This window comes from Streptomyces sp. PsTaAH-137, assembly GCF_003259365.1.
GTDB lineage: Bacteria > Actinomycetota > Actinomycetes > Streptomycetales > Streptomycetaceae > Streptomyces.
The window spans coordinates 342759-450440 of sequence record NZ_QLLY01000005.1 but is presented as its reverse complement, the minus strand read 5'-3'; the positions used below and the strand labels follow the sequence as shown (position 1 = coordinate 450440).

General features: G+C 72.4%; 103 protein-coding genes, 1 pseudogene and 1 riboswitch. Of the genes and pseudogenes, 51 read left to right on the top strand and 53 right to left on the bottom strand.

Translation table 11 applies throughout. The annotated features are described in order from the left end of the window. The first annotated feature begins 65 nt into the window (after nucleotides 1–65). The 8 genes from K377_RS13835 to K377_RS13800 are packed head-to-tail and all read left to right on the top strand — an operon-like array spanning nucleotide 66 to nucleotide 10801. Nucleotides 66–1271, top strand: a complete 1206-nt coding sequence (locus K377_RS13835) for an isochorismate synthase (protein ID WP_111663592.1) — start codon at nucleotides 66–68, stop codon at nucleotides 1269–1271. Next, nucleotides 1268–2902 (top strand): (2,3-dihydroxybenzoyl)adenylate synthase, encoded by a 1635-nt coding sequence (locus K377_RS13830; RefSeq protein ID WP_111663591.1) that lies wholly within the window; start codon nucleotides 1268–1270, stop codon nucleotides 2900–2902. Before K377_RS13835 ends, K377_RS13830 begins: the two co-directional genes overlap by 4 nt. A gap of 22 nt (nucleotides 2903–2924) precedes the next feature. Continuing rightward, entirely contained in the window at nucleotides 2925–3566 is a 642-nt protein-coding gene (locus tag K377_RS13825) for an isochorismatase family protein (RefSeq protein ID WP_111663590.1), read from the top strand. After that, entirely contained in the window at nucleotides 3563–3796 is a 234-nt protein-coding gene (locus tag K377_RS13820; protein WP_111663589.1) for a phosphopantetheine-binding protein, read from the top strand. The genes K377_RS13825 and K377_RS13820 overlap by 4 nt, the downstream gene beginning before the upstream one ends. Continuing rightward, complete coding sequence (locus tag K377_RS13815; RefSeq protein WP_111663588.1) at nucleotides 3793–7686, top strand: non-ribosomal peptide synthetase; 3894 nt, start codon at nucleotides 3793–3795, stop codon at nucleotides 7684–7686. The genes K377_RS13820 and K377_RS13815 overlap by 4 nt, the downstream gene beginning before the upstream one ends. Before the next feature lie 36 nt (nucleotides 7687–7722). Continuing rightward, nucleotides 7723–8577, top strand: a complete 855-nt coding sequence (locus K377_RS13810) for a trans-aconitate 2-methyltransferase (protein WP_111663587.1) — start codon at nucleotides 7723–7725, stop codon at nucleotides 8575–8577. A 35-nt stretch (nucleotides 8578–8612) separates the two neighbouring features. Then, a complete protein-coding gene (locus tag K377_RS13805) occupies nucleotides 8613–9515 on the top strand; it encodes an NAD(P)-dependent oxidoreductase (protein WP_111663586.1) in 903 nt (300 codons plus the stop codon). A gap of 47 nt (nucleotides 9516–9562) precedes the next feature. After that, complete coding sequence (locus tag K377_RS13800) at nucleotides 9563–10801, top strand: amidohydrolase (RefSeq protein WP_111663585.1); 1239 nt, start codon at nucleotides 9563–9565, stop codon at nucleotides 10799–10801. Here the strand turns inward: K377_RS13800 and K377_RS13795 are convergent. Continuing rightward, nucleotides 10758–11879, bottom strand: coding sequence for a hypothetical protein (locus K377_RS13795; RefSeq protein WP_111663584.1), 1122 nt, complete (start codon nucleotides 11877–11879; stop codon nucleotides 10758–10760). The genes K377_RS13800 and K377_RS13795 overlap by 44 nt on opposite strands. A gap of 212 nt (nucleotides 11880–12091) precedes the next feature. On the opposite strand from K377_RS13795, the gene K377_RS13790 reads away from it, so the two are divergent. Beyond that, nucleotides 12092–12307 carry a hypothetical protein gene (locus tag K377_RS13790; RefSeq protein ID WP_146614721.1) on the top strand — a complete coding sequence of 72 codons (216 nt, stop codon included), beginning with the start codon at nucleotides 12092–12094 and terminating at the stop codon, nucleotides 12305–12307. Nucleotides 12308–12427: 120 nt separating this feature from the next. Here K377_RS13790 and K377_RS13785 read toward each other — a convergent pair whose 3' ends face one another. Continuing rightward, entirely contained in the window at nucleotides 12428–12835 is a 408-nt protein-coding gene (locus tag K377_RS13785; RefSeq protein WP_111663582.1) for a CoA-binding protein, read from the bottom strand. 69 nt (nucleotides 12836–12904) lie between these two features. Beyond that, the gene (locus K377_RS13780) at nucleotides 12905–14866 is read right to left on the bottom strand and encodes an APC family permease (protein ID WP_111663581.1); all 1962 of its coding nucleotides are present in this window, start codon (nucleotides 14864–14866) and stop codon (nucleotides 12905–12907) included. Between the two features lie 168 nt (nucleotides 14867–15034). Between K377_RS13780 and K377_RS13775 the strand changes: the two genes are divergently transcribed. The 7 genes from K377_RS13775 to K377_RS13745 all read left to right on the top strand — a co-directional run bounded on the left by K377_RS13775 (nucleotide 15035) and on the right by K377_RS13745 (nucleotide 26152). Then, nucleotides 15035–15655: a YigZ family protein gene (locus K377_RS13775; RefSeq protein ID WP_111663580.1), complete on the top strand. Its 621-nt coding sequence runs from the start codon at nucleotides 15035–15037 to the stop codon at nucleotides 15653–15655. Nucleotides 15656–16029: 374 nt separating this feature from the next. Then, on the top strand, nucleotides 16030–16584 hold the full coding sequence (gene ssuE / locus K377_RS13770; RefSeq protein ID WP_111663579.1) for an NADPH-dependent FMN reductase: 555 nt from the start codon (nucleotides 16030–16032) through the stop codon (nucleotides 16582–16584). 279 nt (nucleotides 16585–16863) lie between these two features. Then, the gene (locus tag K377_RS13765) at nucleotides 16864–18252 is read left to right on the top strand and encodes a lectin (protein WP_202455915.1); all 1389 of its coding nucleotides are present in this window, start codon (nucleotides 16864–16866) and stop codon (nucleotides 18250–18252) included. Nucleotides 18253–18327: 75 nt separating this feature from the next. Next, a complete protein-coding gene (locus tag K377_RS13760; protein ID WP_111663732.1) occupies nucleotides 18328–20514 on the top strand; it encodes an RICIN domain-containing protein in 2187 nt (728 codons plus the stop codon). A 33-nt stretch (nucleotides 20515–20547) separates the two neighbouring features. Next, nucleotides 20548–21843 carry a ThuA domain-containing protein gene (locus tag K377_RS13755; protein ID WP_111663578.1) on the top strand — a complete coding sequence of 432 codons (1296 nt, stop codon included), beginning with the start codon at nucleotides 20548–20550 and terminating at the stop codon, nucleotides 21841–21843. Between the two features lie 83 nt (nucleotides 21844–21926). Next, the gene (locus tag K377_RS13750) at nucleotides 21927–23105 is read left to right on the top strand and encodes an exonuclease SbcCD subunit D (protein ID WP_111663577.1); all 1179 of its coding nucleotides are present in this window, start codon (nucleotides 21927–21929) and stop codon (nucleotides 23103–23105) included. Next, nucleotides 23102–26152 carry an AAA family ATPase gene (locus tag K377_RS13745; protein ID WP_111663576.1) on the top strand — a complete coding sequence of 1017 codons (3051 nt, stop codon included), beginning with the start codon at nucleotides 23102–23104 and terminating at the stop codon, nucleotides 26150–26152. The genes K377_RS13750 and K377_RS13745 overlap by 4 nt, the downstream gene beginning before the upstream one ends. A gap of 19 nt (nucleotides 26153–26171) precedes the next feature. Here K377_RS13745 and K377_RS13740 read toward each other — a convergent pair whose 3' ends face one another. After that, on the bottom strand, nucleotides 26172–26642 hold the full coding sequence (locus tag K377_RS13740; RefSeq protein WP_111663575.1) for an Lrp/AsnC family transcriptional regulator: 471 nt from the start codon (nucleotides 26640–26642) through the stop codon (nucleotides 26172–26174). 152 nt (nucleotides 26643–26794) lie between these two features. Here K377_RS13740 and K377_RS13735 point away from each other — a divergent pair, with 152 nt between their 5' ends. Further along, entirely contained in the window at nucleotides 26795–27292 is a 498-nt protein-coding gene (locus K377_RS13735) for a rhodanese-like domain-containing protein (protein ID WP_111663574.1), read from the top strand. Nucleotides 27293–27299: 7 nt separating this feature from the next. Here the strand turns inward: K377_RS13735 and K377_RS13730 are convergent, their stop codons facing one another. Both K377_RS13730 and K377_RS13725 read right to left on the bottom strand, forming a co-directional pair. Next, nucleotides 27300–28967 (bottom strand): DUF885 domain-containing protein, encoded by a 1668-nt coding sequence (locus tag K377_RS13730; protein ID WP_111663573.1) that lies wholly within the window; start codon nucleotides 28965–28967, stop codon nucleotides 27300–27302. A gap of 19 nt (nucleotides 28968–28986) precedes the next feature. After that, nucleotides 28987–29484, bottom strand: a complete 498-nt coding sequence (locus K377_RS13725) for an Lrp/AsnC family transcriptional regulator (RefSeq protein ID WP_111663572.1) — start codon at nucleotides 29482–29484, stop codon at nucleotides 28987–28989. 60 nt (nucleotides 29485–29544) lie between these two features. On the opposite strand from K377_RS13725, the gene K377_RS13720 reads away from it, so the two are divergent. Together K377_RS13720 and K377_RS41345 are read left to right on the top strand one after the other, a co-directional pair. Beyond that, nucleotides 29545–30798, top strand: a complete 1254-nt coding sequence (locus K377_RS13720; RefSeq protein WP_111663571.1) for a PLP-dependent aspartate aminotransferase family protein — start codon at nucleotides 29545–29547, stop codon at nucleotides 30796–30798. Then, complete coding sequence (locus tag K377_RS41345) at nucleotides 30795–30947, top strand: hypothetical protein (protein ID WP_181512558.1); 153 nt, start codon at nucleotides 30795–30797, stop codon at nucleotides 30945–30947. The genes K377_RS13720 and K377_RS41345 overlap by 4 nt, the downstream gene beginning before the upstream one ends. A 10-nt stretch (nucleotides 30948–30957) precedes the next feature. Here the strand turns inward: K377_RS41345 and K377_RS13715 are convergent, their stop codons facing one another. The 3 genes from K377_RS13715 to K377_RS13705 all read right to left on the bottom strand — a co-directional run bounded on the left by K377_RS13715 (nucleotide 30958) and on the right by K377_RS13705 (nucleotide 35747). Next, nucleotides 30958–32352: a GNAT family N-acetyltransferase gene (locus tag K377_RS13715; protein ID WP_237551972.1), complete on the bottom strand. Its 1395-nt coding sequence runs from the start codon at nucleotides 32350–32352 to the stop codon at nucleotides 30958–30960. A 118-nt stretch (nucleotides 32353–32470) separates the two neighbouring features. Next, the gene (locus K377_RS13710) at nucleotides 32471–34057 is read right to left on the bottom strand and encodes an alkaline phosphatase (protein WP_111663569.1); all 1587 of its coding nucleotides are present in this window, start codon (nucleotides 34055–34057) and stop codon (nucleotides 32471–32473) included. A gap of 217 nt (nucleotides 34058–34274) precedes the next feature. Beyond that, on the bottom strand, nucleotides 34275–35747 hold the full coding sequence (locus K377_RS13705; protein ID WP_111663568.1) for a PLP-dependent aminotransferase family protein: 1473 nt from the start codon (nucleotides 35745–35747) through the stop codon (nucleotides 34275–34277). Nucleotides 35748–35846: 99 nt separating this feature from the next. On the opposite strand from K377_RS13705, the pseudogene K377_RS42250 reads away from it, so the two are divergent. After that, nucleotides 35847–36302: pseudogene (locus K377_RS42250) on the top strand (EamA family transporter); the annotation flags it as partial. A gap of 471 nt (nucleotides 36303–36773) precedes the next feature. Here the strand turns inward: K377_RS42250 and K377_RS13695 are convergent. Further along, nucleotides 36774–37604: an alpha/beta fold hydrolase gene (locus K377_RS13695; protein WP_111663567.1), complete on the bottom strand. Its 831-nt coding sequence runs from the start codon at nucleotides 37602–37604 to the stop codon at nucleotides 36774–36776. Between the two features lie 178 nt (nucleotides 37605–37782). On the opposite strand from K377_RS13695, the gene K377_RS13690 reads away from it, so the two are divergent. After that, nucleotides 37783–38676, top strand: a complete 894-nt coding sequence (locus K377_RS13690; protein WP_258395032.1) for an RNA polymerase sigma-70 factor — start codon at nucleotides 37783–37785, stop codon at nucleotides 38674–38676. 265 nt (nucleotides 38677–38941) lie between these two features. Continuing rightward, complete coding sequence (locus K377_RS13685) at nucleotides 38942–39703, top strand: GntR family transcriptional regulator (protein WP_111663565.1); 762 nt, start codon at nucleotides 38942–38944, stop codon at nucleotides 39701–39703. 383 nt (nucleotides 39704–40086) lie between these two features. Here K377_RS13685 and K377_RS13680 read toward each other — a convergent pair whose 3' ends face one another. The 3 genes from K377_RS13680 to K377_RS13670 form a co-directional block, all read right to left on the bottom strand. Next, a complete protein-coding gene (locus K377_RS13680) occupies nucleotides 40087–41244 on the bottom strand; it encodes an ROK family transcriptional regulator (RefSeq protein WP_111663564.1) in 1158 nt (385 codons plus the stop codon). Nucleotides 41245–41375: 131 nt separating this feature from the next. After that, nucleotides 41376–42026, bottom strand: a complete 651-nt coding sequence (locus K377_RS13675; RefSeq protein WP_111663730.1) for a response regulator transcription factor — start codon at nucleotides 42024–42026, stop codon at nucleotides 41376–41378. A gap of 14 nt (nucleotides 42027–42040) precedes the next feature. Continuing rightward, on the bottom strand, nucleotides 42041–43261 hold the full coding sequence (locus K377_RS13670) for a sensor histidine kinase (protein WP_111663563.1): 1221 nt from the start codon (nucleotides 43259–43261) through the stop codon (nucleotides 42041–42043). A gap of 108 nt (nucleotides 43262–43369) precedes the next feature. Here K377_RS13670 and K377_RS13665 point away from each other — a divergent pair, with 108 nt between their 5' ends. The 4 genes from K377_RS13665 to K377_RS13650 all read left to right on the top strand — a co-directional run bounded on the left by K377_RS13665 (nucleotide 43370) and on the right by K377_RS13650 (nucleotide 46473). Further along, nucleotides 43370–44293 carry an ATP-binding cassette domain-containing protein gene (locus K377_RS13665; RefSeq protein ID WP_111663562.1) on the top strand — a complete coding sequence of 308 codons (924 nt, stop codon included), beginning with the start codon at nucleotides 43370–43372 and terminating at the stop codon, nucleotides 44291–44293. 2 nt (nucleotides 44294–44295) lie between these two features. Further along, nucleotides 44296–45045: an ABC transporter permease gene (locus K377_RS13660; protein WP_111663561.1), complete on the top strand. Its 750-nt coding sequence runs from the start codon at nucleotides 44296–44298 to the stop codon at nucleotides 45043–45045. 44 nt (nucleotides 45046–45089) lie between these two features. Next, nucleotides 45090–45509 (top strand): hypothetical protein, encoded by a 420-nt coding sequence (locus K377_RS13655; RefSeq protein ID WP_111663560.1) that lies wholly within the window; start codon nucleotides 45090–45092, stop codon nucleotides 45507–45509. A 151-nt stretch (nucleotides 45510–45660) separates the two neighbouring features. Continuing rightward, nucleotides 45661–46473, top strand: a complete 813-nt coding sequence (locus K377_RS13650) for an SAM-dependent methyltransferase (RefSeq protein WP_111663559.1) — start codon at nucleotides 45661–45663, stop codon at nucleotides 46471–46473. A gap of 2 nt (nucleotides 46474–46475) precedes the next feature. On the opposite strand, the gene mug is transcribed toward K377_RS13650, so the two are convergent. The 3 genes from mug to K377_RS13635 all read right to left on the bottom strand — a co-directional run bounded on the left by mug (nucleotide 46476) and on the right by K377_RS13635 (nucleotide 49206). Further along, nucleotides 46476–47033 carry a G/U mismatch-specific DNA glycosylase gene (mug, locus tag K377_RS13645; RefSeq protein WP_111663558.1) on the bottom strand — a complete coding sequence of 186 codons (558 nt, stop codon included), beginning with the start codon at nucleotides 47031–47033 and terminating at the stop codon, nucleotides 46476–46478. Next, on the bottom strand, nucleotides 47030–48520 hold the full coding sequence (purB, locus tag K377_RS13640) for an adenylosuccinate lyase (RefSeq protein WP_111663557.1): 1491 nt from the start codon (nucleotides 48518–48520) through the stop codon (nucleotides 47030–47032). Before purB ends, mug begins: the two co-directional genes overlap by 4 nt. 116 nt (nucleotides 48521–48636) lie before the next feature. Then, a complete protein-coding gene (locus tag K377_RS13635) occupies nucleotides 48637–49206 on the bottom strand; it encodes a TetR/AcrR family transcriptional regulator (RefSeq protein WP_111663556.1) in 570 nt (189 codons plus the stop codon). 114 nt (nucleotides 49207–49320) lie between these two features. Here K377_RS13635 and K377_RS13630 point away from each other — a divergent pair, with 114 nt between their 5' ends. Then, on the top strand, nucleotides 49321–50334 hold the full coding sequence (locus K377_RS13630) for an NADP-dependent oxidoreductase (RefSeq protein ID WP_181512565.1): 1014 nt from the start codon (nucleotides 49321–49323) through the stop codon (nucleotides 50332–50334). A 21-nt stretch (nucleotides 50335–50355) separates the two neighbouring features. On the opposite strand, the gene K377_RS13625 is transcribed toward K377_RS13630, so the two are convergent. Beyond that, a complete protein-coding gene (locus tag K377_RS13625; RefSeq protein ID WP_111663554.1) occupies nucleotides 50356–51126 on the bottom strand; it encodes an SGNH/GDSL hydrolase family protein in 771 nt (256 codons plus the stop codon). 114 nt (nucleotides 51127–51240) lie between these two features. Between K377_RS13625 and K377_RS13620 the strand changes: the two genes are divergently transcribed. Then, nucleotides 51241–51501 (top strand): holin, encoded by a 261-nt coding sequence (locus tag K377_RS13620; protein WP_237551971.1) that lies wholly within the window; start codon nucleotides 51241–51243, stop codon nucleotides 51499–51501. A gap of 15 nt (nucleotides 51502–51516) precedes the next feature. Here K377_RS13620 and K377_RS13615 read toward each other — a convergent pair whose 3' ends face one another. The 7 genes from K377_RS13615 to K377_RS13585 form a co-directional block, all read right to left on the bottom strand. Next, nucleotides 51517–52539, bottom strand: coding sequence for a hemolysin family protein (locus K377_RS13615; RefSeq protein WP_111663553.1), 1023 nt, complete (start codon nucleotides 52537–52539; stop codon nucleotides 51517–51519). After that, complete coding sequence (locus K377_RS13610) at nucleotides 52536–53867, bottom strand: hemolysin family protein (protein WP_111663728.1); 1332 nt, start codon at nucleotides 53865–53867, stop codon at nucleotides 52536–52538. Before K377_RS13610 ends, K377_RS13615 begins: the two co-directional genes overlap by 4 nt. A gap of 213 nt (nucleotides 53868–54080) precedes the next feature. Next, the gene (locus K377_RS13605) at nucleotides 54081–54509 is read right to left on the bottom strand and encodes a GNAT family N-acetyltransferase (protein ID WP_111663552.1); all 429 of its coding nucleotides are present in this window, start codon (nucleotides 54507–54509) and stop codon (nucleotides 54081–54083) included. Nucleotides 54510–54551: 42 nt separating this feature from the next. Further along, nucleotides 54552–55001 carry a thioesterase family protein gene (locus tag K377_RS13600; protein WP_111663551.1) on the bottom strand — a complete coding sequence of 150 codons (450 nt, stop codon included), beginning with the start codon at nucleotides 54999–55001 and terminating at the stop codon, nucleotides 54552–54554. Further along, the gene (locus K377_RS13595) at nucleotides 54998–55966 is read right to left on the bottom strand and encodes a 3-hydroxyacyl-CoA dehydrogenase NAD-binding domain-containing protein (RefSeq protein ID WP_111663550.1); all 969 of its coding nucleotides are present in this window, start codon (nucleotides 55964–55966) and stop codon (nucleotides 54998–55000) included. The genes K377_RS13600 and K377_RS13595 overlap by 4 nt, the downstream gene beginning before the upstream one ends. A gap of 26 nt (nucleotides 55967–55992) precedes the next feature. Beyond that, nucleotides 55993–56880 carry a 3-keto-5-aminohexanoate cleavage protein gene (locus K377_RS13590; protein ID WP_111663727.1) on the bottom strand — a complete coding sequence of 296 codons (888 nt, stop codon included), beginning with the start codon at nucleotides 56878–56880 and terminating at the stop codon, nucleotides 55993–55995. A 201-nt stretch (nucleotides 56881–57081) separates the two neighbouring features. Then, complete coding sequence (locus K377_RS13585) at nucleotides 57082–57897, bottom strand: IclR family transcriptional regulator (protein ID WP_111663549.1); 816 nt, start codon at nucleotides 57895–57897, stop codon at nucleotides 57082–57084. A gap of 208 nt (nucleotides 57898–58105) precedes the next feature. On the opposite strand from K377_RS13585, the gene K377_RS13580 reads away from it, so the two are divergent. The 7 genes from K377_RS13580 (at nucleotide 58106) to K377_RS13550 (ending at nucleotide 65508) form a co-directional block, all read left to right on the top strand. Next, nucleotides 58106–59704 carry an ABC transporter substrate-binding protein gene (locus tag K377_RS13580; protein ID WP_237551970.1) on the top strand — a complete coding sequence of 533 codons (1599 nt, stop codon included), beginning with the start codon at nucleotides 58106–58108 and terminating at the stop codon, nucleotides 59702–59704. After that, complete coding sequence (locus K377_RS13575; protein WP_202455912.1) at nucleotides 59685–60719, top strand: ABC transporter permease; 1035 nt, start codon at nucleotides 59685–59687, stop codon at nucleotides 60717–60719. The genes K377_RS13580 and K377_RS13575 overlap by 20 nt, the downstream gene beginning before the upstream one ends. Further along, nucleotides 60719–61612 carry an ABC transporter permease gene (locus K377_RS13570; protein ID WP_111663546.1) on the top strand — a complete coding sequence of 298 codons (894 nt, stop codon included), beginning with the start codon at nucleotides 60719–60721 and terminating at the stop codon, nucleotides 61610–61612. Before K377_RS13575 ends, K377_RS13570 begins: the two co-directional genes overlap by 1 nt. 241 nt (nucleotides 61613–61853) lie before the next feature. Further along, a complete protein-coding gene (locus tag K377_RS42715) occupies nucleotides 61854–63698 on the top strand; it encodes an ABC transporter ATP-binding protein (RefSeq protein WP_111663545.1) in 1845 nt (614 codons plus the stop codon). After that, nucleotides 63698–64819, top strand: coding sequence for a serine hydrolase (locus tag K377_RS13560; protein WP_111663544.1), 1122 nt, complete (start codon nucleotides 63698–63700; stop codon nucleotides 64817–64819). Before K377_RS42715 ends, K377_RS13560 begins: the two co-directional genes overlap by 1 nt. A 64-nt stretch (nucleotides 64820–64883) precedes the next feature. Next, nucleotides 64884–65123: a toxin-antitoxin system HicB family antitoxin gene (locus K377_RS13555; RefSeq protein WP_111663543.1), complete on the top strand. Its 240-nt coding sequence runs from the start codon at nucleotides 64884–64886 to the stop codon at nucleotides 65121–65123. A 46-nt stretch (nucleotides 65124–65169) separates the two neighbouring features. Continuing rightward, the gene (locus tag K377_RS13550) at nucleotides 65170–65508 is read left to right on the top strand and encodes a fic family toxin-antitoxin system, toxin component (RefSeq protein WP_111663726.1); all 339 of its coding nucleotides are present in this window, start codon (nucleotides 65170–65172) and stop codon (nucleotides 65506–65508) included. A gap of 7 nt (nucleotides 65509–65515) precedes the next feature. Here K377_RS13550 and K377_RS13545 read toward each other — a convergent pair whose 3' ends face one another. From K377_RS13545 to bioB, 4 genes are all read right to left on the bottom strand, one after another. Continuing rightward, nucleotides 65516–66172: a class I SAM-dependent methyltransferase gene (locus K377_RS13545; RefSeq protein WP_111663542.1), complete on the bottom strand. Its 657-nt coding sequence runs from the start codon at nucleotides 66170–66172 to the stop codon at nucleotides 65516–65518. Between the two features lie 336 nt (nucleotides 66173–66508). Further along, on the bottom strand, nucleotides 66509–67237 hold the full coding sequence (gene bioD / locus K377_RS13540) for a dethiobiotin synthase (RefSeq protein WP_111663541.1): 729 nt from the start codon (nucleotides 67235–67237) through the stop codon (nucleotides 66509–66511). Nucleotides 67238–67243: 6 nt separating this feature from the next. Further along, nucleotides 67244–68521 (bottom strand): adenosylmethionine--8-amino-7-oxononanoate transaminase, encoded by a 1278-nt coding sequence (locus K377_RS13535; protein ID WP_111663540.1) that lies wholly within the window; start codon nucleotides 68519–68521, stop codon nucleotides 67244–67246. Then, nucleotides 68514–69653 carry a biotin synthase BioB gene (gene bioB, locus K377_RS13530; protein WP_111663539.1) on the bottom strand — a complete coding sequence of 380 codons (1140 nt, stop codon included), beginning with the start codon at nucleotides 69651–69653 and terminating at the stop codon, nucleotides 68514–68516. Before bioB ends, K377_RS13535 begins: the two co-directional genes overlap by 8 nt. Before the next feature lie 143 nt (nucleotides 69654–69796). On the opposite strand from bioB, the gene K377_RS13525 reads away from it, so the two are divergent. After that, nucleotides 69797–70990 (top strand): 8-amino-7-oxononanoate synthase, encoded by a 1194-nt coding sequence (locus K377_RS13525; RefSeq protein WP_111663538.1) that lies wholly within the window; start codon nucleotides 69797–69799, stop codon nucleotides 70988–70990. On the opposite strand, the gene K377_RS13520 is transcribed toward K377_RS13525, so the two are convergent. Both K377_RS13520 and K377_RS13515 read right to left on the bottom strand, forming a co-directional pair. Next, nucleotides 70971–71195 (bottom strand): DUF397 domain-containing protein, encoded by a 225-nt coding sequence (locus K377_RS13520; RefSeq protein ID WP_111663537.1) that lies wholly within the window; start codon nucleotides 71193–71195, stop codon nucleotides 70971–70973. The two genes, K377_RS13525 and K377_RS13520, sit on opposite strands and share 20 nt — an antisense overlap. A 59-nt stretch (nucleotides 71196–71254) precedes the next feature. Beyond that, nucleotides 71255–72106, bottom strand: coding sequence for a helix-turn-helix transcriptional regulator (locus tag K377_RS13515; protein WP_111663536.1), 852 nt, complete (start codon nucleotides 72104–72106; stop codon nucleotides 71255–71257). Nucleotides 72107–72391: 285 nt separating this feature from the next. On the opposite strand from K377_RS13515, the gene K377_RS13510 reads away from it, so the two are divergent. Next, the gene (locus K377_RS13510; RefSeq protein ID WP_111663535.1) at nucleotides 72392–72850 is read left to right on the top strand and encodes an ATP-binding protein; all 459 of its coding nucleotides are present in this window, start codon (nucleotides 72392–72394) and stop codon (nucleotides 72848–72850) included. A gap of 7 nt (nucleotides 72851–72857) precedes the next feature. On the opposite strand, the gene K377_RS13505 is transcribed toward K377_RS13510, so the two are convergent. From K377_RS13505 to K377_RS13490, 4 genes are all read right to left on the bottom strand, one after another. Further along, nucleotides 72858–73412, bottom strand: coding sequence for a DUF6328 family protein (locus K377_RS13505; RefSeq protein WP_111663534.1), 555 nt, complete (start codon nucleotides 73410–73412; stop codon nucleotides 72858–72860). 88 nt (nucleotides 73413–73500) lie between these two features. Further along, nucleotides 73501–73974, bottom strand: coding sequence for a C40 family peptidase (locus tag K377_RS13500; protein ID WP_111663533.1), 474 nt, complete (start codon nucleotides 73972–73974; stop codon nucleotides 73501–73503). A 3-nt stretch (nucleotides 73975–73977) separates the two neighbouring features. Further along, nucleotides 73978–74179: riboswitch (cyclic di-AMP (ydaO/yuaA leader) on the bottom strand. A 335-nt stretch (nucleotides 74180–74514) separates the two neighbouring features. Further along, nucleotides 74515–74823, bottom strand: coding sequence for a hypothetical protein (locus tag K377_RS13495; protein ID WP_111663532.1), 309 nt, complete (start codon nucleotides 74821–74823; stop codon nucleotides 74515–74517). Nucleotides 74824–74830: 7 nt separating this feature from the next. Next, nucleotides 74831–75466 (bottom strand): ATP-dependent Clp protease proteolytic subunit, encoded by a 636-nt coding sequence (locus tag K377_RS13490; protein ID WP_111663725.1) that lies wholly within the window; start codon nucleotides 75464–75466, stop codon nucleotides 74831–74833. Nucleotides 75467–75549: 83 nt separating this feature from the next. On the opposite strand from K377_RS13490, the gene K377_RS13485 reads away from it, so the two are divergent. Next, a complete protein-coding gene (locus K377_RS13485) occupies nucleotides 75550–75828 on the top strand; it encodes a type II toxin-antitoxin system Phd/YefM family antitoxin (RefSeq protein WP_111663724.1) in 279 nt (92 codons plus the stop codon). A 96-nt stretch (nucleotides 75829–75924) separates the two neighbouring features. Here the strand turns inward: K377_RS13485 and K377_RS13480 are convergent, their stop codons facing one another. Beyond that, nucleotides 75925–76926, bottom strand: a complete 1002-nt coding sequence (locus tag K377_RS13480; protein WP_111663531.1) for an ABC transporter permease — start codon at nucleotides 76924–76926, stop codon at nucleotides 75925–75927. Nucleotides 76927–77048: 122 nt separating this feature from the next. Between K377_RS13480 and K377_RS13475 the strand changes: the two genes are divergently transcribed. The 8 genes from K377_RS13475 to K377_RS13440 all read left to right on the top strand — a co-directional run bounded on the left by K377_RS13475 (nucleotide 77049) and on the right by K377_RS13440 (nucleotide 84225). Next, a complete protein-coding gene (locus K377_RS13475) occupies nucleotides 77049–77669 on the top strand; it encodes a TetR/AcrR family transcriptional regulator (RefSeq protein WP_111663530.1) in 621 nt (206 codons plus the stop codon). Between the two features lie 198 nt (nucleotides 77670–77867). Further along, on the top strand, nucleotides 77868–78170 hold the full coding sequence (locus tag K377_RS13470; RefSeq protein ID WP_111663529.1) for an urease subunit gamma: 303 nt from the start codon (nucleotides 77868–77870) through the stop codon (nucleotides 78168–78170). A 16-nt stretch (nucleotides 78171–78186) separates the two neighbouring features. Then, complete coding sequence (locus K377_RS13465) at nucleotides 78187–78498, top strand: urease subunit beta (RefSeq protein ID WP_111663528.1); 312 nt, start codon at nucleotides 78187–78189, stop codon at nucleotides 78496–78498. After that, nucleotides 78491–80212: an urease subunit alpha gene (locus tag K377_RS13460; RefSeq protein ID WP_111663527.1), complete on the top strand. Its 1722-nt coding sequence runs from the start codon at nucleotides 78491–78493 to the stop codon at nucleotides 80210–80212. Before K377_RS13465 ends, K377_RS13460 begins: the two co-directional genes overlap by 8 nt. 22 nt (nucleotides 80213–80234) lie before the next feature. After that, the gene (locus K377_RS13455) at nucleotides 80235–80909 is read left to right on the top strand and encodes an urease accessory protein UreF (protein WP_111663526.1); all 675 of its coding nucleotides are present in this window, start codon (nucleotides 80235–80237) and stop codon (nucleotides 80907–80909) included. 102 nt (nucleotides 80910–81011) lie between these two features. Then, complete coding sequence (gene ureG / locus K377_RS13450) at nucleotides 81012–81689, top strand: urease accessory protein UreG (protein WP_111663723.1); 678 nt, start codon at nucleotides 81012–81014, stop codon at nucleotides 81687–81689. Next, nucleotides 81689–82456, top strand: coding sequence for an urease accessory protein UreD (locus K377_RS13445; RefSeq protein WP_111663525.1), 768 nt, complete (start codon nucleotides 81689–81691; stop codon nucleotides 82454–82456). Before ureG ends, K377_RS13445 begins: the two co-directional genes overlap by 1 nt. 149 nt (nucleotides 82457–82605) lie before the next feature. Continuing rightward, nucleotides 82606–84225: an alpha/beta hydrolase gene (locus K377_RS13440; RefSeq protein WP_161195184.1), complete on the top strand. Its 1620-nt coding sequence runs from the start codon at nucleotides 82606–82608 to the stop codon at nucleotides 84223–84225. A 52-nt stretch (nucleotides 84226–84277) separates the two neighbouring features. Here K377_RS13440 and K377_RS13435 read toward each other — a convergent pair whose 3' ends face one another. The 7 genes from K377_RS13435 to K377_RS13410 all read right to left on the bottom strand — a co-directional run bounded on the left by K377_RS13435 (nucleotide 84278) and on the right by K377_RS13410 (nucleotide 90731). Beyond that, nucleotides 84278–85309 (bottom strand): NAD(P)-dependent oxidoreductase, encoded by a 1032-nt coding sequence (locus tag K377_RS13435; protein WP_237551969.1) that lies wholly within the window; start codon nucleotides 85307–85309, stop codon nucleotides 84278–84280. 73 nt (nucleotides 85310–85382) lie between these two features. Further along, entirely contained in the window at nucleotides 85383–86099 is a 717-nt protein-coding gene (locus K377_RS13430; RefSeq protein WP_111663523.1) for a 1-acyl-sn-glycerol-3-phosphate acyltransferase, read from the bottom strand. A gap of 68 nt (nucleotides 86100–86167) precedes the next feature. Next, nucleotides 86168–86326 carry a hypothetical protein gene (locus K377_RS41655; RefSeq protein WP_181512557.1) on the bottom strand — a complete coding sequence of 53 codons (159 nt, stop codon included), beginning with the start codon at nucleotides 86324–86326 and terminating at the stop codon, nucleotides 86168–86170. 101 nt (nucleotides 86327–86427) lie between these two features. Continuing rightward, nucleotides 86428–87384 carry a cytochrome c oxidase assembly protein gene (locus K377_RS13425; protein WP_111663522.1) on the bottom strand — a complete coding sequence of 319 codons (957 nt, stop codon included), beginning with the start codon at nucleotides 87382–87384 and terminating at the stop codon, nucleotides 86428–86430. Between the two features lie 114 nt (nucleotides 87385–87498). Then, nucleotides 87499–88524 carry a 6-phosphofructokinase gene (locus K377_RS13420; protein WP_111663521.1) on the bottom strand — a complete coding sequence of 342 codons (1026 nt, stop codon included), beginning with the start codon at nucleotides 88522–88524 and terminating at the stop codon, nucleotides 87499–87501. A 195-nt stretch (nucleotides 88525–88719) separates the two neighbouring features. After that, nucleotides 88720–89454: a type 1 glutamine amidotransferase gene (locus K377_RS13415; RefSeq protein WP_111663520.1), complete on the bottom strand. Its 735-nt coding sequence runs from the start codon at nucleotides 89452–89454 to the stop codon at nucleotides 88720–88722. Between the two features lie 38 nt (nucleotides 89455–89492). Then, nucleotides 89493–90731 (bottom strand): MurT ligase domain-containing protein, encoded by a 1239-nt coding sequence (locus K377_RS13410; protein WP_111663519.1) that lies wholly within the window; start codon nucleotides 90729–90731, stop codon nucleotides 89493–89495. Between the two features lie 129 nt (nucleotides 90732–90860). Here K377_RS13410 and def point away from each other — a divergent pair, with 129 nt between their 5' ends. Next, a complete protein-coding gene (def, locus tag K377_RS13405) occupies nucleotides 90861–91424 on the top strand; it encodes a peptide deformylase (protein WP_111663518.1) in 564 nt (187 codons plus the stop codon). Between the two features lie 25 nt (nucleotides 91425–91449). Here def and K377_RS13400 read toward each other — a convergent pair whose 3' ends face one another. Further along, on the bottom strand, nucleotides 91450–92103 hold the full coding sequence (locus tag K377_RS13400) for a TetR family transcriptional regulator (RefSeq protein ID WP_111663517.1): 654 nt from the start codon (nucleotides 92101–92103) through the stop codon (nucleotides 91450–91452). Nucleotides 92104–92267: 164 nt separating this feature from the next. Between K377_RS13400 and K377_RS13395 the strand changes: the two genes are divergently transcribed. After that, nucleotides 92268–93494 (top strand): acyl-CoA dehydrogenase family protein, encoded by a 1227-nt coding sequence (locus K377_RS13395; protein ID WP_111663516.1) that lies wholly within the window; start codon nucleotides 92268–92270, stop codon nucleotides 93492–93494. Nucleotides 93495–93603: 109 nt separating this feature from the next. Here K377_RS13395 and K377_RS13390 read toward each other — a convergent pair whose 3' ends face one another. The 5 genes from K377_RS13390 to K377_RS13370 all read right to left on the bottom strand — a co-directional run bounded on the left by K377_RS13390 (nucleotide 93604) and on the right by K377_RS13370 (nucleotide 100840). Further along, complete coding sequence (locus K377_RS13390) at nucleotides 93604–94167, bottom strand: cupin domain-containing protein (protein ID WP_111663515.1); 564 nt, start codon at nucleotides 94165–94167, stop codon at nucleotides 93604–93606. Beyond that, complete coding sequence (locus K377_RS13385) at nucleotides 94164–95384, bottom strand: cytochrome P450 (protein ID WP_111663721.1); 1221 nt, start codon at nucleotides 95382–95384, stop codon at nucleotides 94164–94166. The genes K377_RS13390 and K377_RS13385 overlap by 4 nt, the downstream gene beginning before the upstream one ends. Before the next feature lie 5 nt (nucleotides 95385–95389). Next, nucleotides 95390–96472, bottom strand: a complete 1083-nt coding sequence (locus tag K377_RS13380) for a type III polyketide synthase (RefSeq protein ID WP_111663514.1) — start codon at nucleotides 96470–96472, stop codon at nucleotides 95390–95392. 157 nt (nucleotides 96473–96629) lie between these two features. After that, a complete protein-coding gene (locus K377_RS13375) occupies nucleotides 96630–97946 on the bottom strand; it encodes an SWF or SNF family helicase (RefSeq protein WP_111663513.1) in 1317 nt (438 codons plus the stop codon). Further along, complete coding sequence (locus K377_RS13370) at nucleotides 97943–100840, bottom strand: DEAD/DEAH box helicase (RefSeq protein WP_111663512.1); 2898 nt, start codon at nucleotides 100838–100840, stop codon at nucleotides 97943–97945. The genes K377_RS13375 and K377_RS13370 overlap by 4 nt, the downstream gene beginning before the upstream one ends. A 284-nt stretch (nucleotides 100841–101124) precedes the next feature. Here K377_RS13370 and K377_RS13365 point away from each other — a divergent pair, with 284 nt between their 5' ends. Continuing rightward, on the top strand, nucleotides 101125–102162 hold the full coding sequence (locus K377_RS13365) for an acyl-CoA desaturase (protein WP_111663511.1): 1038 nt from the start codon (nucleotides 101125–101127) through the stop codon (nucleotides 102160–102162). 167 nt (nucleotides 102163–102329) lie between these two features. Then, nucleotides 102330–102512, top strand: a complete 183-nt coding sequence (locus tag K377_RS13360) for a hypothetical protein (RefSeq protein WP_111663510.1) — start codon at nucleotides 102330–102332, stop codon at nucleotides 102510–102512. 7 nt (nucleotides 102513–102519) lie between these two features. On the opposite strand, the gene K377_RS13355 is transcribed toward K377_RS13360, so the two are convergent. From K377_RS13355 to K377_RS13340, 4 genes are all read right to left on the bottom strand, one after another. Further along, the gene (locus K377_RS13355) at nucleotides 102520–103896 is read right to left on the bottom strand and encodes a tannase/feruloyl esterase family alpha/beta hydrolase (RefSeq protein ID WP_111663509.1); all 1377 of its coding nucleotides are present in this window, start codon (nucleotides 103894–103896) and stop codon (nucleotides 102520–102522) included. A gap of 145 nt (nucleotides 103897–104041) precedes the next feature. Continuing rightward, complete coding sequence (locus K377_RS13350; protein ID WP_111663508.1) at nucleotides 104042–104950, bottom strand: hypothetical protein; 909 nt, start codon at nucleotides 104948–104950, stop codon at nucleotides 104042–104044. A gap of 207 nt (nucleotides 104951–105157) precedes the next feature. Next, complete coding sequence (locus K377_RS13345; protein ID WP_111663507.1) at nucleotides 105158–105499, bottom strand: hypothetical protein; 342 nt, start codon at nucleotides 105497–105499, stop codon at nucleotides 105158–105160. A 112-nt stretch (nucleotides 105500–105611) separates the two neighbouring features. After that, nucleotides 105612–106145 carry a PadR family transcriptional regulator gene (locus K377_RS13340; protein WP_111663506.1) on the bottom strand — a complete coding sequence of 178 codons (534 nt, stop codon included), beginning with the start codon at nucleotides 106143–106145 and terminating at the stop codon, nucleotides 105612–105614. 131 nt (nucleotides 106146–106276) lie between these two features. Between K377_RS13340 and K377_RS13335 the strand changes: the two genes are divergently transcribed. After that, the gene (locus K377_RS13335) at nucleotides 106277–107029 is read left to right on the top strand and encodes an alpha/beta fold hydrolase (protein ID WP_111663720.1); all 753 of its coding nucleotides are present in this window, start codon (nucleotides 106277–106279) and stop codon (nucleotides 107027–107029) included. A 30-nt stretch (nucleotides 107030–107059) separates the two neighbouring features. On the opposite strand, the gene K377_RS13330 is transcribed toward K377_RS13335, so the two are convergent. Beyond that, a complete protein-coding gene (locus tag K377_RS13330) occupies nucleotides 107060–107659 on the bottom strand; it encodes a class I SAM-dependent methyltransferase (protein WP_111663719.1) in 600 nt (199 codons plus the stop codon). Between the last annotated feature and the right edge of the window lie 23 nt (nucleotides 107660–107682).

Sequence of the window (107682 nt, the reverse complement as noted above, 5' to 3'; positions counted from 1 at the left end):
CCCCGACGCACCCGCACCCGACCACGCACCCCCCCACACGCCGACCCACCCCACAGGAGGCACCCATGACGACAACCGTCCACGAACCAGCCACCACACCCGAACTGGTCACCCCCGGCACCGCGACCGCCCTCCTCGACGAGTACCGCCCGGCCACCGACCGCCTCATCGCCACCCCGCACCAGACCTTCCTCGGCCACGGCACTCTCGCCGAACTCCCGCACAGCACAGCCCCGTTGACGACCCGCGTACAGGATCTGCTCGACGAGGCCCGGCGGCGCACGGGTGAGCGCCGGCCCATGGTGCTCGGCGCCATCCCGTTCGCCCCGGGCGCCCCACCCGCCCTGGCCGTCCCCGAACGCGTACGCACGGCACCGGCGTTGAAGAGCGACCCCCTGATCGCGCTGCCGGTACCGGTCGCCGGGAACGCCGCCGACTGGCAGGTGCGCGAGATACCGGCGCCGGAGGAGTACAGCGCCGCCGTGGCCACGGCCGTCGCCCGGATGCGGGCCGGAGAGTTCGACAAGGTCGTCCTCGCGCGCACCCTCGAACTCACCGCCCCGCACGCACCCGACCTCCCCACGATGCTGCGCCGCCTGGCCCGCCGCGACCCGTCCGGCTACACCTTCGCCGTGCCCACCGCCCCGGGCCGCACCCTGATCGGCGCGAGCCCCGAACTCCTCGTCGCCCGCAGGGGACCGAGACTCACGGCCAACCCCCTCGCGGGCTCCGCGCCGCGCAGCGCCGACCTCGCCGAGGACGTCCGGCGGGCCGCCGCGCTGCTCGAATCCCCGAAGGACCTGCACGAGCACGCCGTGGTCGTGGCCGCGGTGCGCGAGGCGCTCGCCCCGTTCTGCCGCACCATCGACGTACCCGAGCGCCCCACCCTCGTCCGCACGGCCGCGATGTGGCACCTGTCGACGACGGTCACCGGCGAACTCGCCGACCCCGACGGCACCACCGCCCTCGACCTCGCCTGCGCCCTGCACCCGACCCCGGCCGTCTGCGGCACCCCGACCGACCTGGCCCGGCAGGTGATCGCCGAGTCCGAGCCGTTCGACCGCGGCGCCTACACCGGCATGGTCGGCTGGCAGAACGCCGACGGTGACGGCGACTGGGTCGTCACCATCCGCTGCGCCGAGGCCGAGGGCAACCGGCTGCGCCTGTTCGCCGGCGCCGGAGTCGTCGCCGCGTCCTCGCCGGAGGCGGAGACCGCCGAGACCGGCGCCAAGTTCCGTACGTTCCTCAACGCCGTGGGGGCCGCCCTGTGACCGCCGACGCTCTCACCCTGGGCACCGACGCGCCCACCTGGCCCGCCGAGTTCGCCGAGCGCTACCGCGCGGCCGGCTACTGGCGCGGCGAGACCTTCGGTGGCGTCCTGCGCGAGCGCGCCGAGAGCCATCCCGAGCGGATCGCCCTGATCGACCCGGCGCCCGCCCGGCGCACCTGGACGTACCGTGAACTCGATCGACGGGCCGACGAGTTGGCCGCCGGGTTCGTCGCCCGAGGCATCGGCAAGGGGGACCGCGTCGTCGTCCAGCTGCCGAACATCGGCGAGTTCATCGAGGTCGTCTTCGCCCTGTTCCGCATCGGCGCCCTGCCCGTGTACGCGCTGCCCGCCCACCGCGAGACGGAGATCTCCTACTTCTGCGAGTTCGCCGAGGCCGTCGCCTACGTCATCCCGGACCGGCACGCGGGCTTCGACCACCGCGACCTCGCCGCCGTCGTCAAGAAGCGCACGCCGTCGCTGCGGCACGTCTTCGTCGTGGGCGACCCCGGCGAGCACACGGCACTGGCCGAAGTCGCGGGCGAGCCGGTCGAGTTGGACGGCCCCGAACCGCACGAACTCGCCTTCCTCCAGCTCTCCGGCGGCACCACGGGCCGCCCGAAACTGATCCCGCGCACCCACGACGACTACCTGTACTCGCTGTGGGGATCGAACGACATCTGCGGCGTCGACGCCGACACCCGCTTCCTCGTCGTCCTGCCCGCCGCCCACAACTTCCCCATGAGTTCACCCGGTTGGCTCGGCGTGCTGTACGCGGGCGGGGCCGTGGTCATGTCGCCGGGCAGCGACCCCGACACGGCGTTCCCGATCGTCGCCGCCGAACGCGTCACCATGACCGGGCTCGTCCCGCCGCTCGCCCTCGTCTGGACCCAGGCGGGCCCCGACACCCGGCACGACCTGTCCTCGCTCGGCCTCGTCCTGGTCGGCGGCGCCAAGTACAGCGAGGCCGCGGCCCGCAGGCTGACGCCCGCGCTCGGCAGCCGCCTGATGCAGGTCTTCGGCATGGCCGAGGGCCTCGTCAACTACACGCGCCTGGACGACGATCCGGAGACCGTCGTCACCACCCAGGGCCTGCCCATCTCCCCGGACGACGAGATCCGGGTCGTCGACGACACCGACCAGGACGTCCCCGACGGGGAGTTCGGGCATCTGCTCACCCGGGGCCCGTACACCATCCGCGGCTACTGGCGCGCCCCCGAGCACAACGCCCGCTCCTTCACCGCCGACGGCTTCTACCGCACCGGCGACATCGTCCGCCGCACCCCCACCGGCCATCTCATCGTCGAGGGCCGGGCCAAGGACCAGATCAACCGGGGCGGCGAGAAGATCGCCCCCGAGGAGATCGAGAACATCATCCTCGCCCACCCGGCCGTGCACGACGTGTCCCTCGTCGCCGTCCCCGACGCGTACCTGGGGGAGCGGTCCCTCGCCTACGTCATCCTGCGCCCGGACACCGAACCCCTGAAGCCGGTCGCCGTGAAGCGGTTCGTCCGGGAGCGGGGCGTGGCCGCGTACAAGGTGCCCGACCTCGTCGAGTTCGTCGACGCCTTCCCGCAGACCGGCATCGGCAAGATCAGCAAGAAGCAGCAGCGGTCCGCCGCCGAGCAGCACTGACAGACCTGGAGATTCCCCCCCCATGGCGCTCCCCACCATCGCCGCGTATCCGCTCCCGGCCCCGGCCGACCTCCCCGCCAACCGGGTCTCCTGGACGGTCGACCCGGCCCGCGCGGTCCTCCTCGTCCACGACCTCCAGCACCACTTCCTCGCCAAGTACCCGCAGGAACAGCAGCCGTTGACCGGCATGCTCGACAACTCCGCGCGGCTGATCGAGGAGAGCCGCGCGCTCGGCGTGCCCGTCGTGTACTCGGCCCAGCGCGGCGGCCAGACCCCGGAGGAACGCGGACTCCAGCTCGACTTCTGGGGGCCGGGCGTCGCCGACGACCCGCAGGCCCTCGCGACTCCGGAGCAGGTCGCGCCCCGGGACGGCGACACCGTCCTCACCAAATGGAAGTACAGCGCGTTCGTGCGCACCGAACTCGCCGACCTGATGGCAGCGGCGGGCCGCGACCAACTGGTGATCGTCGGCGTCTACGCCCACATCGGCGTCCTCATCAGCGCCTGCGACGCGTGGATGCGCGACATCCAGGCGTTCGTCGTCGCCGACGCCGTGGCCGACTTCACGCGCGACGACCACGACATGGCGCTGCGCTGGGCCGCCGGCCGCTGCGCCGTCGTCACCACGACCGACGCCCTCATCGAGGAGGTACGGGCCGCATGACCCTCACCGTGGAACAGATCCGCACCGATGTCGCCGACTGCCTCGGCGAGGACCCCGCCGACATTCCCGTCGACGAGAACCTCGTCGACCACGGCCTCGACTCCGTACGCGTCATGACCCTCCTCGAACGCTGGCGCCGCGACCACGGCGTGACGGCCTCCTTCGTCGACCTCGCCGAGCAGCCCGCCGTCGAGGCCTGGGCGAAGATCCTGGGGGTGACGCCCTCATGACCGTCATCAGCGCGGACACCGGCCGCCGCGATCTCGTGCTGCCGCTCACCGCCGCCCAGTCCGGCATGTGGTTCGCCCAGGCACTCGACCCGCTCAGCCCCGCCCAGAACACCGCCGAGTACCTGGTGATCGAGGGCGATCTCGACCCCGAGGTGTTCGCGCGGGCGCTGCGCCGGGTCGTCGCCGAGGCCGATTCGCTCCGCGTCCGAGTGGAGGACACCCCCGACGGCCCGCGCCAGCGGGTCCGCGCCGACGTCGAGCTGCCGTTCACCGTCCACGACGGCCTGACCGAGGAGGAGGCCGTCGCCCGGATGCGCGCCGATCTCGCGACCCCCGTCGACCTCGCCGCGGGACCGCTCTTCGCCCACGCCCTCTTCCGCGTCGGCGACCGCCGCTGGCTGTGGTACCAGCGCATCCACCACCTCGTCATCGACGGCTTCGGCCACTCCCTCCTCGTCCGCCGCACCGCCGAGGTGTACTCGGCGCTCGTGCGCGGCGACGACCCGGGCCCCCGCACCTTCGAGACCCTCGCCGACCTGCTGGCCGTCGACGCCGAGTACCGCTCGTCCGACGCCTTCGCCGCCGACCGCGCCCACTGGGCCGAGGCCTTCGCCGACCGCCCCGAGGCGCCCCGGCTCGCGGGCCGCGGCGCGCTGCCGTCCCGCACCTTCCACCGCCGTACGACGACGGTGGCACCCGAGGTCTGCGACCGGCTCCGCGACCTCGCCGCCCGCACCCGCGCCACCTGGCCGGACGTCCTCGTCGCCGCCCAGGCCCTCTACACCGCCCGCGCCACCGGCCGCGACGACATCGTCCTCGGCCTGCCGATGATGGGCCGCATGGGCTCCGTCGCCTTGCGCGTGCCCGGCATGGTCATGAACGTGCTGCCGCTGCGGCTGACCGTCGCCCCGGACGCCACCTTCGCCGAACTCGTCCGCCAGGTCGTCCTCGGCATCCGCGAGGTGCGCCGCCACCAGCGCTACCGCTACGAGGACATCCGGCGCGACCTCGGGCTGCTCGGCGAGCAGCGCGGCCTCGTCGGACCGCTCGTCAACGTCATGCCGTTCGACTACGGCGTCGACTTCGCCGGCGCCCCGGCCACCGCCCACAACCTGTCCGCGGGCCCGGTCGACGACCTCACCGTCAACATCTACGACCGCGCCGACGGCCGCGGCCTGCGCATCGACCACGACGGCAACCCCGCCCTCCACACCGAGGTCGACCTCGCCGCGCACCAGGCCCGCTTCGTCCACCTGCTGGAACGCCTCGCCGACAGCGACCCGCACACCCCGCTCGCCACCCACACCATCGCCACCCCCGCCGAACTCCACCTCGTCCTCGACGAGTTCAACCGCACCGAGCGCGCCCTGCCGCCCACCACACTCATCGGACCGATCGAGGCGCAGGCCGGCCGGACCCCGCACGCACCGGCCCTCGTGTACGGCGACACCACCCTCACGTACGCCGAACTCGACGCCCGCGCCAACCGGTTGGCCCGCCACCTGCGGACGCTCGGCGCCGCGCCCGGCAATCTGGTCGCCGTCTGCGTGCCGCGCTCCGTCGAACTGATCGTGACCCTGCTCGCCGTCCTCAAGGCGGGCGCCGCCTACCTCCCGCTCGACCCGGACTACCCCGAGCAGCGCCTGGCCTACATGCTCGACGACGCCGCGCCCGTGTGCGCCGTCACCGACCGCGCCGGGCGGCTGCCCGCCGGCACGGCCACCCCGCTGGTCGTCCTCGACGGCCTCGACGTCTCCTCGTACCCCGGCGTGCCCCCGGGCCGCGCGCTCACGCCCGCGCATCCCGCGTACGTCATCTACACCTCCGGCTCCACCGGCCGCCCCAAGGGCGTCGTCGTCCCGCACGCCGCGATCGACAACCGGCTGCGCTGGATGCAGCACGCCTACGGGATCGGGCCCGGCGACCGGGTGCTGCAGAAGACGCCGTCGTCGTTCGACGTGTCCGTGTGGGAGTTCTTCTGGCCGCTGCGGGAGGGCGCGACCCTCGTCGTCGCCGAGCCCGGCGGCCACAAGGACCCCGTCCATCTGGCCCGCCTCATCCGCGAACAGGCCGTCACCACCTGCCACTTCGTGCCGTCCATGCTTCAGGTGTTCCTCGCCGGGCCCGACGCGGCCTCGTGCGGCGACACCGGTCTGCGCCGCGTGTTCTGCAGCGGCGAGGCCCTGCCCCGCGAGACCGCGACCGCCTTCGCCCGGACCCTGCCTGGCGTCGAACTGCACAACCTGTACGGCCCCACGGAGGCCGCCGTCGACGTCACCTTCCACGCGTGCGACCCGCAGGACACCGGGCCCGTGCCGATCGGACGCCCCGTCTGGAACACCCGCCTCTACGTCCTCGACCCGGCGGGCAAGCCCTGCCCGCCCGGCATCGTGGGCGAACTCTTTCTCGCCGGACGACAGTTGGCCGACGGCTACCTCAACCGGTCCGAACTGACCGCCGAACGCTTCGTGCCCGACCCCTTCGGCGCCGGCCGCATGTACCGCACCGGCGACCTCGCCCGCTGGACCGAACACGGCGAGGTCGAGTACCTGGGCCGCACCGACCACCAGGTCAAACTGCGCGGCCAGCGCATCGAACTCGGCGAGATCGAGGCCGCCCTCGCCGCCGGGGAAGGGGTCGACGGCGCCTGCGCGCTCGTCCGTGACGACCGGCTCGTCGGCTACGTCACGGGCACCGCCGACCCCACGGCGCTGCGCACGGCGCTCGCCCGTGAACTGCCCGAGCACATGGTGCCCTCCGCGATCGTGCCGCTCGACGCGTTCCCGCTCAGCCCCAACGGCAAGCTGGACCGCCGCGAACTCCCCGCACCCGTCTTCGCGGGCGGCACCGACGCACGGCCCCCCGCGAACCCCCGCGAGGAGACCCTCACCCGCCTCTTCGCCGAGGTCCTCGGCACCGGACAGGCAGGCCCCGACGACGCGTTCTTCGACCTCGGCGGCACCTCACTGCTCGCGGTGCGCCTCGTGGCGCGGGTCCGCGAGGAACTGGGCGCCGACCTCACCATCGGCTCCCTTTTCGAGGCCCCGACCCCGGCGGCCCTCGCCGCCCGCATCGACGACGGCGGACCCGCCGCGGCCGACGCCCTCGACGTCGTCCTCCCGCTGCGCACGGACGGCACCCAGGCGCCGCTGTTCGCGATCCACCCGGCGGGCGGCATCTCCTGGTGCTACGCGGGCCTCACCGCCCGCCTCGGCCAGGACCAGCCCGTCTACGGGATCCAGGCCCGCGGCCTGACCTCCGACGCCCCGCTGCCGCGCACCCTGTGGGACCAGGCGGCCGACTACGTCACCGAGATCCGCGGGATCCGGCCGCACGGCCCGTACCGCCTCGTCGGCTGGTCGGTCGGCGGCATCCTCGCCCATTCGGTCGCCGTCCTGCTCCAGGAGGCGGGGGAGGAGGTCGAACTCCTCGCCCTGCTCGACGCGTTCCCCGCCGAGCAGTGGCGCGAACGCCCCGCACCCGAGGAGGGCGACGCGCTCACCGCCGTCCTGCGCATGGCCGGTTTCGAACGCGGCGCCGAGCGCACCCGCGCCGACGTCCTCGCCACCCTCCGCAAGGCAGGCAGCCCGCTGGCGGGCCTCACCGACCGCACCCTGTCCCGCATCGTCGACATCGTCCCCAACCACGCCCGCATGATGCGCGAGCACACCCACCGCCGCTACGACGGCGACGTCCTCTTCGTCACCGCGGCCGCCCCGCGCCCCGAGGACTGGCTCACCCGCGAGGCCTGGCGCCCCCACGTCACCGGCCGCCTCACCAACCACGACCTGCCCTGCACCCACCCCGAACTCCTCAGGGACGGCTACGTGGACGAGATCGCGGCGGCGCTGTCGCTGCGCCTGAAGGAACTGAAGGCCCGCGCGGTGTGAGGTGCGCCGCCCGGGCGCACTCCGTACCGTGCCCGGGTGACCGACACCGAGCGAGAACGCCTGCGCCGCACCTTCACCGAGGCCGCCGAGGTCTACGACCGGGCCCGCCCCGGCTATCCGCCGCAGGTCTTCGACGACCTGGCGGCGCTCGCCGGGGCGGGGCCCGGCTGCCGGGTCCTGGAGATCGGCTGCGGCACCGGCCTCGCGACCGTGCCGCTCGCCGGGCGCGGCTGCCGGATCGTCGCCGTCGAACTCGGCGCCGAACTGGCCGCCGTCGCCCGCCGCAACCTCGCCGGGCACCCCGGCACCACCGTGGAGGTCGCCGCGTTCGAGGACTGGCCGCTGCCGCCCGAACCCTTCGACCTGGTCCTGGCGGCGACCTCGTTCCACTGGATCGACCCCGCCGTACGCGTCGCCAAGTCGGCCGCCGCGCTGCGCCCCGGCGGCCTGCTCGCGACCCTGTCGACCCATCATGTCGCGGGCGGCACGGAACAGTTCTTCGTCGACGTACAGCGCTGCTACGAACGCTTCGACCCGGCCACACCGCCCGGTCTGCGCCTCACCGCCGCGGACGACATCCCGTACGACAGCCAGGAGGCACCCGGCAGCACCGCCGCGCAGGGCAACGCGGCGCTGCCTGGCGCCGACCGGTTCGAGCCGCCCGTCTTCCGCCGCCACACCCGCGACCTCACCTTCACCACCGATCAGTACCTCGATCTGTTGTGCACCTTCTCCGGCACCCGCGCCCTGGCCCCGGCCGCCCGCGCCGGGCTCCTCGACTGCGTCGGCCGCCTCATCGACCGCGCGTACGGCGGCACCGTCACCAAGCGGTACCTGACGGAACTGCGGCTGGCCCGGGTCGACGGGCCCGCCGGACGCGCGGCAGAGTGAACACGGCACCAGGCACACACAAGGGAGTCGAAGGCATGAGCGCACCGACCGACAAGCCGACCGTGGCGGTCCTCGGCACCGGGATCATGGGCGCCGCGATGGCCCGGAACATCGCCCGGGCCGGGCACACCGTCCGGGCCTGGAACCGCAGCCGCGCCAAGGCCGAACCGCTGACCGCCGACGGCGTGCACGTCACGGACACCCCGGCCGAGGCCGTCACCGGCGCGGACGCCGTCCTCACCATGCTCTACGACGGGCCCGCCGCCCTGGACGTGATGGAGCAGGCGGCCGACGGGCTGCGTCCCGGAGCCGCCTGGATCCAGTCGACGACCGCCGGCATCGACGCGATCACCCGGCTGGCCGACTTCGCCGACCGCAACCGGCTCGTCTTCTTCGACGCGCCCGTGCTCGGCACCCGCGGCCCCGCCGAGGAGGGCAAGCTGCTGGTCCTCGCGGCGGGCCCCGCCGAGCACCGCGACGCGATCGCCCCGGTCCTCGACGCGGTCGGCTCCCGCACCGTGTGGACCGGCGAGGACGGGGCCGCGGGCAGCGCCACCCGGCTCAAGCTCGTCGCCAACAGCTGGGTCCTCGCGGCGACCAGCGCCACCGGCGAGGTCCTCGCCCTCGCCGAGGCCCTCGGCGTCGACCCGGACCACTTCTTCGACGCCATCGCGGGCGGCGGCCTCGACCTGCCGTATCTGCGGATGAAGGCCGCGCTGGTCCGGGAGGACCGGCTCACCCCGGCCCAGTTCGCGGTGAGCACGGCCGCCAAGGACGCCCGGCTCATCGTCGAGGCGGGCCGCGCCGCAGGCGTCCGCCTCGACGTCGCCGAGGCCGGCGCGGCCCGCATGGCCCGCGCCGCCGAGCAGGGCCACGGGGACGAGGACATGGCCGCCGCCTACTTCGCCTCCTTCGACGAGGACGGCCACCGGCCCTGAGCGCGCCCCGCCCGCACACCCCTCACCCGTCCCGCGCCGGAGGACCCATGACCGACCAGCCCCAGACCCCCGCCGTGCTCGACGGCCTCCCGGCCCTGCTCCCGGGCCTGGCCGACCTCTACCGCGATCTGCACGCCCACCCCGAGCTGTCCTTCGAGGAGACCAGGACCGCCGCCGAGGTCGCCCGGCGCGCCCGCGCCTGCGGCTACGAGGTCACCGAAGGAGTGGGCCGTACGGGCGTCGTGGCGACCCTCGACAACGGCCCCGGCCCCACCGTCCTGCTCCGCGCCGACTTCGACGCCCTGCCCGTGCGGGAACGCACCGGACTCGACTACGCCTCGAAGACCGACGGCGTGATGCACGCGTGCGGCCACGACATGCACGTCGCCTGCCTGCTCGGCACCCTGCGGCTGCTCGCCGACGCCCGCGCCCACTGGTCGGGCCGGATCGTCGCCGTCTTCCAGCCCGCCGAGGAGATCGCGCAGGGCGCCCGGGCCATGCTCGACGACGGCTTCCTCGACCGGTTCGGCCGCCCCGACGTGGTCCTCGGCCAGCACGTGGCACCGCTGCCCGCGGGCACGGTCGGCTGGCACGCGGGACCGGCGTTCGCCGCAGCCGACTCCCTCCGGGTGGTCCTGCACGGCAAGGGCTCCCACGGCTCCCGGCCCGAGACCGCGATCGACCCGGTGGTGATGGCCGCGGCGACCGTGCTCCGTCTCCAGACCGTCGTCGCGCGCGAGGTCCCCGGCGGCGAGACCGCCGTGCTGACCGTCGGCGCGCTCCAGGCCGGCACGAAGGCCAACATCATCCCCGACCGCGCCGAGCTGAAGCTCAACATCCGTACGTACGGCGGCGATACCCGCGCCCGCGTCCTCGCCGCCGTCGAACGCATCGTGCGCGCCGAGGCCGCCGCGTCCGGCGCCGAACGCGACCCCGAGATCACCGAGATCGACAGCTTCCCGGTCCTCACCAACGACGAGAAGGCGACCGCGCGCACCATGACGGCCCTGGGCACCGCCCTCGGCCCCGACCGGGTCTTCGACATGGGCCCGGTGACCGGCAGCGAGGACGTGGGCCTGTTCGCCACCGACTCCGGGGCCCCCATCTGCTACTGGATGTTCGGCGGCCTCGACCCCGAGCAGGTGGCGGCCGCGCAGAAGGCGGGCACGGCCGACCGGGACATCCCCGCCAACCACTCCCCGTTCTTCGCGCCCCTCGTCGACCCGACCCTCACGACCGGGGTCACGGCCCTGACGACGGCCGCGCTGGAGTGGCTGGCCGGTTGACCGGGAGCCCGGGACCGTCGCCCGGCGTCAGCGACCGGCGCCAGGCGGCCTTCTCGCGCGTCGCCTCGCGCTCCGGGGAGGTCGCCCACCGGAAGGTGAGCTGCGCGACGGTCGCCTGCGGCAGCGCCCACGCGGCACGGACCAGGTCGAGTTCGCGCTGCAGTTTCCGCGTCGACACCTGGAGCCGGCGCGCCGCCCCGTCCTGGGTCTCGCCCTCGGACAGGGCCCGCAGGATCGCCCGCTGCAACTGGCTGAGCAGCCCGCCCTCCGGGCTCTGCCCGCGCACCCGGCGCTGCCCGTGCCACGGACTGGCCCGCCGCCACTCCTGCTCGAACGCGTGCTTGCAGAAGGCGACCATCGCCCGGTCCGTGATGATCCACGCCGCGCCCTCCGGGGCGTCCGGGACCACGTAGTCGGAGATGATCGCGACCCGCTCGTCGACGATGACGACCCGCTCGAAGGGGTCCGCCAGCGTACGGAAGTGCACCCCGCGCGGTGCCATCGTCGACGCCCACTCGCAGGTCACCACGTCGTCGCGGACCGCGTCCTGATACAGCGTCCGGTAGCGCACCCCGCGCTCCAGGGCCGCCGTGTCGCGCGGTACGCCGATGTCCATCTGCTCCCGGGTCCGCGGCCCGTGCGGGTGCGCGCCGAGCAGCTCCGATCGGGCGGACGCGAGGATCGCCCCGATCCGTTCGTTGACCTCCGCCCGGTCCGACAGGAACTCCGAGCCGGTGGTGCCCGCCGCCCGCGTCCGCGACTGGGCGAACGCCAGGTTCAACTGCTCGACGGCGCCCGGCAGTTCCATCAGCATCCGGGTCTGCTCCTGGAGGTGCACCAGGGCCTCCCGGGCCACCGACCAGGCGGCCGCCGTGGGAGGTAAGGGCACCGGACGCGCCCCGTCCTCGGGCAGCGCGACCATCCCCCAGGCCCGTAACTGCTCGAGCGCCTCGCCGTCCGCGGGGCCGGTCGGCCGGCCCGTGGACAGCCGCCCGTACAGATCGACCGCCGCGGCCGACAACGCCTGCCCCGGCAGCGCGCGTCCGGGCGCGTCCTTGGGTGCGGTGCTCTCTCCCACCCAACCCCTCCGTCAAACCGTCAAGGTCAACGCCGCCCGCTCGGCGGCCTGTTGGCGTACCTACGCCAGGCAGCAAGACGACAGCGGATTCGATTGCGGCCGCGCCGCCGCACGAGCAACATTCTATCCGTGGAGCCCCTCCCGGTTCCTGCCAAAAGTCTTCTCACAGGCGCCACCGGCCTCGTGAGCCCGGAAGGACGACGATGACCCACATGGCACGCCGTATCGGAGCCCTCATCGCCCTGACTGTCGCCGCCCTGGCCGGCGTGGCGCACGCGCAGTCGGCGCACGGAGCGGCGACGACGACGCGTGCCGACAGCGTGTGGCTGGCGCCCGTCGACCCGCAGCAGGCCGATGAGCCGAACCGGTCGGGCGCCCCGGCCGACGAGTCCGTCCAGGCGATCGCGCCGATGGACTCCGTCTGGTAGACGCCACCCCAGAGCCACCTGTCCAGGGGCTCGGGCGGCCTGCACTTTCCGTGGGGGGAAGCACTGTGCAGGCTGCCCGAGCCCCGCACCTGCGCCCGCGTCCGGGCGCGGTGCGGCGGGTCAGCCGAGCCGGGGGATCTCGATCGCGGGGCACCGGTCCATGACCATCTCCAGACCGGCCTCGCGCGTGCGCTCGTACGCCGCCTCGTCGACCACGCCGAGCTGGAACCACACCGCCTTCGCGCCGATCGCCACGGCCTCGTCGGCGACCCGGCCCGCCAGGTCGCTGTTGACGAAGACGTCGACGACGTCCACGGGGAAGGGGATGTCGGCGAGCGAGGCGTACCCCTGTTCGCCGTGGACGGTCTCCGCCTTCGGGTGGACCGGGACGATCCGCTTGCCGAAGCGCTGCAGCACGCCGGCGACGCCGTAGGCCGCCCGCGCCTGGTTCGAGGAGAGACCGACGACGGCCCAGGTGTCGCCTGACTCGGTGAGGATCGCGCGGACCGTGGCCTGGTCGCCGTACATGACTGCCTCCTGTGAGCGGGCGCTGATGCTGTCACAACCCCGCGGCCGTCCCGGGGATTCCGCGGCGGGTCAGCCCACGTGGACGCGCGGCCGCCGCTCCGGGTCGGCCTCCGCGCGACGCAGCACCTCGCGGGTGACCGGGGCGACCTCGCCGTCGCCGAAGACGAGGAAGCGCAGCAGATGGCTGACGGGGTGGCCCTCCGTCCAGTTGAAGTAGGCGTGCGGCACCTCGCCCGTGCGGTCGCGCAGGTTCATCAGGACCGCGGCCACCGTGTTCGGCACGCCCGGGCCGTGCACGCGCAGCCGCCGTACCCCGTGCTTCTCGTCGCCGTGCACGACGAGGTCCTCGGTGAAGTCGGAGGAGTCCTGGATGAACACCTCAAGGAAGAGCAGCGGGCCGTCGTCGGGGATGTGGGTGTCCTCGCGCTGCTCGCTCTCCTTGGCGCGGTACTCGGCGGTCGTGTGCTCCTGCGGCTCGTTGGCGATGATGCGCAGCGGCCCCTGCGCCGCCGCCTCGTCGATCAGCCGGACGGCCGCCTCGTCGTACGTCACCGCGCCCGCGCGCAGTTCGAACGCGCGGTGGACCCGGGAGGCGAAGGAGGAGATCAGGATCGCGAGGATGAAGATCAGGGCGATCTTGATGCCGTCGGGGCGCTCCACGACGTTCGTGACGAGGGTGTAGGCGAAGACGGCCGTGATCACGCCGAAGCCGAGCGCCGCACCCCGGTGGCCGCGCCGGTGCACCGCGACCGTCGAGGCGAAGGACGCGGAGAGCATCAGCACGAGCACGCCCGTCGCGTACGCGCCGGACTGGTCGTCGACGTTGGCGTTGAACCAGAGCGTGATGATGACGGCCGCCGCCATGAAGACGAGGACCAGTGGACGCACCGCCCGCGTCCACTCGGGTGCCATGCCGTAGCGCGGCAGATAGCGGGGGACCAGATTGAGCAGGCCCGCCATGGCGGAGGCGCCCGCGAACCACAGGATGGCGATGGTCGAGATGTCGTAGACCGTGCCGAAGCCCTCGCCCAGATAGGCGTGCGCGAGATAGGCGAGCGCGCGGCCGTTGGCCGAACCGCCCGCCTCGAACTCGTCCTGTGGGATGAGGATCGTCGTGGCCAGGCTGGACAGCAGCAGGAAGCAGCTCATGATCAGCGCGGCCGTGGTCAGCAGTTTGCGGGTGTCGCGGATCCGGCCGGCCGGCTTGGCGTACGTGTCGTCGGGGCCGCCCTGGATCTGCGGCATCACCGCGACACCGGTCTCGAAGCCGGACATGCCGAGCGCCAGCTTCGGGAAGACGAGCAGCGCGACGCCGACCATCACGAACGGCGAGGAGTGTTCTGCCGTCATCGCGTCCCACCAGTTGGTGATCTTCACCGGCTGGGTCAGCACATGGGTGGCGGCCGTGATCAGCACGATGACGTTCATCGCGAGATAGGCGCCGACCAGGACGACGGCCACCCGGATGGCCTCCTTGAAGCCCTTCAGGAAGACCGTGCCGAGCGCCGCGAGCAGCACCAGCGTGATCCACAGGTTCGCGTCGTGCAGCCAGCCGGGGGCGAACGGGTTCTCCACGACGTGCGCCGCCGCGTCCGCCGCCGAGAGCGTCATCGTGATCATGAAGTCGGTCGCGGCGAAACCGAGCAGGACCAGCACGAACAGCTTCCCCGCCCACCAGGGCAGCAGCCGCTCCAGCATCGCGATCGAGCCCTCGCCGTGCGGCGACTCCTTCGCGACCCGGCGGTACACCGGCAGCGCCCCGAGCAGGGTCAGCGCGATCAGTACCAGCGTCGCGAGCGGGGACAGCAGACCGGCCGCCAGGGCCGCGATGCCCGGCTGGTAGCCCAGCGTGGAGAAGTAGTCGACACCCGTCAGACACATCACGCGCCACCACTTGTGCCCGTGGTGCTCCTCCGGGACGCGGCCGTGCGGGCCCTGATGGCGGGCCGTCTGCTCGCTCAGGCCCTCCAGCAGCCAGGACCGCCAGCGCGAGGTGCGGGCGGGCGGTGCGTCGGCCTGGGTGCCGGTCATGTGGGGGCTCTCCGTCGGGCGGCTCGGTGGTGTCGTCGGTCGCGTACGGGAGTGCACTGCCCCGCGGCAGCCCGTTCATGACAGTGGCGACGAGCGAGTATCCATCACATCGTCACTCGCGCACCGGGCGGGGGCGACCCCTGCCGCACCGGCGAATAGGCTGGTCGGATGCAGGACGAGTACCGCACGGTGGCCCGCGAGGGCGTGCACGAGACAGAGATCAGCCGCTCCCGGTTCCTGTGCGCGCTCGCGCCCGCCGCGACCGAGGAGGAGGCGCAGGCGTTCCTCGCGCGCGTCCGCAAGGAGCACCCCACGGCCTCGCACAACTGCTACGCGTACGTCATCGGGGCCGACGCCTCCGTGCAGAAGGCCGGCGACGACGGTGAGCCGGGCGGCACCGCCGGGGTGCCCATGCTCCAGATGCTCACCCGGCGCGACATGCGCTACGTCGTCGCCGTCGTGACCCGGTACTACGGCGGTGTGAAGCTCGGCGCGGGCGGGCTCATCCGGGCGTACGGCGGCGCGGTCGGGGAGGCGCTCGACGCGCTCGGCACCGTCACCCGTCGCCGGTTCCGCCTCGCCACGGTGACCGTCGACCACGGCCGGGCCGGAAAGATGGAGAACGATCTGCGGGCCACCGGGCGCGAGGTGCGCGACGTCCGCTACGCGGAGGCGGTGACCATCGAGATCGGGCTGCCCGAGGGGGACGTGGACCGGTTCCGGTCGTGGCTCGCGGACGTCAGCGCGGGGACCGCGGGTTTCGAGCTGGGCGGCGAGGCGTACGGCTGACCTGTCCACGGCGTGGGCGGGTCTCGACGGATGTAGGCGGCACCTGGTTCAATCGGCCCATGGACGCAGGACGGCACGACCTCACGCGACGACGCCATGTCGATCTCGCCCGGGTCAACAGCACCTCCTGTCACGTCTCCGGCTGAGCCGGCTCTGATCCGCCCGGCCCGCATCTGATCCCCGCGCCGTGCCCAACGGCCGCTGTGACGCGCCCTGTTCCGTCGGCGAGCGCGACCCGGTGGGGCGTCCCACCCTGCGCGCAGCCCTCCCCTGGACGAGCGAAGCCCGTTCCGGGGGCGCGGAGAACTGCGCGAGAGGCCCCACCGGCCCGCAGCCGACCACGAACGAACTCCCCATCCCGCAAAGGACACCCCGTGGCCCTCCTCCTCACCCTCACCGGCAGCGCCTCCGCCCCCGGCACCTCCCGCACCGCCCACCTCGTGCGCGATCTCGGTGCCGAACTCGCCGCCCACCAGCACGAGATACGCCACCTCGACGTCCGCTCCCTGCCCGCCGAAGGGCTGCTGTCCGCCGACACCGCCGACCCCGGCATCGCCGCCGCCGTCGGCCTCGTGGCCCGCGCCGACGCCCTGATCGTCGCCAGTCCCGTCTACAAGGCCGCGTACTCCGGCGTCCTGAAGACCTTCCTCGACCTGCTGCCGCAGTACGCGCTGCGCGGCAAGCCCGTGCTGCCGCTCGCCACCGGCGGTTCGCCCGCGCACGTCCTCGCCGTCGACTACGCGCTGCGTCCCGTCCTCACCTCGCTCGGCGCCGATGTTGCGCAGGGCTGGTTCGTGCTCGACCGGCACATCAGCGTCGACGCGGACGGCGGTGTCACCCTCACCTCCGAGACGCGCGAGGCGCTCGCCCCGGTTCTCGACCGCTTCCGCGACGCACTGCCGACCGGTTCCCGCCTGGCCGCTGCCTGAGCCCTGGGGCAGCTTCGGTGAGCACCCTTCTTAACACGCCTTGAATTAAGTACTGTTGAAGCCCCCGGGAGGCCCACCGGGGGCTTTGCTGTGTTCAAGTCCTCGTGGCTGCAAGTCCGTTGATGGCTATCTCGGCTTCATCTCTTGACGGCTCTGGTGCAGACCTTTAGGTTCCCGATCGCCACAGCTTCATGAATGCAGCCGCTGTTCATACCTGTGAACAGCGGTCACCCCCCATCGACGGCCTCCCATGAAGGGCTGTGAACCCCTGTGTCCCGTATGCCTAGATCTGCTCCGACGCGCTCCACCGTGATACGCGGCGCGCTCGCCACCGCACTCCTCGCCGTCTCGGCGAGCGCACTCGCCGCGACCCCCGCCGCCGCGGCCACCGGCACGATCACCGGACTCGGCGGCAAATGCCTCGACGTGGCGGGAGCGAGCTCCGCCAACGGCACCGCCGTCCAGCTCTACGACTGCAACGGCACGTCCGCGCAACAGTGGACCGTCGGCACCGACGGAACCGTCCGCGCCCTCGGCAAGTGCCTTGATGTCACCGGCAATTCGACCGCCAACGGCGCCAGGCTCCAGCTGTGGGACTGTGCGGGCAGCGCCAATCAGAAGTGGACGGTGTCCGCCGCCCGCGACCTCGTCGGGCAGCAGTCCGGCAAGTGCGCCGACGTCACCGGCAACACTTCCGCGAACGGCACCCCGATCCAGATCTGGAGCTGCACGGGCGCCGCGAACCAGAAGTGGACCGCGCCGAGCAGTGGCGGCGGAACGCCGCCCGCCGCGGCGCCGATGGCCGTCGCCCCGTACCTCTACAACGGCTGGGGCAACACGCCCAGCCCGACCACGGTCATGAACGCCACCGGCGTCAAGTGGTTCACCCTCGCCTTCGTCCTCAGCAACGGCACCTGCAACCCGCAGTGGGACGGCGGCCGCCCGCTGACCGGCGGTGTCGACCAGCAGACCATCAACACCGTGCGGGGAGCCGGAGGCGACGTCATCCCGTCGTTCGGCGGCTACAGCGGCAACAAGCTGGAGAGCTCCTGCACCAGCGCCGCCGCACTGGCCGGCGCGTACCAGAAGGTCATCGACGCGTACGGGCTGAAGGCCATCGACATCGACCTGGAGGCCGACGCCTACAGCAACGGCACCGTGCAGCAGCGCACGGTGGACGCGCTCAAGACCGTCAAGGCCGCCAACCCGGGCATCAAGGTGTACGTCACGATCGGCACGAACCAGTCGGGCCCCGACACCAGCCTGATCAACCGGGCCGCGAACTCCGGTCTGACCGTAGACAGTTGGACGATCATGCCGTTCGACTTCGGCGGCGCCGGCCAGAACATGGGGACGCTGACCACCAAGGCCGCCGAGGGCCTGAAGAACGCCCTCAAGAGCGCCTACGGCTACAGCGACGACCAGGCGTACCGGGGCATGGGCATCTCGTCCATGAACGGCATCACCGACGACAACGAGACCGTCACCCCCGCCGACTTCCAGACCATCCTGGCCTACGCCCAGCAGCACCACCTCGCGCGGCTCACGTTCTGGTCGGCCAACCGCGACCGGCCCTGCTCCGGCGCCTACCCGAACGACGACACCTGCTCGGGCGTGGCCCAGAGCGCCTGGCAGTTCACCGGCATCTTTGCCAAGTACACCGGCTGACCGCCCCTCAGGCCCCACCCCCCACAGGAGACTTCCTTGTCCAGACCCGTCCTCAGCAGCGTGTCCAGACGCCGGATGCCGAGAGTCCTCGCCGCGGTCGCGCTCGTGGCCACGACCGCCACCGGCATCGAGTTCGCCGCGCAGCCCCCGGCGAGCGCGCAGTCCCGGGCGGCCGCCGCGCTCCCGACCGGCCCCACCACCGTGATCAACAAGGGCAGCGGCAAGTGCGTCGACGCCCGCGCGGCCGCGAGTGCCGACGGCACCGCCGTCCAGCAGTACGGCTGCAACGGCAGCACCGCGCAGAACTGGCAGCTCGTCGCCACCAGCGGCGGCTACTACCGTGTCAACAGCAGCCTCGACACCACCAAGGCGTGGGACGTCACCGACGTGTCCACCGCCGACTCCGCCGCCGTCCAGCTGTGGTCGTACTCCAGCGGCGCCAACCAGCAGTGGCTGCCCGTCGCCGAGGCCGACGGCTCGTACCACTTCGTGAACCGCAACAGCGGCAAGTGCCTCGACGTCCCCAGCGCCTCCACCGCGGACAGCGTGCAGCTCGCGCAGTACACCTGCAACGGCACCGCCGCGCAGTCCTTCACGCTCGGCGGCGGCACGACGAACCCGCCGGGCACCCCGGACCTCGGCCCGAACGTGACGGTCTTCGACCCGTCGATGTCCGCCTCCAGCATCCAGTCCAAGCTGAACGCGGTCTTCTCCCAGCAGCAGACCAACCAGTTCGGCTCGGCCCGCCAGGCCCTGCTCTTCAAGCCCGGCACCTACAGCGCCGACGCCAACGTCGGCTTCTACACCCAGGTCGCCGGGCTCGGCCTCTCCCCGGACGACGTGACCATCAACGGCGCCGTGCACGCGGAGGCCGACTGGTTCCAGGGCAACGCCACGCAGAACTTCTGGCGCTCCGCCGAGAACCTGTCGGTCAACCCGACCGGCGGCACGGACCGCTGGGCCGTCTCGCAGGCCGCCCCCTACCGGCGCATGCATGTCCGCGGCAACCTCGCGCTCGACGACGGCGGCTGGTCCAGCGGCGGCTTCATCTCCGACACCAAGGTCGACGGCCAGATCCGCTCCGGCTCCCAGCAGCAGTTCCTCACCCGCAACTCCCAGATGGGCAGCTGGTCGGGGTCCAACTGGAACATGGTCTTCGTCGGCGACCAGGGCGCACCCGCCCAGTCCTTCCCGACGTACACCACCGTCGCGAGCACCCCGACGATCCGCGAGAAGCCGTTCCTGTACGTCGACGGGGCGGGCGCCTACAAGGTGTTCATGCCCGCGCTGCGGTCGAACGCGGTCGGCACCACATGGAGCGGAAAGACCCCGGCGGGCACGTCACTCCCGCTCGACCAGTTCTTCATCGTCAAGCCCGGCGCCACCGCCGCCGACATGAACGCGGCCCTCGCGGCGGGCAAGAACCTCCTGGTCACTCCGGGCGTCTACCACCTCGACCAGACCCTGAACATCACCCGGCCCGACACGGTCGTCCTCGGCATGGGCCTCGCCACCCTCGTCCCGGACGGCGGGATCACCGCGATCAGCACCGCCGACGTCGACGGCATCCAGCTGGCCGGCCTGCTGATCGACGCGGGCACCACCAACTCCCAGACCCTGGTGCGGATCGGCCCCAACGGCGCGTCCGCCAACCACGCGGCCGACCCGATCCAGCTGTCCGACTTCTTCGTCCGGATCGGCGGCGCCACGGTCGGCAAGGCGACCAACTCCCTTGTCGTCAACAGCGCGAACACGGTCGTCGACCACACCTGGATCTGGCGGGCCGACCACGGCAACGGCGGCACCGTCGGCTGGACCGCCAACACCGCCGACACCGGGCTCGTCGTCAACGGCGCGAACGTGACCGCGTACGGACTCTTCGTCGAGCACTTCCAGAAGACCCAGGTCGTCTGGAACGGCAACGGCGGCCGCACGTACTTCTTCCAGAACGAGATGCCCTACGACCCGCCGAACCAGGCCGCCTGGACGAACGGCGGCGGCAAGGGCTACCCCGCGTACAAGGTCGCCGACTCCGTCACCGGTCACGAGGCGTGGGGACTCGGCAGCTACTGCTACTTCAGCACCAACTCCAGCGTCGTCGCCGACCGTGCCTTCGAGGTGCCGAACACCTCCGGGGTCCGGTTCCACGACATGGTCACCGTCTCGCTCGGCGGCACCGGCACCATCAGCCACGTCATCAACAACACCGGAGGACCGTCCAACTCCGGCAGCAACGTCGCCTACCTCACCAACTACCCGTAGACCGCGCCTCGCAGAGAAGGGAACGACCGGCAGATGCACCCGCACACCATCAGATCCCGATCCGCCCGCACGGCCCTGCGGATCCTCCTCCTGCTCGCCGCCCTGCTCGGCCTCGCGGCGCCACCCGCCGCACACGCGAGCAGCACGGCGGCCCCCTTCAAGGTGCTCGGTCTCTACAGCGGCACCTGGGACGCGGCGCACATCGACTTCGAGAAGGAGGCCAACGACTGGCTGCCCGAGCAGGCCGCCGCGAACGGCTTCACCTACACCGCCAGCAACGACTGGAACCTGCTCGCCAACGGCGGCGTCAACGCCTACCAGGTCGTCCTGTTCCTCGACGACCTGCCGCAGACCGCCGCCCAGCGCACCGGATTCGAGCAGTACATGCGCGGCGGCGGCGCCTGGATGGGCTTCCACGTCTCCGCGTTCACCACGGACGCGGCGAGCTGGTCCTGGTACCACAACACGTTCCTGGGCAGCGGCAACTTCAAGTCCAACACCTGGGGCCCGACCTCCGCGACCCTCAAGGTCGAGGACCGCACGCACCCGTCGACCGTGAACCTGCCCGCCACGTTCACCTCGTCGGTCAGCGAGTGGTACAGCTGGTCCAACGACCTGCGGCAGAACCCGGACATCAGGATCCTCGCCTCGGTCGACCCCAGCAGCTTCCCGCTCGGCACCGACCCGAACCAGTCCTGGTACAGCGGCTACTACCCGATCCTGTGGACCAACACGAAGTACAAGATGCTCTACGCGAACTTCGGCCACAACGCGATGAACTACGACACCGACACCCGTACGTCGTCGACGTTCGCCAGCGCCACCCAGAACCGGTTCCTGCTCGACGGACTGAAGTGGCTCGGCGGCGCCGGCGGCACCACCCCGCCGGACGGCACGCTCTCCGAGACGGCCTGGTACTCCCTGAAGAACGTCGGCAACGGCACCTGCGTCGACGCCCGCGCCGCCGCCACCGTCAACGGGACCGCGATCCAGCAGTACGCCTGCAACGGCACCCAGGCGCAGCAGTTCCGGCTCGCCGCGACCGACGGCGGATACCGGCGCATCGGAGTACGCCCGGCCCCGCAGCAGGTCATCGACGTGACCGGCGTCTCGTCCGCCGACAACGCGCCGCTCCAGCTGTGGGCGTACGGCGGCGGACAGAACCAGCAGTGGCTCCCCGTGAAGGAGGCCGCCGGGAGGTATCACCTCACCGCCCGGCACAGCCGCAAGTGCCTCACCGCGGCGGCCGCCGCCACGAACAGCGCACAGCTCACCCAGCGCGCCTGTGACGGATCGGCCGCCCAGAGCTTCACGGTGACCACCGGCTGACGCGTGACACACGTCACGGTGCGGGACGCCTGATGAGGGCGTTCCGCACGTGATGTCCGACCCAGCGGCTAGCCTCGTGTCCCATGAGGCTGCTGCACACGTCCGACTGGCATCTGGGACGCGCGTTCCACCGGGTGAACATGCTCGGTGCCCAGGCCGCGTTCATCGGCCACCTCGTCGACACCGTGCGCGAGCGCGAGGTCGACGCGGTGGTCGTGTCGGGCGACGTGTACGACCGGGCCGTGCCCCCGCTGGCCGCCGTCGAGCTGTACGACGAGGCCCTGCACCGCCTCGCCGACCTCGGCGTGCCCACCGTGATGATCTCCGGGAACCACGACTCGGCGCGCCGCCTCGGCGTCGGCGCCGGGCTCATCGGACGCGCCGGGATCCACCTGCGGACCGAGGCCGCCCGCTGCGGCGAGGCCGTCGTCCTCGCCGACGACCACGGCGACGTGGCGTTCTACGGGCTGCCGTACCTGGAGCCCGCACTGGTCAAGGACGAGTTCGGGGTCGCGAAGGCGGGCCACGAGCAGGTGCTCGCCGCCGCCATGGAGCGGGTGCGCGCCGACCTCGCCGAGCGCCCGGCCGGGACCCGCTCCGTCGTCCTCGCGCACGCCTTCGTCACCGGCGGCGCGCCCAGCGACAGCGAGCGGGACATCACCGTCGGCGGCGTCGCGGCCGTCCCGGCGGGCGTCTTCGACGGCGTCGACTACGTGGCGCTCGGGCATCTGCACGGCAGCCAGCGCATCTCCGAGCGGATCCGCTACTCCGGCTCCCCGCTCCCGTACTCCTTCTCCGAGGCCGACCACCGCAAGAGCATGTGGCTGATCGACCTCGACGCCGACGGCGCGGTGACCGCCGAGCGCCTCGACTGCCCGGTGCCGCGGCCGCTCGCCCGGATCCGCGGCGACCTGGAGGACCTGCTCGCCGACGCCGCCCTCACCGAGCACGAGGAGTCCTGGGTGGAGGCCACCCTCACCGACACGGTGCGCCCCGACGACCCGATGGCCCGGCTCACCGAGCGCTTCCCGCACACCCTCAGCCTGCTCTTCGACCCACGCAGAACCGAGACCGAACCGGACGCCAGCTACGCGGAGCGCCTCAAGGGACGCGACGACCACGAGATCGCGGAGGACTTCGTGACCCACGTCCGGGGCACCGGGCCCGACGAGCACGAGCGGGTGGTGCTGCGCGCCGCGTTCGACACCGTACGGACCGATGCCTTCGAGAACGAGGTGCACGAGCGCGAGGGCGCCCGGTGAGGCTGCACACCCTCCACATCACGGCGTTCGGCCCCTTCGGCGGCAGCCAGGAGGTCGACTTCGACGCCCTGTCGGAGGCCGGCCTCTTCCTGCTGCACGGCCCGACCGGCGCCGGCAAGACCTCCGTCCTCGACGCGGTCTGCTTCGCCCTGTACGGATCGGTGCCCGGCGCACGGCAGGGCTCCGGCGGCCAGGGACAGAACCTGCGCAGCGACCACGCCGAGCCCGGAGTGCGGACCGAGGTCCGCCTCGACCTGACCGTCGCCGGACGCCGGCTCGAACTGACCCGGCAGCCGCCGTTCGCGCGACCCAAGAAGCGCGGCACGGGATTCACGACGGAGAAGGCGCAGAGCTGGCTGCGCGAGTACGACGCCGTGGCGGGGGAGTGGAAGGACCTCAGCCGCTCCCACCAGGAGATCGGCGAGGAGATCACCCAGCTGCTCGGCATGAGCAAGGACCAGTTCTGCCAGGTCGTGCTGCTCCCGCAGGGCGACTTCGCCCGCTTCCTGCGCGCCGACGCCGAGGCCCGCGGCAAGCTCCTCGGCCGGCTCTTCGACACGCGCCGGTTCGCCGCCGTGGAGCAGCGGCTCGCCGAGGACCGGCGGGCCGCCGAGAAGCAGGTGACGGCGGGCGACGCCGAGCTGCTGGCCGACGCCCACCGGATGCAGCAGGCCGCGGGGGACGTGGTGGAGACGCCGCCGGTCGACGCGGCGCCCGGCGACCCGGGTGTCGCGGAGGCCGTCCTCGGCTGGGCGGCCGTCGCCCGCTCCACGGCCCGGGAGCACTACACGCACGCCCATCTCGCCCTGGGCGCCGCCGAGTCGGCGAGCACCGCGGCCCGCCGCGACCTCTCCGACGCGCAGGAGACGGAGCGTCTTCAGCGCCGGTTCGCCCAGGCCGAGACCAGGGCGGCCGCGCTGGCCGCACAGGAGACGGAGCTGCGTGCCGTACGCGAGCGGATGGAGCGGGGCCGCAAGGCCGCCGCGGTCGCCCCCGCGCTCGACCTGCGCGAGGCCGCCGACGCCGAGCACCGCTCCGCGCTCCACGAGGAGACGCGGGCCCGGGCCGTCCTGCGCGCGGAGACCGGCACGGCGTCGGACGCGCCCGATGCACTGAAGGACGCCGCCGACGCGGGCCCCGGCGCGCTCGCCGAGGCCACCCGGCGTGTCGCCCAGGAACTCGGCGGGCTCGACGCGGCGCGCCGGGCCGAGCGACGCCTCGCCGCGGTCGGCCGGGAGCGCGCGGACCTCGACCGCGAGGAGCGCGCCGACACCGAGCTGCTCGACGAGGCCGAGCAGTGGCTCGCCCGCTGGGACACCCGCCGTACCGAACTCCAGGACGCGGTCGACCGCGCCCAGGAGGCCACGACCCGGGCCGAACACCTCGCTGGACAGCTGGAGCCCGCGCTGCGGCAGGCCCGCGCCGCCCGGGAGCGCGACCGGCTCGCCGGGCAGGCCGACACGGCGCGGGCCGACGCCCTGCGCGCCCGCGAGGAGGCGGCAGGCGCCCACGAGCACTGGCTCCGCCTGAAGGAGCAGCGGCTGCTCGGCATCGCCGCCGAACTCGCCGATGAGCTGACGGACGGCACCCCCTGCGCCGTGTGCGGCGCCACCGAACACCCGGCGCCCCAGCGGAAGTCGGCGGGTCATGTCGACCGCGCCGCCGAGGAGGCCGCGCTCGCCGCCCACCGCGCCGCCGAGGACCGGTACACCGAGGCCGAGCGCCGCTCCGGTGTCGTACGGGAGGAGCTGGCCGCGGCGAGAGCCGCCGCCGGTGACGCCCCGGCCGGGGAACTCGCCGACGCGGCCCGCGCGTTGCAGGACCGACACGCCGAGGCCCGCGCCGAGGCGTCCGCCCTGCACGCGGCCCGCGAGGCGCTGGCGCACGCGCAGAGCGAGCACGAGCGCAGGCGGACCACCCGCCAGGACGCGGCGACCCGGAGCGCGGGCCGCGCCTCGGCCCGTGAGGCGCTGGAGCGCGAACAGGCCACCCTGGAAGGCGAGTTGGCGCAGGCGCGCGGCGCCGCGGTGAGCGTCGAGGCCCGCGCCGCCCAGCTGGAGCGGCTCGTGGACGTGCTCGGCGCGGCGGCCGACGCGGCCCGCGCCGTCGAGGACACCGCGCAGCGCCTGAAGGACGCGGACGCGCGACTCGCCGACGCCGCCTTCAAGGCCGGCTTCGACACACCGGAGGCCGCGGCCGCCGCCCAGCTCGACGACGCACGCCACCGCGAGTTGCAGCACCGCCTGGACGCCTGGCAGTCCGAGGACGCGGCGGTCCGCGCGGTCCTCGCCGAGGAGGACACCGCCGCGGCCGCCCACCGTCCGGCGGCCGATGTCGCGGCCGCCCACAGTGCGGCCGAGGCCGCCGACGCGCGCGTCCGGGCCGCGGGTTCCGCACGGGACGCCGCCCAGCGCCGCTGCGCCGACCTCGACCGGCTGTCCCGGCGCGCCGCCACGGAGGCCCGTCGCCTCGGCCCGCTGCGCACCACGTACAACCGCGTGGCCCGGCTCGCCGCCCTCGCGGCCGGCACCGCGGCGGACAACGACCGCAAGATGCGGCTTGAGTCGTACGTCCTCGCCGCCCGTCTCGAACAGGTGGCGGCCGCCGCGACCGCGCGCCTGAGCCGTATGTCGTCCGGGCGCTACACCCTCGTGCACTCCGACTCCCTCGCCGGGCGCGGCAGATCGGGGCTCGGGCTGCACGTCGTCGACGCGTGGACGGGCCGCGAGCGGGACACGGCGACGCTCTCCGGCGGCGAGACGTTCTTCGCCTCGCTCGCCCTGGCGCTCGGCCTCGCCGACGTCGTCACGGACGAGGCGGGCGGCGTCCGGCTCGACACCCTCTTCATCGACGAGGGCTTCGGCAGCCTCGACGACCAGACCCTCGACGACGTGCTCGACGTCCTCGACTCCCTGCGCGAACGCGACCGGAGCGTCGGCATCGTCAGCCACGTCGGCGACCTGCGCCGCCGCGTCCACGCCCAGCTGGAGATCGTCAAGGGACGGGACGGATCGGAGGTCCGGCACCGGGGGACGGACGCGGGGTGACGACCGGCGCGGCAGCGCCTCAGCGCCCGATCGCCCGCCGCGGCAACGGCGAGGAGTACACGACGCTCGTCGTCACCGACCCCAGCGTGCCGATCTTCCCGGAGACCTCCTCCAGGTGCCGCATCGACCGCGCCGCGACCTTGATGACGAAGCAGTCGTCGCCCGTGACGTGATGCGCCTCCAGGATCTCCGGGGTCACCGCGACCAGATCGTGGAACGGCTTGTAGTTCCCGTTCGGGTACCGGAGCCGGACGAACGCCAGGATCGGCAGCCCGAGCCGCTCCGGAACGACCACGGCGGAGTACCCCGCGATCACCCCCGACTCCTCTAGCCGCCGCACCCGCTCCGTCACGGCGCTCGGCGACATGGACACGGCCCGCGCCAGCTCGGCGTAGCTGGCGCGGCCCTCGCTCTGGAGCACCCGCAGAATGTGCCAGTCCGTGGCATCGGGCACGTACGACGGCGCATCGGCAGGGGAATCGTCGGTCATGGCGCCGAGCCAACCGTGGAATCCCCGGCAGGGCAAGCGGGATACCGGGGATCGGCCCTTCAGGAAGACGGTCACCGACCGTAGATTTCTGGTCAGGGAGACCGGGACCGCACCGGCACCCGCCCCCGCCGACTCGCTGGAGAGGACCCGACATGACCCTGCCCGAGACCGCTGACAGGCCCGCCACCACCAACCCGGTGCTGCGCGTCGCCCCCGCCTCGCCCGCCGCCGCTGCCACCTACTTCGGCGCGAGCCTCGCCTTCCACGCCGACGTGTCCGACGTCGCCGCCGCGCTCGCTGCCGGCGGCGACCCCGGGTTCGTGGTGCTCGACTCGCGCTCCACCGCCTCCTGGGACCAGGGCCACGTGCCCGGCGCGGTCCACCTGCCGACCGCGCTCATCCCCGAGCAGGCCGCACAGCTCCTCGACCGGTCCGTGCCCGTCGTCACCTACTGCTGGGGCCCCGGCTGCAACGGCGCGACCCGCGCCGCCCTCGCCCTCGCCGAACTCGGCTTCCAGGTCAAGGAGATGCTCGGCGGCTTCGAGTACTGGGTGCGCGAGGGCTTCCCGTACGAGACGTGGGAGGGGCCCGCGCGGCAGAGCGCGGACCCCTTGACGGCACCGGCCGACAGTGACGACTGCGGCTGCTGAACCGCCCCTACAGCTTGGAGAGTTCGTCCACGAGGTCGTCGAGCCCCAGTGACCCCTGGGACAGCGCCGCCATGTGCCACGCCTTCGCGTCGAACGCGTCACCGTGCGCCGCCCGCGCGTTGGCCCGGCCGAGCAGCCACGCGCGCTCGCCCAGCTTGTAGCCGATCGCCTGGCCGGGGATCGACAGATAGCGGGTCAGCTCGCTCTCCACGAAATCGGCGGAACGGCTGCTGTGCGCGCCGAAGAACTCCTGGGCCAGCTCCGGCGTCCACCGCTCACCGGGGTGGAACGGCGAGTCCGCCGGGATCTGAAGCTCCAGGTGCATGCCGATGTCGACGATGACCCGGCATGCCCGCATCATCTGCGCGTCCAGGTATCCGATCCGCGTCTCCGCGTCGGTGAGACGGCCCAGCTCGTCCATCAGCCGCTCCGCGTACAGCGCCCAGCCCTCCGCGTTCGCGGAGACCATGCCGACCGTCGCCTGGTAGCGCGAGAGGTCACCGGCGACGTGCGCCCACTGCGCGAGCTGCAGATGGTGGCCGGGAACGCCCTCGTGGTACCAGGTCGACACCAGGTCGTAGACGGGGAAGCGGGTCTGCCCCATCGTCGGCAGCCAGGTGCGGCCGGGCCGGGAGAAGTCGACCGACGGCTCCGTGTAGTACGGGGCCGCGGCGCTGCCGGCGGGCGCGATGCACGACTCCACCTTCCGTACCCGCTCGGCGAGTTCGAAGTGGGTGCCGTCGAGCGTCTCGATCGCCTCGTCCATGAGGTCCTGGAGCCACTGCCGGACCTCCTCGACGCCCTCGATGTGCCGTCCGTGCTCGTCGAGGTGGGCGAGCGCCACCCACGGGGTGGCGGCGCCGGGCAGGATCTTCTCCGCCTCCAGCCGCATCTCGGCCAGCAGCCGGTGGAACTCGCTCCAGCCGTACGCGTACGCCTCGTCCAGGTCGAGATCCGTGCCGTTGTAGTAGCGCGACCAGCGGGCGTAGCGCTCGCGGCCCACCACGTTCGGGGCGCCCTCGACGGCGGGCGCGTACACGTCGCGCATCCAGTCGCGCAGCTCCAGGATCGCGGCGTCGGCCTCGCCCGCCGCCACGGTCAGCTCGTCGCGCAGCGCCTCGGGACCGGCCTGCGTGAACTCCTCGAACCATCCCTCCCACTCGCCGAGTTGCCCGATGAACGTCTCGGTCGGGCGTGGGCCGCCGTGCAGCTTGCGCTCCAGGCCGAGCGTCAGCGTCTCGCGGTATCCGGCGAGCGCCGCGGGGACCGCGCGCAGCCGCTCGGCGATCGCCGCCCAGTCCTCGTCCGTGTCGGTGGGGGTGATGGTGAAGACCTCCCGGACGTGGTGCACGGGAGAGCCCAGGTTGGCGACGGCGCGCAGGTGCTCGTCGGCGTCGTGCACGGCGAGTTCGGCGGTCAGCCGCTCGCGCAGCAGCCGGGCGCAGCGCCGCTCGACGTCGCTGTCGGCGGCGGGCTCGCGCTCCGCGGCGTCGAGCCGCTCCAGCGTCCGCCGCGCCAGCGCGGCGACCGCGTCCAGGCCCGCGGGCGAGAGATCGGGCAGCTTGCTGTGGGCCGTGGGGACGCCCAGGTACGTGCCGGTGACCGGGTCGAGGACGATCAGGTCGTCGACGTAGGCGTCCGCGACCTGGCGGGGGGTGTGCGCAGTGTCTGACATGCGGACATCCTCGTACGGGTCAGGGGGTTCCGTCACCCTGATACCCGGTCGGGGGCAGCAGCGGTCCGCACTCCCACTGCTGGAAGATCAGCCGGGTCTCCACCCGCGCCACCTCGCGCCGTGACGTGAACTCGTCGAGGACGAGCCGTTGCAGGTCCGCCATGTCGCGGACGGCGACCTGCACCAGATAGTCGTCGGGTCCGGTGAGGTGGAAGACCGTGCGTGCCTCGGGCAGGGCGCGGATCCGCTCCACGAACGGGCCCACCAGCTCCCGCCGGTGCGGGCGCACCTGCACCGACAGCAGCGCCTGCAGGCCGCGGCCGAGCCGCGCCGGATCGACCCGCAGCGCGTGCCCGAGGATCACCCCGCCGCGCCGCAGCCGGGCCACCCGGTCCAGACAGGTCGAGGGCGCGACACCGACCCGCGCGGCGAGATCCCGGTACGTCGTACGGGCATCGTTCTGCAACACCCGCAGGATCTCCAGATCAACCGGATCCAGTACGACAGAATCGATCATCCGCCGAACGTAGCACGGGAGTTGAACCGTTCCGCCGGGCATCGGCCCAGGCTGTGCGGCATGGACCACACCACGGACCACCACCAGGACGTGGCGCGCCCCCGGACCCGGGCCCTCGCCACCGAAGCCGTGCACGCCGGCCGCGACGACCTCGCCGCGCTCGGCCTGCACGCCCCGCCCATCGACCTGTCGACGACCTACCCGTCCGCCGACAGCCGGACCGAGGCCGCCCGGATCGACGCGTTCGCCGCCGACGGCGCCCTCGACGACGGGCCGCCGGTCTACGGCCGCGTCGGCAATCCGACGGTCGCCCGGTTCGAGACGGCGCTCGCCCGCCTGGAGGGCACCGAGGCCGCGGTCGCCTTCGCCAGCGGCATGGCCGCCCTGACCGCCGTCCTGCTGGTACGCCGTTCAGCGGGCCTGGGCCATGTCGTCGCGGTCCGCCCGCTGTACGGGTGCAGCGACCACCTCCTCGACACGGGCGTCCTCGGCACCGACGTGACCTGGGTCGATCCGGCCGGCATCGCCGACGCCATCCGCCCCGACACCGGCCTGGTGCTGGTCGAGTCGCCCGCCAACCCCACGCTCGCGGAGGTCGACCTGCGGGCCGTCGCCCACGGCTGCGGCACCGTGCCGCTGCTCGTCGACAACACCTTCGCGACGCCCGTGCTGCAACGGCCCGCGGAGAGCGGCGCCCGGCTCGTGCTGCACAGCGCGACGAAGTTCCTCGGCGGGCACGGCGACGTCCTCGGCGGTGTCGTGGCCTGCGACGAGGCGTTCGCGGGGCAGTTGCGCAAGATGCGGTTCGCGACGGGCGGTGTGCTGCACCCGCTCGCGGGCTACCTCCTGCTGCGCGGCCTGTCCACCCTTCCCGTACGGGTGCGGGCCGCATCGGCGACCGCGGCGGAACTGGTACGGAGGCTGACCGGTGACCCGCGCGTCACCCGCGTCCACTATCCGCGGACCGGCGGCGCGATGATCGCCTTCGAGCCGGCCGGTGACCCGCACGCCGTGATCGCCGGGGTCGGCCTGATCACCCCCGCCGTCAGCCTCGGCAGCGTCGACTCGCTCATCCAGCACCCGGCGTCCATCAGCCACCGCGTGGTCGCCGCCGACGACCGCCGGGCCGCGGGCGTCGGCGACCGGCTGCTGCGCCTGTCCGTCGGTCTGGAGGACGTCGACGACTTGTGGGCCGATCTCGACCGGGCGCTCGGGGAGTCGATGCCTCGTACACTCGCAGCATGTTCACATCGCGCAAAGCGGGACGAGACGAATCCTGGGACGGCGTCGTCGTCGACAAGTCCCGCGGGATGACCGACGGCTCGAACATGTACCACTACGTGGAGATCCGGCTCGCCGACGGCGACACCACCAAGGTGCGGGTCGGGCGGAGGCTGTGGAAGACGGTCGAGGCCGGCGACCGGATCGTGAAGCGACCCGGCGCCGACCCCGAGAAGGCGTAGCTGTCGCCACTTATGCCTGGGCGTCCGTCTCGTACGGCAGCCGGGACGCCACCGGCGTCGCGTCCAGGCGGGCCGTGACCACGAGGGTGCCCTCCTCGATCTGGTAGTCGAGCGGCAGGCCGAGGCCGCGCATCGCGGCGACCATGCCGGTGTTGGACGCCTGCGTCACCGCGTACACGCTCTCGCAGCCCGCCTCGACGGCCATCGCGACCAGCCGGCCGAGCAGTTCGGCGCCGACCCCGCGACGCTGCCAGCCGTCCTCGACGAGCAGCGCGAGCTCCGTCTCGTCGCCGTCCCACAGCAGGTGGCCGAGGGCGACGATCCGGCCCGAGGCGGTCTGCGCCGCGAGCGTGCGGCCGAAGCGCGGGCTGAGCAGGTGGCCCAGATAGCGGTCGGCGTCACCGACCGGGCCGTGGTAGCGCATGCTCAGCGTCCGCGCCGAGCACCGCTCGTGCATCTCCTTGGCGGCCGTCACGTCGGAGAGGTCGGCGCGGCGCACCGTGATCTCGTTGCCCTCGGGCAGGGTGAGCACGTCCTGGCCGCGCGGGATCCGCGGGCCGAGCCTGCTGTCCAGCTCCACCAGGGCGCGGGCCCGCGCGAACTCGGTCGGGGTGAAGGGCAGATACGGCCGCTCCACCGTGATCAGACCGCCCTCCGGGGTGCGCAGCCGCAGCTCGGTGGCGTCGAAGCCGCCCTCCTCCGGCTCGCTGCCCGCGGACTTTGCGGGCAGTGACCTGATGGTGCACCGGCCGAGCAACTGGCGCAGTGCCAGCGGGAGTTCGGCGGCGTCCTGTGCCGTGCGGGTGGCCAGGCCCAGGATCCGCGTGGGTGCGTCCACCAGGTCGTGGGTGTCGGCGCGCTCGATCCAGGTGTCGGTGCCACCGGCCCGGGAGACGACCCGGGTCAGATCGGCGGCGGCCGTCTCCTGCGGGGCCCGCAGCAGGAACTCGTCGACCGTGCCGTCGGCCAGCGGGTGCGTCTGCAGGCTGAGGATGTCCACCCGCTGCTCGGCCAGCACCGTGCACAGCGCGGCGAGCGAACCCGGCTCGTCGCGCACCGTGGTCCGCATCCGCCACAGCGTGCTGCGTGCCGGGTCGAGCGCGTCGGATTCCTGTCGCCCGGCCGTCGTCGCCCCGCCCTCGGCGGGGGCGGACGGCCGGGCGCCGGTATCCGCCGTCGGTGGAGCGTGTTCGTGGCGTCGTGCCCACCACACGTGGAAGCCGGCGGTGGCGAGCAGCGCCACCGCCGAGACTCCGAGCAGGGCGGGCCCGTCGGGGCCGTGCCCGATCATGTTCGCCACCGCGTCGGCCACGGCCACCGCCGTGAACAGGGCGGCCAGTTCGACCAGATCCCGCCGCCAGTGGTGGACGGGACGGCCGTGCTTCACTCGCGTCACATCAGACATGTCTTGACTCATGCATCCACTGTGAAGGAGTGGTGTTGCGCGATCACGAACGATGTGTGTCCGATGGGTAAAGAACGCTTATGCCTGTTTTGTCCGGTCGGGTGTGGTCAAGGCTGGGCTACTGTCCGACCCGTCCCGGCTGCAGTGTCTGGGCGAACAGGACGTCCCCGCCCTCCTGGCGCAGCCGCACGGTCAGCTCCCCGCTGCCGCCGTCGATCTCGACCTCGCCGAAGTACGGCGGTGTCTCCATCGGCGAGGTGTTCGCCCGCGACGGTGCCTTGATGAACACCTGCCGCGGTCCGAACGTCCCGTCCAGCTTCGTCGCCTGGAAGCCGCCCGCGGCCAGCGGCCCCGACACGAACTCCCAGAACGGCTCGAAGTCCTGGAACGCGGCGTTCGACGGCTCGTAGTGCTGCGCCGACGTGTAATGGACGTCGGCCGTCAGCCACAGCGTGCCGGTGATCCGGTGGTGCTTGATGTGCCGCAGCAGCTCGGCGATCTGCAGCTCCCGGCCGAGCGGCGCGCCCGGGTCGCCCTGGGCCACCGCCTCGAAGTTCGTGGCGCCGTCCGTCACCACGAGCCCCAGCGGCATGTCGGAGGCGATCACCTTCCAGGTGGCGCGCGAGCGCGACAACTCCCGCTTCAGCCAGGCCAGCTGCTCGGCGCCGAGGATGCCGGTCGCGTCGTCGGGCTGCCGGTCGGGCGAGTTCGCGTTGCGGTACGTGCGCATGTCGAGCACGAACACGTCGAGGAGCGGACCCTGGCGCAGCACCCGGTAGACCCGGCCGTCCTTGTCGCCCGGCGGCAGCGTCGAGATCGGGAAGTACTCGCTGAACGCCCGCAGTGAGCGTGCCGCCAGCACGTCGACGTTCTTCTCCGTGTAGCGGTCGTCGTCCAGGATCTGGCCGGGATACCAGTTGTTGTGGACCTCGTGGTCGTCCCACTGGGTGACGGTGGGGACCTGGGCGTTGAAACGGCGTGCGTGCTCGTCGAGCAGGTTGTAGCGGAACGCGCCGCGGAAGTCCCCGAGTGTCTGGGCGACCCTCGACTTCTCCTCGGTGGTCACATTGCGCCACACCCGCCCGTCGGGCAGCGTCACGCTGGGCAGGATCGGGCCGTCCGCGTAGATGTTGTCGCCGCTGCACAGGAAGAAGTCGGGGTCCAGGGCGCGCATGTCCTCGTACACGCGGTTGCCGCCGCGGTCCGGGTTGATGCCCCAGCCCTGGCCCGCGATGTCGCCCGACCACAGGAACCGCACACCGCCACGGCGTCCGGTCCGAGCAGTGCGGAACGTGCCCGCCACCGGCTCGCCCGTGCGCCGCGGATCGTCCGGGTCGGCGAGCAGCACCCGGTAGTGGATCTGCTCCCCGGACGGCAGGCCGCGCAGCCGTGTCGTCCCGGTGAAGTCGGTGTCCGGGCCGACCAGGGGGCCGTGCCATCTCGTCGCCCGCTTGAACGACTCGGTGGCCGACGTCTCGACGATCATCCGCGCGGGCCGGTCCGCCCGCACCCAGATCAGACCCGAGTGCGCGGAGACATCACCGGCCTGCACGCCCCAGCCCGCCTCGAGGCGGCCCGACAGGGCGAACGCCGGTGCCGCGACACCGCCGACCGACGGCAGGGCGAGCCCCGCCGACGCGGCGAGCGCGCCGCGCAGCACTCCTCGACGGCCGGGCAGTTGCTGATCTGACGGACGGTGCGACATGGGCGCCTCCAGTGATGGTTCCGACGGCGGTGCGGTGCCACAACAAGCGCGGGCGAGCGCGCGGCGCCGCGAGGCCACACCTACTGGGTCACCACGGCACCCACACGAACCCCAAGTGAACAACGGCTCCCACCGGCGGGGAACCAGGCGCGCGAGACCGGGCTCCGGCCCCGGCCCGCGTTCACGAGGGAGTCCTGCTCACCGGCTGTGGCGACGGCTACGGCGAGGGCCCCCGCCCGGACGAAGTCCGGCTCGCGCCGTGCACGCGCGGCCGGTCCGCCTCCCGGGCCGCGGCCGCCAGGAGGCGGACTCCCTCGGTGATGCGGGCGGGGGAGAGGTGCGCGTATCCGAGCACCAGGGAGACGTCGTCGCCGGGATCCCCGCCGTAGTGGCCCAGCGTGCGGACGGCGACGCCCGCGGCCGCGCACCGGTCCAGGAGCTCCTCCTCGCGGGCGGAGTCGACCGGCAGGGTGGCGATGGCGTGCAGACCGGCCGCGATGCCCGTCACCTCCGTCCCCGGCAACCGGTCCCGCAGGGCGGTCACGAGGGCGTCCCTGCGCTCCTTGTAGGCGCGCTGGCAGCGGCGCAACTGCCGGTCGTAGTCGCCCCGTTCGATGAACCGGGCCAGGGTCGCCTGGTCGAGCGCGGGGTTACCCAGGTCCATGTAGCGCTTGCGCTCCACGACCTCCTCGGCCAGGGCGTCGGGCACGACCGTCCAGCCCAGCCGCAGCCCCGGCGCCAGCGACTTGCTCACCGAGCCCGCATAGGCGACGTGCGCGGGGTCGAGACCCTGGAGCGCGCCGACCGGAGCGCGGTCGTAACGGAAATCGCCGTCGTAGTCGTCCTCCACGAGCAGACCGTCCGACGCGCGCGCCCAGGCGAGCAGCTCCGTCCTGCGCGCCGCCGAGTACGCAAGCCCTGACGGGAAGTGGTGCGACGGCGTCGTGACGACCGTCCGCACCCCCGAGGCGCGCAGGTCGTCCAGGGCGAGCCCGTCCGCGTCCATGGCCACCCGCACCGCCGTGGAGCCCACCGCGGCGAACAGGTCCTCGTACTGCGGACTGCCGGGCCGCTCCACGCCGATGCGCCGCTGGCCGCGCGCCCGGAGCACGGAACCGAGCAGCGTCACCGCCTGCGTCACCCCGGAGCACACGATGACGCGCTCGGGGTCGGTCACCACGCCCCGGCGCCGGGCCAGCAGCTCCGCGAGGGCCGTCCGCAGCCGGGGCAGCCCGCGCGGGTCCGGATAGCCGAACCCCTGGTGCGGCAGCCCCGCCAGCACGTCGCGCTGCGCCGCGGCCCAGGCGGCGCGCGGGAACAGCGACAGGTCGGGGCTGCCCGCCACGAAGTCGGCCCGCACCCCCGCGGCCGGCCGCGGCGCCCGGTCGTGGGCGCCCGGCGGCGCGGCCCGCACCGCGTCGCCGACCCAGGTCCCGGCACCCCGGCCGCTGCGCAGATACCCCTCGGCGCCCAACTGCTCGTAGGCCTCGGTGATCAGGCCCCGCGACACCCCGAGGTCCCGCGCCAGATCCCGGCTCGACGGCATCCGCGTACCCGGCGCGAGCCGCCCCGACCGCACCGCCTCCCGGAGCGCGGACCGCAAGGAGCGGCCGCGCGCCCGGACCGGCACGGCCACGGCGGGCAGCAGCAACTCCCAGGCTGCGGAGGGTGCATGGGTCTCGTTCGTCATGACCCGGAATCTAGTGCGGCCCGCTGACCGATCGCTGACCGTCCGCTGACCGGCCCCTGACGAGCGCCTCGGACGGCCCCGGCGAACCGGGATTGGTCCATGAAGCACCCGATCAATTGGCTCTCCAGCGGGACCACTCCCGCTCCTAGCGTCGAGCGCATGAACGCGTCGTCACTTCGAGGCTCCCTGCTCGCCGCCCTCGCCTGCGTCCTGGTCGGCGGCTCCTTCACCGCCAACAGCGTCCTGGGCTCCTACCCGTACGCGGGCGGCCAGTTCCTGCGCTACGGCGCCGCCTGCCTGCTGCTCCTGCCCGGTCTCCGACTCGCCCCGCTGCGCGCACTCGGCGGCCGCTCATGGGCGCGGCTCGCGCTCCTCGCGGGCGTCGGCATGGTCGGCTTCAACCTCGCCGTGCTCGCCGCGGAACGCTCCGCCGAGCCCGCCGTCCCCGGCGTCCTCGTGGGATGCGCGCCCGTCGTGGTCGCCGTCCTGGTGCCGCTCCTGTCCGGGCGGCGGCCCCGGCGGGCGGTCCTGTACGGCGCGCTGCTCGTCGCCGCCGGAGCGTTCACGGTGCAGGGCTGGGGGCGTACGGACGCGCTCGGGATCACCTTCTCCGCCTGCGCCCTCGCCGGGGAGGTGGGGTTCGCGGTGCTCGCGGGACCCGTGCTCGTACCGCTCGGCCCGCGGCTGCTGTCGTGCACCGTGTGCGCCGTCGCCGCCCTGGAGTCGGCGGCGGTGGGCCTCGCCGTGGACGGCGCGTCCTGGCTGCGCGTCCCGGACGCCGCGGAGACCTCCGCCCTGGTGTGGCAGGCGGCGGTCGTCACGGTGGTCGGCTTCGTGTGCTGGTACATGGGCATGCAGCGGATCGGCACCGAACGCGCCACGCTGTTCTCCGGCCTCATCCCGGTCGCCGCCGCGTGCACGGCGCCCCTGGTCGGTTCGGGAACCTACGGCCTCGCCCAGGCCGCCGGCAGCGCGCTGGTGGGCGCCGGCGTCGCCCTGGGCTCGGGCGTGTGGGCCGGGCGGCGGTCAGCGGCTGGTGTCGAGGACGACTCGTGCGACCAGCGCGGGGTCGTCGTGCATCGGGACATGGCCGCACCCGGGCAGCCTGACCAGCCGCGCCCCCGGCAGGATCTGCTTGGCGCGGACCCCTTGACGGCGCACGAGCAGCCGGTCACGGGTGCCCCAGGCCACCGTCACGGGGACCTCGGGGACGTCGTCGCGGAACTGGACCTCGCGCCCCGCGTCGAGGGTCTGCCGGAACCCGGTCGCGTTGCGCAGCGCCAGCGTCTCGGCGACCACGGCCTCGGGTGAACGGCGCCCGGGGTGCGCGTAGATGGTGCTGGTCAGCGCGGTCCGCCCGGCCGCCGAACGGGACAGCCGCTCGATCACCGGCAGCGGCAGCGCCCGCGCGCCCTGCCGCATCGCGAGGAGCGTGCCGAACGCGTACCGGCGCTCGGCCTGCGTCCAGAACCCGGCGGGGGAGAGCGCCGTGACGGACCGTACGAGCTTCTCGCGGCCCAGCTCCAGGGCGAGCAGGCCGCCCAGCGAGTTGCCGGCCACGTGCGGGCGCTCGATGCCCAGGTGGCGGCGGAACGCGTCGAGGACGGGCACCACGTTCGACAGGTCGTAGCCGAGACCCTCCGGCAGCGCGGGGGACGCCCCGAATCCCGGCAGATCCACGGCGATGACATCGCGCTCGGCCGCCAGGATCGGCAGAACCGGCTGCCAGGCCTGCCAGTGGTGTCCTATCCCGTGCAGCAGGAGCAGCGGCTCCCCGGCGCCCGCACGCTCGTACGTCAGCGTCACCTCGCGCGGTCCGCCGGGGCTCTCGATGGTGAAGGACGCCTGTTCCGCCATGTCGTTCGCTCCCTGTCCCCGCCACGCCGCGACGGTTCTTTAGACTCCTTGTCAGCAACAATTACCGCCCAGTAGCGTCCAGTTCAAGGGGTCGGGATCGATGCGACGCCCCTGTGGGGCGCACCTCCCGGTCCGGATCCGCCTGGACAGGACCCGATTCGTCGGATGGGATGGGGGCGTGGCCGCCGACCCGCCGACCGACGACTCTCTCCGCACTTTCGAGGAGCACCGTCCCGTCCTCATGGGCGTGGCCTACCGCATGCTGGGCCGCGTCGCCGACGCCGAGGACGTCGTGCAGGACACCTGGCTGCGCTGGTCGCGCGCCGACCGGAGCGAGGTCCGCGAACCGCGTGCCTACATGGTGCGCATCGCCACCCGTCTCGCCGTCGACCGGCTCCGCGAGGCGCAGTCGCGCCGCGAGTCCTACGTGGGCCCCTGGCTGCCCGAGCCACTGGTCACCGACTTCGGGCCGATCGTGCCCGACACCGCCGAGCGGGCCGTGCTCGCCGACTCCGTCTCCTTCGCCGTGCTCGTCGTCCTGGAGTCGCTCTCGCCCCTGGAGCGCGCGGTGTTCGTGCTGCGCGAGGCGTTCGGGCTGCCGTTCGCGGAGATCGCCGCCGTGCTGGAGCGCGGCGAGAGCGCGGTGCGCCAACTCGCCGCACGCGCGCGCAAGCACGTCGAGGAACGGCGTCCCAGGTTCGACGTCGACCCGGCCCAGCAGCGCGACCTCACCGAGCGATTCCTCGCCGCGGCGACCGAGGGCGACTTCGACGGGCTGCTGGCCCTGCTCGCCCCCGACGTCCGCCTCGTGGGCGACAGCGGCGGCAAGGCCAAGGCGCCGCTGCACGTCATCGAGTCGGCCGACAAGGTGGGGCGGTTCCTGCGCGGCGCCGCGGCGAAGGACGCCTCCCTGGGCTTCGAGTTCCGCTTCGCGGAGGTCAACGGCGCGCCCGCGCTGCTCGCCTTCGTCGACGGCAAGCCCGACGCGTTCTTCCAACTGGGCATCTCCGAAGGCAGGATCCAGCACATCTACATCGTGCGGAACCCGGACAAACTGCAAGCGCTTCGCTAGCTTGCGCGTCGCGTAGGGCCGCTCTCGGGCCTCTTCCGACGCGACTTCTCATGCAACGTTCATCCATGTCTCACGAACGCGGTGTGAACACCGTGCGGCGCTCCATGAATGCTCTGCGGCACGACCCCTGTGCGCACCGCAGCCGATCGATGATTGGTCTTGACCAAGTCCGACGGCGGCCCTACGCTCGCAGAGATAGTGCAGGAACCTTTAATAAACAAGGGCGCTAAAAAGCCGCCGGAGTACGGCTGTTGCGGAGGACAGGGTGGGGACCACGCAGTTGGAAGCGGCACCGGAGCCGAAGTACTGGCACCTCAAGACCGTGCTCAGCGAGGCGCTCGACTCGGAGTTCGCCGTGGGGGAGATCCTGCCGAACGAGCGTGATCTGGCGGCCCGCTTCGGCGTCGCCCGCGCCACGCTCCGCCAGGCACTCGAACAGCTTGAGCTGGAAGGCCGGCTGCAGCGCCGTCGCGGCGTCGGCACCACCGTGGCGCCGCCGCGCGTCGGGGTGGACGTCTCCGCCACCGGCCACGACTGGCCGGGCGCGAGCGGTGACGCCTGGCAGGCCGTCGACTGCGACCTCGACGTGGCCCCGGCCGCCGTCGCCGACAAGCTGGAGACCGCCCCGGACGAGCGGGTGCACGTCCTGCGCCGCACGCGTGTGTCGCACGGTCAGCCGGTCGCCGCCGAGCTGCTCTACGTCCCCGCGGCGTCGGTGCCCGACCTGACGGCCATAGACGCTCCGTCCGGTGCCGCCCGCGCGCGTGCCGTCCTGCGCGAGCTGCAGCGCCTCGGCCTCGACGGCCAGGACCGCGCGGTCGAGCTGGGCTCGGCCCGCGCCGACGACGCCAAGGAACTGGACCGCCTCCCCGGCGCTCCCGTCCTCGTGGTGACCACCCGCTACTTCAGCGAGGGCATCACGGCGGCCGTCTCCATGGCCACGTACCGAGCGGACACCTGCCGCCTGACGTTCGGCGACACCCCCGACGTGGAAATCCACCACGCCCCCCACACCCAGGCCTCCTGAGCCCCGAAAGGGACGCGGGGAACTGCGCGCCCGGCCACAGAGGACGGATCACCCGCTGACGCCCCTCAGCTGGCACAGCGGGTGGGCGTCCCACGGCGCCAGAACCCTCCCATGTGACGCACGCCGAAGCGCCCCGTCAGGGGCGCGGGGAACTGCGCGCTCAGCCCCAGAGGACGGATCACCCGCCGACGCCCCTCAGCTGGCACGCGGGTGGGCGCCCCACGGCGCCGGAACCCTCCCATCTGACGCACGCCGAAGCGCCCCGCAAGGGGGGCGCGGGGAACTGCGCGCTCAGCCACAGCGCACGAGCACCCGCCGCGACTCCGCAACAGAAGCGGCGGAGTCGCGTCGCCGCATCCGCCGCATCCGGCGCAGGCGCCCCGTCACCGCCGAGCCGTAACAGTCCCCTCAGTGGCGAAGAGCTGCTCCTCGACATGGTCCAGGGCCAGGCGCAGGGCCCCGGTGGCCACAGCCGCCTCCCCGAGCAACGACAACGCCACCCGAGGCGGCCGCAGGCAGTACCGCTCCAACTCCCGCCGCAACGGATCGAGCACCCCGTCGAGCCCGGCGGCCCACCCCCCGACCACCACAAGCTCCGGATCGAGCGCGAGCACCAGCGCGGCGACGTCGTGCACCAGCCGCTGAATGAACCGCTCCATGGCGGCACCGGCCTGCTCGTCACCTTCCCGGGCCAGCGCGAACACCTTCGCCACGGCCTGCTCGTCCAGGGGATGCAACGGCTCGTCGGTGGTCGACAGCAACGTCTCCGGCCGCACCCCGCGCCCCAGCAGATGCAACGCCCCGATCTCCCCGGCGGCACCCCCGTACCCCCGGTGCAACCGCCCGCCGATCAGCGAACCGGCCCCGGGGCTGAGCCCGGCCATGACGAACACCATGTCGTCCGAGTCGACGCCGGCGCCCTGCCAGTGCTCGGCCACGGCCGCCGTGTTGGCGTCGTTCTCCACGATGACCGGGCACTTGAAGGAGCGGCGCAGGCGCTCGCCCAGCGGCAGCCCCGTCCACCCGGGCAGCGCCGTACCGAGCCGCACCGTGCCGTCGGCCTCCACGATCCCGGGACTGCCCACACCGACCGCCCGCAGCGATCCCCGGGCCACCCCGGCGCGCCGCAGCAGATCGGCGACGGTCCCGCGCAGCCGCTCGATGCGCTCCTCCGCGGGAGCGGCCTCGTCGACGTCCTTGGCGGCCGTGCCGATGATCCGGCCGTCGAGCGCGGACAGCACCGCGGCGACCCGGTGCGGCCCGATCTCCAGACCGAGCAGATGCCCCGCCTCCGCCCGGAAGCGGAACTTCCGCGCGGGCCGTCCCTGGCGCCGCGCTCCCGGCTCCTCGACGGCCGTCTCCACGACGAGCCCGGCGCCGATGAGATCTTCGACGACACCCTCGACGGTCGGCCGTGACAGACCCGTCACCCGGGTGATCTCGGTGAGCGTCGCGAAATCCGTGGCGCGCAGCGCGTGCAGCACCACCGCGGAGTTGATCCGCCTGAGCAGAGAAGGATCCCCGCCGGTCAGCCGCCCCAACGTCAGTCCTCCCAGCTAGTGCGCGTGTTCGCCGGATGCTACTCGCCGGGACGGGCAGCGGCGAGAGCCGGGTGCACTTCTGTGGCGGCCGGCGCTCAGCCGGGCGGCGGGCGAAACGGACGGACCGGGCGTCAGCCCGGCGCGACGAAACCGGATTCGTACGCGGCGATCACCGCCTGGGTGCGGTCGCGCGCCCCGAGCTTGGCCAGCACGGCGCTCACGTGCGACTTGACCGTCTCGGTGCCGACGACGAGATCCGTGGCGATCTCCGCGTTCGACAGCCCCCGCGCCATCAGCCGCAGCACCGCCGACTCGCGGTCGGTCAGCGCCGCCCGCGCCATGGCGGCCCGCGCTGACGGATTGCCGTACTCGGCGGCCAGTCTGCGCACGGCGGCCGGGAAGAGGAGCGAATCGCCGTCCGCGACGAGCCGCACGGCGTGCACGATCTCGGCGGGCCGCGCCCGCTTCAGCAGAAACCCGTCGGCGCCCGCGCGCAGCGCCCCGTACACGTACTCGTCGTTCTCGAAGGTCGTGATGACGAGGATCTTCGGCGGGTCCGGTACGGCGCGCAGCACCGCGCGGGTGGCCTCGATCCCGTCGAGCAGCGGCATCCTGACGTCCATGGCGACCACGTCCGGCCGCAACTCGCGCACCAGGGGCACCACGGCGGCGCCGTCCGCCGCCTCGCCCACCACCGTGATGTCGGACTGCGCTTCCAGCACGGCGCGCAGACCCGCGCGGACCAGGGGCTCGTCGTCGACGAGGAGGACAGTGAGCGGCACGGCGTCAGCGTAGATCACACCACGGGGAGTTCGACGTGGACCTGCCATTCGTCGCCGAGGGGGCCGGTGCGGGCCCGCCCGCCGAGCAGCGCCGCCCGCTCCCGCACCCCGCGCAGCCCGCTTCCCGTACCGCCGCCCGCGGACGCACGGCCGCCCGCGGGCAGCGGATTGCGGACCTCCAGGACGAGGTGCCGGTCCGCGACGTGGAGGGCCACGGTGACCGGGACGGTGCCGCAGTGCCGCAGGACGTTCGTGAGCGCTTCCTGGAGGATGCGGTAGCCCTCGCGGGACACCGGCCCCGGCACCGTCTCCAGGGGCCCGTCCACGGCCACCTCCACCGTGGCTCCCGAGGCCCGCGCCGAGTCGAGCAGCCGGTCCGCCTCCTGGAGCGTCGGGCGGCGGCCCGCAGGCTGCTCCGCCTCGCGCAGCACCAGCAGGACCCGTTCCAGATCCTCCAGGGCGGCCCGGCCGGTCTCCTCGATGGCGTCAAGCGCCCGCTCCGTGAACGCCGGATCGCCCGTCGCGCGCGCCGCACCGGCCTGCACCACCGCCACGGTCAGGGCGTGCCCGATGGAGTCGTGCAGCTCGCGCGCGATGCGATTGCGCTCCAGCAGTTGCTCGGTGCGCTCCTCCAGGGCGGCGAGCCGTTCCGCCGCCGACGGCCCGAGCAGCAGAGGAGCCACCCGCGCGAGCACCCACCCGACGCCGGCCACCAGATACAGCAGGGCCAGCACGGGAACCGGGACGAGCAGCGCGCACACCGCGCCCGCGTCCGGCACGGGCAGCACCGAGAGTGAGCCGGCGGGCCGACCGGCGGCGGCCGAGATCAACTCAAGCACCAGCGCCATCAATTGCCCCGTCGCGAGGGCCGTGGACAGTCCCAGGAACAACCGCAGCACCAGCCACACGGCGGTCCGCGCCCGGTCCCGCCAGGACGCGGACGGCGCGACCGAGACCCCGCTCTCCGCGCCGTCGCCCGCCACGCGCGCGTGCCCGCCCGGGAACAGCATCAGCCGCGCCTGCAGCCCCTCCGCCCGCCGGGCCACCGGGACCAGGGCGAACAGCAGAAGGAACGGCACGGGAACCACGTAGACGAGCAGCCAGTCGCGCACGGTCGGCGACGAGAGGCCGGGAAAGACCGCGGCGCACACGAAGGCGAACGCCGCCGCGCACAGCAGATGGAGCCAGCGGGTGTAGGTGACCGCGCGTATCAGCGGTCCCGGGAAGCGGCGCATGCCGCCATCGTGCCAGCGGGCCCACTCGGCACGGCTCCCCCGGACGGGGGAGACACGGCCCACCGGCGGGGGAGGACCGGACCCCGGCCCGTCCACAAGGCTGACGTCATGACCAGCATCGACGTCCAGAACCTCACCAAGGAGTACGGCACGACCCGCGCGGTGGACCGGCTGACCGTCCGCGTCGAGCCGGGCCGCGTCACCGGATTCCTCGGCCCGAACGGCGCCGGGAAGTCCACCACCCTGCGGCTCGCCCTCGGTCTCGCCCGCCCCACCTCGGGGACGGTGCACATCGGCGGCCGCCCCTACACGGCGTACGACGCGCCACTGCGCCGCGTGGGCGCGCTGCTCGACCCGCAGGCCGCCCACGGCGCGCGCACCGCACGCGACCACCTGCTGGCGCTCGCCGTCAGCAACCGCCTTCCCGCGCGTCGCGTCGACGAGGTGCTGGAACAGGCGGGCATCGCCGCGGTGGCGAAGCGCCGCGTGAAGACGTTCTCGCTCGGCATGCGGCAGCGGCTCGGCATCGCGGCGGCCCTGCTCGGCGATCCCGAGGTGGTGCTCCTCGACGAACCGTCCAACGGGCTCGACCCCGAAGGCATCGTCTGGATCCGCGAGTTGCTGCGCGACCTCGCGCGCGCGGGACACACGGTACTGGTCTCCAGCCACCTCATGAACGAGACCGCGACCTTCGCCGACCACCTCGTCGTCCTGGGCCGGGGCAGGCTGCTCGCCGACACACCGATGCCCGACTTCATCGCCGCGCACAGCGTCCGCAGGGCCCGGGTGCGCAGCACGGATCCGCGGCGGCTGAGCGCCGCGCTCACGCGTGCGGGCCACAGCGTCACGCTCGCCGACGACGGCCGCTGCACGGTCGACGGAGCCCGCGCCGCCGAGGTCGGCTCCCTGGCCGCGGCCGAGGGCGTCCCCGTCCTCGAACTCGTCGACGAACAGGTCTCGTTGGAGCAGGCCTACCTCACCCTGACCGCAGGCGACGCCGAGTTCGCCGCGACGTCCCTCCAGGAGGCGTGACCATGTCCGCTACCGCAGTCGCCCCGCTCTCCGTCCTGCACTCGGAGTGGATCAAGATCAGATCGCTGCGCGGCAGCCTGGGCTCGCTGATCGCCGTGTTCGCCGCAACCGTCGGCATCACGGTCCTGGTCTTCGCCACCGTCGGCCGGTCCGAGGTCACCAGCGGCGACGACCTCCTCCTCGGCGCCTTCTACGCCCTGAACTTCGGCCAGATCGCCGCCCTCGCCTTCGGCGCCACCGCCGTCTCCTGCGAATTCCTGAACGGAGCCCTGCGCGTCTCCCTCGCCGCCGTCCCGCGCCGCGGCCTGTTCTACGCGGCGAAGGCCACGGTCGTCGGAGGCTGCGCGTTCACCGTCGGTACGGCCACCACCTGCACGGCGTTCGTCGCCGGGCAGGCCTTCATGGGAGACGACGCGCTCAGCCTCGGCGACCCGGGCGCGGTGCGGGCCTGCGTCGGCGGCGGTGTCTATCTCGCGCTCATGGCGCTGTTCGCGGCGGGCCTGACCGCCGTGCTGCGCAGCGCCGTCGCGGTGATCGGCACCCTCGTACCGTTCCTGCTGATCGTGTCGTTCGTGATCGGCGACGTGGCGGGCTCGGCCGCCGACTACCTGCCCGACCGGGCCGGACAACAGATCCTGCGCGAGCACACCGTGGGCTCCCTCGGCCCCTGGACCGGGCTCGCCGTGACCGCGCTGTGGGCCGCCGCGGCCCTCCTCGCCGGCTGGTGGAGCGTGCGCCGCAGGGACGCCTGACGCGCGGCCGTTCCGTTGTCAGTGGTCGGCGCTTTACTGGAACGGTGAACCTTGCGGAGCAGTGCGCGACCATCGACCAGCTGTGGGCGTCCCCCTTCCCGGACGACCACGGCAGATCGGCCGCGGGCTGGGGCGGACCCGGATACGCGGTGGCGGAGCTGACCCGGCGGCACGGACCGCGCGAGGAGGCCGAGGACCGGGCCGAGGCGGACCGCGCCGCCCTGTCGGCGCTGCTCACGCAGGGCTGGGGACCGCCCTACCGGTTCAGCCTGTGGAGCGTGCACACCCGCGCGCTGGAGCAGGGCGCGGTGGTGCCCGAGCCCTGGGGGTGGCTCAGCGCCTGCGCCCAGGAACTGCACTCGTGGTGCGTCGGCGAGCGCTGGGTCGCCCTCGCCGTGGCCCACCAGGGAGACGACCAGCCCTACCAGCTCCTGGCCGTCGTCACCGATGTGGCGCCGCCGTAGCGGCGACGAACAGCGCTCGGAGGCACGGCAGTTGCTCATCCGGGGACGCGCGCGCGGAACTCCCGTGCCACCATGGCATCTTGATCACCAGCGGCACCCTTCATCACCACCGCACGCGGCACCCCGGCAGGACCGCGGGAACGGAGAGCACATGAGCGACGACGGCGCGCAGCAGCAGGGCATCGAGCAGCGGATCTCCGCCCACATCGCGCACAACGCCCGTGTGTGGAACTACTGGCTGGGCGGCAAGGACCACTACGAGGTGGACGAGCAGGTCGGCGACATGGTCACGTCCATGTACCCGAGCATCGGCGAGGTCGCCCGCGCCGACCGTGCCTTCCTCGGCCGCGCCGTCACGTTCCTCGCCGGCGAGGCGGGCATCCGGCAGTACCTCGACGTCGGCACGGGCCTGCCCACCGTGGAGAACACGCACGAGGTCGCCCAGCGCATCGCCCCCGACGCCCGCGTGGTCTACGTGGACAACGACCCGATCGTGCTCACCCACGCCCGCGCGCTGCTCACCAGCTCCGAGCAGGGCGCCACCAGCTATGTCGACGCCGACGCGCACGACCCGCAGGCGATCATCGCGGCCGCGCAGCGGACCCTCGACTTCGACAGGCCCGTCGCGATCATGCTGCTCGGCATCCTGAACTTCGTCCTCGACACCGAGAAGGCCACCGCCATCGTGCGCGACCTCGTCGCCGCCGTCCCCTCGGGCAGCTACCTGGTCCTCACCCACCCCACCCTGGAGCTGGGCGGGGAGGGCAACGAGGCGGCGATGAAGTTCTGGAACGAGAATGCGACACCCCCGATCACCGCCCGCACCGGCGCCGAGGTGACCGCGTTCCTCGACGGCCTGGAGCTCGTCGAGCCCGGCCTCGTCTCCTGCGCGCGCTGGCGCACCGAGGGCACCGAAGAGGGCCCCCTGGTCGCCCAGTTCGGGGTCGTCGCCCGCAAGCCGTAGCGCTAGGACGGCGCCGCGCCGGCGGAGGCCTCGCGCAGCCGCGCGTACTCCTCCGCCATCGTCGCCGCCGTCCAATGCGCGTTCAGGCCACTGGGGTTGGGCAGTGCCCACACGCGCGCACCGCCGATCGTGCGCTCCTGCGGCCCGATCCTCGCCCTGGGCTCGCCGAAGGCCGACCGGTACGCGGTCACGCCCACCACGGCGAGCCACTCCGGCCGCAGCCGTGCCACCTTCTCCTCCAGGAGACGGCCGCCCTCCCGGTACTCCCCGGCGCTCAGCTCGTCGGCGCGCGCCGTGGCCCGCGCCACGACGTTCGTGATGCCGAGCCCGTACGTGAGCAGCTCGTCCTGCTCGGCCGGCTTCAGCAGCCGCGGCGTGAAACCGGACAGGTGCAGCACCGGCCAGAAGCGATTGCCGGGGCGGGCGAAGTGGTGCCCGGTCGCCGCGGTCATCAGACCCGGATTGATGCCGCAGAAGAGAACCCGAAGGCCGCTCGCGACGACGTCCGGAACCAGACGGTCACGAGCGGCCTCCAGGTCCGCCGCGGTGAGCCGCGTCAGAGGATCGCCCCCGGCGTGTAACCGGCGGCGTCCGGGTGCTGCTTCACGATCTCCTCGACCCGGCCGAGGATCTGGCCGACCTGACCGGCGGCGGCGCCCGTGAACGACAGCTTGTCCGCCATCAGCGCGTCGAGCTGGGCGCGGTCCAGCGGGATCCGGGAGTCGGCGGCGAGCTTGTCGAGCAGTTCGTTGCGCTCGGCGCCCTGCTCGCGCATGGCGAGGGCCGAGGCGACCGCGTTCTCCTTGATCGCCTCGTGGGCCTCCTCGCGGCCGACGCCCGCCCGCACCGACGCCATGAGCACCTTGGTCGTGGCGAGGAACGGCAGGTATCGGTCCAGCTCACGGGCGACGACGGCCGGGAACGCGCCGAACTCGTCGAGCACCGTCAGGAACGTCTCGAGCAGGCCGTCGAGCGCGAAGAACGCGTCCGGCAGTGCCACGCGACGGACCACCGAGCACGAGACGTCGCCCTCGTTCCACTGGTCGCCCGCCAGCTCGCCGGTCATCGACGCGTAGCCGCGCAGGATCACCATCAGGCCGTTGACGCGCTCGCAGGAGCGGGTGTTCATCTTGTGCGGCATCGCCGACGAGCCGACCTGGCCCGGCTTGAAGCCCTCGGTGACCAGCTCGTGCCCGGCCATCAGCCGGATCGTCTTGGCCAGCGAGGAGGGCGCCGCGGCGAGCTGCACCAGCGAGGTCACGACCTCGTAGTCGAGCGAGCGCGGGTAGACCTGGCCGACCGACGTGAACGCCTGCGAGAAGCCGAGGTGACCGGCGATCCGGTCCTCCAGGTCGGCCAGCTTCGCGGCGTCGCCGCCGAGCAGGTCGAGCATGTCCTGCGCGGTGCCGACGGGGCCCTTGATGCCGCGCAGCGGGTAGCGGTTCAGCAGCTCCTCGACCCGGCCGTACGCGACGAGCAGCTCGTCGGTGGCGGTGGCGAAGCGCTTGCCGAGGGTGGTGGCCTGCGCGGCGACATTGTGCGAGCGGCCCGCCATGACCAGCTCGGCGTACTCGCCGGACAGCTTGCCGAGGCGTGCGAGGACGGCGACGGAACGGTCCCGGACCAGTTCGAGGGAGAGACGGATCTGGAGCTGCTCGACGTTCTCCGTCAGGTCGCGGGACGTCATGCCCTTGTGGACCTGCTCGTGCCCGGCGAGCGCGTTGAACTCCTCGATGCGGGCCTTCACGTCGTGCCGCGTGACCTTCTCACGCTCGGCGATCGAGCCCAGGTCGACCTGATCGAGCACCCGCTCGTAGTCGGCGATCGCGGCGTCCGGCACCTCGATCCCGAGATCCTTCTGAGCCTTGAGCACGGCGAGCCAGAGCTTCCGCTCCAGCTTCACCTTCTCCTCGGGGGACCAGAGGGTGGCGAGGTCGACGGAGGCATAGCGGCCGGCGAGAACGTTCGGGATACGGGGCTTGGCAGGCGCAGTCACGTGTACGGAGTTTACCGGGCGTCCGTACAGGCTCCGAACCGTCCATGTCATGTAGGAACGTACAGGTCAGAGGCGCCGTGGTGGTGCTGGCCGCACACGCACACGCACACGCACCCGCGGCCGCGCCCGTCGACCGGTCGGAGCGGCTCCGCGCCCCGCCGCCGTCGTCAAGCGGTGCCCCGAAGGATGTCACGATCCGCCAGCAGGGAGCGCGTGACGACGTCGAGAAGGTGTCCGGCGCGGGAGGCGAGCGAGGGCTGGTCGCCGGCCCACGCCAGCATGGCGATCAGGGCGAAGAGATCCTCACCGTCGATGTCCCGCCGGGCGGCACCGGCCTCCTGCGCCCGGACGAGGAGCCCGGCACCGGCCGCGCGCAAGGTGACGCACGAGGCGTGCAGGGCCGAGTCGGGATCGTCGATGGCGGCCGCCATCAGCACGGTCACGCCCCGGTACTCGGTCGTCCACGCGACGCACTCGCCCACCCATGCCACGAGCGCGTCCGCGGGCTCCCGCGACGACGCGAGCCCGTCCGCGCGGGCGGTCAGCTCCTCGAAGCTCTCGTGCAGCAGCGCCTCCATGAGCGCCTCGCGCGTGGGGAAGTGCCGCAGCAGCGTCGCCAGTCCGACGTCGGCCCTGCGGGCGACGTCGCGCATCGAGACGTCGATGCCCTGCTCGGCGACGGCGGGGCGCGCCACGGCGAGCAGGTGGTCGCGGTTCCTCTTGGCGTCGGCGCGCATCACAGTCCTCACTTGCCAACCGGTTCACCGATCCATATATTCGGATCAGTGAACCGTTTACTTGGTTCACTGATCCGGAAGAGCGTAACCCTTGCTGTGAGCAGGAGGACGATGATGCCCCCACGCACGATGAAGGCGATCCGGCTGCACGAGTTCGGAGGCCCCCAGGTGTTGCGGTACGACGAGGTGCCGGTCCCCGCACCGGCACCGGGCGAGGTGCTCGTCCGCGTGCGGGCGGTCGGCCTCAACCCGCCCGACTGGTACGTACGCGAAGGCATGCCCGGCATCCCCGACGCGTTCAGGCCCCCCTTCGACCTGCCTCTGATCCCCGGAACGGACATCTCGGGGGTCGTGGAAGCCGTCTCCGACGACGTCCGGGGCTTGGCCCCGGGAGACGAGGTGATGGGCCTGCTGCGCTTCCCCGACGCGATGCAGAGCGGTGCCTACGCCGAGTACGTCACCGCACCGGCGAGCGACCTCGCGCCCAAACCGGCCACCGTCGATCACGTGCACGCCGCCGCGCTGCCCATGTCGGGACTGACCGCGTGGCAGTACCTGATCGAGGTCGGGCACGAACACCCCTCCCCGTTCCAGGACGCTCCGCACCGGCCCGTCGCCCTGAACGACGACATGACCGTGCTCGTCAACGGCGCGGGCGGCGGAGTCGGCCACCTCGCCCTGCAACTGGCCGCCTGGAAGGGAGCCCGTGTCATCGCCGTCGCCTCCGGCGCCCACGAGCGGTTCCTGCGCGACCTCGGCGCCGACGCGTACATCGACTACACCCGGCAGCGCCCCGAGGACGTCGTCCGGGACGTGGACGTGGTCCTGGACACCGTCGGAGGCCCCGCCAGCCGGCGCTTCCTGCCCACCCTCAAGCGCGGCGGGGCGCTGTATCCGGTGTACTTCGGAGAGTTCGACGAGGAAGAGAACGCGCGACTGGGTGTCACCGTCACCGGCACGCAGGTCCGGGCGAACGGCGCCCAGCTGGCCGAACTCGCCGCTCTGGTCGACAAGGGCGCCGTCCGCGTCGCCGTGGACAGCACCTATCCGCTCGCGCAGGCCCGGGCGGCCCACGAGCGGGCCGCCCAGGGACACCTCCAGGGCAAGCTCGTGCTCACCGTCGCCTGAACGGGGTCTCGCCCACAGCGCTCAGTCGTCGTACGGGGCGAGGTCGGCCCGCTTCGGCGGGCGGCCGTCGCCCGAAGACCTGCCGGTCAGGCGGCGGCCGATCCACGGAACCAGGTGCTGCTTGGCGAAGCGGGCGTCGCTCACCCGGCGCCTGACCCAGGTCGGCGCGACCGCGGGCGGCAGCGGTGTACGCCAGTCGTCGCCCGGCTCGTACCCGAGCGCCTGCCAGACCGCCTCGGCGACCCTGCGGTGGCCCTCCGCCGTCAGGTGCAGCCGGTCGACGTCCCACAGCCGCTGGTCGCCGAGGACATGGGCCCCGTACAGGTCGACGACGAGGGCGCCGTGCCGGGCCGCGAGGTCGTCGATGCAGGTGAACAGCTCCTCCATGCGGGGCCGGAACCGCTCCATGACCGGGCCGTTGCGGCCCGGGCTGCGCATCAGGACCAGCTGCTCACAGGCGGGCGCGAGCTTCTCGACGGCCTCGGTCAGCAGGTCGCGGACCCGGATCATGTCGACCTTGGGGCGCAGGGTGTCGTTGAGGCCGCCGACGAGCGTGATGACGTCGGGTTTCATGGCGGCGGCGACGTCGACCTGCTCGGCGACGATCTGGCCGATGAGCTTGCCGCGCACCGCCAGGTTCGCGTACCGGAAGCCGGGGGTGTGCGCCGCCATCCGGCCGGCCAGCAGGTCGGCCCAGCCGCGGTAGGAGCCGTCGGGCAGCAGGTCCGACATGCCCTCGGTGAAGGAGTCGCCGACCGCGACAAGACTGGTGTAGTTGGCATTCATCTGCATGGCGCCGTTGATCGTATCCCGGCCTCCCCGGCCGCGCGCGCCACAGGTCTGGGCAGCGGGCGGGAGCGGCGGTATGCCAAGAACACCGAACTGAACGGGGAGAGCGTCATGGGCATGAGCAGCATGTGGACGGCGGCCTTCTGGAAGGCCACCGCCGAGCGCGCCGTCAGGACCTTCGCACAGTCCCTGGCGGCCGTCCTGGTCGCCGGGGCGACCAATCTGCTGAACGTCGACTGGGTGGCGGCGCTCGGCACCGCGGGCCTGGCCACGCTGCTCGCGGTGCTCACCGCGCTCGGCGCCGCGGGCGTCGGCCCGCACGGCCCGGGCCTCCTGGAGACCCCCACACCGGACCGTGCGGCCCGGCCCACGGACTGAACCCGGCCCGCACCCTCACACGGTCTGCCCGAACAGCTCGCGCAGCAGGTCCTCCATGGTGACCAGGCCCGCCAGGCGGCCGTCCGCGCCGAGCACCGCCGCGACGTGCGTCCGGCTCCGCCGCATCGCGGTGAGCACGTCGTCCAGCGGCGTCGCCTCGCGCACCCGTGCGATGGACCGCATGTCCGGCACCCGGAACGGCAGATCGCGCGGCATCGCGTCCAGCGCGTCCTTCACATGGAGGTAACCGACGATGCGCCGGCTCTCGTCCACGACCGGGAAGCGCGAGAACCCGGACTCGGCGGACAGCTGCTCCAACTGCTCCGGAGTGACGCCCACGCGCGCGTAGACGACCTTCTCCAGCGGCAGCACGACGTCCTTGACCGGGCGGCGGCCCAGCTCCAGGGCGTCGTGCAGGCGTTCCTGCGCGCGGTCGTCGATCAGGCCGGCCTCGGAGGAGTCCCGGACGAGCCGGGCCAGCTCGCTGTCCGAGAACGTCGCCGAGACCTCGTCCTTCGTCTCCACGCGCAGCAGCTTCAGGAGCGTGTTCGCGAAGGCGTTGACGGCGAAGATCACCGGGCGCAGGGCGCGCGCGAGGGCGACCAGCGGCGGGCCGAGCAGCAGCGCGGCGCGCACCGGCTCGGCGAGCGAGATGTTCTTCGGCACCATCTCGCCGAGCAGCATGTGCAGATACGTCGCCACGGCCAGCGCGATCACGAACGCGATCGGGTGGACCAGGCCGTCCGGCATCCCGACGGCGTCGAAGACCGGCTCCAGCAGATGCGCGATGGCCGGTTCGGCGACGATGCCGAGCACCAGGGTGCACAGCGTGATGCCGAGCTGGGCCGCGGCCAGCAGCGCCGACACGTGCTCAAGACCCCACAGCACGCTGCGGGCCCGGCGGTTCCCCTCCGCCCCCTCCTCGACGTGTTGCTCGATCTGGCTGCGCCGTACGGAGATCAGCGCGAACTCGGCGCCGACGAAGAAGGCGTTGACGACGAGGGTCGCCAGACCGATCAGGAGCTGGATCGCGGTCATCGGGCCTCCTCCTTCGCGGCGGCGGCGAGCGGGGCGTGCAGCAGGACGCGGGCGGCACGGTGCCCGTGCGCGTCCACGACGTCGAGGCGCCACCCGGCGACCTCGACGGTGTCGCCGATGTCCGGGATGCGGCCCAGCTCGGTGGCGACGAGGCCGGCCAGGGTCTCGTACGGGCCGTCGGGCGCGCGCAGTCCGACCCGGGCGAGCTGGTCGGTGCGGGCGGCGCCGTCGGCCGAGTACACCGTCCGGCCCTCGGCGTCCGCGCCCGCGGCCGCGATGTCGGGCGTCTCGTGCGGGTCGTGCTCGTCCCGCACCTCGCCGACGACCTCCTCGACGATGTCCTCCAGCGTGGCCACACCGGCCGTGCCGCCGTACTCGTCGATGACCACGGCCATGGTGCGCTTGCCGGACAGCCGGTCGAGGAGCTGGTCGACGGAGAGCGTCTCGGGCACCAGGAGCGGTTCGCGCAGCAGCTCGGAGACGGTCTTGCGGGCGCGCCGGTCGGCCGGCACGGCGAGGACGTCCTTGATGTGGGCGATGCCGACGACGGTGTCGAGGTTGCCGCGGTAGACGGGGAAGCGGGACAGGCCGGTCGCGCGGGTCGCGTTCGCCACGTCCTCGCAGGTCGCCTGCACGTCGAGGGCGACGACCTGGACGCGCGGCGTCATCACGTTCTCCGCGGTCAGGTCGGCCAGGTTCAGGGTGCGCACGAACAGCTCGGCGGTGTCCGCCTCCAGGGCGCCCTCCTTCGCGGAGTGGCGGGCCAGGGCCATCAGCTCCTGCGGACCGCGCGCGGAGGCCAGCTCCTCGGTCGGCTCGATGCCGAAGCGGCGCACGAGCCGGTTCGCGGTGTTGTTCAGGTGCGTGATGAACGGGCGGAACAGCGCGCTGAACCAGCGCTGCGGCGTCGCCACCCGCTTGGCCACCGCCAGCGGGGAGGAGATGGCCCAGTTCTTCGGCACCAGTTCACCGACGACCATCAGGAACACGGTCGACAGCGCGGTACCCAGCACCAGCGCCACCGACGACGACGCGCTCCCGGGAACGCCGACGGCCTCGAGCGGTCCCGCGATGAGCTTGGCGATCGACGGCTCGGCGAGCATGCCGACGACCAGGTTGGTGACCGTGATGCCGAGCTGGGCGCCGGAGAGCTGGAAGGTGAGGTTGCGCGCGGCCTTCAGGGCACCGGCGGCACCGCGCTCACCCCGCTCGACGGCGTCCTCTAGCTCGCCGCGCTCGACGGTGGTGAGCGAGAACTCCGCGGCGACGAAGGCGCCACAGATCAGCGAGAGCAGCACTGCGACGGCGAGCAGGAGCACTTCGGTCATCATCGGGTCGTCACCTCCGTCCCATGATCGGCCAGGGGCGGCTGTGGCGCGCGATCACGGGGACCACGCAGGGGGATCGACCGGGTACTGGGAGGCTCGCCCATGGGCGGACGCTCACACCTTTCACTGGAGGCTTTCGCCGCGGAACGTGGTGTGCCTCGCGCGATGCGAGGCACACGCCCATGGTAAAGGACCGGCAAAGCAAACGATGCGCTACCGCTCGGTGAGCGGCTTGACCCACCGGCTCCACTGCGGCTCGGGGGCATAACCGGCGGCCTTCCACGCGTGGTGCGCCTGTTCGTTGCGGTCCAGGACCATCGCGTCACCGCGCCGCCCGCCGAGCGCGAGGAACCGCTCCTCCGCCGCCGCGAGCAGCGCCGAGCCGATGCCCTGCCGCCGCGCGTCCGGGTGCACGGCGAGCCGGTACAGATGGCACCGCCAGCCGTCGAATCCGGCGATCACCGTCCCCACCAGCTCCCCGTCGCGCTCGGCGAGCAGCAGCGCCTCGTGGTCGCGGGCGACCAGGCGCTCCACGCCCGCGCGGTCGTCACTGATGCTGGTGCCCTCGGCGGCCACCTTCCAGAAGGCGAGCACGGCGTCGAGATCGGTGGGGGCGGCGGACCGGACACGGAGATCGTTCATGGCGCGAAGGCAATCAGGCGGAGCCGCGCGCCGCAACGGTTTTCAGGGACCGGTGACCGACCGCCCCGCCCACTCCGGCGCCGGTTCCGCGAGGGCGGCGAGCCGGTCCCGCAGGTCGTCGGGGAAGGGGACCGCCCGGCCCGCCTTCTGATCGACGTACAACGCGAGCAGTTCGATGGTGGCGACGGCCTCCGGGCCTCCCGCGAACATCTCGTGCGCGAACCGCACCTTCTTCCCGGCCGCGCCGAGCACCCGCGTCCGTACGGTGAGCGCGGTCCCCTCGGGGACGTCCCGCAGATAGCGGACGTGGGACTCGACCGTGTACAGCGAGCAGCCGGTGCGTTCGCGGTAGGCGGCGTCCACACCCGTACGGTCCATCAGCGCATCGGTCGCGAATCCGAAGACCAGGACGTAGAACGCCTCGCTCATGTGGCCGTTGTAGTCGATCCACTCCGGCCGCACGGTCTCGTGGAACAGCGGAAGGGCGCTCACGCGGCACCGGTCCCGGGCAGCCGTCCGGTGGCACGCAGTACGGCGATCACGCCCCGGTCCCGCTCGCCGACCAGGTCGGCCACGGTGCGCCCGGCGGCGGCGTCGTCGCAGCCGGTGACCACGGCGTCGTACAGCTCCTTGTCCAGCTCCGGGGCTTCGAGCCGGGTCCACGGCGACTTCAGGGACGGCCCGAAGTGGTCGAGCATGTGGGCCATGCCGCCCTCGCCGCCCGCCAGCGCGAAGGTCAGCATCGGGCCCATGACCGCCCATCGCAGCCCCGGCCCCTCGGTGATGGACCGGTCGATGTCGGCGACTGTCGCCTCGCCGTTCGCCACCATGTGCAGGGCCTCGCGCCACAGGGCTTCCTGGAGGCGGTTGGCGATGAAGCCGGGGACCTCCCGGTCCATGGTGATCACGGACTTGCCCGCGCTCTCGTAGAAGCGGGACAGCCAGTCCACGGCGTCCGGGTCGGTGTGCTCGCCGCCCGCCACCTCGACGAGCGGTATCAGGTACGGCGGGTTGAAGGGGTGTCCGACGACGAGCCGGCCCGGGGTCGCCGCCGCCGTCTGCATGTCGGTCATCGGATAGCCGGAGGTGGAGGAGGCGATCACGACGCCGGCGGGGGTCGCGGCGTCCAGCTTCGCGAGCAGTTCGCGCTTCAGCTCCAGCTTCTCCGGCGCGCTCTCCTGCACGAACTCGGCGTCCGCGACGGCCTCTTCGAGGGTGCCGGTGACCGTGAGCCGGTCCGGCGACGCGCCGGGGGCGAGCCCCAGCTGTTCGAGGGCGGGCCAGGCCGCGTCCACCAGGCGACGCAGCCGGGCCTCGGCGTCGGGCGCCGGGTCCCACGCGGTGACGTCGTAGCCGCCGCCGAGGAAATGGGCGACCCAGCCGCCGCCGATCACTCCGGCGCCGACACAGGCGACCCGGCGCACGGACTCGGGGGAGGTCTTCCGAGGGGAACTCAACAAAGGCTCCTTGGAGTGGTCGGGGCTCAACCGCGGGGCTTGAGGCCGAGCTTGAGGCGGGCCTCGTCGGGCGTGGCGACGCGGGCGCCCATCGCCTCGACGATCGTCACGGCGCGCTCCACCAGTTGGGCGTTGGTGGCCTTGACGCCCTTGCCGAGATAGAGGTTGTCCTCAAGGCCGACGCGCACGTGCCCGCCGAGCAGGACCGACTGCGCCACCCACGGCATCTGCATCCGGCCGAGCGCGAAACTGGCCCACTGCGCGCCCTCGGGCAGCATGTTGACCATCGACTGGAGCACCCCGGGATCGGCGGGCGCGCCCCACGGGACGCCCATGCAGAGCTGGAACACGGTCGGGTCGTCGAGCAGCCCCTCGGCGAGCAACTGCTTCGCGAACCACAGGTGTCCGGTGTCGAAGATCTCCAACTCCGGCCGCACACCCAGCTCCTGGATGCGCGCGGCACCGGCCCGGAGCATGTCGGGCGTGGAGATGTAGAGGTTCGAGCCGTCGCCGAAGTTCAGCGAGCCGCAGTCCAGGGTGCAGATGTCCGGCAGCAGTTGCTCGACGTGCGGCAGCCGCTCCAGGCCGCCGACGAGATCGGTGCCGGGCAGGTGCCGCAGCGGTTCGTCGGGGTCGACGACCAGGTCGCCGCCCATGCCGGCGGTCAGGTTGATGACGACGTCGGTGCCGGTCTCCTTGATGCGCTCGACGACCTCGCGGTACAGCCGCGGATCACGGGACGGCGCACCGGTCTCCGGATCGCGTACGTGGATGTGGACCGCGGCGGCACCGGCTTCGGCAGCCTGCACCGCGGAGGCGGCGATCTGTTCGGGGGTGACGGGGACGTGGGGGCTCTTGCGCACGGTGTCACCGGCGCCGGTGAGGGCGCAGGTGATGATGACGTCGTGGTTCATGGAGTTCATGGCGTTCATGGCGTTCATGGGTCGCTTCGGTTCCTCTCGGGAGGGAGGCGGGCGGGCGACGGGAAGAGGCTCGGGGACGGGCGGCTCGGGGCCGGGACGTCACGACCGTAACCGCGGATCGATGGTGACCTCAAGCCCTCGTTTCATGATGCGAGCGATCACCGCACCAAATGAACGCCGAACAAGCCACTGTCAGAGCGTCTCCGTGGCCCGTGCGATCTCCTCCGCGGCGGCCCGCGCGAGCGGCCCGAGCGTCTCGAACCGCGACTCAGGCACCCGGTCGTGCGGCCCCCAGATGCTGACCACCGCGAACGGCCGGCCGCGGCTGCCGAGCACCGGCGCGGAGACGCCGTACAGGCTGCGTTCCATCTCGCCCACACAGACGCTGTAGCCGCGCTCCCGGGTCCGTTCGAGATCGTCCCTGAGCCGTCGCCGGTCGGTGATCGTCGTGTCCGTGTACGCCTCCAGCGCGTCGCCGAGCAGCGCGTCCCCCTCCTCCTCGGGCAGCCAGGCGAGCAGGGCCTTGCCGGTGGACGTGGCGTGCAACGGCACCTGCCGGCCGAGCCACTTGGCGCTCAGCACCACCGGCGGCGCCACCTCGTCGACATAGGTGAGCCCGAGCTGTTGCACCACCGCGAGGTCGGCGGTCTCACCGGTCTGCTCGCTGACCCGGCGCAGCGTGCCGTGCGCGCGGCGGATCAGCCCGTCGTACCCGGCGACCGACGCCATCCGGGCCACCTCGAAGCCGATCGTGTAGCGGTTGGTGACCGGGCTGCGCTCCACCAGACCGAACTGCTCCATGGTCGAAAGGAGCCGCCAGGCCGTCGCCCGGTTCAACTCGCAACGAGCGGCGAGATTCGTGGCGGTGTCGCCGTCCGGCGCGCTGTCGGCCGTCGCCCGCAGCAGGCTGATCGCGCGCTCCAGGGACTGGACCTTGCCCGACGGGCTCGAACCCTCGCTGACCTGGGCGGATTCACGGTCGTCCGTGGTGTGCCGTGTGTTCGGCATAGGTGTCTGTCCCTCGGCTCTCTAGCCCGGTTGTTCATTGGGGGGAATACAAGTGTTCATCGTGGGCAGGAGCGCAGGCGCACGGCCTGCGACCTGGATCTTCCTCACTTGACCTCCCTCACGGCCGTCCCTATGTTCTCAGCATCCGAGCGGCGATCGCGCCATGTGAACGTACTGACGTCTTGTGATCTGGAGGCGAGGCCCCACCATGTCCGACAGTGTTTCTCCGCCCGGCGACGATTCCCGGGTCAGGTCCCGCGGGCTGAGCCGCCGCGGCGTGCTGCGCGGCGGCGCTCTGCTCGCCGGCGCCGTGCCCGCCGCGGGCCTGCTGAGCGCGTGCTCCCGGCCCACCGTCGCCGCCTCGAACGGGAAGCCGCAGCGCGGCGGCACGCTGCGCGTCGGCGTCAGCGGCGGCAGCGCCAAGGACAGCCTCGACCCGCACAGCCCGCTCACATACCCCGACCAGTCGCGCGTCGTGAACCTCTTCGAGCCGCTCTTCACGCACGACGCCGAGTACCGCATCAAGCCGCTGCTCGCCGAGTCCCTCGAAGCGTCGAAGGACGGTAAGACGTGGGTGGTGAAGCTGCGCGAGGGCATCGAGTTCCACAACGGCAAGACGCTCGATGCCAACGATGTCATCGCGACCCTGCGCCGCGTCGTCGACCCCAAGGCGCCCACCGCGGGCGCCGGAAGCCTCGCGATGCTCGACGCGAAGGGCCTGAAGCGGGAGAACGCCACCACGGTGCGGATCCCCCTGAAGACTCCGTACGCGCTGTTCGAGGATCTGCTCGCCCAGTACACGCTCGGTGTCGTCCCCGAGGACTTCGACCTCAAGAAGCCGGTCGGCACCGGACCGTTCACGTACCAGTCGTTCAAGCCCGGCGACCGGTCCACCTTCCGGCGGTTCGACGGCTACTGGCGCCGGCCCGCGTACCTCGACGAGGTGGTCATCCTCGACTTCGCCGACGACACCGCGAAGATCAACGCGCTGCTGAGCCGCCAGCTCGACGCCATCGACAACCTGCCGCCCGCCTACATCGACATGATCAAGAACCAGGGCGGGCAGGTGCTGATCTCCAAGACCGGCTCCTGGAACCCCATCACGATGCGCGTCGACACCGCCCCCTTCGACGACGTCCGGGTCCGCCAGGCTTTCCGGCTCATCGTCGACCGGCCCCAGATGGTCGAGCAGGCGCTCGGCGGCCAGGGCCGCGTCGGGAACGACATGTACGCGCCGCTCGACGTGGCCTACGCGAGCGACCTGCCCCAGCGCCACCAGGACCTGGGCCGCGCACGCTCCCTCCTGAAGGCCGCCGGGCACGAGAACCTCAGCGTCGAACTCGTCACCTCCTCCGGAATCGGCGCCGGCTCCATCGAGGCCGCCCAGCTCTTCGCCCAGCAGGCCAAGGGCGCCGGCGTCAAGGTCGACGTCCGCATCACCGACGCCGCGACCTTCTACGGCGACCGTTACCTCAGCTGGCCCCTCGCCCAGGACTACTGGATCACCCGGAACTACGTCCCGCAGGTGGACTCCGGCTCCCTGAAGTCCTCCCCGTACAACGAAACCCACTGGAACGATCCGGAGTTCAACAGCCTCATGACGCGGGCCCGACGCGAATTCGACGCCGACAAGCGCAAGGAACTGCTCCAGGCCGCCCAGAAGATCGAGTACGACCGCGGCGGGCACATCGTCTGGGGGTTCAAGAACCAGGTGGACGCCTACGCGGCCAACGTCACCGGCTTCACCCCGAACTCCAACCTGCCCCTCTCCAACTACGAGTTCCGCAATGTCTCGGTCAGCAACTGAGCCGGCGGCGGTCCCCGCGGCGGACGGGTCCCTCCTCCGCGACGACGCCCCCAGCCCCATACGCACCTGGACCCTCTGGGCGCTGCGCCGCGTCGGCATGGCGGTGCTCACCCTCTGGCTGATCTCCCTGCTGGTGTTCACCGCCACGCACCTGCTCGGCGACCCGGCCGAAGCCATCCTCGGGCGCTCGGCCACCCCCGAACGCCTGGCCGCGCTCCGCTCCGAGCTCGGCCTCGACCGGTCGGCCGTGCACCAGTACTTCTCCTGGCTCGGCGGAGTGCTCACCGGCGACTTCGGCACCTCCCTCGCCACCAAGGGCCCGGTCTCCGCGCTCATCGGCACGAAGATCGTCAACAGCGCCGTCCTCGTGGCCATCTCGGCCGTGATCATCGCCCCGCTGTCGGCGCTCGTCGCCCTCTACTCGGCCCGCCGCCGCGACCGCGCCGTCGACCACGTCATCCAGGTCGCGCTGCTCGGCACCGCCGCGCTCCCCGAGTTCGTGATCGGCATCCTGCTGGTCACCGTCTTCTCCACGGTCGTCTTCACCTGGCTGCCGTCCGTGGCGGTTTCCTGGGCCGGCGGCCCCTGGACCGACCCCGTCGTCATGATCCTGCCGGTCGCGACCCTCACCCTCGCCGTCGTCCCGTACGTCGCCCGCATCCTGCGCGCCAGCCTCATCGAGGTCCTGGAGAGCGACTACGTCGAGATGGCCCGGCTCAAGGGCGTCCCCGAGCGCCGCGCCGTCGCCCGGCACGCCCTCGGCAATGCCGTCGTCCCCGCCATCCAGGTCATGGCGCTCCAGCTCGCCTGGCTCGCCGGGGGAGTGGTCGTCGTGGAGAGCCTCTTCCTCTATCCCGGCATCGGCACCGCCCTCGTCGACGCCGTACGCAACCGCGACGTCCCGGTGATCCAGGCACTCGCCCTGCTGATCGCCGCCGTCTACGTCGTCGTGAACCTGATCGCCGACGTCCTGACCATCCTCGTGACACCCAAACTCCGGACGGGGGTGCGGTGATGGCCACCGCTGTGCTCGACACCAAGACCGGCACGACCGGGGAGGAGCCCGTCCCGCGCCGCTTCCGGCTGCGCGGTGCGCTCGCCTCCGGCCGCACCTGGGTCGGCCTCGTGCTCACCGTCGGCATCGTGGGCATCGCCTTCCTCGGCCCGCTGTTCTCCCCGCACGGCGAGAACGACATCGTCGGCGCCCCCTACTCGGACGCCGCGCCCGGCGCGCTCCTCGGCACCGACTACCTCGGCCAGGACGTGTGGAGCCGGCTCCTCGCGGGCGGCAACTGGGTCGTCGTCACCGCCGTCTCCGCCACCGTCCTCGGCATGGTCCTCGGCGTCGCCGCCGGACTCGTCGCCGGGTACGCGCGCGGCTGGCTCGACGAGGTCGTCATGCGGGTCTGCGACGTGATCCTCGCCTTCCCGCAGATCGTGCTCGTCCTGGTGCTGCTCTCGGTGGCCGGGCCCAAGCGCTGGCTCGTCGTCCTGGTCGTCGGCGTCTCGCACGCGCCGCGCGTCGCCCGCCTCACCCGGGGCATGACGACCGGGCTCGCCACCCGCGAGTTCGTCCAGTCCGCCGAGGCGCTCGGCGAGAAGCGCACCCGGATCCTGTTCCGCGAGCTGCTGCCGAACATGTCGTCGCCGCTCCTCGCCGAACTCGGGCTGCGCCTCACCTACTCGGTCGGCCTGGTCGCCTCCATCGGCTTCCTCGGCTTCGCCTCCGACCCCAGCGCGGCCGACTGGGGCCTGATGATCAACGAGAACCGCCTGGCCCTCGCCGTCCAGCCGTGGGCGATCCTGGCACCCGTCGTCGCCATCGCCGTGCTCGCCCTGGGCACGAACCTGATCGCCGACGGCATCGCTCGCGCGGCGGCGGGTTCCGGGGCCGGTGAGCGGTCGTGAACCGTCTCGTCGCCGGATGCGCGTGCGTCGTGGCCGGGCGCGCAGTTCCCCGCGCCCCTGAAGGCATGCGCTGCGCGCGCCTTCCCCTGAAACCCGCGTCGCGCGCGGCTGCCCCTGGGCGAGCGAAGCTCGCTCCCAGGGGCGCGGGGAACTGCGCGACCGGCCACGACGCACGCCGCAGCCCGCAACGCACATCAACCCGGCAGCCGGGGCCGGCCCCCGCCCCGAAGGGAGCCACCTCATGACCCCTCCGATCACCGACGTCGAGCCGACCGGCACCGAGACCACGGCCTCGTGCACGGTCACCGGCCTGCGAGTGGTGCTCGGCCGCACCGGTCCCGACGTCGTCGACGACATCTCCTTCGACGTCGCCGCGGGCGAGATCCTGGCCCTGGTCGGCGAGTCCGGCAGCGGCAAGACCACCATCGCCACGGCCCTGCTCGCCCACACCCGCCGCGGCGCCCGCGTCGACGCAGGCGAGGTCGTCCTCGACGGCCGCGAACTGCTCGGCGCCCCACCGGCGGAGGCCCGCGGACGCCGCGGCTCCGAGGTCGCCTATGTCCCCCAGGACCCGGCCGCCTCCCTCAACCCCGTGATGCGCATCGGCAGCCAGATCCGCGAAGTGCTCGACGTGCACCACGCGGGCACCCCGGCCGAGCGCGACGCCCGCGTCCGCGAGGTGCTCGCCGAGGTCGCGCTGCCCGACGACGACGCCTTCCTGCGCCGCTACCCGCACCAGCTCTCCGGCGGACAGCTGCAACGCGTCGGCATCGCCATGGCGTTCGCGCTGCGCCCCAAGGTCCTCGTCCTGGACGAGCCGACGACCGGCCTCGACGTCACCACGCAGGCCCATGTCCTCGCCACGGTGCGGGAGTTGTGCGCCCGGCACGACGTGGCGGCCGTCTACGTCACCCACGACCTGGCCGTCGTCGGCGAGTTCGCCCACCGCGTCGCCGTGATGTACGCGGGTCGCATCGTCGAGATCGGCCCGCGCGAGACCGTCTTCGCGACGCCCTCGCACCCGTACACCCGCGCCCTGCTCACCGCCGTCCCCAGTGTCAACGAGGCCCGCGTGCTCACCGGCATCCCCGGCAGCACGCCCTCGCCGGGCCGCCGTCCCACCGGCTGCCGGTTCCGCGACCGCTGCGACTTCGCCGAGGACGCGTGCGCGGAGCGGGAGCCCGAGCTGACCGCCGTCACCGGCAGCGACGTGCGCGCCCGCTGCCGCCGGGTGGACCACGTCCGCGCCCGCCCGCTCACGTTCACCGTCGCCCCGCCGGCCGGCACCGAGCGGCCCGAACCCGTCCTCACCGTGCAGGAGTTGACCGCTCACTACGGCTCCCGGCAGATCCTGCACGGCATCGACCTGACCGTCGGCCGCAACGAGTGCGTGGCCGTCGTCGGCCAGTCCGGCAGCGGCAAGTCGACCCTCTCGCGGGCCGTCGGCGGACTCCACGACGAGTGGACGGGCACTGTCACCTTCCAGGACGAACCGATGCCGCCCGGGGCTCGGCAGCGCGGCCGCGACCTGCGCAAGTCCGTCCAGTACGTGTTCCAGAACCCGTACCTCGCCCTGAACCCCCGGATGACGGTCGGCAAGATCATCCGTCGGCCGCTGGAACTGTTCGGTCTCGCCCGTGGCGCCGCCGCCACCGAGCGCGTGCACGAACTCCTCGCCCAGGTCATGCTCTCGCCCGGGGTCGCCGACCTGCGCCCCGACCGGCTCTCCGGCGGCGAACGCCAGCGCGTCGCGATCGCCCGCGCCCTCGCCTGCGAGCCCGAGCTGCTGATCTGCGACGAGGTGACCTCCGCGCTCGACGTCTCCGTGCAGGCGTCGATCGTGACCCTGCTCGACGAACTGCGCACCAGCCGCGGCCTGTCGATGCTGTTCGTCACCCACAACCTCGCCCTCGTCCGCTCCCTCGCCACCCGCGTCGCCGTCCTCTCCGACGGCCGGATCGTGGAGGAGGGCCCGACCGCCGAGGTCCTGGACCGGCCCGCGCACCCGTACACCCGGCAACTGCTCTCGGACACGCCCGGCCGGAAGGGCGGCGGCGCCCCCGAACCCGTAGGAGAAGACGCCTGATGGCCACCGCACCGGCGGACCCCCGGACCCGCCCCGACGTCGAGTCGCTGCGGGAGCCGCAGCGGCTGATCCCCTGCACCACCGAGATCCCCCGGGCCGCCGCCCCGCAGCCCTGGCCCCGCGCCGAGCGTCCGCTCTCCGCCAAGGTCACCGGGGCGGGCCGGACCATGGACCTCGACGAGTTCCTCGCACTCACCTGCACCACCTCGCTCGTCGTGATCGTCGACGGCACCCTGGTCCACGAGCGCTACTTCCACGGCGTCACCCCCGAGGACCGGCTGCTCGGCAACTCCGCCACCAAGTCGGCCCTCGCCCTTCTGGTCGGGGACATCCCGGAGCTCGACATCGACGCGCCCGCGCGCTCGTACGTCCCCGAACTGAACGACCCTGCCTGCGGCTACCGTGCTGTGACGATCCGTCACCTGCTGGCGATGACCACCGGGGTGGACTGGGTGGAGGACCATCGAGACCCGGCCTCGCCCGCCGCGCGCCTGGTCGCCCCCGTGCGCGAGGGCAAGGGCGGCATCCGCGAACAGCTCACGCGCATCCCGCCGGGCCGTACGCCGGGCACTTCGTTCACGTACTGCACCGCCGACTCGCTCGTCCTCGACTGGGTCCGCGAGCGCGCCACCGGCCTCGACTTCGCCACCCATCTCTCCCGCCTGTGGGACGCCCTCGGCGCCGAGCACCCGGCCGTCGTCGGCCACGACCGGCACGGCGTCGCCATGGCCGGCGGCTCGCTCGCGGCGACGGCCCGCGACTGGGCCCGCCTCGGATGGCTCCAGATGGACGGCAGTTGGGGCGGGCGCGGGCTCGTCCCGCAGGAGTGGACCGACACGACCAGCCGCCCGGGGGAGCCGTTCCTGCACCCGGGCCGACTGCCGGTCACGATCACCGCGCACGCCGGGTTCGGCCACCACTGGTGGCCCCTGGACGTGACGGGGCGCCGGGTCACCGCCGACGGCATGCGCGGCCAGTTCGTGTACGCCGACCGGGACCGGCGCGTGGTCGTCGTCAAGACCTCGGCCTGGCCGCACGGGGACGCCTGGGCCGACATGCAGTACCGCGACCTCTGCTACCTGGCGCTCCCGGCCATCGCGGAGGCGGCCGTGCGCGACTGACCGCCAACTCGCGTGTCCGGCAACGGCCTTGCCGGTGCTAGCGGCCCGGCGCTAGCGTGAGGGCATGCCGAAGACGCAGCTGAACGTGCGGGTGGACGCGGACACCGCGCGCGCCGCCCGCGAGCGGGCCCTGGCCCGCGGGATGAGCGTGAACCGCTACATCGAAGAGCTCGTCCGGCGCGACGCGGGCGAGCAGGGCCGCATGTTCGTCGACGCCGCCGCCGACTTCATGCAGCGCTACGAGGCCGTCTTCGCCGAGGAGTTCGGCCCGGACACGGAAGGCCGGCGCCGCCCCGTTGAGTGAGGCGAGCGGCACCCCGCACTTCACGGTCGACCTCGCCTGGCTGCTGATGGTCGCCGAGCAGAAGACCCCGGGCGACCCGCAGGTCACGGACTGGGGCGCCCTCGTCGCGGCGGTGTCCCGGCACACCGCGCGGATACTCGACCTCCCGGTCTACGACACCCCGCAGGCGCGCGCCGCATCCCTGCTGCAACTCCTCATCCACGTACCGGCGTTGGAACGGTCGAACGCGATGTACGCCACCGCCGTCGCCTACGCGTACCTGGTCGCCAGCGGTGTGCCGGTGACCACGTCCCCGGAGCAGGTCAGGGAACTGGCCCGGCTGGTGAAGCACGACGGCGCGAGCGTCCAGGACATCGAGAAGGAACTGCACGGCTGGAGCCGGTGAGCGTGCCCTAGGGACGACGGGCCGTCCCGAGGACGCAGTACGAGGTCGGCAGCCGCGGCCCGCGATCCGGCACGATCAGCGCCCGGTGCTCCCCGAGCTCGAAACCGGCGTCGCGCAGGTCGGCCACCGTGTCGCGCGCCGTGTGACAGCCGCCGAAGAGCAGCGGCCACACCGTCCGGTCGAGCCCCGTCTGCACCCCGCGCATCGCACGGCCCGGCGCCCTGCCGTGCTCGAAGAACCGCACCTCGCCGCCGGGGCGCAGCACGCGCCGCACCTCACCCAGCGCCCGCGCCACATCGCGCACACTGCACAGCACGATGCAGAGCACCACGGCGTCGTACCCCTCGCTCTTCACCGGCAGCGCCTCCGCAGCCCCGGGCGCCACATCCACCGGGACCTCCGCGCGCTGCGCCGCCTCGACGGCGAGCCGGCGCAGTCCCCGTTCCGGCTCGATGGCGACGACCTCGGCAACGGTGGCGGGGTAGTGCCCGAAGTTCAGCCCGTTCCCCGCCCCGACCTCGAGCACCCGGCCCGAGAGCCCCGCGAGCAGTTCGCTCCGCACCGGGCCCATGAACGGCTCGATCCGTTCACTGAGCCCCGCGTAGAACCGGGCGAACACCGGGTGCCGTACGGCGTCCGCCGCTTTCCGGGGCCGATCCGTCATCGCACGCCTCCCGTCGTCTCCTGACCGAAGTCTTCCCCGCCCGGGGCACACGGCAACGCGGCGCGCACGTTCTGCCGGGTGCCGGGTGCAGGTTGTGTGTGGCTGAGCGCGCAGTTCCCCGCGCCCCTGAGATGCGCACTGCGTGCGCCATCTCATCACCAGAGGCTGCGGCGGAGCCGCAGCCTCAAGGGGAAGGCGCGCGAAGCGCAGCCTTCAGGGGCGCGGGGAACTGCGCGAGAAGCGGCCACCGGGCCGCGCTGGGGGAACTGCCCAGGGGCGCGGGGAACTGCGCGGGAAGAGGCCACCGGCGCGCACCCGGCGGACTACCAGCCGCACTCAACCCGCAGACGAACCCCACCGTCGAGCAAACCCCGCACCGTCCCACACCCCGCCCAGCTCCGGCGCCAGCCACCCCCCAGCGGCGGCGCGGAACTCCGAGACTCCGAGCCCCCCGGAGGACTCCGGTACCGCTCCGAGCAGTGGTGCCCCGGCGACCTTCGGCAGGTCGGCCACGTTGCAGCGCTCGGCGAGGCCCGGATCCCGGGGCCAGGCGCCGATGACCACCCCGGCCTGCGTCAGCCCACGGCCCCGCAGCGCTTCGGCGGTCAGCTGCACGGAGTTCAAGGTGCCCAGCCCGGCCTGCGCCACCACCAGCACCGGCGCCCCGAGCAGCCGCGCGGCGTCCGCGAGCGTGGACCCCCGCTCGTCGAGGTGCACCAGCAACCCGCCCGCGCCCTCGACCAGCACCAGATCGTGCGAGGCCGCCAGCTTCCCGGCCGCCTCCGCGATCTCGGCGGGCCGCACCGGCGGCAGCCCGGCCCGCGCCGCGGCCGTCCCCGGCGCCAGCGGCTCCGGATACCGGGCCAGCTCCATCCCGGTCACCCGCTCACCGGCCAGCCGCACCACCTCGGCGACATCGCCCGGCTCACCCGGCGCGACCCCGGTCTGAGCGGGCTTGAGCACCGCCACCGAACGCCCGGCCCGTACGGCGACCGCCGCCAGCGCCGCCGTCGTCACGGTCTTGCCGATCTCGGTCCCCGTACCGGAGACCACCCATACGGTCATGCCCGTTCATCCTTCCCGCGCCGCGGCGCACACCGCACGCGTGATCCGCGCCAGATCCTCGTCACCCGTGACATACGGCGGCATCGTGTAGACGAGGTCGCGGAACGGCCGCACCCACACCCCCTCGGCGACCGCGGCCCGGGTGGCCGCGGCGACATCCACCTCGTGGTCGAGCTGCACGACACCGATCGCGCCGAGCACCCGGACGTCCCGGACCCCCGGCACGTCCGACGCCGCCGAAAGACCCTCCCGCAGCCCGGCCTCGATCCGCTTCACCTCACCGAGCCAGTCCTGCCCGAGCAACAGGTCGATCGAGGCACAGGCCACGGCGGCCGCCAGCGGATTGCCCATGAACGTAGGACCGTGCGCGAGCACCGGCACCTCGCCGCGCGAGATGCCCTGAGCCACCCGCGCCGTGCACAGCGTCGCGGCCAGCGTCAGATAACCGCCGGTCAGCGCCTTGCCCACACACATCACATCCGGGGTGAGCGCGGCGTGCTCCGCCGCGAACAGCGCGCCGGTGCGCCCGAAGCCCGTAGCGATCTCGTCGAACACCAGCAGCACGTCGTGCGCGTCGCACGCCTCCCGCAGCACCCGCAGATACGCGGGGGAGTGGAACCGCATCCCGCCGGCCCCCTGGACCACCGGCTCCACGATCACGGCGGCCAGCTCGTGCGCGTGCCGCTCCACGGTCTGCCGCAGATGCTCCGCGTACGACTCCTCGTACGCGCTCGGCGGGGCGTCCGCGAACACCTGCTCGGGCAGCACACCGGCCCACAGGCCGTGCATCCCGCCCTCGGGGTCGCACACGGACATCGGCTGCCAGGTGTCACCGTGGTAGCCGCCGCGCCAGGTCAGCATCCTGCGCTTCTCCGGCCGCCCGAGCGAGCGCCAGTACTGCAGGCACATCTTCAGCGCCACCTCGACGGACACGGACCCCGAGTCGGCGAGGAACACGTGTTCAAGACCGGCCGGAGACATCTCGACCAGCCGTTGCGCGAGCCGGACCGCCGGTTCGTGGGTGAGCCCGCCGAACATGACGTGGCTCATCCGTTTCAACTGCCCGCGCGCCGCCTCGTTGAGCACCGGGTGGTTGTAGCCGTGGATCGCCGACCACCACGACGACATCCCGTCGACCAGCTCGCCGTGCCCGGCGACCCGCAGCCGCACCCCGGCCGCCGACTCGACGACCAGGGGCTGCTGCCGTCCCGGCATGGGACCGTACGGATGCCAGACGTGATCGCGGTCGAGCCGGAGCAGTTCCTCGATACGCGGATCAGGCATTGGGCGCGAGATCCGTCCCGGCGCCCCGGCGGCGCACGGCGACCAGGTCGGTCCGTGCCTCCGTCGCCTCGGGAGCCGTGGTGGCCGCCGGTCCCTCCTCGGATCCGCACACCGAGCCGCAGCCGCCCGCGCGATGCTCCGGCAGCGTCACCTGGTCGGTGCCCTCCACCTCGAACCCCGCGTCGGCGATCATCTCCAGGTCCGCCCGGCCCGCCTGGCCCTCACTGGTGAGGTAGTCGCCCAGGAAGATCGAGTTGGCGATGTGCAGGGCGAGCGGCTGCATCGAGCGCAGATGCACCTCACGGCCGCCCGCGATCCGCACCTCCACGTCCGGGCAGACGAACCGGACCATGGCCAGGATCCGCAGACAGCGCTGCGGCGTCAGGTTCCACTCCTTGGCCAGCGGCGTCCCCTCGAACGGGATCAGGAAGTTCACCGGCACCGAGTCCGGGTCCAGTTCGCGCAGCCCGAACACGACGTCGACCAGGTCCTCGTCGCTCTCGCCCATGCCGGCGATGAGCCCGGAACAGGCGGACAGGCCCGCCGCGTGCGCCTTCTGCACCGTGTCGACCCGGTCGGCATACGTGTGCGTCGTGGTGATGTCGCCGTACGTCGCCTCGGACGTGTTCAGGTTGTGGTTGTAGGCATCGGCGCCCGCACCGCGCAGCCGCTCCGCCTGCCCGTCGGAGAGCAGGCCCAGGCAGGCGCACACCTCGACGCCCTCGTTCTCCGACTTGATCGCGTCGATGGTCGCCGCGACCCGGTCCACGTCCTTGTCCGTGGGGCCGCGCCCGCTCGCCACCAGGCAGACCCGCTTGGCGCCGCCCGCGACACCCGCGGCGGCCGCCTGCGACGCCTCGTCCGGCTTGAGCCAGGTGTACTTGAGGATCTCCGCCTTCGAGCCGAGCCGCTGGGAGCAGTACGAGCAATCCTCCGGGCACAGGCCCGACTTGAGGTTCACCAGGTAGTTCAGCTTCACCCGGCGCCCGAACCACTGGCGGCGCACCTTGCCGGCCGCGGCCACCACGTCGAGCAGTTCGTCGTCCGGCGTCGCCAGGACGGCGAGCGCTTCTTCACGGCTCGGCGTCTCGCGCCGAAGCCCCTTGTCCACCAGCGTGTTCAGCAGGTCCATGAGCCCTGATCCTGACTCAAAGGTGCGCTCCGGCGAAAGGAGAGTTCGTACAAAGGACGGTGCTCGACGTGTGGGTATTGCCACACCCTGGGCCGGTGGCGGGCCGACTAGGGTCTGTGCATTACCTACAAACAGAGGGAGTCATGGCTCCAGCGCACAGCACCCCCGCCCCCGCCGTCGCCCCGGCCTTCGGCTGGCTCGGCGAGCAGCGCCGCGCCCGCGAGAGCGCCGGACTCGTCCGCACCCTGCGCCCTCGTCCCGCCGACTCCCCGCTGCTCGATCTGGCGAGCAACGACTATCTGGGCCTCGCCCGGCACCCCGAGACCGTCGCGGGGGCGGTCGAGGCGGCACGTCGCTGGGGCGGCGGCGCGACCGGTTCGCGGCTCGTCACCGGTACCACCGAACTCCACGCCGAACTGGAGCGGGAGCTGGCGGAGTTCTGCGGATTCGAGGCGGCGCTCGTGCTGTCGTCCGGTTACGCGGCGAACCTCGCGGCCGTCACGGCGCTCGCTCCGCAGGGCTCGCTGATCGTCTCCGACGCGGCCAATCACGCGTCCCTGATCGACGGATGCCGGCTGGCCCGCGCGAGCACCCGGGTCGTGCCGCACGCCGATCCCGGAGCCGTCCGCGCGGCCCTCTCCGCGCACGACGGCCCGGCCGTGGTGGTCAGCGACACCGTCTTCTCGGTCGACGGGGACCGCGCGCCGCTCAGCGAACTGGGCGATGTGGCCCGCGAGTTCGGGGCCGGACTGATCGTCGACGACGCGCACGGGCTCGGTGTGCTCGGGGCGGGCGGTCGCGGCGCCCCGGACGCGGCGGGCCTCGCGGGCGACCCCGGCACCGTCGCCACCGTGACCCTCTCGAAGTCGTTCGGCAGCCAGGGCGGCGCGGTCCTCGGCCCGGCGCCGGTCATCGAGCACCTCGTCAACACGGCGCGTACGTTCATCTTCGACACCGGCCTCGCCCCGGCCGCGGTCGGCGCCGCGCTCGCGGCGCTGCGTCTGCTGCGCCGCGAACCTCGGCGGGCGGCACGGGCCCGCGAGGTCGCGGCGACGCTGCATCAACTCCTCACGGATGAGGGCCTGTCGGCCGTGCGCCCGGACGCGGCGGTGGTCTCCGTGCGCGCACCCTCGCCCGACGAAGCGGTGCGCTGGGCCGCGGCCTGCCGGGCGGCGGGACTGGCGGTGGGCTGTTTCCGTCCGCCCTCGGTGCCGGACGGTGTCTCACGGCTGCGGCTGACCGCCCGCGCCGACCTCACCGACGAGCAACTCGCCGAGGCGGTGCGGGTGATCAGCCGAACGGCTCCCCGGGGCGCGGTCAGCGCAGGGAGCCGATGAACCCTTCCCAGGCGTGAGGAGCGAACAGCACGGCGGGTCCCGCCGTGTCCTTGGAGTCGCGGACGGCCAGGAGACCGGCCGCGGGCCCCGAGGACAAGGGGGCCGTCTCGACGCAGTTGTTGGCGCCTGTGCTGCGGCTGCTCCGCCGCCACAGTGCGCCGCTCAGTGACATGCTGTCGGAAACGTACCGAGGCAGTGCATTCATGGTGCCTCCCTGACGCAGTGCCGGAGCGTGACGGAGCGTCGGCGACCCCGCACACCCGGCTATCCGGCGATCTGTGCGATGAACTCCAGCGAGTCCTCGGGCGAAAGAGCGTGTCCCAGAAGAGCTTCAAAGGCGTCCGTGTACGCCGTGAGGTCTTCTTTCTGCTCGAGGTAGAGGCTACTCGTCAAATGGTCGAGAACAACCACATCCAGATCAGTTGTGTTCGGAAATGAGAACACAACGAAAGGCCCGGTGATACCGAGGTGACCACCTGCCGAGAAGGGAAGCACCTGAATCCGGACATGCGGCAGCCGGGCCACCTCGGCCAAATGTGCCAATTGCCTTTGCAGAATGTCTTTTCCGCCCACTTCGCGCCGGAGTACCGCCTCGTCGAGGATGGCCGTCAACTGCAGGGGTGTCTGCGAACGCAGCACCTCCTGTCGCGCGAGACGCACTTCCACCAGCGCCTCGATATGCCCCTCGGACATGCCGCCGAGAACGGATCGCGTCACCGCGTAGGCATACTCCGGTGTCTGCAGCAGCCCGGGCACGACACTGTTCTCCAGCGTCCAGATCCGGCATGCCTGTGACTCCAGGCTGATGAAGTCGCGGTAAGCGGGCGGCAGCAGACCGCGGTACGCGTGCCACCAGTGACTCCCGCCGACGTCCTCCGTTCCCGCCAACGCCACCACGAGCTGACGTAGTTGCGGGTCCTTGGCGTCGAAGGCGTCGAGCAGACGGAGTACGTCCGAGGCCTTCACGCCACTGCGTCCTGTCTCGATCCGGCTCACCTTCGACTGGTGCCATCCGACGAGTCGCGCGGCCTCACCACTGGTGAGGCCGGCACCCACGCGCAGCGCGCGCAATTCGGCACCCAGCTTGCGGCGGCGTACCGCGGGACCGTACTTCATGCTGACTCCTCTGCCCCTCGGGCCGCGCGGCCGTTCTCCCTCCCGGCCCGTGCGGTGACGGCTCCTGAGCAGACGGTAGAGGAACCGGCGTGCGCTCGCCCAAATACGGTCTACCGTCGCAGAGTTCACCGCTTCGGGCGACAGATATATGCATATCTTGGGGGATCGCCACCCTGGAAGCGCATCCAAGTGGCACGCTGGCGCGAAGCAGTAGCCGGGGCCGGTGAAGTGAAGCATCCGCGGCGGGCGGTCGAGCGGCCCCGGCAGGAAAGGGACGACTTCGCCATGGCAGACCACCAGGAAGCATCCGTCACACTGCCGAGCGACCCCGCGTCGGTCTCCACGGCCCGGAGGTACGTGAGCAACGTGCTGACGGAGTGGGGCATGCCGGGCGACGGTGACGCGGCCGACACGGTCCGGCTGATCGTCTCCGAACTCGCGACGAACGCGGTGCAGCACACCCGGGGTCTGTCCCCCACCTTCACCGTCGAGCTGGAACTGGAGCGGGACGAGCGGCTGCGGATCGGCGTCACCGACAGCCACCCCCGCTATCCCAAGCGGCTGCCCGCCGCGGTCCAGCAGGACAACGGACGGGGCATGGTCATCATCCGCTGCCTGACGGCGGAGTGCGGCGGCAGACTCTCGGTCTGCCCGACCCCCGAGGGCGGCAAGACGGTGTGGATCGCGCTGCCGTGGAAGAACGCCGTGGCCGGCGGCGGCGTCCACCCGTCCCCGACCGGCTGAGCACCGGTCAGCCGGACGACTTCTCCGTACCAGGAGCATCCGGAGCATCCGGAGGACCCGGAGGACCCGGAGGACCCGGAGCACCCGGAGACTCCGCCCGCCCCGCCAGGGAGCGGCGCAGCAGGCCGGGGAGCACGCCCCACAGCCCCGCGCACACCAGGAACGTTCCTGCGCCCGCGGCGATGCCGCCGCCCCGGCCGACCGTCACATCGACCACCAGCAGCACCGAACCCGTGAGCGCGAGGGAGAGCGCGGCCATGCCGCACGCGGCGAGCCGTGACGAGACCCGGACGATCCGGGGCTTCGCCCCCAACTGGAACAGCACCCGGTGCACCGCGGCGGGCGCCATCAGCAGGGCGGCCGCGACGACCGAGAGGAGCAGCGTCGTCACATAGGTGGCGCGCTGCACCGTGTCGAGCGAGGGAAAGCGCGGCGTGAACGCGAGGGTGAGCAGAAAAGCGAACAGGAATTGCACGCCGGTCTGGGTGACCCGGAGCTCCTGCAACAGCTCGCCGTAGTTCCGGTCGGCCCGCTCCAGGGGCGTCTCGTTCCGTTCGTCCATGCGGTGCGAGTAACCCTTCCCGGCCGATCGAGGCATGGCGGCGGGCCTGGCGCCCGGCCCGTCACCACATCCTGGCCGACGGCGAACGTCAGCGCACTCGGCCGTACCAGACGCTCTTGGTCCAGATCTTCTCCAGCCGCACCACGGCCCCCGTCTTCGGGGAGTGCCACATGCGTCCCTTACCGGCGTAGATGCCGACGTGGTAGACGCTCCGGCCGGAGTGGAAGAACACCAGGTCACCACGCTTGCGGTGGGCCCCGGAGACATGGCGGGTCTTGTTGTACTGCTGCGCGGCGGTGCGGGGCAGCTTCTTGCCCGCCCGCTTGAACGAGTACAGCGTGAGTCCCGAGCAGTCGAACCGGTGCGGTCCGGTGGCGCCCCACTTGTACGGCGCCCCCTTCTTCGAGGCCGCGACCTGGAGGGCCTTGGACGAGGCCACGGCTGCCGATGCCTCGGGCGCGGCGCCGGGGACCAGCAGTCCGGCGCCCGCGACGGCGAGGCTCAGGACCGAGGCGGTGCCGGCCCTGGTCAGCAGCGAGGGGACACGATTGAGCGCGGTCATGCGCAACCCTTCGTCAGCCGCCTGCGAAGGATGACCTGTCGGGTTCGGGCTGGCGAAGATGCCCGGCCGCGGGACGCGGCTTCACCCCAAGGACTGCTCGCAGCGGCTGCTGCGGCGGCCCGTCGTACCTGGGTCCTCCACTCCTGCCGATCCACTTCTGTCGACCTGGCATCCGGGCGGCGGCAGGACTCGGCGTCCGCACGGACCGCCCCGCCGCGGCGGCGGGGGCTTGTCGTCGGAAGGGATCTTGACCCACCTCTGCGGTGAAAACCGAGCTGAACCGGCGGTAAGTGAGGCTCCTCACGCTTGACCCGTTCAGGTGGACAGTGCGGCTTTCGGAGCCCGGCGGCCACCCTCGACCATGCCCGCACCAGGCACGGAACCGAAAATTCCGGTGTCTGCCTACCGCCGTCGCGCAACTCTTGCGGTCTTCATCGTCTACTCATATCTACGCCATCCGGCGGTACCCCATCTGGCCCGTTTCGCCGCGGACGCGGACGACGTGGTCACCGAGGGGCGCCGAACGACTTCGACTGTCCATCAGGTGACCTTTTCTGGCGGCAATGTGACTGCCTGTGTTCGCCTCTCGCCGTCCAGGACGCGCAGCGCCCGCGCCAGGGTCTCCGCGTGCACCCGGCTCTCGCCCCGCTGGTGCATCAGGGCCAGGGCGTCCCGGAGTGCCGCGGCCCGGGCGACGAGCGCCTGGGCCGCCCGCAGGCCCCGGTAGGTGTCGTCGCCGCGCGCCGGATTGATCCGCGCCATCAGATCGACGACGGCCAGATAGCCGTCCACCAGCTCGCACTCGGCGCGGGTCAGCGCGGGCAGCGGTGGCAGTTCGGGCGGATACACGGCCGCCTCACCTCGCGCCCGGGACGCCGTGCGTGTTCTTGCGGCTCCGCAGCACGTGGTCCACCAGCCCGTACTCCAGCGCCTGTTCCGCCGTGAGTACGGTGTCCCGCTCGATGTCCGCGCCGATCCGCTCTGTCGGCCGCCCCGAGTGGCGTGCGAGCAGCTCCTCAAGCCGGGCCCGGACGCGCTCCATCTCGCGGGCCTGGATCTCCAGGTCGGTGGGCTGCCCCTGGGCCGGCTCGGGCAGCGCGGGCTGGTCGAGCACCACCCGCGACCCGGGCAGCATCATCCGCTTGCCCGGCGCCCCCGCGGCCAGCAGCACCGCGGCCACCGACGCGGCCTGCCCCAGGCAGGTCGTCGCCACGTCGCACCTCACGTACCGCATCGTGTCGTAGATCGCCGTCATGGCGCTGAACGAGCCGCCGGGGGAGTTGATGTACAGCGCGATGTCCTGCTCGGGCGCCGTGTGTTCGAGGTGCATCAGCTGCGCCATCACATCGTTCGCCGACGTGTCGTCGATCGGGGTCCCGAGCATGACGATGCGCTCTTCCAGGAGCTTGGAGTAGGGGTCGAGGGTGCGCTGCCCCGACGTGGTGCGCTCGGTGAACTCGGGCAGGACATAACGGCCGTACGGGCGGGTCATGGAGCCTCCAAAGGCGATGCGGGCGCTGTGGGCGCCGCCCCTGTAAAAAATGTACAGGATGTACATCACGTACGATGGGGAGCATGGCCTACGAGATTCCGGTGACGCAAGCCAGGGCTGAGCTCGCCGAATTGATCAACCGCGTGGTGTACGGCGGTGAGCGCGTGGTCGTCACCCGGCACGGCAAGCCGCTCGTCGCCCTCGTCTCGGCCGCTGACCTGGAGCGACTCGAGGAAATGGGGCCGCAGGCCGAGGAGCCGGTGATCAGCTCCGTCTCCCGCGTGGGCACCCTGTCGTCCGCTCCGGGCGAACGGCAGAGGTTCGGCATCGCGGCCGAGCACCGCGGCCCCGAGACCAGGTAGCCGCACCCCCTGAACGCGAAGACCGCGCGTCCCCGTCCGCTACAGCGGGGACGCGCGGTCGATCGGTGTCCGCCCGGGCCCGGGGCGGGCGGAACCTCAGCCCACCGGCTGAGGTTCCAGGGCCGGGGCGGGTGCGTCCTGCCCGGCCGGCGCCCGCCGGGCGCGCAGCCCCCCGAGCAGTACGGCGATCAGGCCGAGCCCCGCCCACACCGCGAGCGTGACCGTCGGCGCCCCGGCGCGCGCCCCGTCGAAGTAGGCGACCGAGCGGAGCAGCGAGCCGCCGGCGCCCGGCGGCAGCAACTGGCCGAGGGCTCCCACCGGTTCGGGCAGCAGCGGCGGCGCCGAGGCCACGCCGGAGAACGGGTTGCCGAGCAGCACCATCAGCAGCGCGCCGACCCCGATCCCGGCCGGTCCGATCAGCGCCGCGAGTCCGGCGACGGTGGCGCCCACTGCGAGCGTCGACAGGCCCAGCACCCCGGCCTCCGTCCACCAGTCGCCGGTCAGCACTCCGAGCCAGCTGTCCGCGAGCGCGGTTCCCGCGATGCCCACCACGGCCGCGGCGAGGACCAGGACGAGCGCGGCCCGCACCCCGCGCAGTCGCAGCAGGGTGACGATCGCGCCGCCCGCGACCCCCGCGATGGCCAGCGGCAGCACGCTCGAACTCAGGGCGGCGCCCCGGGGGTCGGCGGCTGGCGCGGGCACCACGTCGACCGTGGTCACCTTCGTCCCCGCCGGCGCCTGTGCGGTCACCGCCTGCTCCAGCAGCTGCGCGACGACCGGGCTCGCCGCCGACGCGGTCAGCAGCTTCGGCCCGCCCGGGGTCACCACCACCGCCCCGTAGACCGCCCGGTCCTCGACCGCGGCCCGCGCGGCGGCCTCGTCGGCGTACCGGTGGATCTCGAACGCACCCTTCCGTGACTCCAGTTGACGGGCGACCGGGGCCGTCGCGGCGGTGGGTCCGGCGACCCCGAGCGGCAGATCGCGCGGTGCCGTCCGTGCGGCGGGCCAGGCGAACGCCCACAGGGCGAGGGCGGCGAGCAGGGGCACAAGGATGACGACGGCGGCCGACTTCCTGGTCGTCCGGTCCGGGGCGGGCATCGGTTCCTCCGGGGGGCGTTCGGCACATTTGAGAGAATGAGCGTTCGTTTTACGAGCGGGTCCCACTGTCCTGGCCGCCTCGCGCCTTGTCAAGAATGAATGTTCGTTTTATTTTGGGGATCATGGCCCGTGTATCCCAGGAGCACCTCGACGCCCGCCGCCGGCAGATCATGGACGGCGCCGCCCTCTGCTTCGCGCGGGGTGGCTTCCACGCCACCTCCATGCAGGACGTCCTCAAGGAGGTGGGACTGTCCGCCGGGGCGGTCTACCGCTACTTCAGCGGCAAGGAGGAGCTGATCCGCGCCATCGTCACCGAGGTGCTGGACGACGTGCGGACGGTGTACGAAGAGGCGGGCCGGCAGGCCCCGCCCCCGCCGCCGTACGAGCTGATCGACAAGGTGCTCCGCGATGTGCACGGGCTGCGCCCCGGGCTGCGCGAGGCGGGCGTTCCGGTCTTCGCGCGCCTGATGATCCAGGTGTGGACCGAGACCCTGCGCGATCCCGAGCTCGCGGCGGTGATCCAGGACGGGTTCAGCAAGGTCACCGCCGCCTGGGTGAGGATCGTCGAGGGGTATCAGCGCGCGGGGATGATGAGCGCCGACGCGGATCCGGAGGCCGTCGCGCGGGTGATGGTCGCCGCGGCGCAGGGATTCCTCACCCAGCAGGCGCTCTTCGACCGGGTGCCGGTCGAGTCCCTCCAGGCGGGTCTGCGGGGCCTGATGAGCATGGGCGAGGTCAGCTGATCACCATGACGCGGTCAAGCAACGGTTAACGTCGCTGAAACTCCGCGCCATTAGCCTGCGGCCCACGCCACCAGGGGTTTTCGTAACCGGGGTGCGCAAGATCATGCGCATTTCTTGTGTGTTACATCTATATCCGTCGCGGTGGCCGCGGCAGCCGGGCCCCGCACGGCCCGGAGCGAAGGACTGTGAGGTGGGACCGTGCAACTGACCCCGCACGAGCAGGAAAGACTGCTCATCCATGTGGCCGCCGACGTGGCCGAGAAGCGGCGGGCCAGGGGGCTGAAGCTCAATCACCCCGAAACCGTCGCCCTGCTCACCTCCCACATCCTCGAGGGCGCCCGCGACGGCCGCACCGTCGCGGAACTCATGGCGTCCGGGCGGAAGTTGCTCACCCGCGACGACGTCATGGAGGGCATCCCCGAGATGATCCACGACGTGCAGGTCGAGGCCACCTTCCCCGACGGCACCAAGCTGGTCACCGTCCATGAGCCGATCGTCTGACGGGGAAGCGGCAGCCATGATTCCCGGAGAGATCCGTTTCGCCGACGCGCCCGTCGCCTACAACGAGGGCCGCGACGTCACCCGCATGACGGTCCTCAACGCCGCCGACCGCCCGGTCCAGGTCGGCTCCCACTACCACTTCGCCGAGGCCAACCCCGGTCTCGACTTCGACCGCGCCGCCGCCCGCGGCAAGCGGCTGAACATCGCCGCGGGCACCGCCGTCCGCTTCGAGCCCGGCATCCCCGTCGACGTCGAACTCGTACCCCTCGCGGGCCGCCGGATCGTCCCCGGCCTGCGCGGCGAGACCGGAGGTCCCCTCGATGCCTGAGCTGTCCCGCGCCGCCTACGCCGACCTGTTCGGTCCCACCACGGGCGACCGCATACGGCTCGCCGACACCGACCTGTTCGTCGAGATCGAGGAGGACCGCTCCGGCGGCCCGGGCCGCTCCGGCGACGAGGCGGTCTTCGGCGGCGGCAAGGTCATCCGCGAGTCCATGGGCCAGTCGCGTGCCACGCGCGCGGAGGGCACCCCGGACACCGTCATCACCGGCGCCGTGATCATCGACCACTGGGGCATCGTCAAGGCCGACATCGGCATCCGTGACGGCCGGATCACCGCCATCGGCAAGTCCGGCAACCCGGACACCATGGACGGCGTCCACCCGGATCTCGTCATCGGGCCCGAGACGGAGGTCCTCGCGGGCAACGGGAAGATCGTCACCGCCGGCGGCATCGACACCCACATCCACTTCATCTCGCCGACCATCGTCGACGAGGCCCTCGCGTCCGGCGTCACGACGCTCGTCGGCGGCGGCACCGGACCGGCCGAGGGATCGAAGGCCACCACCATCACGCCCGGCTCCTGGCATCTCGCCCGGATGTTCGCCGCGATGGAGAACAGCCCCGTCAACATCGGCTTCCTCGGCAAGGGCAACACCATGTCGAAGGAGTCCATGCGCGACCAACTGCGCGCCGGAGTCTGCGGGTTCAAGATCCACGAGGACTGGGGCGCCACCCCGGCCGTGATCTCCGCCTGCCTCGACGTCTGCGAGGAGTCCGGCGCCCAGCTCGCCGTCCACTCCGACACCCTGAACGAGGCGGGTTTCGTCCAGGACACCTTCGACGCCGTCGGCGGCCGCACCCTGCACGCCTTCCATGTCGAGGGCGCGGGCGGCGGTCACGCCCCCGACATGATCACCGCCGTGCAGCTGCCCAACATGCTGCCGTCCTCCACCAACCCGACCCGGCCGCACACCGTCAACACCGTCGAGGAGCACCTCGACATGCTGATGGTCTGCCACCACCTCAACCCGGCGGTCCCCGAGGATCTCGCCTTCGCCGAGTCCCGCATCCGCCCCACCACCATCGCGGCCGAGGACATCCTGCACGACCTGGGCGCCATCTCGATCATGTCGTCGGACTCGCAGGCCATGGGCCGCATCGGCGAGGTCATCATGCGCACCTGGCAGACCGCGCACGTGATGAAGCGCCGCCGCGGCCTGCTCCCCGGCGATCTGCGCGCCGACAACCAGCGCGCGCGTCGCTATGTCGCCAAATACACGATCAACGCGGCGATCGCCCAGGGCATCGAGGGCGAACTCGGCTCCGTGGAGAGCGGCAAGCTGGCCGACCTGGTCCTCTGGGACCCGCGGTTCTTCGGCGTGAAGCCGCTGGTGGTCATAAAGGGCGGGCAGATCGCCTACGCGCAGATGGGCGACGCCAACGCCTCCATCCCCACCCCGCAGCCGGTGCTGCCGCGCCCGATGTTCGGCGCGCACGGCAAGGCCCCGGCCGCCAACTCCCTCAACTTCGTGACCGAGGCGGCGATCGAGGACGGACTCGTGGAGCGGCTCGGGCTCGACCGGTCCTTCGTCCCGATCCGGTCCACCCGTGGCCGCACCAAGGCGGACATGATCAACAACGATGCCCTGCCACGCGTCGAGGTCGCCCCCGACTCGTTCGCCGTGACCATCGACGGCGAACTCGTCGAACCCGCCCCGGCCGCCGAACTGCCGCTCGCGCAGCGGTACTTCCTGTTCTGAGCACGGAACGGGTACGTATCCGATGACACGCGCGACCCTGCTCGTCCTGGCCGACGGCCGCTTCCCCGCCGGAGGGCACGCCCACTCCGGCGGGGCGGAGGCCGCGGTGAAGGCGGGCCGCATCACGGGCGGTGCGAGCCTGGAGGAGTTCTGCCGAGGCCGGCTGCACACCAGCGGGGCCGTCTCGGCGGCCCTCGCCGCGGCGGCGGCGCTCGGCGTCGACCCGGTCGCCCTCGACGCGGCCGCCGACGCCAGGACTCCCTCGGCCGCGCTGCGGGTCGCCGCCCGCAAGCTCGGCCGGCAGCTCATGCGGGCTGCCCGCGCCACCTGGCCGCACCCCGAACTCGACGCCCTGGCGCAGCAATTCCCCAAGGGCGCCCACCAGCCGGTGGTGCTCGGGCTCACCGCCCGGGCCGCCGGACTCGGGCCCGAGGACGCCGCGTACTGCTCCGCGTACGAGGGAATCAGCGGGCCCGCGACCGCCGTCGTGCGGCTGCTGAGCCTCGACCCGTTCGACGCGACCGGGGCCCTGGCGCGGCTCGCGCCGGATCTCGACCGGGTCGTCGCCGACGCCGTGGACGCGGCGAGACGAGCCGTCGACCTCGGGGTCGACGCCCTGCCCGCCGGAAGCGCTCCGCTGCTGGAGATCGGCGCGGAGACGCACGCCGCTTGGCCTGTGCGGCTGTTCGCGTCCTGAACCCCCGGGGGCTGCGCCCCCGGACCCCTCTATCGGCCTGAACGGCCTCGTCCTCAAACGCCGGACGGGCTGAACAGACACATCTCTGGAGCCGTGATCAGCATGCACCTGGGACACACCCACGACGAAGCCTCCGCCGTCTCCGCCGACGCCCGGCGGCCCGACGGAACCCGGCGCGCCCTGCGCATCGGACTCGGCGGACCCGTCGGGTCCGGCAAGACCGCCACCGTCGCCGCGCTCTGCCGCACCCTGCGCGACGAACTGTCCCTCGCCGTCGTCACCAACGACATCTACACGCGCGAGGACGCCGAGTTCCTGCTGCGCGAAGCCGTGCTGCCGCCCGAGCGGATCACCGCCGTGGAGACCGGCGCCTGCCCGCACACCGCCATCCGCGACGACATCTCCGCCAACCTGGAGGCCGTCGAGGACCTGGAGGACGAGGTCGGGCCGCTCGACCTCATCCTCGTGGAGTCCGGCGGCGACAACCTCACCGCGACCTTCTCCAAGGGGCTCGTCGACGCCCAGATCTTCGTGATCGACGTCGCGGGCGGCGACGACATCCCGCGCAAGGGCGGCCCCGGCGTCACCACCGCCGACCTGCTCGTCATCAACAAGACCGACCTCGCCCCGTACGTCGGCTCCGATCTGGGCCGGATGGCCGCGGACGCCAAGGCGCAGCGCGGCGAACTGCCCGTGGTCCTCCAGTCGTTGCGGTCCGAGGGCGGGGTCGGCGACGTGGCCGCCTGGGCGCGCGGCCGGCTCGCGGCCTGGACGGCGTGATGACCGCGGGTGTCCTGTCCACCGCCCGGATCGCCGCCCGCGGCGACGGGCGGGGCGGCACCGCCCTGCCGGTTCTGGAGGGCGAGGGCTCGCTCGCCGTGCGCCGCACCCGGGCCGCGCACGCCGACGAGGCGCGCGTCATGCTCGTCGGCGCGATGAGCGGCCCCCTCGGCGGCGACCGCTTCACCGTCGAGGCCCGCGCGGACGAGGGCGCCCGGCTGCACGTCGGCTCCGTCGCCGCCACCCTCGCGCTGCCCGGACAGGCCAAGGGCGAGGCCCGCTACGACGTCAGGATCACCGTCGCCGACGGCGCCCGCCTCGACTGGCTGCCCGAGCAGTTGATCTCGGCGCACGGCAGCGACCTGCGCGTCACCACCCGCGCCGAGCTCGCCCCGGGCGCCCGGCTCGTGCTGCGCGAGGAGCAGGTGCTGGGCCGGGTGGGGGAGGAGCCGGGCCGCCTGACCAGCCGGCTGACCGTGCACCGCGCCGGCCGCCCGCTCCTCGACCAGGAACTGGCCTGCGGCCCCGGCGCACCCGGGGGCTGGGACGGTCCCGCCGTCCTGGCCGGGCACCGGGCGCTCGGCCAGCTGATCGTCGTACGGCCGGAGTTCGAGACGGACCGGCCGGCCGCCGCGGTCCTGGACGAGCGGGGCACGGCCGCGCTCACCCCGCTCGCGGGTCCCGCCGTCCTCGTCACCGCGGTCGCCCCGGACGCCCTGCGGCTGCGCCGCACGCTGGACGCGGCATTGCTCCGTCTGGTCGACTGACCGCTCACCGGGGCGAGTTATCCCGTTTATCGGATTGGTAAAGATCGGACGTCGCGACTGTCCTCAGGGTGCTCACAGCCGACAGGATCCCCGTACCGGTCGGCAACCCGATCGACGTAATGATCGAATCCATGTACGGGAGGGCTCTCTTGAGACGGACTCGACAGACGGGAAGCGGCAGACGGCGGGTGGCGGCCGGTTCCGCCGGTGCCGTCGCCGTGGCGGCGCTGATAGCGGGCGCGGTCACCGCCCCGTCCGCCAGCGCCTCGGCGCAGCACTCGAAGGGCGCGAGCAGCTTCGACCGCGAGGCCGTGGGCGCGGCGATCGCCGCGGCCAGGGCGGCCAAGCACGGCATCGACTGGCAGGACTGTCCCGCCGACTGGGGTCTGGCCAAGCCGATCCAGTGCGGTTACGTCACCGTGCCGCTCGACTACGCGAAGCCCTTCGGCAAGCAGATCAAGCTCGCCGTCGACCGCGCCGTCAGCACCGGCACCCAGGACGAGCGCCAGGGCGCCCTCGTCTACAACCCGGGCGGCCCCGGCGGCTCCGGCATGCGCTTCCCGACCCGGGTGACCACCAAGAACCCGCTGTGGGCGAAGACCTCGAAGGCGTACGACTTCGTCGGCTTCGACCCGCGCGGCGTCGGCCACTCGGCGCCGATCTCCTGCGTCGACCCGCAGGAGTTCGTCAAGGCCCCCAAGGCCGACCCGGTCCCCGACAGCGAGGCGGACAAGCGCGCCCAGCGCAAGCTCGCCAAGGAGTACGCGGACGGCTGCTACGAGAAGAGCGGCGACATGCTGCCCTTCATGACGACGCCGAACACCGCGCGCGACCTCGACGTCATCCGTGCCGCGCTCGGCGAGAAGAAGCTCAACTACCTGGGCGTCTCGTACGGCACCTACCTGGGCGCCGTCTACGGCACGCTCTTCCCGGGCCACGTCCGCCGCATGATCGTGGACAGCGTCGTCAACCCCGAGAAGAGCAACATCTGGTACCAGGCCAACCTGAACCAGGACATCGCCTTCGAGGGCCGCTGGAAGGACTGGCAGGACTGGGTCGCCAAGAACGACGCGACCTACCACCTCGGCGACACCCGCGCCAAGGTCCAGCAGCAGTGGGAGACGCTGCGCGCCGCCGCGAAGAAGAATCCCATCGGCGGGGTCCTCGGCCCGGCCGAGCTGATCGGCTTCTTCCAGAGCGCGCCGTACTACGACTCCGCGTGGGCGCCCACCGCCCAGGTCTGGAGCAAGTACGTCGCCGGCGACACGCAGGCGCTGATCGACGCCGCCGCCCCCGACCTGTCGGACACCGCGGGCAACGCGTCCTCGGAGAACGGCAACGCGGTCTACACCGCCGTCGAGTGCGCGGATGCCAAGTGGCCGACCAGCTGGCGGAAGTGGGACAGGGACAACACCGAGCTCCACAAGAAGTACCCGTTCATGACGTGGGCCAACGCGTGGATGAACCTGCCCTGCGCCACCTGGAAGACCAAGCAGCAGACGCCGACCGAGGTCAGGACCGGCAAGGGTCTGCCGTCGGTCCTGATCGTGCAGTCCGAGCGAGACGCGGCCACTCCGTACGAGGGCGCCGTCGAGCTGCACAAGCGGTTCAAGGGCTCCCGCCTGATCACCGAGAAGGACGCGGGCTCGCACGGTGTCACCGGTCTGACCAACCCCTGCATCAACGACCGGGTCGACACGTACCTGCTCACCGGCAAGGTCGACAGCAAGGACGTGACGTGCACCCCGCACGCCACCCCCAAGCCGTGACCGCCGCCTGACGAACGGCCCGGCCCCCCCGAGGGGGGGCCGGGCCGTTCCGCTATCCGCGCGTCGCCAGCCAGGCGTCCTCGGCCGCGTAGTCGAAGATCCCGGTCGTGTACGCGGCCACCATCTTCGGGAAGCCCTCCTGCCAGTCCCGCTCACGCAGCCGCGCGGCCAGCCACTCGACGGTCTCGGGAAGCGCATCCGCGTAGGTCGTCACAGGCTTGTACCCGAGTTCGCGCTCGGCGGCCGACAAGTCGAGGATCAGCGAGTGCGGCACCGACCACGGGGAGTCCCCGACGTTCGGCGCGGGCGGCGGGCCGTCCACGAGCACCGACTCCGTCTCCACACCCATCAGCGCGTCGATCATCGCGCCGATCTCGCCGACGGTGGGATGGTCGGGATCGCCCCCGTTCAGCACCCGGGAGCCGGGCCTGGCCGCGGCCAGCCGCACCAGCTCCGCCAGGTTGTGCACGCTCGCCGGATGGAAGCGGCTCGCGCCGTTGTACGCGAGCACGCGCGTCCGGCGCCCGTCCAGGTTCCGCTTCACGAAGTACAGCTCGCGCGGGGTGCGGCAGTGCGGGCCGTACACGGCGGGCGGCCGCAGCACGGTCGTCGGCAGCCGGTCGCCGAGCGCGAGGAGGTCCTGCTCGATCCGCACCTTGCGCGCCCGGGAACCGTCCCCCGGCGCCGCCGTCCGGCAGCTCTCCGGGATCGGCACGGGATAGTGCGGCCAGCCGTCCGGCTGGTCCTGCGTGTGAAAGCCGCGGCCCTGCTCGTCCTCGTACACCGCGGCACTGGAGACGACGACCGCCGACCCGATCCGGTCGGCGAGCCCCGCGAGCTGCTGCCCGTGCGCCGCACCGAAGGCCACCAGGTCGACGACGAGATCGACGCCGTCCCCGACCAGCGCCGCGACGGCGGCACCGTCCTCCCGGTCGAGCCGCACCGACCGCACCTCGTCGGGCCAGTCCGCATCGCGCCCGCCGCCGAGCGACGCCGCCGTCACCGCCCATCCGTCCTGAGCGAGCGCCCGTACCGCCGGTCGCCCGATCTGCCCTGCCGCACCGATCACCAAAGCCGTCTTCATGCCCGGACCGTACGGCGACCAGCGGCGCGGGCGCACCGTTTTCTGCCCAGCGCAGAGAAGCGCGGCCCGCGTCTCAGCCGAAGGGCATCCGCGGGAACTTCCGGGCCGTGACCTCCTCGGCCTCCGCCTTCACCTGCGCCGCGTACTTGTCCACGTACTCCTGCCCGGACAGCTCCAGGATCGCGTACATGATCTCGTCGGTGACCGCCCGCAGGATCGCCTTCTCGCCGTCCATCCCCGCGTACCGCGCGAAGTCCAGCGGCTCGCCGAAGCGGATGGTGATCCGGCGCATGCTCGGGATCTTCTGGCCCGGCGGCTGCGCCTCGAACGTGCCGATCATCGCGCACGGGATCACCGGGACCTGCGCCTTCAGGGCCATCGCCGCGACCCCGACCTTGCCCTTGTAGAGGCGGCCGTCGTGCGAGCGGGTGCCTTCCGGATAGATGCCGAGCAGCTCGCCGCGGCGCAGCACCCCGAGCCCCTCGCGGATCGCGGCCTGCCCCGCCTCCTTGCCGGAGCGGTCGACCGGGATCTGCCCGGCGCTGCGGAAGAACGCGGCGGTGAGCCGGCCCTTCACCCCGGGCCCGGTGAAGTACTCGGCCTTCGCCAGGAACGTGATCCGCCGCTTGAGGATCGCCGGCATGAGGAAGTGGTCCGAGAACGACAGATGGTTCCCCGCGACGATCGCGGCGCCCTCGTCCGGCACGTGTTCCAGCCCCTCGATGCGCGGCCGGAACATCAGCCGCAGCAGCGGCCCCAGGATCACGTACTTGAGCAGTCGGTAGAACATGGCCGTCGCCTTCCCCCATGCAGCACTTACGGAAGCGAACGCACAGTAACCCCCGCCCAGGCCGGGTGTCAGGGGTTGTGCGAGGCCACCATCGCCACCGTGATCAGGCCCAGCACGATCCAGCCGAACCAGAGCCAGCCGTTGCTGCCGAGCGCCACCGTGTAGGCGGTCACGGCCACCAGGCCACCGACGGTGAACACGCCCATCGTCTTCGTGGATCCGGGCATCACACACCCTCCTCCCGGCAGCCGGGACGCCGTACGGCGGTGTTGTGCGGCGCCCGTGCCGCGGCCAGAAGGCCATCCTCACCCGGGAACGGCCCGTGGCGCTACTGCCCGCGTGCGTTCAGCGAGGCCAGATAGGCGTTGTACGCCTCCAGCTCCTTGTCGCCGTCCCGGTCCGCGGCGCGGTCCTTGCGCCGCGCCTGCCGCTCCTCGGACTTCTTCCACTGGAAGAGCAGCGCGAGGAGCACCAGCACCGACGGCACCTCGCTGAATGCCCAGGCGATACCGCCGGCGGCCGTCTGGTCGGCCATCGGATCGAGGCCCAGCGAGGCCGGCGGGTTCTCGAACGTGCCGACCATCGTGGTGCTCGCCATCATCAGCGCGATCCCGAAGAACGCGTGGAAGGGCATGCCCGCGAAGAGCTCCAGCATCCGCATCACGTAGCCGGGCCGGTGCGGTCCCGGGTCCACGCCCATGATCGGCCAGAAGAACACCACGCCCACGGCCAGGAAGTGCACCATCATCGCGAGGTGCCCAATCTGCGACCCCATCAGGAAGTCGAACAGAGGTGTGAAGTAGAGGACGTAGAGGCTCGCGATGAACAGCGGAATGGTGAACGCGGGATGCGTGATGATCCGCATGTAGCGGCTGTGCAGCAGCATCAGCAGCAGTTCCCGCGGGCCCTTGCTGCCGCGTTTCGACGCCACCGGCAGCGCCCGCAGCGCCAGCGTGATCGGGGCGCCCATCAGCAGCAGGATCGGCGACAGCATGCTGATCACCATGTGCTGCACCATGTGCACGCTGAACATGACCATGCCGTAGTCGTTCAGCTTGGTGCACATCACCAGACCGATGGTGAGCACGCCCACGACGAACGAGACGGTACGGGCCACCGGCCAGGAGTCCCCGCGCCGCGCGAGGCGCACGACGCCCCACCCGTAGAGCGCGAGGGCGAGGAGGCAGCCGACGAGGAAGAAGGGGTCGGCCGACCATTGAAGGCCGTTCCCCAGCGTGAACGGCGGCAGATCCATGCCGTCCATGCCGTGCCCGCTGTGGTCCATCGGCCGGCTCCAGGTGCTCGATTCGTACGGATTGTGCGCCACCAGACTAGAACTGCCCCCGGCCGGGACATCGGCCGGGGGCAGTTCTGTGGTGGGTCGGGGGCAGGCGCGGGGCTAGAGCACGCACTCCGCCTCGGCGTACCGCTCCTCGGGTACCGTCTTGAGGGTCTCCACGGCCTCGGCGAGCGACACCATCACGATGTCGGTGCCGCGCAGCGCGGTCATGTGCCCGAACTCCCCGCGATGCACGGCCTCCACGGCGTGCCAGCCGAAGCGGGTGGCGAGCACCCGGTCGTACGCGGTCGGGGTGCCGCCGCGCTGCACATGGCCGAGGATCACCGGCCGCGCCTCCTTGCCGAGCCGCTGCTCCAGCTCGATGGAGAGCTGGCGGGCGATCCCGGCGAAGCGCTCATGGCCGTACATGTCCTTGACGCCCTCGTCGAACGCCATCGATCCGGCGCGCGGCTTGGCGCCCTCGGCGGCGACGACGATCGCGAACTTCTTGCCCGCGTCGAACCGCTCGCCGACCTTCGCGGCCAGCTCCTCGATGTCGAAGGGGCGCTCCGGCACGACGACGGCGTGCGCGCCGGCGGCCATGCCCGAGTGCAGCGCGATCCAGCCGGTGTGCCGCCCCATGACCTCGACGATCAGCACCCGCTGGTGCGACTCGGCGGTCGTCTTCAACCGGTCGAGGGCCTCGGTCGCGACGCCGACGGCGGTGTCGAAACCGAAGGTCACGTCCGTGACAGCGATGTCGTTGTCGATCGTCTTCGGTACGCCGACGATCGGCAGCCCGTTGTCGGAGAGCAGCCGGGCCGCCTTCAGGGTGCCCTCGCCGCCGATCGGGATGATGGCGTCGAGACCGAGGTCGGCGACGTGCCCCTTGGCCCGGTCCACCCCGTCGCGCAGATGGGCGGGCTGCACCCGCGAGGAGCCGAGGATGGTGCCGCCGCGGGCGAGGATGCCGCCCACCGCGTCCAGGTCAAGCTTGCGGTAGTCGCACTCAAGTAGACCCTTCCACCCGTCGTGGAAGCCGATGACCTCGTCGCCGTGGTCGACGACGGCCCGGTGCACGACCGAACGGATCACCGCGTTCAGGCCGGGACAGTCGCCGCCTGAAGTGAGGACACCAATACGCATAAGCCCGGAATACCTTTGCAAACGTGGCCCGATGACCGGACCACGTCGTCCGGCGGGAATGCCCGTACCTTAGCGGCGCCCGGGGTGCCGCCCGTATGGGGCGTCCGCCAGGTGGACAGCCCCGCTCATATGGGCGCGGAAGCGCCCTTCAGGGGCGCGGGACCGTGTCCGCCGGCGGCAGAAGAGACCGGACGGTCAGGCGGGCTGCGCAGCCGTCGCAGAAGCGATCCGCTCATTGCGGAGCGCCTCGTACCACCGGTCGTCGACGGGCGGCAGCGCGTTGACATCCAGCGCCAGCTTCAGCAGCAGGTCGGCGATCTGCGGGTTCCGCGCGAGCACGGGCCCGTGCATGTACGTGCCGAACACCGTGTCGTTGAAGGCGCCCTCGGTGCCGTCCCCCGTGCCGTTGCCCTTGCCGATGCGGGTGCGGGCGAACGGCCGGGCCGACGGGCCCAGGTGCGTGATGCCCTGGTGGTTCTCGAACCCGGTCAGCGGCGGCAGCCCCAGCTGCGGGTCGATGTCGCCCAGGACGTCACCGACGCACCGCTCGCCCTCGCCGCGCGTCGAGACGACGTCGAGCAGACCGAGGCCCGGCTCGCGCTCGCCGAGGTCGTTGATGAACTCGTGGCCGAGGATCTGGTACCCGGCGCACACCGAGAACACGATGGCGCCGTTGGCCACCGCGCGCTGCAGGCCGCCGTCACGGCGCAGCCGCTCCGCGGCCAGCCGCTGCGGCCGGTCCTCGCCGCCGCCGATCAGATAGATGTCGCCGGAGGTCGGCACCGGCTGGTCGCTGCGGACGTCGGCCCGCTCGACCTGGAGGCGGCGCTGGTTGGCCCGGCGCTCCACCACCAGGGCGTTGCCCTGGTCTCCGTACGTGCTGAGCAGGTCGGGGTAGACCCACACGAGACGCAGGCTGCTGTCACTCATGCTCATGATCCTTCGCTGGCTCTCGTGGTCGGCCGGGGTCAGTTGCCGACGCGGCGACGGACGTCCTGGAACGCGGTGTAGTTGGCGATCAGCTCGATCCGTCCGGGCGGCGACGCCTGCACGGCCTGATCGATCGTGTCGCAGACCTGGAACTGCAGGCCGGCCACCTCCAGACGCACCGCGAGGTCCAGCTTGCGGTCGCCGATGACGGCGATCGGGTGCCCGGCCAGACGGGTGTAGTCGACGTCCCACAGCCAGGAGGTGTCGGTGCCGTCCGCACCCCGCGCGTTCACCGAAAGGATCACCGGGGTGGGCGGCGGGTCGATCAGAGTGAACGTTTCGAGCCAGCCCGCCGGGTTCTTGGCGAGCAGCAGCCGCAGGTCGCGGCCCTGGAACTGCACGACGTCGTAGCGGCCGGCGACGGCCTGCACCTGGTACATCCGCTCCAGGGCGACCTGCGGCGGGACGCCGAAGCAGGCGGCGACGGCCGCGGAGGTGGCCGCGTTCGCCTTGTTGGCCCGGCCCGGCAGCTGGAGGTGGATCGGCCAGGCGGAGCCGTGCGGGTCCAGGACGTAGTCGCCCTGGAGCGCCCAGCTCGCCGTCGGGCGGCGGAAACCGCACTCGCCGCAGAACCAGTCGTCGCCGGGACGCTGCATCACACCACCGCAGGCGGGGCAGGACCAGGCGTCGTCCTTCCACTCCTGGCCCGCGGCGACCCACACGACGTTCGGCGAGGAGGACGCGGCCCAGACGACCAGCGGGTCGTCGGAGTTCGCGACGATGATGGCCTTCGAACCGGCCAGCCCCTCACGCCACTTCTCGGCGAGCATGCGGGTCTCGGCGGCGCGGTCGAGCTGGTCGCGCGAGAGGTTGAGCAGCGCGATCGCCTTGGGGGTCACGTCACGGGCGACCCCGGCGAGGTACTTCTCGTCGACCTCGATGACGCCGAACTTGGCGTCGGAGCCACCGGCCAGCGCGGAGGTGATTCCGGCAGGCATGTTCGCGCCCAGCGCGTTCGACACGACCTCGCCGCTGGCGCGCAGGGCCTCAGCGATGAGGCGGGTGGTGGTCGTCTTGCCGTTGGTGGCCGAGACGAGCACCGTGTCCAGGTGCTGGGCGAGCCGTCCGAGCAGCTCGGGGTCGAGCCTGAGCGCGACCTTGCCGCCGATCACCGAACCGCTGCCGCGGCCTGCCGCGCGCGACACCGCCGCTGCGGCCTTGCCCGCCGTCACGGCGAGCTTGGCCCGCGGAGTCATCGACTCCGAGTTGCCTGCCATCTTCTTGGGTCCTCCTTGCGTACGGCGCCGCGCCTGCCCCCGGCATCGCTTTCCTGGCCCAGCCTATCGAGATCCCCTGACAAGCCCGAACTGCGGCTCGGGGTACCGCTCGACCGTACCCTTGCGCTCATGCGACACGGCTCTGTACCGGGCGCCTCCGGGCGCGTACGACCCCTGACCCTGCTCGGTGATCTTGTGCTGCACCGCCCGTGCGAGGAGGTGACGGACTTCGGGCCGTCCCTCGCACGCCTCGTCGAGGACATGTACGCGACAATGTACGCGGCCGAGGGCGTCGGCCTCGCCGCGAACCAGATCGGTGAATCGCTGCGCGTCTTCGTGTACGACTGCGAGGACGACGACGATGTCCGCCATGTCGGGTACCTCGTGAACCCGCGCCTGGTCGAGGCGGACGGCGTGGTGATCCGCGGGCCCGAGGGCTGTCTGTCCCTGCCGGGCCTGGAGGCGGGCACCCCGCGCTTCGACCACGCGCGCGTGGAGGGCCAGAACCTGAAGGGGGAGCCGGTGGTGGTCCACGGCACGGGCTGGTTCGCCCGGTGCCTTCAGCACGAGTGCGACCACCTGGAGGGCCGCATCTACGCGGACCGCGTCACGGGCTGGCGCCGCCGCCGCGTCCTGAGGCAGGCGGCGAAGGCGCCGTGGGCGAAGGCGCCGTGGGCGAAGGCGCCCCGCTAGGGCTGTGGCGCGAAGCCGTGCCGGGTCAGAATCCGGGCCCGCCCGCCTTGTCGCCCGCGGCGGCGAGCCGCCCCCACAGCAGATCGGCGAGCCCCCGCACCAACTCGGCCCGCGAGCACGGCCGTTCGCCGAGCCACCAGTCACCGGCGGCGTGCATCATGCCGACGATCCCGTGTCCCCACACGCGCGCGAGCTGCTGGCTCCCGGGTCCGAGGTCGACCCGCTCCTCGATGACCTCGGCCAGTTCCTCGCCCATCCGGCGCAGCAGCGGTGCGGAGTGCCGCCCGACGTCGAACCCCGCCTCGACGGGGGCGCCCTCCGCCGGATGCATCAGGAAGCGGTAGACCTGCGGCCTCGCCTCGATCGCCGCGAGGTAGGTGTCGAGCGTGGCCTCGACCCGCTCGCGGCGCTCCGCGGGGGCGTCCAGGGCGGCCCGGAGCGAGGCCAGCAGGGCGTCCGTGTGCCGCTTGGCCAGCGCCGCGTACAGTCCGCCCTTGTCGCCGAAGTGCCGGTACAGGATCGGCTTGGTGATCCCGGCCTCCGCGGCGATGGCGTTCATCGAGGCGCCGGGACCGTCCCGGAGCACCACGCGGTCCGCGGCCTCCAGCAGCTCGCGCCGCCGGCGCTCGGCGGCGGTCTGCTGCTCCGCGCGCTGGTCCGTCCGTTGCTTGGTCTCCATGACGCTCTCCCCGCCCGTGCGATTGCTTGACGCACGCGAAAGGTAACACCCGCCCCCACTTCGGGATCGAACGCTCGCTCGGAGGTTGACACGATCTACTGGCGAGTAACAGACTCTCGTTACCGCAAGTAACATATGCAGTGCACGCAAGCCCTGGAGGGGTCATGGCCGAGTTCACGATGGATCTCAACGACGAGCAGAAGGAAGTCCGTGACTGGCTTCACGGCTTCGCCGCCGATGTGATCCGCCCCGCGGCCGCCGAGTGGGACGAGCGCGAGGAAACCCCCTGGCCGGTCATCCAGGAAGCGGCCAAGCTCGGAATCTACTCCCTCGACTTCTACGCGCAGCAGTTCTTCGACCCGAGCGGCCTCGGCATCCCGATGGCCATGGAGGAGCTGTTCTGGGGCGATGCGGGCATCGCGCTGTCGATCGTCGGCACGGGCCTCGCCGCGGTCGGCGTCCTCGCCAACGGTACCGAGGAGCAGATCGGCACCTGGATCCCGCAGATGTACGGCGATGTGAACGACGTGAAGGTGGCCGCTTTCTGCTCCTCCGAGCCGGACGCCGGATCGGACGTCGCCGCCATGCGCACGCGTGCCGTCTACGACGAGGCCAAGGACGAGTGGGTGCTCAACGGCACCAAGACGTGGGCGACCAACGGCGGCATAGCCAACGTCCACGTGGTCGTCGCCTCCGTCGACCCCGCGCTCGGCTCCAAGGGCCACGCGTCCTTCATCGTGCCGCCGAACACGCCGGGCCTGTCCCAGGGCCAGAAGTTCAAGAAGCACGGCATCCGCGCCTCGCACACCGCCGAGGTCGTCCTGGAGAACGTGCGGATCCCCGGCTCCTGCCTGCTCGGCGGCAAGGACAAGCTGGACGAGCGTCTGGCCCGCTCGCGCGAGAAGGCCCAGAAGGGCGGCGAGCGCGTGAAGAACGCCGCCATGGCGACCTTCGAGGCCTCCCGCCCGGCCGTCGGTGCGATGGCGGTCGGCACCGCCCGCGCCGCCTACGAGGAGGCGCTGGAGTACGCCAAGACGCGCGAGCAGTTCGGCCGCCCGATCATCGACAACCAGGGCGTCGCGTTCCAGCTGGCCGACATGCGCACCTCGATCGACGCCGCGCGCCTCCTGGTGTGGCGCGCCTCCTGGATGGCGACCACCGGCAAGAAGTTCGAGAACGCCGAGGGCTCCATGTCCAAGCTGTTCGCGAGCGAGACCGCCAAGAAGGTCACCGCCCAGGCCGTCCAGATCCTCGGCGGCAACGGCTTCACGCGTGAGTACCCCGTCGAGCGCATGCACCGCGACGCGGCGATCTACACGATCTTCGAGGGCACGAGCGAGATCCAGCGCCTGGTCATCGCCCGCACCCTGTCCGGCATGCCCATCCGCTAGCCCCCAGGGCTCACGGTTCGGCCGGCGCCCCGCACGAGACGTTCACTGTGGCGGACGTCATCGTGCGGGCCCGGTCAGCGCCGTCCGGAGGCCGCCGACAACACCGGCCTCAACTCCTCCTGCCGGCCTTCTCGTCGAGGTGCCCACCATGGCGCAGCGGCGTCAGCTGTTCGATGTCGTAGCGCGCGCGGAGGTCGGCGATCGCCGCGTGGTCGGGCGGACCGCCCGCCGAGAGGATCTCCAGCAGTTCCTCGAAGTAGCGCTCGTGGTCCGGCGGGGGAGAGGCCTGGAAGAACATCTTCGCCGGCGTGTCCGTCGGATTGGCGAACGCGTGCGGGCAGCCGGGCGGCACCACGATCACCGTGCCCGGTGTCGCCCGCACCACCTTGTTGCCCGAAGGTGACTGCCAGCGCCGCCAGTTGTCGGGAGTGCGCACCCGCGGCTCGAAGGCGAGCACGTCCAGCTCCCCTTCGAGGACGTAGAACAACTCCTCGCTCCGCGTGTGCACATGGGCCCCGACGTCGAAGCCCGGCGGCACCACGACCTCGAAACTGGACGCGATGCTCGAATGGTCCCCGGTGACCTTGAAGGTGACCTGCTGGGCCGCCGTCTGCACGGTCCGGCCGTGTCCCGGCGGCACCAGCAGCCCCTCCGAGGGTGTCAGCGCCGTCATCCGGCCGCCGACCAGGTCACCGGAACGGACTCGGGGCCGCGGATCAGCGCGCCCTTGCGGAACGGAACCTGCTCCGGCGGCACGTCGAGCCGCAGCCCGGGGAAGCGGTCGAGCAACGCCCCCACCAGCAGCTCCGACTCCAGCTTCGCCAGCATGCCGCCCACGCAGTAGTGCGGTCCGAAGCCGAAGGAGACGTGCGGGTTCGCCGCGCGGTCGAAGTCGATGCGGTCCGGGTCGGGGAAGACGTCCGGATCGCGATTGGCCGCCAAGTAGGACACGTAGACCGGGTCGCCCTCACAGATGCGCACCCCCGCCACGTCGACGTCCTCCAGGGCGATCCGGGACAGGCCGACGGCGCTGCGGTGCGGGATGTAGCGCAGCAGTTCGTCGATGGCCCGGGGCCGCAGCTCCGGCTCGGCGCGCAGCCGCGCGGCGAGATCGGGTCGCGTGAGCAGGATGTAGACCATGTTGCCGCAGTTGTTCGTCACGGCCTCGCCGCCGATCTGCACCAGGACCGCGAGCCCGACCGCCTCGTCCTCCGTCAGCTCGCCCGCCCCGACCGCCGTGCCCAGCAGGGAGGTGACGTCCTCGCCGGTGCCGTCGTCGCGCGAGCGGATCAGCCGGGCGAAGTAGGCCGACATCTCGTTCTTGGCGCGCTCACTGACCTCGGCCCCGTGCGCCGACGACAGGATCAGCTGCGTCCAGGTGTGCATCAGCTGCCGGTCGGCCGCGGGCACGCCCATCAGCTCGCAGATGACGGCGATCGGGAAGGGGGCCAGCAGCCGCTCGGTGAGATCGGCGGGCGGGCCGTCGCGCAGCAGGCCGTCCACCAGTTCGTCGAGCATCTCCTGCGCGCGCGTGCGCAGCCGTTCCACACCGCGCGCCGTGAACGCCGCCGCCACGGCCCGCCTCAGCCGCGTGTGGTCGGGCGGATCGGCGAAGCCCACGGCTCCCGCCTGCGGGATGAAGTGCGGGGCGAGACGGGTGACTTGGCGCCCCACGACGGCCTCACGGCTGAAGCGCGAATCGTTGGTCACCGTGCGCACGTCGTCGTAGCGCGTGACCAGCCAGGCCCAGCCCTCGCCGTTGGGCAGCCGGATCCGGGTCACCGGGCCCTCGGCCATCAGCTCGGCCAGCACCGGGTCGAAGTCGACCCCGTGCAGGTCCAGGGACGGCCACGGACGGACCGGCGGCCTGGTGGTGGTCTCCTCGGTCACATCGGTCATACGACGGCCTCCACGAGCGGCTGACGGTCGTCCGCGCGGCTCCAGCGGCCCAGCGACATCTCCGCGGTGATCCCGGGGCCGAACCCGGCGAGCATCCCGCGGGCCGTGTCGTGCGCGCCGCCCTCGTCGAAGAGCCGGCGCAGCGCGTCCAGGACCACGGCACTGGCGATGTTCCCGTACTCCGTGAGCGTGGCCCGGCTGAAGCGGAACGCGTTCGGCGGGACCTGGAGGAACTTGCTGAGGTCGTCCAGGATGCGCGGCCCGCCCGCGTGAATGATGTAGAAGTCCAGCTCAGACGCGTTCCAGCCGTGCAGGCCCGCCAGCTTGTGGAGCGCCGGAGCGAGCGGTTCCATCGTGGTGGGCACCCGCTTGTCGAGCAGGAAGTGGAACCCGGTGGCGCGGACGTCGTACGCGATCCAGTCCTCGGTCTTCGGGATGAGGTACGAGCCGTTGCGCTCCAGGGTGATGCCGGTTCCGCCGCGACCGCGCACCACGGCGGCCGCGACACCGTCGCCGAAGAGCCCGTTCGACAGCAGCGAGCCGATGCCCAGATCCGTCGGCTGGTAGCACAGGGAGCAGAACTCGCAGGCCACGATCAGCGCGTTCGCGTCCGGATAGGCCGTGCAGAAGTCGTGCGCCCGGTTCACCGCGGCGCCGCCCGCCGCGCAGCCCAGCTGGGCGATGGGTATCTGGCGGGTGTCGCTGGAGAAGTCCATCTCGTTGATCAGCCACGCGGTCAGCGACGGCATCATGAAGCCCGTGCAGGACACGTAGATGATCACGTCGATGTCGGCGGCCCTGAGCTGCGCGTCGTCCAGTGCCCGCCGCACCACCGCGGGCACCCGGGCCTTGGCCTCCGCCTGGTAGAGCGCGTTGCGGTCCTCGAACCCCGGGTGCTTCAGGGTCTCCTCGATGGGCTGCACGAGGTGTCGCGTCTGCACGCCCGTGTTCTCGATCAGGCGGAGCGCCAGCGGGAGTTGAGGGTGGTCGGCGTGGTGGGAGCGTGCCAGAGCGAGCGTCTCTTCCATGGTGATGACGTGTTCGGGCACGGAGACAGCGGGTCTGCACAAAGTGGCCATGAGCCTGCGCCTTCTGGTCGCCCCCCGGCTGAAGAGTGGCCTCCCCGTCACGGGGAGGTCCACCCACGATCACCCGCCGGGCGCCGTTCGTCCCGTCGGACTACTCCATGCCGGTCGCGCGGCGAGTGACCGTGGCCCGGCCTCGTGGCCGTTTTCTCTAGGCCTGGCCGGTGCCCAGCGCGGTGACGAGCGCGGCCGCCGGATCGGACGCGGCGGGACCCGCGGGGGCCCAGCGCCCCCGTTCCTTGCGGTACGGCCACCAGCGGCCGTCGCGGCCGAGCCGCAGCTGGGTGGCGCCGTCCGAGAGCGTCCAGCGCCCGCGCGCGCCCTTGAGGACCGGCCGCTCGTCCTCCTCCCAGGCCGCTTCGAGTGCGGCACGCGCGCGTGCCGCACTTCGGGCGTCGGGAGTCCATGCGTCCTCCAGGACGGCCAGAGCGGCGACGCCCCCGTGCTCCCAGGCGCGGGCGGCCAGCGCGAGACCTTCCCGGTCCCGGCCCGACGCGCGCGCGAGCCGTACGGCGACGTGCTCCGGCGGCGCCGCCGCGGCGAGCCGCGCGGCATCGGCGGACGGCGACAACTCCTCCGCGACGGGTCGCTGCGGATGACCGGTGGTGAGCGCGTCGGACAGCAGCCGGTGGGCCTCGGCGGCGGCCTGCGCGCCCAGGAACTCCAGCGCGTCGACGTCCGTGTCCCCGGGCGGCGCCGTCTCGGTGTCCAGGACCGGCGGCAGCCCGGGCTCGGCCGGCAGGAGCGGCGGCGGGGGCAGCGGCGGCAGGACGATCGCCGACGCGTAGGCATCGGCGGCGTCCACGCCCCCGGGCTCTCCGCTCTCCCGCTCGGCCGGCGCGGGCGCGGCGGCCGCCGCGCTGCGCACCTGGAGCTCGTCGAGCAGGGACCGCTCGTCCCGCCCGCGCAGCAGAAGCAGCACGAAAGGATCCTGGTCGAGCAGTCGTGCCACCTGATAGCTCAGCGCGGACGTGTGCGCGCAGTGGTCCCACGCGTCACAGTCGCACCGCGGCTCCAGGTCGCCGATCCCCGGCAGGAGTTCCACACCGGCCGCCGCCGCGTCCTCCACCAGGTGCGGCGGCATCTCACGGTCGAGGAGTGCGGCGATGTGCCCCGACCGTTCGACGGCCATGCCCAGGAGGCGGTCCCAGTCGTCGCCGTCCAGCTGGTGCAGCAGCACGTCGGAGCGGTGCAGCGCGCCGCCGCGGTCCCGTACGACGGCGGTGATCCGCCCCGGCCGTACCGACACCGCACCGACCGCCCCGGCCCGTGCCAGCCTGCGGCCCGCCTTGAGCTGGGAGAGGTCGAGGGCCGTGTCCTCCAGGGCCTTCAGCCACGCCTGACCCCACCAGGTCGCGGCGAAGCCCCTGCCCTGGGCGGGCGGCAGAGCGGCGAAGACGCGCTCCTGGGCATCGCCGGCCTCGCGGCCCTCGCCGAACGCGTCCTGGTCGTCGTACAGGTCACTCATCGCGATCCCCCTCGCAGCTCGACCAGATCGGCCAGTTCGGCGTCGCTGAGCTCGGTGAGGGCCGCCTCGCCCGCCCCCAGCACGGCGTCCGCCAGCTCCCGCTTGCGGACGAGCATCTCGGCGATGCGGTCCTCGATCGTGCCCTCCGTGATCAGCCGGTGCACCTGGACGGGGCGCGTCTGCCCGATCCGGTACGCGCGGTCGGTGGCCTGCGCCTCGACGGCCGGGTTCCACCAGCGGTCGTAGTGCACGACGTGTTCCGCTCGCGTGAGATTGAGACCGGTACCGGCCGCCTTCAGAGAGAGCAAGAAGACGGGCACCTCTCCGTCCTGGAAGCGCCGCACCATGTCCTCGCGCCGCGCGACAGGGGTGCCGCCGTGCAGGAACTGGCTGGTGATGCCCCGGTCCGTGAGGTGCCGCTCCACCAGTCGGGCCATCTGTACGTACTGCGTGAAGACCAGCACGCCCGCGCCCTCGGCCAGGATCGTGTCCAGGAGCTCGTCCAGCAGCTCCAGCTTTCCGGAGCGTCCCGCGATGCGCGGCCGGTCCTCCTTGAGGTACTGCGCCGGGTGGTTGCAGATCTGCTTCAGAGCGGTCAGCAGTTTGACGACGAGACCGCGCCGCTCGAACCCCTCGGCGCCCGAGATCTCCGCCAGGGTCTCGCGCACCACGGCCTCGTACAGACCCGTCTGCTCCTTGGTCAGCGACACGGCCCGGTCGGTCTCGGTCTTGGGCGGCAGCTCGGGCGCGATGCCCGGATCCGACTTGCGGCGCCGCAGCAGGAAGGGCCGCACCAGCCGGGAGAGCCGCTCGGCCGCCGCGGGATCCTTGCCGCCCTCGACGGCCTGCGCGTACCGGGTGCGGAAGGTGCCGAGCCTGCCCAGCAGGCCGGGGGTCGTCCAGTCCAGGATCGCCCACAGCTCGGAGAGGTTGTTCTCCACGGGCGTGCCGGTGAGCGCCACACGCGCGCGTGCGCCGATGGTGCGCAGCTCCCGCGCGGTCGCCGAGAAGGGGTTCTTGACGTGCTGGGCCTCGTCGGTGACGACCATCCCCCACGAAGCGGCGGCCAGCCGGGCGGCGTCGAGGCGCATGGTCCCGTACGTGGTGAGGACGAACTCGCCGTCCGCCAGGTCCTCCAGGGACCGGCGTCCACCGTGGTACCGGCGGACCGGGACGCCCGGCGCGAACTTCTCGATCTCGCGCTGCCAGTTGCCCATCAGCGAGGTCGGACAGACCACCAGCGTCGGGCCCGCGGTCCCGTCGCCGGTCTGCCGGTGCAGGTGCAGCGCGATCAGCGTGATCGTCTTGCCGAGACCCATGTCGTCGGCGAGACAGGCGCCCAGGCCCAGCGAGGTCATCCGGGCCAGCCAGTTCAGGCCGCGCAGCTGGTAGTCGCGGAGTTCGGCGGCCAGCGCGGCGGGCTGCTCGATCCGCTCGGCCGGGTCCGTCCCCTCGGGGTCCGCGAGGCGGTCCCGCAGCCCCTCCAGCCAGCCCGTCGGGCGCACCTCGACCCGGCGGCCGTCCAGTTCCGTCGAGCCCGTCAGAACGGCGCTCAGCGCGTCGACCGGGGTGACCTTGCGGTCCTGGTGGGCGCGGGCCCGCCGCGCCTCGTCCGGATCGATCAGCACCCACTGGTCGCGCAGCCGCACCACCGGCCGGTTCGCCTCGGCGAGTGCGTCCAGCTCGGCCCTGCTCAACTCCTGGTCACCGAGGGCGAACCACCAGTCGAACGCCAGCAGCGCGTCGGCGGACAGGACCGACGGCGCGCCCGACGTGAGCCGGTCGTCCCCGTCCCCGTCCGAGGGGCCGATCACCGCGCGTGCCGTCAGCTTCCGGGCGAGTTCCTTCGGCCAGTGCACCTCGACACCCGCCGCCGACAGGGCCCGCGCCCCGTCCCCGAGCAGGTCTGTGACCTCCTCGTCGGCCAGCTCGACGGCTTCCGGGACGGCGGCCGACAGCAGCGGGGCGAGCGGTGCCCACGCGCGCGAGGCGCGCCGCAGTGCCAGGAGCGCGTCCATCCGGGCCCGTGCGCCGAAGGCCCGCGCGGCCGGGCCGTCGCCCGCCCACACCTCCGCCGCGTCCGCCATCAGCGTGGGGTCGGCGACGCTGTGCAGCTGCGGCACGGCCCGGAAGGACGGCCGCGTCTCCTCCTCGGTGGCCGGCGCCAGGCCCAGCACCTCCACCCGCAGGGAGATCCGCACCCCGGCGTCGTGCCCGGCCGCGACGTCCGCCGCCCACGGACGCAGCTCGGGCACCCGGCGCGGACCCCGCGCGGCGAACACGGCGGACCCGGTGGCCGCCTGCGCCGCGGGGGAGCGCGGCAGGGTGTCGGCCACCGCGTCCAGGAAGGCCCGCAGCAGCCGCTCCGGAGCGTGCAGCCGGGGCGGCTCGTGTCCGTCCAGCGGGACAGCGTGCGCCTGTGGTGGCATCGCGGCGGCCAGCTCGCGCAGCCGTTCCAGATCCTCCGCGCCCAGCGGGCCGGACCGCCAGGCGTCGTGCTCCTCGGCGCTCAGTCCGGGCAACAGCAGCCCCCGGGCGGCGAGTTGCATTGCGAGCAGAGCGGCGGCGCCCCAGAACGCCGTCGTCGGGTCGGCGTGCGCGGCCGCCCGCGCGCGCGTGAGCACGGGAAGCGCCACTCGCACCGGCAGCTCCACGGCGGACACCGTCACCTCCTCGCCGGGCAGCACCAGGGGCACCCGGACCCGGGAACCCGCCGCCGGCAGGGGCACCTCGTCACCGTCGGGGCGCCAGAAGGCGACGGTCGAGGCACGCGCCGGATCGGAGGGAAGGAACAGGGCGCAGCAGCGCACGAGTTCCGCCGTCTCGGCGGGTGTGGGCGCGGGATGCGTGTGCTCGGAGATGACTGCTTCCTCGTTCTTCCGTCTCGAAGGCATCGGATGCTCGGACTCATCAGAATCGATCTCTGCATCGATTGTCCCGGTCATCAAATTTGACTACCCGCTCTGGAGGCGCCGAGGTTACACCCCGGCGCCGAGCGGACGGTCACCCTCCGGTCGTGACCTGAATCACCCCACCCCTAAGGGTGTGGCTAACCCCCTTCGGAGGCCGGGTGGTGGCGCCATGGCTGCCCAAGGCGCCCGATCCGTACGTTCGTTGAGGTCGGGCCGACACACGGCCCGCCCCCACGCCGTCGCCCGTCACAGACCGGAGAACTGCCATGTCGCTGGCCGTCGCCGCACCGCCGTCCCCGCCCGACACGAGCAGCGAATTCACCCCGCTGCTGAGGGACGTCAAAGGGCAGGGACTGCTCGACCGGCGTACGGGCTGGTACGTGCGCGTCATAGCGGGCAACGCCCTCGCGCTCGCCGCCGTGGTGGCCGGTGTGGCACTCATAGGCGCCTCCTGGTGGGTGCTGGCGCTCGCCCCCGTCCTCGCGGTACTCGGCGCCCGCACCGCGTTCATCGGGCACGACGCGGGCCACTCCCAGATCACCGCGAACCGCTCCGTGAGCCGCGCCATCGGCCTCGTCCACGGCAATCTGCTGCTCGGCATGAGCTACTCCTGGTGGAACCAGAAGCACAACCGGCACCACGCGAACCCGAACCACATCGACAAGGACCCCGACGTCGCCGCCGACGTGCTCGTCTTCACCAGCGGACAGGCCGCCACGCGCACCGGCTTCCGCGGCTGGCTCACCCGCCACCAGGCCTGGCTCTTCTTCCCGCTCACGCTCCTGGAGGGCCTGGCCCTGAAGGTGTCCGGCTTCCAGGACCTGCGCCGCCAGAGCGGCCGCGAGCGCCTGGTGGAGGGCACGCTCCTCGTCGCCCACGTCGCCGGCTACGTCACCCTGCTGCTGACACTGATGCCGCTCGGCCACGCCCTCGCCTTCGCCGCGCTGCACCAGGCACTGTTCGGACTGCACCTTGGCATGGCGTTCGCGCCCAACCACAAGGGCATGGAGATGCCCGACCCCGACGGCGACAAATGGGGGCACCTGCGCCGCCAGGTCCTCACGTCGCGCAACATCAAGGGCGGCCCGCTGACCGACTGGTTCCTCGGCGGCCTGAACTACCAGATCGAGCACCATCTGTTCCCCAGCATGCCCCGCCCGCACTTGCGCCTCGCGCAGCCCATGGTCAAGGCACACTGCCGGGAACTCGGCGTCCCCTTCACGGAGACCGGTCTCATCGACTCCTACCGCCAGGCACTGCGGCACATGTATGAAGTGGGAGAGCCGCTGCGGGCCGACATCTGACACGCCCCCGCGGAGGGCGCCCCGCCCAGGGGCGCCCCGGGGCGCGGGATCAGGGACATCTCAGGGTCGTCCACAGGAACCGTGGGCGACGCGGGCCCGTTTCTCACAGCAGAGGCGAGCCCGCTCCACCCATCCGAGGGCGAGCCGCCCCGAAGGAGGCCAGACACATGTCGAGGAACGCGAAGATCGCCGTGGGAGGCGTGGCGGCCGGGATCATCCTGCTGATCTGGCTGCCCTGGTGGGCGGCCCTGCTCATCGTGCTGGGCGTGCCCACCGCGGCCTACCTGATGCTCGATCCGTCACAGCGGCGCCGGCTGCGCCGCGTGTCACGCAGGGAGATAGGACGCTAGGCCGGACCTACGACGCACCGACGTCGCAGGAGTTGACGACGTCACCGCTCGCCGGCCGCGCCACGGTGTGGTCCGCGGGCGGCCTCGTGCCGTGCTCCACCCACGTGGTGAGCGTGTCGAAGGCGTCCCGGTAGCACGGCAGGATCGGCCGCAGCCGGTCCGGATACGTGTCGTACAGGCCGTCGGTGTGCGTGCCGTCCTGGATCCGGTACGTGCGATGCAGCCGCTCGCGCCCCTGCGCGGCCGTCATCCGCGCGTACACGTCGGCGTCCGTGGCGATCGGCAGCAGCGTGTCCAGGTCGCCCTGGAGCGTCAGCAGGGGCTTGCCGACGCGTCCGGTCAGCGCCACGCGTTCGACGGCCCGGCGGACCGACGCGGGGCGGTCGGTGTAGCGGTAGGAGGCGTCGGAGGCGCAGGGCGCGAGGATCTGGTCCAGCGTCGAGCCGGCCGAGGTCCCCGGACAGTCCGGGTCGTACGCGGGGTCGAACGCGGCGCGGTACACCTTCTGCGTCAGCCCCCAGTACGCCTTCTGGTGGTAGGGCCACAGGAACTCGGAGCCTCGCGCGAAACCGGCCGCGTACATGTCGTCCGCGTCGGCCGTCCCCCGGCCGTACGCCACGGCGGTCGGCAGCGAGGTGAGCAGACCGGGGCCGTGCGCCGTCCACAACACGCCCTCCCAGTCGACGCCGCCGTCGTACAGCTCGGGATGGTTCTCCAACTGCCAGCGCGTGAGATAGCCCGCGTTGGAGATGCCGGTCATGTAGGTGCGCCGGGGGGAGTGGCCGTAGCGGAGGGCGACGGCCTTTTTCGCTGCTCGCGTGAGCTGAGTGGTGCGGTCGTTCCATTCGGCGACTGCGTCACCGGCGCGCGTACCGTCCCGGTAGAAGTCCGGCCCCGTATTGCCTTTGTCGGTGGCGGCGTAGGCGTATCCCTGGGCGAGGACGCGGTCGGAGATGGCCGTGTCGGTCGAGTACTGCTTGCGGTTGCCCGGCGCGGCGGTCACCACCAGGCCGCCGTTCCAGTGGTCGGGCAGCCGGATCACGAACTGGGCGTCGTGGTTCCAGCCGTGCGTGGTGTTCGTGTGCGAGCCGTCGCGGAAGTAGCCGTCGAGCTGGATCCCCGGCACGCCGGAAGGATTCAGGGTGCCCTTGGCGGTCAGCCCGGCCTGGTCGGCCATGTCGGTGTACGCGGTGCCCGCCAGGCCCGCCGTGGTCAGGTCGTCCAGACAGGCCCGCTGCTGGAAGGCGGCGCCCGGCACACGCGTGTGCTCCTGCCGTGCGCACTGCGCGACCTGGGGCGTGGCCGCACTCGCGAGGTGCGACCCGGAAGCGGTCAGCACCACGAGAGCGGCGGCAAGCAGGGGAACGGCTCTGGGCGTACGCATCGAACGGCCTCCTCATGAGGGGATGAAGAGGCCTCATCGTCGGCGCGCCGCACGCGCGCACCTATGGGGCGGGGCCACATCGGGCGTCAACGTCCTATGTGGCAGCGACGGTTCACACCTGACGTACCGCTGGGGCAGCGGCGGCTCAGACCGGACGCACCGCCATCTTGTCGAGCGCCTCGAGGAGGCCGGGCAGCTCGGCGCCCCGGCCGACCGGAAGCACTTCGCCCGGTTCGTCGTCGAGGAGGACGAAGGCGATGTCGTCCGTCCGCGCCACCATCGACCAGCCGGGACCGTCGGCCCGCAGCGTCCGGGCGTCGCCGGAGGCGAACGCCGAGCGTACGCGGCCCAGTGGCGGCGGCGAGTCCACGTAGGCACGGACCTCCGCCAACACGCGACGGATGCCTGCATGGGGCTCGTCCGGGGCGGTCGTGTCGTCGGATTCTGCCGCGGCGGTGTCGTCCGTCGCGTCGGCGGGCTTGTCGCCGCCCGCCGCGTCCGCCGTCACCTCGGTGCCTTCAGTGCTTTCGTCAGCTCCCTCTGTGGCGAACTGGCTGTCGTCGATCTGTGCGCGCCACTCGGCCCACTGGAGGGCTATCTCGTCCGCTCCCAGGCGCCGCTGAGCCGGCCCCCACGTCTCCGTGTCGGGCGGGGTGAGCGGCGGCCCGTCGTCCGCCTCGGAGTCGGGCGCGGGGTCGTGCGGCGCCGGAACGCCCGGCGCCGACACCGCGAGCGCCAGCGGCCAGCCGGGCAGCGCCGACACCATGCTGTTCTCGTCGGGGGAGAGGTCGTACTCCATGCCGCAGTCCCAGGACGCGATGGCGACGGCGACCAGGGACACGTCGTCGACGACGACCGTCCAACGCGCGCCGTCCCCGTCCTGGCCGAGCACCAGCCCGTACCCGTCGGCCAGCGGCGCGAGCCCCAGCGCGGAGCACGCCTCCGGGTAGTCGTCGCCGAGCACGCTGGGGAACTTCGCGGGCGTCAGCAGCACCGCGGTCAGTACGTACAGCGCGTCGTCCCCGGTGGCGACAGCGTCGTCCGTCCCGGCCATGCCAGCCTCCCCTGAGCTTCGTTCCGTCGGCGTGACCTTAGTCAGTCGCGGACGATGTCGTACAGGGGCGATGACCAGGAAAATCAGTCGCCGGAACGGACGTGTACGCGGCTGGTGGACGGCATGTCGACAAGACGTGTGCGCTTTGTGTGCCTCACGTGTCTCATGTACCTCACGTGCCGTGGGGGACAGAGGTGCCCGGCGATGTCAGGCGGCGGGCAGGCCGAGGAGGCTGCGTGCGACGGCTCGGGGCGACTCGTCGCGCTCCCGCGCGAGCGCGACGATCGCCCGGCACGCCAGTTCGTTGACCCCGAAGGCCAGGGCGTTGGGGTCCACCCAGCTCACGGCCTCGTCGACGCGTTCCTGGTCGTCCTCGGCGCACGCCGCCACGTAGGCGGCCGCCGCTTCGAACAGATTGGGCGCCCGTCGCGCTCCGCCCGCCGTCGGCCCGGGCCCGGGCGCCGCCTGCGCCTCGTCCCGCCGTCGTTCCTCGCGGCGTGCGGACCTCTTGCGCCACGTGCTCCATGCCTTGCGGACTCTGTCGAGCATGAGGGCCACCGTCCCCAGTTGATCGTCATCGGTCGATCAAGTACGTCGACGCGGCGTCGAGTTGAAGCCATGGTGGCAGAAGGCGGCCGGGCCGACTCCTGGACGGCGACCGTCAACTCGCCTCCGGCGAAAGCGAGGTGAGCATGTCGCGCAGCCAGACGAGTTCGGTGCGGCTGGTCGCTCGCGCGATGGTCAGGATCCCCTGCCGGAACGGGTCGTCCAACTCCTCCGCCCGCAGCGGCCGTTCACCCGCGTAGAAGAAGCTCGCGGGCTCCTCCAGGAAGACGAGGCGCTGTCGCAGTACGTCCGCCTGCTCCCGCGGATCCTCCAGGTGCCGCAGGAACGCGAGCACGGTGAACCAGCGGTTCTCGTCGGTGATGTCCGCGCGGGCGGGCTCCCGGAGCCTGCGCCGCAGCTCCGAGCGGCCCGCTTCCGTGAGGCTCAGCATGTGCCGGGGCGCCGCGACCGCACCGGGCTGTGTCTCCCGCGTGAGCAGCCCCGCCTTCTCCATGCGTTTGATCGCCGGGTACAGCGTGCTCTCGGCGACGGGTCGTACGTGACCGGTGAGCGCCGTGATGTGTTTGCGCAGCTCATAGCCGTGCAGGGGGGCGTCGAAGAGGAAACCGAGGATGGCGAGCTCCAGCATCCCCACATTGTGGCGCATGTGACCATCGCCGGGGTACCTCGTATGCGTAGTACTTCGTAGCCGATGTATCGTCGAAGACGCAGGAAGTGGTGGTCGAGGGGATCGGCAAGCGATCCGGGCGGGAGTGCGTCATGCGACAGGCGGCGTTCGATGGGTCGGGGAGCCATGTCCGATGGACGGAGGTGGCGGGCGCGGAGCCGGCCCGGGTGTGGGTCCACGGCCTCGGCGCGGCCTCGACCGTCTATCACGCCCATGTCGCGGCCCGGCCCGAACTGGCCGGCCGCCGTTCGCTGTTCGTGGACCTGCCGGGGCACGGCATCAGCGACCGTCCCGCCGGTTTCGGCTACACGCTGGAGGACCACGCGGACGCCCTGGCCGCCGCGCTCGACGCCGCGGGAGTGAGCGGGGCGGAGATCGTCGGGCACAGCATGGGCGGCGCCGTGGCGATCGTCCTCGCGCACCGACGGCGTGACCTGGTGTCACGGCTCGTCGTCACCGAGGGCAACCTCGACCCGCACCCGCCGCTCACCGCGGGCAGCAGCGGAATCGCGTCCTACGAAGAAGACACGTTCGTGACCAGGGGCGGCTACGCGCGTGTGCTGGAGCACGTCGGTCCCCTGTGGGCGGCCACCATGCGCCTCACCGACCCGCTCGCCCTGCACCGCAGCGCCGTCGGCCTCGTCCGCGGTACGGAACCCACCGTGCGCGCCATGCTGGAGGCGCTGGAGATCGACCGGGTCTACGTCCAGGGCGCGCTCAGCGGGGAACTGCCCGGCGCGGAGCGCCTGACGGCCTCGGGCGTCCGGATCGTCGAGGTGCCCGGCGCGGGGCACAACGTCATGTTCGACGCCCTGGACGCCTTCGTGGCCGCCGTCAGCGGGTGACGAGCCCCGGCCCGGCAGGCCCGGACCGGCTCAGCGCTCGCGCACCGCCAGCGCGAGGAAGCGCGTGTCCTCGTCGACGTACGACGTCAGCCGCCAGCCCGATCCGGCCAGCAGCGGGCGCAGGCGGGGCTCCGACCGCAGGTCGTCCGGGGTGAGCTGCCGGCCGTGGCGCGCGGCCAGGGCGGCCCTGCCGATCGGATGGAAGAGGGCGAGGATCCCGTCGGGCCGCACCACACGCGCGAGTTCACGGAGATTCTCCTCCGGATGCGGCAGGTGCGAGATCAGCCCCGCTCCGAAGACCGCGTCCAGGACACCCGCCCGCAGCGGCAGCCGGGACACGTCCGCCAGCAGCAACTGCCCGTCGCCGTCCCGGCCCGCCCGCACGGTCGCCGCCAGCATCGCCGGTGTCAGATCGGCGCCCAGCACCGACCCCGCAGGGCCCACGGCCGCCCGCAGCGCGGGCAGCGCCCGACCCGTCCCGCACCCGGCGTCGAGCACTCTGCCGCCGGGACGCAGTCCCAGGGCGGAGACCGCGGCCGCGTACGCCGGACCGTCGTCGGGGAAGCGGGCGTCCCAGTCGGCGGCCCGGGCCGAGAAGAACTCCTGCACGCGTGTGGGGTCATCGCTCATGCGCACCATGATTGCGCAGCCCA

Excerpts from the sequence above, each read along its gene's own strand:
- K377_RS41655 (WP_181512557.1), bottom strand. The coding sequence starts at position 86,326 with ATGCCCGGATCCACGAAGACGATGGGCGTGTTCACCGTCGGTGGCCTG.
- K377_RS13725 (WP_111663572.1), bottom strand. The coding sequence starts at position 29,484 with ATGATCGATTCTGTCGTACTGGATCCGGTTGATCTGGAGATCCTGCGG.
- K377_RS13715 (WP_237551972.1), bottom strand. The coding sequence starts at position 32,352 with ATGTCTGATGTGACGCGAGTGAAGCACGGCCGTCCCGTCCACCACTGG.
- K377_RS13670 (WP_111663563.1), bottom strand. The coding sequence starts at position 43,261 with ATGCGCCGCTTCCCGGGACCGCTGATACGCGCGGTCACCTACACCCGC.
- K377_RS13835 (WP_111663592.1), top strand. The coding sequence starts at position 66 with ATGACGACAACCGTCCACGAACCAGCCACCACACCCGAACTGGTCACC.
- K377_RS13465 (WP_111663528.1), top strand. The coding sequence starts at position 78,187 with ATGATTCCCGGAGAGATCCGTTTCGCCGACGCGCCCGTCGCCTACAAC.
- K377_RS13585 (WP_111663549.1), bottom strand. The coding sequence starts at position 57,897 with ATGCCGAACACACGGCACACCACGGACGACCGTGAATCCGCCCAGGTC.
- K377_RS42715 (WP_111663545.1), top strand. The coding sequence starts at position 61,854 with ATGACCCCTCCGATCACCGACGTCGAGCCGACCGGCACCGAGACCACG.
- K377_RS13445 (WP_111663525.1), top strand. The coding sequence starts at position 81,689 with ATGACCGCGGGTGTCCTGTCCACCGCCCGGATCGCCGCCCGCGGCGAC.
- K377_RS13400 (WP_111663517.1), bottom strand. The coding sequence starts at position 92,103 with ATGGAGACCAAGCAACGGACGGACCAGCGCGCGGAGCAGCAGACCGCC.
- K377_RS13825 (WP_111663590.1), top strand. The coding sequence starts at position 2,925 with ATGGCGCTCCCCACCATCGCCGCGTATCCGCTCCCGGCCCCGGCCGAC.
- K377_RS13480 (WP_111663531.1), bottom strand. The coding sequence starts at position 76,926 with ATGCCCGCCCCGGACCGGACGACCAGGAAGTCGGCCGCCGTCGTCATC.
- K377_RS13575 (WP_202455912.1), top strand. The coding sequence starts at position 59,685 with ATGTCTCGGTCAGCAACTGAGCCGGCGGCGGTCCCCGCGGCGGACGGG.
- K377_RS13555 (WP_111663543.1), top strand. The coding sequence starts at position 64,884 with ATGCCGAAGACGCAGCTGAACGTGCGGGTGGACGCGGACACCGCGCGC.
- K377_RS13330 (WP_111663719.1), bottom strand. The coding sequence starts at position 107,659 with ATGAGCGATGACCCCACACGCGTGCAGGAGTTCTTCTCGGCCCGGGCC.
- K377_RS13660 (WP_111663561.1), top strand. The coding sequence starts at position 44,296 with ATGTCCGCTACCGCAGTCGCCCCGCTCTCCGTCCTGCACTCGGAGTGG.
- K377_RS13820 (WP_111663589.1), top strand. The coding sequence starts at position 3,563 with ATGACCCTCACCGTGGAACAGATCCGCACCGATGTCGCCGACTGCCTC.
- K377_RS13580 (WP_237551970.1), top strand. The coding sequence starts at position 58,106 with ATGTCCGACAGTGTTTCTCCGCCCGGCGACGATTCCCGGGTCAGGTCC.
- K377_RS13455 (WP_111663526.1), top strand. The coding sequence starts at position 80,235 with ATGACACGCGCGACCCTGCTCGTCCTGGCCGACGGCCGCTTCCCCGCC.
- K377_RS13750 (WP_111663577.1), top strand. The coding sequence starts at position 21,927 with ATGAGGCTGCTGCACACGTCCGACTGGCATCTGGGACGCGCGTTCCAC.
- K377_RS13705 (WP_111663568.1), bottom strand. The coding sequence starts at position 35,747 with ATGACGAACGAGACCCATGCACCCTCCGCAGCCTGGGAGTTGCTGCTG.
- K377_RS13520 (WP_111663537.1), bottom strand. The coding sequence starts at position 71,195 with ATGAATGCACTGCCTCGGTACGTTTCCGACAGCATGTCACTGAGCGGC.
- K377_RS13740 (WP_111663575.1), bottom strand. The coding sequence starts at position 26,642 with ATGACCGACGATTCCCCTGCCGATGCGCCGTCGTACGTGCCCGATGCC.
- K377_RS13425 (WP_111663522.1), bottom strand. The coding sequence starts at position 87,384 with ATGGACCACAGCGGGCACGGCATGGACGGCATGGATCTGCCGCCGTTC.
- K377_RS13345 (WP_111663507.1), bottom strand. The coding sequence starts at position 105,499 with ATGCTCGACAGAGTCCGCAAGGCATGGAGCACGTGGCGCAAGAGGTCC.
- K377_RS13710 (WP_111663569.1), bottom strand. The coding sequence starts at position 34,057 with ATGTCGCACCGTCCGTCAGATCAGCAACTGCCCGGCCGTCGAGGAGTG.
- K377_RS13780 (WP_111663581.1), bottom strand. The coding sequence starts at position 14,866 with ATGACCGGCACCCAGGCCGACGCACCGCCCGCCCGCACCTCGCGCTGG.
- K377_RS13340 (WP_111663506.1), bottom strand. The coding sequence starts at position 106,145 with ATGCTGGAGCTCGCCATCCTCGGTTTCCTCTTCGACGCCCCCCTGCAC.
- K377_RS13410 (WP_111663519.1), bottom strand. The coding sequence starts at position 90,731 with ATGGCAGGCAACTCGGAGTCGATGACTCCGCGGGCCAAGCTCGCCGTG.
- K377_RS13485 (WP_111663724.1), top strand. The coding sequence starts at position 75,550 with ATGGCCTACGAGATTCCGGTGACGCAAGCCAGGGCTGAGCTCGCCGAA.
- bioD (WP_111663541.1), bottom strand. The coding sequence starts at position 67,237 with ATGACCGTATGGGTGGTCTCCGGTACGGGGACCGAGATCGGCAAGACC.
- K377_RS13515 (WP_111663536.1), bottom strand. The coding sequence starts at position 72,106 with ATGAAGTACGGTCCCGCGGTACGCCGCCGCAAGCTGGGTGCCGAATTG.
- K377_RS13570 (WP_111663546.1), top strand. The coding sequence starts at position 60,719 with ATGGCCACCGCTGTGCTCGACACCAAGACCGGCACGACCGGGGAGGAG.
- K377_RS13735 (WP_111663574.1), top strand. The coding sequence starts at position 26,795 with ATGACCCTGCCCGAGACCGCTGACAGGCCCGCCACCACCAACCCGGTG.
- K377_RS13415 (WP_111663520.1), bottom strand. The coding sequence starts at position 89,454 with ATGAGTGACAGCAGCCTGCGTCTCGTGTGGGTCTACCCCGACCTGCTC.
- K377_RS41345 (WP_181512558.1), top strand. The coding sequence starts at position 30,795 with ATGACCGACGGCTCGAACATGTACCACTACGTGGAGATCCGGCTCGCC.
- K377_RS13510 (WP_111663535.1), top strand. The coding sequence starts at position 72,392 with ATGGCAGACCACCAGGAAGCATCCGTCACACTGCCGAGCGACCCCGCG.
- K377_RS13615 (WP_111663553.1), bottom strand. The coding sequence starts at position 52,539 with ATGACCGCGATCCAGCTCCTGATCGGTCTGGCGACCCTCGTCGTCAAC.
- K377_RS13395 (WP_111663516.1), top strand. The coding sequence starts at position 92,268 with ATGGCCGAGTTCACGATGGATCTCAACGACGAGCAGAAGGAAGTCCGT.
- K377_RS13390 (WP_111663515.1), bottom strand. The coding sequence starts at position 94,167 with ATGACGGCGCTGACACCCTCGGAGGGGCTGCTGGTGCCGCCGGGACAC.
- K377_RS13560 (WP_111663544.1), top strand. The coding sequence starts at position 63,698 with ATGGCCACCGCACCGGCGGACCCCCGGACCCGCCCCGACGTCGAGTCG.
- K377_RS13590 (WP_111663727.1), bottom strand. The coding sequence starts at position 56,880 with ATGAACCACGACGTCATCATCACCTGCGCCCTCACCGGCGCCGGTGAC.
- K377_RS13545 (WP_111663542.1), bottom strand. The coding sequence starts at position 66,172 with ATGACGGATCGGCCCCGGAAAGCGGCGGACGCCGTACGGCACCCGGTG.
- K377_RS13370 (WP_111663512.1), bottom strand. The coding sequence starts at position 100,840 with ATGCCTTCGAGACGGAAGAACGAGGAAGCAGTCATCTCCGAGCACACG.
- K377_RS13605 (WP_111663552.1), bottom strand. The coding sequence starts at position 54,509 with ATGAACGATCTCCGTGTCCGGTCCGCCGCCCCCACCGATCTCGACGCC.
- K377_RS13525 (WP_111663538.1), top strand. The coding sequence starts at position 69,797 with ATGGCTCCAGCGCACAGCACCCCCGCCCCCGCCGTCGCCCCGGCCTTC.
- K377_RS13815 (WP_111663588.1), top strand. The coding sequence starts at position 3,793 with ATGACCGTCATCAGCGCGGACACCGGCCGCCGCGATCTCGTGCTGCCG.
- K377_RS13360 (WP_111663510.1), top strand. The coding sequence starts at position 102,330 with ATGTCGAGGAACGCGAAGATCGCCGTGGGAGGCGTGGCGGCCGGGATC.
- K377_RS13790 (WP_146614721.1), top strand. The coding sequence starts at position 12,092 with ATGGCACGCCGTATCGGAGCCCTCATCGCCCTGACTGTCGCCGCCCTG.
- K377_RS13350 (WP_111663508.1), bottom strand. The coding sequence starts at position 104,950 with ATGGCCGGGACGGACGACGCTGTCGCCACCGGGGACGACGCGCTGTAC.
- K377_RS13335 (WP_111663720.1), top strand. The coding sequence starts at position 106,277 with ATGCGACAGGCGGCGTTCGATGGGTCGGGGAGCCATGTCCGATGGACG.
- purB (WP_111663557.1), bottom strand. The coding sequence starts at position 48,520 with ATGACATGGACGGTTCGGAGCCTGTACGGACGCCCGGTAAACTCCGTA.
- K377_RS13420 (WP_111663521.1), bottom strand. The coding sequence starts at position 88,524 with ATGCGTATTGGTGTCCTCACTTCAGGCGGCGACTGTCCCGGCCTGAAC.
- K377_RS13550 (WP_111663726.1), top strand. The coding sequence starts at position 65,170 with ATGGTCGCCGAGCAGAAGACCCCGGGCGACCCGCAGGTCACGGACTGG.
- K377_RS13650 (WP_111663559.1), top strand. The coding sequence starts at position 45,661 with ATGAGCGACGACGGCGCGCAGCAGCAGGGCATCGAGCAGCGGATCTCC.
- K377_RS13785 (WP_111663582.1), bottom strand. The coding sequence starts at position 12,835 with ATGTACGGCGACCAGGCCACGGTCCGCGCGATCCTCACCGAGTCAGGC.
- K377_RS13490 (WP_111663725.1), bottom strand. The coding sequence starts at position 75,466 with ATGACCCGCCCGTACGGCCGTTATGTCCTGCCCGAGTTCACCGAGCGC.
- K377_RS13730 (WP_111663573.1), bottom strand. The coding sequence starts at position 28,967 with ATGTCAGACACTGCGCACACCCCCCGCCAGGTCGCGGACGCCTACGTC.
- K377_RS13800 (WP_111663585.1), top strand. The coding sequence starts at position 9,563 with ATGACCGACCAGCCCCAGACCCCCGCCGTGCTCGACGGCCTCCCGGCC.
- K377_RS13720 (WP_111663571.1), top strand. The coding sequence starts at position 29,545 with ATGGACCACACCACGGACCACCACCAGGACGTGGCGCGCCCCCGGACC.
- K377_RS13630 (WP_181512565.1), top strand. The coding sequence starts at position 49,321 with ATGCCCCCACGCACGATGAAGGCGATCCGGCTGCACGAGTTCGGAGGC.
- K377_RS13435 (WP_237551969.1), bottom strand. The coding sequence starts at position 85,309 with ATGAAGACGGCTTTGGTGATCGGTGCGGCAGGGCAGATCGGGCGACCG.
- K377_RS13635 (WP_111663556.1), bottom strand. The coding sequence starts at position 49,206 with ATGCGCGCCGACGCCAAGAGGAACCGCGACCACCTGCTCGCCGTGGCG.
- K377_RS13695 (WP_111663567.1), bottom strand. The coding sequence starts at position 37,604 with ATGGCGGAACAGGCGTCCTTCACCATCGAGAGCCCCGGCGGACCGCGC.
- K377_RS13430 (WP_111663523.1), bottom strand. The coding sequence starts at position 86,099 with ATGTTCTACCGACTGCTCAAGTACGTGATCCTGGGGCCGCTGCTGCGG.
- K377_RS13500 (WP_111663533.1), bottom strand. The coding sequence starts at position 73,974 with ATGACCGCGCTCAATCGTGTCCCCTCGCTGCTGACCAGGGCCGGCACC.
- K377_RS13355 (WP_111663509.1), bottom strand. The coding sequence starts at position 103,896 with ATGCGTACGCCCAGAGCCGTTCCCCTGCTTGCCGCCGCTCTCGTGGTG.
- K377_RS13365 (WP_111663511.1), top strand. The coding sequence starts at position 101,125 with ATGTCGCTGGCCGTCGCCGCACCGCCGTCCCCGCCCGACACGAGCAGC.
- K377_RS13775 (WP_111663580.1), top strand. The coding sequence starts at position 15,035 with ATGCAGGACGAGTACCGCACGGTGGCCCGCGAGGGCGTGCACGAGACA.
- K377_RS13505 (WP_111663534.1), bottom strand. The coding sequence starts at position 73,412 with ATGGACGAACGGAACGAGACGCCCCTGGAGCGGGCCGACCGGAACTAC.
- K377_RS13620 (WP_237551971.1), top strand. The coding sequence starts at position 51,241 with ATGAGCAGCATGTGGACGGCGGCCTTCTGGAAGGCCACCGCCGAGCGC.
- K377_RS13610 (WP_111663728.1), bottom strand. The coding sequence starts at position 53,867 with ATGACCGAAGTGCTCCTGCTCGCCGTCGCAGTGCTGCTCTCGCTGATC.
- K377_RS13665 (WP_111663562.1), top strand. The coding sequence starts at position 43,370 with ATGACCAGCATCGACGTCCAGAACCTCACCAAGGAGTACGGCACGACC.
- def (WP_111663518.1), top strand. The coding sequence starts at position 90,861 with ATGCGACACGGCTCTGTACCGGGCGCCTCCGGGCGCGTACGACCCCTG.
- K377_RS13755 (WP_111663578.1), top strand. The coding sequence starts at position 20,548 with ATGCACCCGCACACCATCAGATCCCGATCCGCCCGCACGGCCCTGCGG.
- ureG (WP_111663723.1), top strand. The coding sequence starts at position 81,012 with ATGCACCTGGGACACACCCACGACGAAGCCTCCGCCGTCTCCGCCGAC.
- K377_RS13625 (WP_111663554.1), bottom strand. The coding sequence starts at position 51,126 with ATGCAGATGAATGCCAACTACACCAGTCTTGTCGCGGTCGGCGACTCC.
- K377_RS13805 (WP_111663586.1), top strand. The coding sequence starts at position 8,613 with ATGAGCGCACCGACCGACAAGCCGACCGTGGCGGTCCTCGGCACCGGG.
- K377_RS13475 (WP_111663530.1), top strand. The coding sequence starts at position 77,049 with ATGGCCCGTGTATCCCAGGAGCACCTCGACGCCCGCCGCCGGCAGATC.
- bioB (WP_111663539.1), bottom strand. The coding sequence starts at position 69,653 with ATGGACCTGCTGAACACGCTGGTGGACAAGGGGCTTCGGCGCGAGACG.
- K377_RS13375 (WP_111663513.1), bottom strand. The coding sequence starts at position 97,946 with ATGAGTGACCTGTACGACGACCAGGACGCGTTCGGCGAGGGCCGCGAG.
- K377_RS13535 (WP_111663540.1), bottom strand. The coding sequence starts at position 68,521 with ATGCCTGATCCGCGTATCGAGGAACTGCTCCGGCTCGACCGCGATCAC.
- K377_RS13460 (WP_111663527.1), top strand. The coding sequence starts at position 78,491 with ATGCCTGAGCTGTCCCGCGCCGCCTACGCCGACCTGTTCGGTCCCACC.
- K377_RS13765 (WP_202455915.1), top strand. The coding sequence starts at position 16,864 with ATGCCTAGATCTGCTCCGACGCGCTCCACCGTGATACGCGGCGCGCTC.
- K377_RS13380 (WP_111663514.1), bottom strand. The coding sequence starts at position 96,472 with ATGGCCACTTTGTGCAGACCCGCTGTCTCCGTGCCCGAACACGTCATC.
- K377_RS13760 (WP_111663732.1), top strand. The coding sequence starts at position 18,328 with ATGCCGAGAGTCCTCGCCGCGGTCGCGCTCGTGGCCACGACCGCCACC.